Origin of the sequence: Pseudomonas abietaniphila, from assembly GCF_900100795.1 — a bacterium.
Lineage (GTDB): Bacteria > Pseudomonadota > Gammaproteobacteria > Pseudomonadales > Pseudomonadaceae > Aquipseudomonas > Aquipseudomonas abietaniphila.
In genome coordinates this window covers 1-109,159 of record NZ_FNCO01000021.1, presented here as the reverse complement: position 1 = coordinate 109,159, position 109,159 = coordinate 1, and the positions used below count along the sequence as shown (strand labels likewise).

The following is a 109,159-nucleotide window of genomic DNA, read 5'->3' as shown; positions in this document are numbered from 1 at the left end:
CGTACAGAACGGTGTGAGCCATCACCTCCTACGATGTTTACCCTTGGAGAATCCTGATGACTAACGCACGTTCGTATGCTGACTACGTAGTAACAGTTTCCGCTTTCGGTATCGCGGTTATTGATGAAAAGCAGTGGGCTGAATGGCAGGCCACTTTGCCTGCCGCGAGACCAGTTGAATTACCAAACTCTTTGAATTACGCAATTGCTGTTGCAATTGAAGCAGGTGATTTCGGCGGGGCGGCACAGCTGATCAATCAATGTGATGAGTACCACCAGGACTGCTGGACAATGTACACCACAGAAGGGGAATACCTTCCTGCTGGTGGGCTGTGGTGGAACCAGTTGGACTGGATGAATGGGACACGATCAGATGCGACACCTCTGGCAGTAGCACATGTACTTGAAAAAGATGGGGACCTGCCACCTGGTTGGGAAGGTAATCCTGTTTTGCCTCAGCCAACTGCCGCACCGACTCAGTCTGCTCCAGAATTCATTTCGGTTGAGTCAAAGCATTTTATCGGGTCTGGCGCGAAGGCTTGGCTGGTATCCGGAAGGATCCCTGGCCATGACGACGACACAGCTTATCTCGTGCTGGCTGACGATGAAGATACTGCACAGAACACGTTTAAGAACGTCATGTTCGATAATGCTGAACTGACGATGGAACATCGAAAAGTCCTGATCGAACGATTTGATTCAGACTGCTACGTGATTCAGTCCGATCTGTTGAATTAAAAAATAAGGAGAGGTATTCATGGCCTTTGCAGAGATCATTTTTGTCCTGAAATTTTCTTCATCGATTCAAGTTTCGCACTTAAACGAGGCATTCCGTAGGTTACTTGAAAGCCTCAAAGCTAAAGGAAGCCTTAACGGTACCGATGGGGTCGACTCCGGCGAATGCGCAGGCATTGTTGGCGTCAAGTCTAAGAGCAAGACACAGTTCCTCATGCAAGTCCAAGTACTGCTCGAATACACCGGATCGTATGATTTCGAAGACTTGCGCGAGCAATTTTATACATTGTTCGAAAATGAATCAGCATTGGATTCGCTGTCGAGTGAAGCTAAATGCTTAAGCGTTGAACGGGTATACACCGACTGGCTTGCAGACGACGACGTACAGTCTGTTGTTGCGTCATACCAAAAAGGGGAATGATGATGATCAAGAAGCTATCTATTGCAGGCATTTGTGCTCTGGCGCTTTCTCTGTGTGTCTGGGGTGGTTTCGCGATCAGCAGCGACTTCGCCCCTGCAAGTGTCACCGAGATTCAGGCAGTCACAGATTCTTCTAAGTGCGCAAAAAGGGTGCTCCAGGACGCGAATCGCGATGCAAGGTTAATCCATCGTCGTGACCTGACTAAAGTTTCAGAATTGTGCGAGTCAATCGATGGGCAATCGTTGGCGTTTCAGTAACCGATTGGTCTGAAGCAATTCGAACCTGTCGATACCGCCGTCTTAACGCTCCACCAGACCCTGGCACTCAGTGCCGGGGTTTTTTTTGCTGTCCAAAAATACACGGGTGAGGCGGACCCAATCGCACGTGCTTTAACACGCATCACTATGAGTATAGAATCCGAAATGCATAATCTAGAATCTTGAGCGGGTAGCTTACCCGTCGTTCAGTGATCGGAGACCTTCTGAAAATGACGCGGGCGTATCGGCTGCTCCAGCTCCACGAGGTGTATGTGACGAAGCTCAGCCCGGGTAACTACCTGTTGGCTCGGCTGGAATGTGCCGCCAGCGGCATGATGCTTTTCTTGTCGCCATCAATGCGTACCAAGGAATGCGTCCGGGCATACGCCGAAACCCATCAGGACCACATATTTCATTGCCTATGGCCTGATTTCTTTGAGGCGCCCGCCCCGTGAGCAGCGCTTCCACACGTCTTCATATCAGAACCAAAAGGATTGGATTTCATGGCAACGATAATGGCGGCAAAGTCCGCGGTCAGTGGTGATCAGTCGATCGATGTGGTGGGAGAAAAGCGTCGGACCAAAGCGCATGAGCACTTCGACAGTGAGTCTGACCTTTGCTCCTTGTTTATCCGCGAGTTTAACCAGCTGCCGGGTTGGACCTGCTATCCCGAGTGCGCTGGCTTCGACGTCCTGGTCGTGCATGAGGATGGTCGACAGATCGGAGTTGAAGCAAAGCTGACTTTGAACGTAAAAGTTGCCGATCAGATTCTGCCTGTCGAAGCCCTCGATTTTTACTCACGGCCGGGACCAGATTACCGGCTTGTGATTGTCGGACGAATTACAGACTCCTCGGCGGGGTTACGGAAAATGTTGGAGCGATTTGGTGTCCAGGTGCTGGTGCCCAGGATCTCGCATACCAGCCGAGGTGACGAGGCCACGTTCGATCTGGAACACCGTCTGCTAGAGGCAAAGGGTCAGAAATCGATGTTCGGTCGCTTGTACCTTTTCGACTGGAACCCGGAGGAGCGTTGCCGGCTGCCCGCTATGGTCACTTCGTTACCTGCTGGCGTGCCTTCCCCTGTGCGGCTGACCTCATGGAAAGAATCTGCTCTTAAGGTCCTTGCGTTGCTGCGTAAGCAGGGCTTCATCACCGCCAGGCAGATCGCTGCCTATGGCGTGGCCATTACACGCTGGACGCAACCTGTCGGCAATACGCCGGCTTGGCTATCGAAAGGGGAAGTACGCGGACAGTGGGTAGAAAGCAAATTTCTGCCGGCCTTCGATATTCAGCATCCCGAGGTGTACGCCCTCGCTGTTCAGATGCTGGAAAAGGAACTGTCCGAGGAGCTCACGCTTTCCCGTTCTTGATCCGCCCCCAGCCATTTTGATGTCGCCAGATCCTTCAACGCTCGGGTTTTAGTGTTCGGTGTGAGCCATCTCTGAGGACGATGGTTAACCTCCAGGAGCAGCGTCATGCACAACGAAACCAGTTTCACTATCTCGACAGATCTGAGTAATTCTGACAATTGGGTTGCGCATCTCGCTGCCCGTGACTTCACCAGTTATGAAAAACGCATCCCTTGTGACGGCGCCGCCAAGGCCCATCAGTGGCTCGATTGGAAGCAGAAACAAGGAACCCTGTTTCTGCATCGAAACGAGAAACTGGAATACGACCTGTTTCTGGCTGATCTGATTGCAACGGCTTCTGCACGCAAAGTTACGGTGTTAGCAGAGCAGATCTCCACCCGCGCTGAGTGGCCGGTTTCTGGCAGTGTTCTGGCCTGGATCGACGATCAAGGCGACTCCGTTTACGAATCTGCGATGCATGGGCTGGTTTTGTTCAACGGCAGGCTGTCTGAGGGTCGGGAAAGCGATGTCTTGATAATGTGGGATTGCACGGGGCAGTGGAAGGCAGCGATTACTCCAGAGCCCGGGCTTAATCCACACTACTACTTCACCCGTTACGGCAACACAGCTCTACAAGCATTTAGCCTGGCGCTTGCGGCTTTCAAATGTAGCCTCCAGCAGGTGAACCCAGCTGCCTGCGCTCTCATCCCAAACAATGTGATGGGTATCCAGGCATGAATACCCCGAGACTCTCTGTTTTGATCTCACTGAACGGGAAACCAAAAATGACTGTGATTCAAGGCCTGTTTCGGCTTGCGATCATGGTCCGGACACTTGACGGCGCACCATGCTGCAAAGTGGTTTTTGAATAGTAAAACCAAGCCTCGATCTTTGATCGGGGCTTTTTTGTTTGTCGGACATTTCGATACCAGTTCACTTCATCAAAGCAATAACGATGCTCATGAACTGCGACCGCGCACGTCCCACCGTACCGACTGAGTGGCTGAGCATCACGGAGAGCGAGATATGACCCTACACATGAGGAAAGCCATGAGCACCAACACCTATCCGCCGTTCGCCCAGAAGATCATCAGTAAGCTGAGACGATATGAAGAGTGACAAGTGACAGCCAGGGTGCCGATATTGGCCGGGAGTGGTTCGACGTGCTGACCCAGCTTGGCCTCCTCGCCCGGGTGCAACGAAGCCCTGCACTTTGGGAGATGACACAGCAGGGTGAAGACTTGCTGGAGTCGCTCAGCGCGAAGCCTCGCCCTGAATCCCTTGCGTTCGAGTTCATGCATCCTGGTTCACAGGAACGGCGCACCGTCAGCCTGACAAAAAATGAGATTGGCAGCGGGATGGAGGACGTTCTCTATGAAAAATTGGTCGCTCAGTTCTGCTCGTGCGAATCCGTCGGTGAGACCAATGTCGTCGACTGCAATTGTGACGAATACGGTCATGACTTTGAGCTGATTGCAAATACTGAAAGGACTGCGGTTTTTTGAAACGACAGATCCGGCCAATCGCTGGTTGTGCGCACGCCCGCCTGAGGTTCTGGGATACGACCCTCATACAGACACCGTTATTACTCGACCTGTAGGAACTCGATCATGGGCGCCCGCCGTCAGCCTTATACGCCTTGCAAACTGTACATTGACGGCGCCGAAGGTTTGAGCGCAGGCGATTACATCGTCACGTCCGGTGGTTCGGCCTATCTCGTGCAATCAGTCAGGCCAAGCCCGAGCAAGCCTGAACGAGTCTACCTCGCATGCCTACGGTGGCCCTGCGATCAAATACCTGATGACGCCAGGTGCTACCAGTTGAACTGGTATCGCCGGTGACTCCGTCCTGATATGTATCATCGATACGCGCTAGCAGAGATTGTTAGTATTATTGGTACGTGTTATATATTACCTATTCTGTCATCCAAATAGATGGCGCCTGAGGGGTGAAACTTCCTCAGTGCAGCCAGCGTTCCTGGTGCCCAATATGAGCGAAATAATTCTGCCCCCCGGCACTTCAGACGACAGCGGTTCGTTTGAGCGTCTAGAGCGGTTTCAGAGCCTTGAGTCGGGGCAATACGGCACCAGTCGTGTGGACATCCCCGAGGAGGCAATTCAGCAGGGTGACACCCTCCTGATCCTCTCTATCGACTGGGTGGATGGTTCAGCTCATACCGTTCATCTCAGGGCGCATCCGAGGCACTACGGCCGCACCGCGACCATTAAGACCGTCCGGGCTGATGGATCCTCCAGCACCAACTGGCGTGAAATGAAGCAGCACAGTTTTCGAATCAAGGACTACCTCGACAAATTCGAGCATGAACCTGATTGGCAAAAGATTCGTGCAGCGGAATTGCTGGCGCTGCAAGGGGAGGTAAGTGACCTACAGCGTGAGCTGATCGAAACCCAATCCGATCCTAAGCGAATGCAACAGATCGTGGAGGAGGGACTTGCACAGGCTCGCGCCAAGGACGACAAGATTACCAACCAGCTACCGGCGGTGATTGATCCAGCATTCGTGCCTCCGCGAAATCTTGGCCAAGCCCTGTCCGGCGGGGTCACCGCCGGCACCATAAAGATCATTCAGGATCAGGCTGAGCACCGCCTCACGGTTGCAACCATTCAGTCGAAATGGTTGCAGCAGAAGACGGAGCAGATCTCCGCGAAGTTAGCTCGAATGTCACCCTATTTCAGCGAGCAGGGTGCGGCAGCTCTCGCTCAGGTGCACGACGTAACCCGGCATGTTTCGAAGATAAAGGACGGAGTCGAAAGTCTGCATCTCTACACTGGCGAGGATGTTTACGTGGAGCCGGTTCGGTCGGGGGTGAGCGCGCCGGCGGATCAGCCACTGACCGTCGTCCAGCAGAAGCTTGTCATGCTTGAGGAGCTTGCGGTATTTGACGATGTGGAAGTCGGTGATGATCACCGGGCGCTCGACCGTTTTCTCGATCTACTCCGTATCGAAAATGGACTGGTTGACCAAATCTTCCCGACCTCACGATGCGTCATCTGCATGGCTTCCTCGCGCCACAATTTGGACTACCAGGATCCGTGGGAATCCCAGATGCGCAATGCAGAGAACAAGAAGGTTTTTTTGCTTGTGCGAGATGGTGAAAACATCAATCTCGTGCTTTCACCCGTTGAGTCTCACTTAGGTTCAAGCAGGCTGTTCCCGACTAAGAGTGAGGTTGATCACCTCTTCACCGGATCGGATGGTGAGCAGATCACATTCGACAGCCTGCAATACACCAGGTCGCTTGGGGATTTTGAGAAGCAGGCGCTCCACTATAAGCGTCTCCTCATTCTTCTATGTGGCCTCGATCACCGCCTGAAACTCTTTGGCGACTTTTACGATGGCGTCCAGGACTTTAGTTTCATCAGCATGGATTTTCAGCGCCAGCACTTCCGCTTTCTGCACAACGACGACGAATCGCAGATGCTGACCGGCGGCCCGGCCCGAGTGCCTGTAACCGACTGGCTCAAGCAAGCGAACAGGTTCTTGACCTCCGGGTCCCGAGTGCTTGGCCTGTGGAACCTTTTGATCACCGAGGACACCTCTCCAGGTGGCGTGAAGGTTTCAAACACATTCAAGGGCACCTCGGATGTTCGCATTGCTTACAAGGACGGCATCGAAACTTGCGTGAGCATTCCGCTAACCGTACGTGGCCAACAAGCGGTCAACGTTAAGGTCATGCCCCGCAAATATCGATCGTCCCGTGAGCGGCCACTGATGCCCTATCTGGTGCTTGATGCCGTGGACCCTGAGGATTTGCGTGCGTACATCCATGACCGGGCATCGCGGGTCCAACATCTGTCATATATCCGATTGTTCAAGAGCGCTTTGGCCACTATCGAGGCGGAGCGTGCTCAAGAGCAGCCCAGTCGAGACGTCATGCTTCAGGCGTTGGTCGATGGCCGCGTGTTGAGCACAGACGATGCTCCGAAGTTGGTAGATAAGGCCGTCAGGCTTTGGCGTGCAGCAAACCGAGGTGAAGCTCTGCCAGCGGCGACGGAGCAGCTCAATAGCAAGCACTGGACATCCCTCTTTGACCTGATGTTTTTACTGGTTCACGCCGGGAATGATCAGTTGCCCCGTATCCAGAACTGGGCGAACGAGCAAGGGCTCAATCCTGTAAGGCTTGTAGTGACAGGGAAAGCTCAGCTCGTACTTTATTGCGCACCGGCCGACCATGAAAGGGACGATCGCCTGACCCCTCACGTCTGGTTGCATCGAATTACCTTGCGTCTGGGCAAGCGAGGGATTTCTGAGACTGCTCGCGTTTGGAAACGACTGCCACGACTGTATGCCGGGGAAGAACTACTGCGCGATTTCGAAGCCGACCAGGACGTCTGGCTCAAAACCTTTTCAGGTTTCAGCAACCCCGACAAGAAACAGGACGCTTTTGAAAAGTGCGAGGCTGGAATCGAAAACCTGCGCGAATTGCTTTCCACGCCGGCGGCATTCAGTCGAGCAGTCTCCCGCTTTTATCAGCTGCGGCCTTCGCTCACGAAGTATGTGAAAAAGAACGGGATGCGAACTGGCCAAGTTGTCGAACCCGCCATCACTATTCCGATCGGTATCACATGGGGCAAGCGCTACGGTAAAGAAGAGCTGGCAGTGCTGGCGCTGCGGTGTTCGAGTGCCGTTACGTTTCTGGCTGCCATCGCCCCGACCGAAGAGCTTCGTAATGAGCTTAAACAGCTGTACATAAGCGTCTATGAAAATGAGCTAAATGCTCGAAATAGATTCGACGAATATCCAACCCGCGCAGGCGTTGGCGAGTCGCTTTCACTCGTCGTTGTAACTCCCCAAGAAGCGCTTCGTTACTCTGGCGAAATCATCCATGCGCCTGACGCCGTTAAGTTTTCCTGGTGCTCAACCTCCAATAAGCGATCCCCCTCCCTTGATGAACTGCTTTGTGAGCTGCACGACCCTGAAGACGGTAAAAATGTCTGGCTTGCTGGTGGTTTAACGCTCGGTTCAGATCATGGCTTGGACGGTTTGTTTGGCAACGTAGAGGACCTCGCTCGCCGCATGCCTGGACAGCTGGCCGTCTATTCGTTTCCCGAGGAAGCCCCTTACTCCCGAGTATTCATGGCTATGCCTGACGAGGCTACAGAACATACGAAATTCGACTTTACGAGCAGTTGGTCACGACGCGCAAAAAAACAGTGGCTGCTACCAGAAGAGTGGGAACGGATTAGGAACGACTTGGAACAGGACAAAGATCTCGTTTCGGCCGAAAACCTCCCCGAGTCGATGCCACAGGCGCATAACCCCAAGGCTCTCGGCATTTGGTACGAGCTCAGAGCATGCTGATTCACAAGTTCAACTTATTCAAACATCTGCGGATACTAAAACCGTGGCCCTGCCACCCACACCCTGAAATAGAAAGGAATGGATGTATATGAAATTCAGCAGTCTTCTGATCGGTGCCGCATTCTGCGCGGCCTCGGCGAGCAGCTTTGCGCTGGGCCCCAAGAGCGAATACAACTTCACCTATCTGACAAAACTCGAACTGGTCAACCCCAGCGCCGCCGGCGGCAGTGAAGTCGTCAAAGTCGAATCCATCGGCACTGGCGGCGGTCAGGGCGGCTTGTCAGCGCATTGGGAGAAGGTGGGTAAGCCGGAGAAAGTCGTCAACGGCAACACAACGACTCTACGCTCGGTAATCCAGACGTACGGATACCAACTGATCGTGACACCGGATGAGCCCGCGCCAGGCGAGTTCGAAAAAACCGGTCATGTTCAGACCTCGATCCAGTACGACCAGATCCTGAAGGGGGAAGGGGGCGTCCCGCTGAAGCATCACGCTGCCAAAATGGCCTCGCTCGGCGTCGGCGACTCCACCACGCTGGAATGGACCAACAACGGCAGCTCTTACCGCCTGACCGTGGCTCTGGCCAAAAGCGAAGCACTTCCCAAGGAGTAATGCCTAACCGTTCCGCATGCCCTGGTGATGCCGGGGCCTGTGGAGAGTCGATTTGGTGAGTCGACTGTCCACAGTTTAAATACAGAGGGGAAACCATGGACATATTGATTGTGGGAGCAGCCTCGGCTGTAGCTGCCATCTCAGCATGCGGACTGGTGTGTTACTGCCGCCTGGTGCGGCGCGATCTTGCATCGTCGCTAAGGATGGAGAAGGCGAAGCTGATTCATGCTGTGCGGCACGCCCGGCATCTGAATTATGAGTCGATAAAGCTACGCCAGGGAGGAAACCATATCGGCTCAGCGCGTTTGGCCAAAGATCGAGTCAGACGTATGCGGGAGGCCCGCCGGTTTGCCGCGAGGGCGATGACGCTAACTCTAAAGCTTGCACGCTCCCGGTCCACGGGTGTCGTCCGGCTCGCAGGCCGTGCCTGATCTTCTTGTTGAGTGTTGGTCATCTCTTGCCGTGAAGTAACCCACCCAGGAGATTGGAATGACTGTTCAAGGTAAAATGTTCAAGAAGACCGTTGTTGGCGTTCAAGCTGCAACATCGCTTGCAGCGAAACTCATCGCAGAGTCCGCCTTTTTTCAGATGACTCCCTTTCCCGAAGATGAATTTGAATTTGCCATAAAAGACGATCGAGCCTCGCTCCTAGAGAACTCGCCTGTTGTCAGCGACAAACCAGTTCCCGATCAAGTGTCCGGTTCCAAAATCGTGCATAGCCTGAAGGCCGCACCCTATGTCGCGGTGTTCCAGCACCAGCTTTCTCGGTATGAGGTTTTCAGTGATGACGATCTGGACGAGTATGTTGGCAGTGCCTATACCCTTTCAGACTGTGAGGCGATAGCTAAGGCCGATTTTGAAAGTTGAACTGATGGTGCCAATCAATAACGCTTCGGATTCTTGATTGTTCGTCCATGCCCTAACGCTCTGTGACCCCGGCCATCGTGTCCGGGGTTTTTTTTGAGAAATTTTCAGGCTGAACCGGCTTCGTGAGGAAAAAAACCGGCCGCAGTTAAGCAGGCCGGTTAGATGTTGCAGTTAGAGATCGGAATCCACGGAGTTGGGCATCGCTTGTATCTCGGGTGTGATGCCATGCTTGTCCAGCTGCTCGCAGATACTGTCGCAGACGCGTTTGATAGAGTCGGTGTGGTCCTTGAAACTCGGCAGCAGGCTTAAGGAGTCTCCTGTCCACAACCGAAGTTCGAGGTTCGCGCCTTCAGAGTCGATCGCGTTCACCAGGACGTGGTGGTACCACCATTCTCCTGTGTGCCAGGTTGCTGCTTGTTCAGCGGTAACCGGATGCTCATGATTAGGATCTTCAGGCGTGGCGCCATCCTCATCGGGGAGGAAGGTGACCAGAAAAGACCTGTTCCGATATGTGAATTTGAATTCGTTCTCCTCATGCTCATTGAGCATGCGGAATGAAACTGATTCATCGCCTGCTGTGTTGTCGGGGACTGACATTGGAATACCTCTCAAGGAAAAAATAGTTTGGCGAAGATGTGCTTAATCTCCGCCGGCTCGGTTATCGCTGTGAGAGGTGATGAAGAGCATCCTTGTGTAAGCGTTTTCTTGACCTATGCCTGGCTCAAGATCCCGGAACAAGGGTAGGCCAGTCCCTTGGCCTCCTGGTAGATCACTCAGTCAAGCCCAGACGTTTGAAGCTTTCCAATGCCTTCCCACATTCCGGAGAGCCATGGCGCAGCCCACAGGCCAAAGCGGCTTTCAAACTCGTTACGCCTGCGGTGAAACCGATGTGCTGGCCTACCTCTACTCCGTCAGCAAAACCGCCGTCGTAGGCCATCTCAGTCAACGCGTTGATTACAGCCAGTGTCGATTGTTTTTTATCTTCAGTATTCATGTAGCACCTCATCGAGCATAGAGCTCTGTTGGCTTGATTGAAGTGACAAAACCTTCAGGTCTGAGGTAAGCGACGCCCGTTCCCATAGCCCAATCTTGCGATTGGCGTGGTTCTGCCACGGGAGGAATTTATTCGCTAGCCGGGGTCGTGCTGCTCTTTTCTGAAACCAGAGTTGAAATGGCACAATTACAACGAGTCGGCACATCCTCGTAACCGGCTGTTGGCTCAATGAACAGCGTGCGGCATGTATGGCAGCCGTGGATTCGGGGAAGTGATTTCAGCCCGCCGGGAAGAAGATCATGCAGGCGATCGGATGAGTAGGGCGCACCGTCCTGGATACTGCTCACCAGAAGATTGCCCAAGCCCCACGTTCCGGAATTAACACGGCAAGACCACATAGGCGAAGTGAGGCGATACTGGGTGTATGTTTCTCCGCTGCGGCTGCGGTTCAAGGGGTATTTTGCACGTACCCAACCAGCCTCAATGATGCTGAAGCCCATACCCAGTTCCGCACTCGCATGTTGGCCTTGCCCGATGTATCGATCATGTGAAGCTTGGCGAGTACTATCGCTGGATGCTGGTGGCAACACCCAAAAGTAGCATTCTGATTCGGTAACAAGATCAACAAGTTCACTGCGTTTCTTTGGGAACGCTGCGGCTTGTTCAAAGCGTTTCTGCCATGTGGTGTCAGGCTTTGTGATCAGCCCGGCAGCAATGGCGAGGGTCGCGGTGGCAGGATCCATTTTTAAGCCGGCATCGTTAAGCTCAAGGTTTTTCAGAAGCGCCTTGAAGGCGCTGCTTTTTACCTGCCGCGGAATCGAGCAGTCCAGCAGTAGTTGTACCTGATTTATGCCGATACCCGCACCACGGAGCAGCTCAATAACCTGTTCTGCCACCGCAACTGCTTGTAGGTCGCTGATGTTCAAGAGTTTTTTCGCGCGCAGCATCGTGTCGTACAAGTTGTACTGGCGAGATTCTCGATCATGGACCCGTACCGCCAGGAAAGGCAGCTTGGTCCGAGAGGCTATTTCTGGCGAGACCGAACCAATCGCGGCATGGAGCAGCTGGTAGCAGTCGTGGTTTTTCAGCGCGTGCCCGGACGCAGAGAGCTGGGATACGAGATTGTGTACGAGAGGTTGAAGCAATTTTTTTGCAGACATGACGAAGCCCCTATGATCCGGACGTTTGGGTTAGCTGCGCGTGTAGGGCCGTTAGGTGCGAAGCTGGACGTCAGATCAGGTTCAATCATGATTTGGTTTGTCAGGTTGAGTGCTCGCACGGCCACCGTGCCTCAATCACTGACGTAAATATCAAACCAGATCAGCCGACGATTCGCAAGTGCTCAAACCTTCAAAGAGGATGTACAGCGACTCGCCAGCTGGGCACCATGTGCCGAGGCACCGATCAGCGTGATCGACCGGAATAAACCAAAGAAGGGGTTGTAATGGGCAGTACCGCGACGGCTAAGGCACTTGAAGACTTCACCAAGCAGGTGGGCGGACGGAAATTTTCGGTCCTTTTTGATCAGCTCCAGGCGGCCGGGTTGCGTCCACTGGGTAAATCCAACACGGGAACCCTCCTGTTCCAATATGTCGCTGATTCTGGACTGGTCCACGACGTCCTTGCCTTTAGGCGCGATCCCGCTGTGTTGTCATTTCCAGTCTCGTTCTGGCAGGACCGGAAAGATCAGCGGCTGAAACTTTGTGAAGCCTTTCAACCTTCTGAGCTGCTGAGCCCCGTAAAAGGGGTAGGTTCTCAATCCAATAATTCCGCAGGCCAGATCGCAGTTTCGAAACAGACCCTAGAGCGACTCCAAGATCTGTGTAAGGCACTTTGCGACTCCCTTGAGAGCCTCCGGCAATACTAGGGCCATCCTCTCCATGCGCCAGGGTGCCAGCACTAGATGATTCACAGGAAGTATACATACGCGATATCATTCGGAAGGTTGCTAAGTCCTTTTTCCCATCGGGTGATTCCTTTGTCGAACCTGTCCCAATGTTCTTTGATACCAAAGCAGAAGAGCCGGCAGTGGGGCTACGCCGCCCTGGCCGCCTTTCTGGTGGCGACCATTTCATTCGGGGCGTCGTTTTACTCCGTGCCATGGAAAGCGCTGAGCGGAACTGACTTTTCGTTGGGGTTCGGTCCGGCCTCAGTCGAGGCAATCCAGCAGGCAGGGAGCGACTCTAACTGTGCCCGACGTCTACTCGAAAGCGCCAATCGCAACGCCCAAATCATCCGCGGGCGTGATATCGACAATGTGAAGGCACTTTGCGCCACCGTCGACCTGCAAGAGGGTGCATTTATCGATCCGACCTCTACCAAGCGTGGGTGATCATTGCGCCTCTTGAACACTCATCCTGTTCGATGGCCTTCTCTGCGCTTCAAATCTCACCACCACATTACGAAGCCCGAGGTGGGCCATGGCTATTGAAACCCCTGAAATGACACTGGCACAACTAGGAATCACTGAAAACGGGCCTTATGCAAGTCATTTGGTCCCGCGATACATCGCGATGGATGATGGGCAGGACTGTCCCGGCGGCGTGTGGCACCTGTTCGAGCGTGAACCTGAGTACGCTTTCATGGTAGGCCGCTGGGTAAGCGATGGAAAAAGCTACGAGGTGGGAGGGGACGATACCGAGGATCTGGCGATGACGCCTGCCCCGTGTAGGTGGCTGCGTCCTGGTTGGTCGCTGATCCGTATCGTTGAAGAGGTCACCAGCTCCTATCAGCACGGCGACTACGCGTTCACACGCTCTCGCGCTGATCGCAATGAAGGCTCCGATAGCAATGTTTAAGGCCGCAGATCCTACTGAACAACACAAGGGCATCCAGCTTCGCAGTTGGGGCATTGGAGTAGGGTGCGCCGCAGCATCTGTTGCAGCGTCGTACGTGTACACGCTCCCGGGGCTGACGCCCAAGGCGATATCGCTGGTTGTCGGGTACTGGGCTGGTCTGCCATTCGTCCATTACCTGTTCGGTCAACAATTCAGCTTTAAAAAACAGGCTCGCCCGGGCGCCGTTGACCGCCGGCAGGCGACTATCACAGCCGCACGGCAGTCGGTGATTCGGGCAGCACTCGATCATGCCTTAGAAACTGAGGGCAATCTGCTCCCCCTCTCTAGCCGAACACCATCGCAGTCCGATGCAGAGGTCGCCGTAAGATTGTCCCAAAGCAACCCTGGTGCTATCGCTTCAAAAGCTCTTGAATGGTTAAAGCGATGCGGTTTTGAAGGGGTCATCATTCACTCGGCGAGTGGTCAAATTGCATTGCTCGACACCCATACGCACCTTATTCACGACCTTGAGTTTCCCGAGGGTTGTATGGATCTCGCTGAGCACACTGTTTTCAAGGAAAGTGTGGAGTCGGGTGATGCTGATTTGATCAATCGCTGTCGTGTCGAGGACTGGCTGAAACGTCGTTCTGGCAGTCCGAGCGCAACCGCTAACCGGCAGGTAGTCGATGAACATTGAGCTTTTACTCGCCAACTATGAGTCAGCTGTCGAGCAAGCCCCACGAAGGGTGGTCGCTGGTACGGCTAAATGGGCTGCGGATGTTCCTCAGGAGGCCGGGGTCTACGTGCTCTGGAAGGATGGGGATCCGGTCTATGTCGGTGAAACCTCGGGCTTAAGATTACGGTTTCGAGACTTAACGAATTTTGCAAATCATACTTTTGCCCGGAACGCTGCTCGTGAATTCACAATAGCCACAGATGATCTCGTAATGCTGCGTCAGGTCTTGTCGCGAAATTATGAGTTGTCGTTTGTGGTGGTCCCTTTTGGCCGTAAAGAAGTCGAGGAATATTTGATCCTTCGCTGGCGTTCAACTCTGGTAAACAAATCGACGTCCAGACTCAAGAAAAGCAAACAGTACGACTGGGTCCAACCTTCACCTCGTCTTCCGCTGGTAGCTACCAGGTCAGGCCCTCAATAAGCTCGGCGTTGGTTTGGGCGCCAGCAAGCCTGGCGCACCAATAGGCCACGTCCAAGGCCGTTCTGGCAAAAAACACCACTTACAATATTATGCATACGTGTTACGATTCCTTTGCATGCGCAGCTGCTCATGATTGCGGTCGGTGCATGGCTTCGTGTCTTGCCTGAAATCAATGAAGCAGGAAGCGCAGTGGTGTCCCCCCTTTAAACTGTTGCAGATCTCAGACATGGCCAAAAATGAAAGTGGCACGGTTGGTCGCCCTCAATTTCGCAAAGTGACCAGGGCAGAGTTTCTCTTAGCGGCCGTAGGCGCTCAGCGATCCGCGGCATTTCCTCCGGTAGGGCCTGAATACCATTTCAAGGACGGGCGGCACTTGGGTTACGAAAACCTCACCTCAGGCGAATGTGTGCTTTTTGCCTGGAACGATTGAGTTCTGAAACCAGTTCTTCCCAGATAAGCAACGATCCGTTGTGGGTGTTAATCTTCGGCGGCGGATAGAGCACCTCATCAATGGCTTCCGGATATTTAACCCAGCACGTCAATGTCAAAGTAAGGCCACGGGTTTGAAAGATCTCATGCAACTCGCCGCTGAGGCAGGAGCCCCGCCGCCGCGGGTGCTACCACACTCTGTAGAAGCCGAGCAGGCCATTCTCGGAGGGTTGTTGCGCGACAACGATGCGTGGATCCGTATCTCTGACCTGGTAGATGAGAGCGATTTCTACCGTCACGATCACAAGCTCATCTTCCGATCTCTCGCTAGCATGGCAGAGGAGAAGTCTGCGCTTGATGTTGTGACGTTGCACGAGGCGCTTTCGAACGCTGGTCATCTAGTTGACGTCGGAGGCTATGAATACCTCCGCGAGCTTGCCGACAATACTCCTTCGGTTGCCAATATCGTCTCCTACGCCAAGGTTGTGCGAGAACGCGCTCTATTTCGGAAAATTATCGCGGTCTGTGGTGACGTTGAGGCCAGCGCGATCAATCCTGCTGGAGCTTCACCGGACGATCTGGTGCACGAAGCAGAACAAAAGATGATGTCCGTGGCCAGTCTCAGGCCGAAGGAGGGAGGGCCGGTCAGTCTTGAACTGTTACTCAGCAAGGCCGTCGTCAATATTCAGACTGCCCACGAATCAGGTGGTGTGGCACTAGGCCTTTCCACTGGATTCGAAGACCTTGACCAGAAACTGAATTATCTTCGCCCAGCCGACCTGATTATTGTTGCCGGCCGGCCATCCATGGGCAAAACGACGTTCGCACTGAATCTGGTGGAGAACGCGGTACTACGATCAGACAAGGTCGTGGTGGTTTATTCGTTGGAAATGCCCGGTGAATCGCTGATTACCAGGATGTTGTCGTCCATCGGTAGCATTGATCAAACCCGGGTTCGCACAGGACAACTGCTTGATGACGACTGGCCTAAGCTGACGACCGCCACCAATCGTTTGAATCAAGGCAACCGGCTGTTCATCGACGACACTGCCGGACTCAGTCCTTCCGAGATGCGGACCAGAACACGTCGCATCCATCGCGCCCGAGGCGATATCGGCCTGATCATGGTCGATTACCTTCAGCTGATGCGTATTCCAGGCTCCAGCGGCAATAACCGTACAAATGAAATTTCAGAAATCTCCAGATCACTGAAGGCCTTGGCCAAAGAGTTCGGCTGCCCCGTGGTGGCGCTTTCCCAACTGAACCGCAGCGTGGAACAGCGTGCGAACAAGCGCCCAGTCAATTCTGATCTGCGTGAGTCGGGAGCGATAGAACAGGACGCCGATGTGATCTTGTTCGTATATCGCGACGAGGTTTACAACCCTCAGTCCAGATTTGTAAACACCGCCGAGATCATCATCGGCAAGCAGCGTGAGGGCCCCGTCGGATTTGTAAGGCTTGGGTTTGAAGGCCGTTACACGCGATTCGCAAGCTTGAAGCCGGGTGCGCACGATTTTACCAATGAAGAAATGGGTGAGGAGAGACCTGATCCCAACCCTAGGGTAGGGCGGGCGCCGGTGCAGGCACTCGCTACAGCTGCTGAGGGCAAGGTGAAACGCAAAGGCCGGCCATCGCGCAAACAGACGCCTCGCCGTCCCCCTTAGCCAGTCCAGTCGCGTAATGCCTAGTCCGGACCTCCATATTCAGCACAGACAAAACCAGCCATGAACGATATTTCAGAACCAGAACAGTACGACCTACAAACATCGGCTCTAAAAGTCCCGCCGCATTCCATCGAAGCTGAACAGGCGGTGCTCGGCGGCCTGATGCTGGACAACAATGCCTGGGAGCGTGTGCTTGATCAGGTGTCTGACGGCGACTTCTATCGGCATGACCACCGGCTGATTTTCCGCGCCATCGCCAAACTGGCGGACCAGAACCTGCCCATCGACGTCGTCACCTTGTCCGAGCAACTGGACAAGGAAGGTCAGACATCACAGGTCGGCGGTCTGGGCTACTTGTCTGAGCTTGCGAAGAACATTCCTTCCGTTGCCAATATCAAGGCTTACGCTCAGATCGTTCGGCAACGCGCCACACTGCGGCAGCTGATTGGCATCAGTAACGAGATCGCTGACAGTGCCTTCAATCCGGAAGGGCGCAGCGCCGAGGAGATTCTTGACGAAGCCGAACGGCAGATCTTCCAGATCGCCGAGGCACGACCCAAAACGGGTGGTCCGGTGGGCGTCAATGATCTGCTGACCAAGGCGATCGACCGTATCGACACCTTGTTCAACCTCGGCGAGGGTATTACCGGTCTGTCCACTGGCTACACAGATCTGGACGAGAAAACCAGCGGGCTTCAGCCCTCTGACCTGATCATTGTCGCTGGCCGACCGTCGATGGGTAAGACTACCTTCGCCATGAACCTGGTCGAAAATGCGGTGTTGCGCAGTGAAAAGGCGGTGTTGGTATTCTCACTGGAGATGCCTGGCGAATCGCTAATTATGCGTATGCTCTCTTCGCTAGGTCGGATCGACCAGACCAAGGTTCGTTCTGGTCAGTTGGGGGATGACGATTGGCCGCGGCTTACCTCAGCCGTGAACCTGCTCAACAACCGGAAGCTTTTTATCGACGATACCGCCGGCATCAGCCCTTCGGAGATGCGCGCTCGCACACGGCGCCTTGTTCGTGAGCACGGTGAAATCGGCTTGATCATGATCGATTACCTGCAACTGATGCAGATTCCTGGCTCCAGTGGTGATAACCGTACAAACGAGATTTCCGAGATCTCCCGGTCCCTGAAGGCCCTGGCCAAGGAATTCAACTGCCCAGTGGTGGCGCTGTCCCAGCTCAACCGTTCCTTGGAGCAACGTCCGAACAAGCGTCCGGTAAACTCCGACTTGCGGGAATCTGGAGCGATCGAGCAGGACGCCGACGTGATCATGTTTGTCTACCGCGACGAGGTGTATCACCCGGAAACTGAGCACAAGGGCATTGCAGAAATCATCATCGGCAAACAGCGTAACGGCCCGATCGGCTTTGTGCGGCTGGCATTCATTGGCAAGTACACTCGATTTGAGAATCTCGCGCCCGGTAGCTACAACTTTGACGATGATGAGTGATCGTTAACTGTTGGACAGGAGGCGCCTGGCTATGAGAGTTCGTTTTGCCAGCTTGCATCTCACTGTGCGAAATAGCTGGGAAGTCATAGTGTACTGATGTAGATTATAGGTACGTGTTACGAATCATAGAGCTTTCCGAAGTATGGGCGAACCCAGCAGCTCCACGAACTCCAAGGTGCCCAAGCCTCAGGCTTATCCGGATCGGTCCATGCGTGAAGGGACTGTTCTCTATTGCGCCGACACTATGACCTATCGAGGGAAAACGACCGTCGTTTTCCAAGAATGGCACGTTCGCACCATCCAGGTTAAGAGAGGTTCGAACTCAAGATTCGGTGTGCAAGGGCTGGGCACCAGCAGCAAGACCCTCTACGTCAATCTGGCACAGAAGGTCGAGGGTGTTACTTGGGGCAAGCGTTCCAAGACACAGGGTGATTTCGGCTGGAAATCCAACGTACCGGCTGAGTATCGAAAGCAGTTCCAGGCTGGGCACGCTCTCCCTTCAGGCTTGTACACGACGAAATATGCAGCCCTGCGATTTGCGGTACCGGATTTTCGGCAGACGATTGCCTTCTGCCAGGAATCGTTGGAGGAGGAGACGGATCCAGAGCTGCTCGCCGAGATTCGCGAGGACATGCTGCTTTTTCAAGAAGGTTTGCTTGTACTTGAGCGGCGTTTGAAAGCCATGCAGCGGGAATTGCGGAGTGAGCGTGCTCGTTCGTCCACCCTGGACAAACCCTCAGACAAGGAAACGGAACAGTGACGATTGAAATCTTCGGCCTCCTCGACACCGACGGCTGTAACAACGTTGGGGTCTATATCCTGTGTGGAAAGAAAGCCGAGATCGGACAGATTGCCAGGCCCCTTAAGGAGTACTACGAAGCTAATCGTCGCCGGCGGACGGTACTCACACTGGCCACGCGTTTTGCAGAAGCTTCTCAAATGCAGGCTCCCCTTATCCGGATCGAAAAACCGGATGGGATGTTGCTCATGAACGTTCTGTCGGAACTGTCAGAGAACAAATCCGCGGGCCACGTATACCGAAAACTTTACGATCGGTTCGCTGAAAGCTTGTGTGTTTTCTAACTCCAGCAATATCATGCCGCCCGCTCTATCTCAGTGCTGTGGTTGGCCGATTGCTGACCTTTGATTAAATTTTAGAAATTTCGACCTATGACCCAGAAAGTCTCAAACACTACGATCATCGGATCGTGTTTTGTGTTCCGTGTGCCTGGCAATGACGATGTCTACAAAGTAGAGCTATGCGAGATAGCCGCTCGTGGCGATTATAACCTCGCATCTCGGTATCAAGTCCCCGGCGGATGGGCTCCCCATTTGTTCACACGTGCAGACCATTCTGAACTGATGACGGCAATCGAAGAGCAGGCCCGACTGATGGAGCCTGAAGACATGGAGCGCTGGGAATCAGTGTTGCGACTGGATCGCTGAAATTAAATTCACGCTTTAGTAGGTCGCTCGGCCCGCATTCATTGGGTATGGCGGCGTTCGGTCCCGCCGCCTTTGGCCTCTCATCTGCCGCACGCTGAAACTCAATCGGCAAAAAATAGAATGCTGGCTATTTGTCCAGTTTGCGACTTGGTCCCGATGCTTACCCCCCCCCTTCAGCCCGTCGCAGTGCCTGACCCTGTTCGTAAGCAGGTAGTGGGCGGGGTTTCCCGTGGGTTCCCCAGCCCTGCTCTGGAATATTCAGAGCCTCCGCGGTCCCTAAACGAACTGGTCAGCCTTCGTAAACCCTCGCCACCCGTTGCCCAGTGGGCCATGAAGCGGGACTACCATTCGGCCGAATAAACGATCGGCTTCAATCAGTTGAAGTTGGTGAAGGGCCAATGAATTAGATCATCGCGACTTGGCCATCAGCCAGGCGCCGGCTTTGGAAGGTCGACGTTATCAATCGGGTGAGTTGCAGGATTTGAAGTCTTAAATGATGGAGCCACTGAATCATGGTGCGCGTGTTGAACTTGGCGTGTTCGCGAGAACCCAAACATGTACTGATCACTGAATAGACACCGAGGGCAGACTCATCATGTGCAGTCATTACGAAGCGCCAACGCCGAGTCAGCTCTCGGATGCATTCGGTATCGAGGTAGATCCGCAGGGAAAATTGGATCTATGGCCCGGCTACATAGGACCGTTTCTACGTCGCTCAGAGCATGAGTTTGGAGAGGAAGGGGAGGGCGCACCGCTGGAGCTGCTGTCAGGTTCTTTCGGCCTGATCCCGGGGTGGAGCAAGGACACGAAAATTGCTCGGCGCACCTACAACGCTCGATCTGAAACCGTGGCTGAGAAGCCATCGTTTCGTAATGCCTGGCGGCGTGCCCAGCATTGCCTCGTGGTGGCTTCAGCTATATACGAGCCGGATTGGAGAACGGGCAAAGCGGTGCCAACAAGAATTGCGCGAGCCGACGGTGAAGTGATGTGTATCGCCGGGCTCTGGGAACAGTGGCGAGATCCAGGCACACAGCAGATTTTGCTCAGCTACACCATGCTAACCGTAAACGCGGATTCGCACGCTTTCATGTCCAACTACCACAAGCCTCAGGACGAGAAGCGCATGGTGGTTATCCTTCCTCGTGGACTTTACCGCGATTGGCTTGAGGCGCCAGTCGAAGAGAGCGCAAGTTTTATGGCTCGATACCCAGCGGATCGGCTCGCAGTCGTTCCCAAGACCTCATCCTGACTGTCGATGTAAAAAGAAATCGTGTTTTGCAAGCTCGCGATCGGAAAGCGATCCGAGCCTCGTGATCAGTTCTGATGAAACTCCGAGCACAAGAAGGCGCCGACGATTGCGGTGCAGCTCCAGGGTCAACCACAACCGGATCAACAAAAAGAGCGCCGTCAACAACAGCATTGTTCCGGCACACCACGGCATTAGTGCATGCATCGAACCCGAGGTTGTTTCCGCATTCAGGTTCATCATGAGGATGAGGCTCAACGCGCCGATCACAAGCGCAGCAAGCCCCTGCCCATTCAGCAGGAACATATGCCCGCGTAGTTGCGCGTACATGGCCACGTTTACAGCCTGGTCCCTAGTCAGGAACGATAGCTCTTTTCTCAAATCCATAATGGGTCTGGGTTCTCCATCTCTCAGTTCAATAAGACGCCCGGCTTTAAGGCGTAGCGCATAAATTAAATAATAACACGTATGTATAATTAGCAATCGTTGTTGTATGGTTGCCGTTCACTCGGGCACCAGGATTTACCCATGTCTCACCGTTGGCATTTGGCTTTTCATTCAGGGTTCAGCGCAAACAGTGACCTTCGCGCTGCGGTAGATGCCGGCGTACCGATCGGGGTCGTCGCTCCCTTGCTCAGTCTGGCCAAGGTCATGCTCACGCTCCCGCGGTTTCTGGATGCGTCTGGGCATGTATTCATCGACTCTGGTGCTTTCACCGCCTATCAGCAGAAACGGGAAGTGGATTGGGAACGCGTATTTGGCAAATACGAGAGTGTCATCTCAATGACTGTCAGACCGCAGGGCCTGAGCATCGTCGCCCCTGACGTTATCGGTGATCAGAACGGGACGCTAAAGCTCTGGGAGCATTACGCGCATCGTGTCAAACACTGGATTGCATCAGGAGCTCGGGTGATCGTTCCGCTGCAACGCGGGTGCTTGAGTGCTGGCGAGATGCTGGAACGGGCGAAGGCGATTTTTGGCACAGATCGATTTTGCTGCGGCATTCCTTCGAACTTGGAAGCCATGGGCATTGAGGACATGCACACACTTATCGGTCACCACGACTTCCACATCTTGGGCCGTGTCATCGTCACCTCTGAGCTGTCTGCAAAACTCCAGGCACTGAAGCTGGGAAACCCGGGGGCAATCATGACTGCGGACGCGAATTGGCTCAGATCAAGGACCCGCCAAATTGGAGTCGCCGTCAACGCGCTGTTGCCCGATAAAACGACTCCTATCCCTGATTCGAGACGTACCCGCGCAGTACGGTCGATCTTGCAGCTGGAAGCATACGACTCTCTGCTGGCCTAGAAAGCCGGCACTGATCAGAGATCCCGGGCGGTCGGGATTACCACGCGGTGTGAAACATACCTTGAGGCTAGTTCAACTGATTGCCGCTCGCCTGCGGCCGATCCTCAAGGACATCCTAATGACTGCCCCCCTTCGCAAATTCGTACTTGAACAACCCGGCACCCCTGATTATCCCTATCAGTACACCGACGCCATCGTTGGTTTCAAGAGTGCCGGCCCCTTCTACTCAACACACCCAGCTGAAGATTCGGAACAAGTTTGGGCCATGGTTTTTGAGTTGCCCAACGGAGGCGGTTTTCTGCCTGCATGGACCAATGGAGAAGCCGATGAGTCGGCATTTTCAGAGCAACCGGTATTGACCCTTATGGATGCTGCAAAAACCGCAGAGTCGCTGGCGGCCGAGGAAGCTCAGCGACAGCTGGATGATCCAGTTGACGTCGGCGAATAAGACTTTACCTATTAATCCATCCAAGGATCTGAACCAATGAACACCACCACCCAGAAAAAAATGCCAGTCGCTGAGTTCCGCCGCGAGTGTGACCGTCTGCTGCGCAAGGTCGGCGATTTCCATGCTTGCTGTTCCGCTGACGAGCTAGCTCACTGGAAGATCATGAGTCTTCGGGTGATCGAGGAGGTTGAGAAAATGACGTGTGCTCGCGCCACGGCCTTGGACCTCGAAACTCGGGCACAGGCGATCGTGTCAGTGCGCAAGTATCTCGATGCCGCTGACCAGCGTATCGACGAGTACAATGCTCGTTCCGCGAAAAAGGCTGAAGCTCCGCCACGTATCAGATCTGCGCTACGACTCATCCAGGGCGGAAAGCTACACTGAATCCAACCAGGGCAGCCTGACACCGCCAACGCACCATCAAACCCCGATCAGCTCATGCTGTCGGGGTTTCTTTTTGCCAAATGCTGGCCTATGAAGCGCCCACAATCGTCCACCGGCGCTCCCAGTTGTGTATTCGGCATGAGGCGGTGCGCCCCCTCCCGGTTGAAATACCAGCGTAGGTGTTAGCTTGACGGTCAAAGACAAAAACAACAGTCCCGCATTGCTTGAAGGTCAATTTGAACCTATCAACGCCGTAGGCCTGCATTTCTCCGATCCACCCAGTCGAGTCGCGATGTTCCGTCTCATCACTGGATGGCTCGACAGCGTCGACAGTTAACCCATTAGACATATTAGAGACAAACAGCGTCGGCTTCTCGGGGGCTTGTGTTGCAAACGATGCACCGCTCAGTAGGGTGGACGCAATGAGAATGAATTTGAGCTGCATAGTGAGACCGTGGTTGTTGAGGTCTGATTAGGCTGAACTGAATCGGCCATAGGTGCCACTCAAAACAGGGGGTCGAAATTCGGTCGAGCTTATGAGGGCGCGTTTCTCATCACTTAGGACTCGGATTACTTTCTCTTGGAGATCTACCATGCAAAACAAACCTACGATTGTTGCTCTGCTCCGAAACGCTGCTCGGATTTATGTCGGCAACAGTCGATTCTGCGCTAAGCCAGTATTCCTGGTGGACGCCAAGAATGAGGGTCACACCTACGAGCTGCGCGGCGATGCCAGCACAAGCGACCACTACGCAGCACTAGTGGCTGAATTCGGTGACGTGATCAGCAAACCAGACTCGCCGGATGCAAAGATCACCTCGATCGAGTTCAACACCGGGCGTCAGTACACCCCGGAGGGCCAGTTGATTGAGGCGTGGGTAGTTTTTATCGACAACTCGCTGCCCGAAAGTCCTCTGCTTGGTGTCTATTTCAACGACACCAGTAGAATGATTAGCGGCTATGTGAAAGTACGTGAGCTCACTGAGCGAGCGGTTATGGATGCATACGACAACGGCCGGTATGAGTGCGCTTAAGGGGAAACGACATGAGCAAGCAGGAAATGAAATTTGTTCAATACGAGCGTGCGACCTTTGCGTTTCCGGACGATATTCGTCGAATGAGAGCTGTACTGGCCGCAGGGGGTATCATGGCATTTGAGCTTGATATCGAAAGGCTGTGGAAGGACTACAGTTCGCGGGGTGAGGCAAATTGCAATCGGTGGCAAGATGTTCCAAATGACGACTCAGCATTGCTGAGGATTCTTCTGGCCGGGTTCGGCATCGGTGCGTCAGCTTTCGAGCTTGATGATGATCCGCTAATCCCTGCAAAGTGGTATTGAAGGACTTCTGCCTATTCAACGCTGTACCCAACCCTAGCATTTCGCTGGGGTTTTTTTATTACTCCTGCCTGTTGGCCATCTCCTTGTGCAAGTTAATTCCTTCAGGAGAACACCCCATGGCTTCCTATGAAATATTGGTCACCCAGTACGTCACTCGCACAATCCTTGTGACTGTAAACGCCGACAGTCCCGAAGCGGCTATCGCCGAAGGGATCAAAATTGCGCGACCCATCCAGGATGCCGATTGGGACCTGCACGATGGTCCAGTTCACGCAGAGGGCAAAGTCATCGAGCCCCTCTCGGCTACTCGTGTTGTAACAGTACCTGCGCACAGCCGGCCAGCCAATGGCACCAAAACCTTGACCGCCAGCGAAGTTCTTCAAATTGCTGATGAGGCATACGAAGGCGGAGAAATGCGTATATCCGAGCTGGTCTCAGTCGGAGAGCGTGGCGACAGCCTTGCTGATTTTTTGGCTAACGAACTTCGCGATGTGCTTAAGGATGATGATGACCCGACGCACGCTGCAATACGTGCCTTGCAGACCGCTAAAGATCAGATCGACAACGTGATTGGAGCACTGCTCGCGCATCGGTAGAACTGCACCACCACTCCTCACTTAAACGTACACCCGACCCTGGCAGATGCCGGGGTTTTTTATTGGAAAAACGAGATTTGCCTCGTATGCTTACGTGTTATGTATAAATATACGCGCAGGAGTTACCCATGCATCTGAAGTTTGCAGCAGCGTTTCTCATCGCTGGCCTCGCAGCAGCCATATCCGGGTGCGATCAGGCACCAAGTCCCGTCAAACAGCTACAGGAGGCGAGAAAGGTCGCCGAATCCGGCACTGATAAGCCTTGGGAGCGATTGGTTGCTCTGGAAGTCGCTGCGAAGGCAGCTCAGGATCAATGCGGCAAAGAGCAAGGTTTCTTCTCCTTCACTTACTGCGACGAACTGACACCTCCCGCCAAGCTGGAGGCGAAGCTGTTGAAGCTGGCGCTTGAACAAGGCTCCAAAGCTGCTTACGGTTTCGCGTTCCTCCAAGCACCGTACTGGGCTCAAGATTTTCAGATGGATTTCACCAGCCGGCTGCTGTCGATAGCGGGAGAGTCAGCCGGCCAAAAGGATGACAGGCTAGTTTTGCGTGCAGCTGGCCGGGTGCTGCGAGATGGCACATATGTTCTCAAGGACACGCAGCGTGCTGCCTCTTACCTTGGGTTGGCATGGGCGCTGGGGGAGGAGGGTGCTGCCAGGGACCTCGCTGCAATGTATGGTGATATCAACGATTTCCAGAACGCATATTTATGGTCGCTGCGTTGTATGGCCGCATGCGCAAATGCATACCCCTCCGACAAAATCGAAAAGCGGCTGGACCCTGCAACCATACTGGGAATTCAGAAGCTGGCCGGTGATAAGACTGTATTGACCGTTTCCGCAAGCAACATCAAGGGTCAATCATGAACAGGTTGATTCTTGGTCTGATGGTATCCACGTTGTCCTGCGTCGTGTGTGATGCATACGCTGGTTCAATCGGCCGTAGCACGAGCAGTGTGACCTCCAGTCGGGCGGCGGCATTCGTCGCTCGACCCAGCATCCAGCGGTCGGTTAACAAAGCAGCCTCATCGCCTCGAACCCAGTCTGCGACAGCGGCCCCGAGTCAGAATAGCTCAGCAAAGCCAATGCCTCCTGCGTCGCCAGTGCTGTCTGAAAAAATACGGCAGCAGAGTGGAGGTTCGAGCACAGGATCCGGCTTGGTCACCCTCGCCGTGCTCTACGCATTGCTGCATGACAATGGTTTGTCAGCTTCGGACCGTGCGTGGGTCGAGTCACGTATCCACGACTCGGAAGCGACCGACGCAGTCGAGCCTCCCGCAGAACCGCTGAAAATTGAATTTTACTATTCATTTTCTGAAACGGAGCCCCAGGTGGGCATCGAATACGAGGTCAGGGTCGATGCCCGACAGTATGGGCAATCCATTTCTGTGAGCTGTGACTTCATGCCAGGCAAAGTGCGCCAAGAGGGTAATCAAACCGTGATTACCTGGACGCCTTGGTTTGAGTCGAAGCAAGTCCTTACGTGCAACGCTGGGGGAAGGTTTGATCAGCGCTTGATACAGGTCTCTGGCCAAAGCAGCTGATGCCTTGCCCAACATGTGCTGGGGCTTACAAGGACATGTCGAGCATCTCAGAGGATACGTAACGCAACTCAGGAGATTGCAATGGAAACCGCCATGACCAACTACAAAACGGTAGAAACTCACATCGACATGATCCGCCCTGCCGATACAGTCTTCCATAACGGGAAACTACGCACCGTCTGCAAAACGGACATCAAGCGCGGCTTCATGGGCGCGACTTTGTTTGGTGACAGCTATCGCTTGGGGACTGTGCCCGTGCAGCTCGCCCGCATCAGCCGCGCCGTCTAACTAGGAAACCATCAACTCACTTCCACCTGGCGGCATTCCGCTTGAAATGTGGCGTGGAAAAACGCTCAACGGTTTAATCGAATCCAGGCTCGGCACGGCAGACTGGTTCGGGCTGCATATATGAATGAAAAATGTTCCATTCGCAGGCTGGAGCAGCTTATACGTCGCTCTGACCAAATATTGGTGGCCGCTATCAACGTCAGCATGCGCAACTGATTCTTGCGAAACCAAACCCATACCCCAGCCACTCGCTGGGGTTTTTTTTGTTCATAAGATCGAAGAGCGCATCGTTTAAACCCCCTGGCAGATCAACGTTCAGCGGAGAGATGGATAGTTCTGAGCCCCACCCAATCGGCGGAAGGAACGCCATGCTTGCAGTTGAAAAAGAACAAGGCCTTAAAATATGATACATAACGCGTATAAATACCAAAGCTAGCCGAGGTCGGCCTAGGCAATCCCCGCGTAAACGGAAATTCATTTATGGAAGTAGTCGACGAATTGAAAGCAGTGAGGGCGCGAGTCACTGAGTGCATTGCACTGGCGTCGGCTCATTTCCAAAGAGAATTTGCTGAGATACCCGTCAAGTTTGATCTGACTGGCACCACCGCTGGAATGTACTGCCGGGAGACTCACCCCGTGACGGGATCTCTAGTCCGGGAGTGGTTCCGGTTCAACCGTGTCCTGATTCGTGAAAACTTGGCTCATTACCTCGGCGATACCTGCCCGCACGAAGTGGCCCATTATGTGGTGCGCAGTGTGTGGAACCAGGACTCAGTGAAAGCGCACGGACGTGAATGGCAGTCAGTGATGGTCGACATTTTCAACTTGCCGCCCGAACGATGCCACCAGCTGGACACGAGCCGTGTTGTGAAACGACCGTTCTTATACACCTGCGGATGCACTGAACATTACCTGTCCACTGTCAGACACAACCGTTCACAACGAGGGGGTAAATACGGGTGCAAAAAATGCGGTATGTGGATGAAGTTTGTTAAGGCTGTGGACTCTGTACGTGCCCCCGCACCTCAGATCGACAAGCTTTTCATCAGCACAGGTGTGAGTTCCGTCGGCGCGGATCAGGTCAAAAAGGTGTTGCAACTGATAACGGATCACGAGGTAAGGCAGATTGTCACCGACGGGCTCATCACAAACGTTCGAGATCTGCAAATGCTCAGCAAAAAGATGAAAGTCCCAATCGGCTCGGTTACAGGACACCCAAATCCAAACACGCTGCCGGCCGGGATCTCGCATGCGATCGTGTTCTCAGATAATGCTCCAGAAAGGCAGGAGCGGGTAGCGAAAGCCTTTCAGCTTCGTGGAGTCAAAGTCAGGCTGTTGCGTGGGAGTACTTGAGAAACATCGCCCCAGATGGGATCTCCTCCATATGCGTGAGTGTTTGCCATACCCCAGTACCTATAACGCTCTGGAGGGCAAATCATGCAACACGAAACGAACGGCATTGCTCAAAGCTTCAGTAACCAGGTTAACGCTGGCTGGCAGACACCAGACTTCTATCAGGAGCTTGATTTGGACAAGGCCAAGACTGTGGTCCAGCATGGTGATCTACCTCACCTGTTCCTTACGGCATTTGAAAAGGCCGCTCACTCCAAAAGTTCGAATGACATGTCAGACGTGACCTTCCCACGAGTCGGCGAGGCCGCATTGGTTGAGCTCGATGTTCGACTCAATACCCTGCTATGGGTTGTTGAAATGGCAGGCTTTACGGGTAAGGCGCGAGATTATGAGCCCAACCGATACCCTGAAGATGCTGCGTTTATCATCGCGTACAGCTTGCCGGGTAGCATCGGCAAGCATCTGTTTCGCTGTGGTGGTGGGTGTCCTGGAAAGGCACTGGCAAATTTTGCGAAGCTGTACCCCGCGCAGTATTCGCACGTGACCAATATCTACTTGGACAAGCGAAGCCTTCACGGCTGCACAGTTAACTGATCCCCCCAAACCTCACCGCCATCGGTGGGGTTTTTTTGTGAGTATTTCGCCGTCCTTTAACATGTACGCATAATCGGCTTGTACCATCACAATACTGGCAGTATTATCAAGCTGGTAAACCATTACGGCGGGCTATTCCACTCATGGATGGCCCATTAAACTGACTGGATGAGGGCGGTGAGATGACACCACAGGAATTGCTGGCTCAGGATGATGAGAGCTACATGCTTGCTGATCAACTGGCTTTTTTCCGCAATCTGCTCCAGGCCGAACGTGCGAATTCCCAGGACCGCATCACCACCCTTCGCGCAGACCTTGCCGGACTTGAAAAAGCACCCGATGAGGTGGACGCCGCTCTCACTGAGCAAGAGCGCCAAACGATCCTTCAGTCGATCGACCGCGAAGGGGTGAGTCTGCGCGAAATTGCGCTGGCGATCGCTGCTGTTGACGACGGCACTTACGGGTATTGCGCAGACACCGGCGAGAAAATCGGCCTGCTGCGACTGCTTTCATACCCTCGATCGTTGATCACGGTCGAGGCGAAGCAGCATCGAGAGAATCGGGCCCGGCATCTGCGAGCAGCCTAAATTATTCATTAGCGCTGAGTGTCTGGCGCACGAACTGAGCACATGAAATGAGCAAATCTTACACGTCCCGCACAGCTGACAAATTTGTTGTACGCCTGCCAGAAGGTATGCGCGAGCGCATCGCTGAGGTCTCCAAAGAAAGTCACCGCAGCATGAACTCTGAAATCATCGCCCGTCTGGAGCGCTCTCTTGCCGAGGAGACCGGGGATGAAGTCTCAGCTCAAGCGCCTGGGGTTAGCAAAGAATGGGATCTGCGTGCGCTGGCGCAGATGACGAAGCGTTGTGAGGATGTCGAAAAGCAACGCGACGATGTCGAAAAGCAACGTGACGAGCTTGAGAAACTGTTGGCTGCTGCTCTGGCAGGCAATGCCAGCGATATGGCTCTGAAAATCCCTGCACTGAAGCTTGCTGGCAACGCCTGACGACTGAGGAGGGCGCTATGGGCAACATGTTCGATTTGAAACTCAATGAAGCCGATGGCGCCAGGCCTGATGTTGGCGCTCTGATCTTCAAGGCTGCACAACGCTACTTCTTCCTGCGAGGCGCAGCGCTCAGGACAGGAAACGCGAACACTCCGATGGTGAGGGTAGGGTTAGGTCAGCTTCTCAGCGGTACAGCGCTTGATGAAGAGGTTGATCGCGTCATGCGCCAATGGCCGGCGCTCGGGTTGCGAATCCCCTCCGACATCGGCGCAGGGGCAGACAGCTACTCATTTACCCCTTCAGAATTGGATTTCATTCGATCGGTGCTCGCCAAGCAGCCATTGGCCCAGACACGCGCTCTGATGCGTTATGCGGCCGCGGTAGGTCCAGCTGATGCAGCCAGCCTGTTTGCGAACTTCATGGGCTACACAAACTCCTTACTTGCCTGGCTACATACGCCACTCGCCGACGCCTCTCAGAAAGCGCCTGCTCGTATATCTGAGGTGGTGCCCATCATCTCCCCGTTTAAAGCAGCTGACAGTTCTTCTCATAATGCCGATGGTGATGGTCAAGGCCGGATCTGGTCCCAATGCCCCCCAGAGCAGGCTGGCTATTACTGGAACTGGAGCGGAAAGCCGGGGATCGACACTTGTCACCTGCATGTGATCTGGTCGGCGGACACCAGTTGTTTTCATGTCGCGGAGGGGCAGCATGGCCTGACTCATTCAATCAGCTGTCAGGAGTGGGGTGGATGGTGGGCCGCAGTCATGCGCCCAAATGCCCAGGCAGAAATTGAGGCCGGCCATTTCCTTCGATCGCTGGTCCCCGACGCAAGCTCAAAACCGGCAATCGCCCTGAGTTCATAGCTACATCCCAATTTACCTACCGCTTACCGACCGCAGGCACTCGCCCGCGGTCCGGACGCACACACCTGCCAAAAGAGGATCAATTTATGTGGTTCAAAAACCTGCTCGTTTACCGTCTAACGCAAGACATCGAACTCAATACTGTGGATCTTGAGTCGGCGCTGGGGAGCAAACGGGCCCGTGCTTGTGCCTCTCAAGAACAGGTTACCTACGGTTTCACTGCGCCATTTGGGAAGGGGGAGGAAGCACCGCTAGTGCATCAAAGTGGTGAGTTCATGCTCATCTCGACCCGAAAAGAAGAGCGGATCCTCCCGAGCAGTGTTGTCCTGGATGAGGTCCGGGACAAGGTGGAAGAGATCGAAACGCAGCAGCAGCGCAAGGTCTACAAAAAGGAGCGCGACCAGATCAAGGACGAAGTGATTCAGGCTCTTTTGCCCCGTGCATTTATCCGCCGCAGTTCAACCTTTGCAGCTATCGCGCCCAAGCTGGGCTTGATCTTCGTAAACAGTTCGAGCGCAAAACGTGCCGAAGACCTGCTGTCGACGGTGCGGGAAGTAATCGGATCCCTTCCAGTGCGCCCGCTCACCGTAAAACAAGCGGTTAGCGCCACCATGACGCATTGGTTAAAGCCCGATGCAGCGCCAGCAGATTTTTTCATACTGGATGACTGTGAGCTCCACGACACCCATGAGGATGGCGGGATTGTCCGCTGTAAACGACAGGATCTGACCGGCGACGAAGTTGCACTCCACTTAGGCAATGGGAAGGTTGTGACCAAGCTCGCGCTGGCATGGAAGGACAAGCTGTCATTCGTCCTCGACGATCAGCTGTCGATTCGGGGGCTTCGATTCGAAGACCTTCTTCAGGACCAGGCTGAAGCAGACGGTGGTGACGATGCCCTGGGCCAGCTCGATGCGAGCTTCACCCTCTGCATGCTCACTATCAAAGAGTTCATGCCTGCGCTGATTGAAGTGCTTGGTGGGGAAGATATTGCACAGTGATCGATCACGGAGGGAAGGGATTTTAGACTTCGCAGTCTCCGAGGGCCCCGCGTTTAGCTGTTCATCCTGATCGGTGTTCCACATTACTTCTCGTAGCGAACGGCTGCAATGGCCACCACAACCCACCTCAAGGCCACCCTTGGGGTGGTAAAGCGAGAATCAGCATGTACGCATACTTCCCATCGAACCAAACTTACTGGGCAGTTAACGAGAGCATGGAGTTGCAAGCCATGGCCACAATCCCACTGTCCTCCATGTTGGAAGCGGATGAGCAGGACCGAGTAGGTGTGTTGTCAGAACGCTGTTGTGGAGTCTCACGTTTACCCAGCTTGAAATACGAACTGCTCGCTGTTGAAGGTTCGATGAGTCACTGGCTGGTGAAGGCAGACCTAACAGAACTGTTTGAAGACGGAACGGCGTTGCCGCAGCCGTTCGACGTCAGCCGCAACAAAATCATTTTCGCTATTGCAGGGCAGCTTGGCTGGACTGAGGAACAGACGGCGCATGCGGCAGATAATCTCATACCAGAAACAGGCGATGAGCATGCCATCGCATTGAGCAACGGCAAGTATTTGAGGATGCCAATTCTGCCGGCGGAAAGCTTCTACGTACGTCTCACTCATCTGCAATTTGAACTGGCACGTTGGGAAGCGGGTGACGAGAAGGGTTACGACCCAGGCACCGAAGTCGGTTCGTTCGTTGCCAGGATGTTGCTGGCCGCTGGCGCCATGCGACGCAGTATCTGAACCAACAAAAGCCTCCGCTCACCGGAGGTTTTTTTATGCCTGTGCCTGAGCCGTATACGGCCCTGTTGTTCATCCCCAGGCACAAAGCGAACGAAATGTTCATTTCCCCCGACCGGGCACAGCCCCGTCAGGGGATCTGTGTCGTCAACCTGGAGCAACACAATGACGACAATCATTAACGCAAAGATTGGTGAATCAAAAGGCCGTGCCCGCGTCTGGATGGAAGGCAAAAAGCTCAGCCACGGTGGCGTACATATCGGCAGTAAATACTCGATCAAGGCAGATAAGGTCACGCGTCGTCTTGAGCTGATCGAGGTGCCGTTTGATTTCAGTGGTCACAGCGTCAACGTTTCAAAGCGTGAGCGCAACGGAGTGGTACATCCAGTACTCGACCTTCGCACTGATCTGATCCGCGAGGTATTTGAGGACGATTACAAGGTCCGCATCGCGCTTCGTCGCGGTCGGTTGGTGATCACAGCACTGCAAATTCAAACCAGGATTCGTGAGCGCCTGAAGCGTCTGAAGGAAAAAGTTGAACGTGGCGAGAAGCTCGCAACAGTCAGCTTGTTCCACGGCGCCGGTATCCTCGATAGAGCAATCCACTCTGGAATGTTGCGATCCGGTGTAGGTTCTTATATCCAAGTCGGTGTCGAAATGGAAAGCGATTATCTCGACGCTTCAATGCGTAACAATCCACACATGTGGCAAGAAAACTCTGTCGCTATACATTCAGATGTTCGTGATGTCTATTTAAGCGATAAAATGGAGCAATGCGATCTACTTATAGCTGGCATTCCATGTACAGGGGCAAGTAAGAGCGGGCGTACGAAGAACAAGTTGCAGTACGCAGAGGATCATGATGGTGCCGGTGCGCTGTACATTGATTATTTAAACTGGTTAAGGCATGCAAATCCGTGTATTGCTATCATTGAAAACGTCGGCGAGTATGCTAATACTGCTTCGATGTCAGCAATACGGAGTGTCTTCAATCATCTGGGCTATAAAGTTCAAGAAACAGTTCTTGATGGATGGGACTTAGGTTCTTTAGAGCATCGTAAGCGTCTAGTTGTTGTGGCTGTCACGCCGGGCTACGCAGACACCTTTTCGCTCGATAATCTGAAAGCAACAAGGGTTCGTGAAAGTTGTTTAAACGACATTCTAGAGCCTATTGCACTGGATGATTCTAGATGGAAGAAATTTGAGTATCTGGCGATTAAAGAGGAACGAGATAAAGCAGCGGGCAAAGGCTTTGCGAGACAACTACTGACAGGCGAAGAAGATGGATGCGGTTCGGTGGGGCGGGGGTATTCCAAGTGTAGGAGTACCGAGCCGTTCATAAAGCATCCTACTGATTCCACACTAAGCCGACTCTTTACAGCTGTTGAGCACACCCGCATTAAAGCGATTCCGGAAGACATGATCGTAGGTCTTTCTGAAACGGTAGCCCACGAAGTATGTGGTCAAAGTGTTGATTATCCGATGTTTGTCTCGGTTGGTGTGGAGATTGGAGAGTCAATCATGCGTTCACGCAACAACGTAATTCAATTCCGTAAACGGCCTGTTGAGGTAACCTCGACCGAACCTGATGACCAGGAACAGGACGAGGTTCCAAAAACTGGCTCCCTCGCGCTTTTCATCTAGGTTTGATGGAAGGCTGTGCTAACGTAGCGCCCAGCCCGATTCGCTTTTGCGAGTCGGGCTTTTTATTTTGCCCGTTCGCCCGGAATGTGCCGGCCTCGCTTGCTCGGGGGGGCGAATTTTGCTATACGTCTACCTAGGAACATCATTGCATTGAGAGGTAAGGCAAATGAAATCCACGTCTTTCAGCTCGGAAATTGTCAGCGCAGCCAAAGAGGCGCCTCGAATTTTCATTGCTCCCGTCCTAGGAGCAATTAAAGCGGTCAAGGCTGAGTTCGCCAAAGCTGGTCACCCTGACAATCCGGCACCCAGCGTAGCTCGCTCGCAGAAATGATTCATAAAGAACCCGCCTCCTGGCGGGTTTTTTGATCCCCGCGTTTATCATTCAGCGTCATGCATTACCTGAAGCAAGATAATCCTTCAGGAGACCAACATGGCACTCGCTCTCAATGACCCGTCTGTCCAATCCGCACTGATCACCGGTTGCTTTGCATTTGCCAGTACAGTTCTCGCCGCGGTGTGCGCACAGATAATCGGCAAACGATTTTCAGATCGCAAAGCGCTGGAGAGGAAGCTCGAACTTAGCGAGAAGGATATTGCCTTCCTGCTGCGAGTCGAAGCTCTTCATGTCGATATGAACCGACAAGACGGGCGTAAGCCTAACAAAATCAAGGTCCGCGATATGGTAAGGGAACAAGGGCTCACGTTTTCCGGGCGCTTCACCCCAGGCCGTCTAAAAAATCCACGTCCAAACTGATCGGTAAGCATTTCAAAGCCAAGCTATGCTTGGCTTTCTATGGATCGCGTTTATACACTGCTGTTACGCATCTCTGAGGGCTAGGCTTACTCGCAAGTGCGCCTATGGGAAAAAATAATGACCGCGCCCAGGTCCTTTCAGGAGTAACAGATGTCAAAACTACACAACAAACCCTGGTGGCTACCGATCGCAAGATTTGGAGCACACACCTTCGTGGGTACAATTATTTTCCTAATAATCTTGGCACCAGCGGTGGGGTTGAATTACCTGGTCCACTATCTGGAAAACAACGCCAGTTTGTCGCCTCTGACGATCGCAATCTTTTCCATTCTGGATTCTGTGATCACTCTGACCGACGCTGTGTTGTACCTTATATTTCTTGCATTCGGCCTCTATCGGGCGGCCAAAGAGGTTGCTGATGAATAATTCATTTGGATCTGAGTTCGCTAACGCTGCACGGCAAGCACCACGCATTTTCTTCGCGCCTCTTGTGGGCGCATTGTGTGCGGTTCGAAACGAGTTTCAGCGCGTTCAACAGGGCGTAAGCCGCAATATCGAACGAATGACACCCAAATAAATACTCTCTTCAGGGAGTCGCTTTAAGGCAACGCAACACCCGACCCACCATCTTTTGATGGTGGGTTTTTTGTTCTGAGCTTTGCAACCGGCCACGCGGCTGGCCTCGAATCATGGAAGACATCGCATTGGCTACCCAGCCGCTCGCCGACGCTTTGTCCGGGCAAAGCCAGATCGGAACATCATGGCGATGTAGGAGCTCATGGTTCGGCCGATGGACAAGGTCGAGAAAATTGCCTGTATTACGACTACGTGTTATGTATTATAGGTCTCTTACCTTTCACAGCTACATTGGAGCATCGGCTTGAATAAATCACTTTTTGAGGTGGGAGGAGGCTACGAAATTGTTGCGCCCCCTTTACTAGAGGTCGCCGGTCAGCCATCCCACCAGCTGGGCAGATTTTTCACTGTCTTGTCTGTGCACGACGAAGGCATTGTTGTCTATGACGGCTCATATGCCAGTGGGTTCTCCAGCCTTTTCCTATCCAACGAAATCGTAGCCGGGCTGGAGTCCAAGCGGATAACGCACAGTGAAGATGAGCCCACTGCGGCGCTGGTGGGAGCGATCGAATCTGCATTGAATGCAGCGATCGAGCATCGCGTTATGGTTGCCGAACACGGAGGGGAAGAGAAGGGGATACATGCATCCCACAGATTCTTCGCGCAATATCTTTCGGGGCAAATCAAAGGCCTGGCAGCCAAGGGGCTCGCAAGTCCTGGGCTGGCTGTCACCATGATTGACCTGGCCACCGGCGTCGGCGTTGATCAGGAGGCATGAGGGTGCGTTGGCTGGTCATCCTCGTTGCGTCCTCTGGCTTGGTAATAGGAGCCGGGTTACTCGCGCATAAGTCGACTAACAGGGCAGCTATTAAGGTGCCACAGTCCCAGCATGCAGGGCGCTATTGCCTGATAAAGCCGGGTCAAGGGCATTCAGATTGCGAGGGCGTTGACACGACGCCTGATGATCCCTTTCTTTCGGCAATGAAACAGATGGACACACAAGGGCTGTCATCAAAAATGAACATAGACCCTGAGTAATTTTTGTTTGCCTTACACGTACGTGTTATGTATCGTTTAGCTCACCTTAACCACGGATGCTTTATATGACTATTTCCCCTGACATGATTCTTCGAATCGCGATCGTCGTACTGGCTGTCATCCTGTCTATCGCGATCAAGCGCCGGAAAGCACTTTTCACTGTGAAAAGCGTTACCGGCCAGGCCCAGCTGCAAGCATTGACAGCATTCGCTGATCGCTCAATGCGTGATGTGACCATTCTCATCTGGCTTACCTCCGTGCTTTGCGCGTGCGCATTGGCGGTGAGCATCTACTCGATTTTTTCTCCGCTTTAGCTTCTCCTGCTGCTCCTCAAAGCCTCCACCTCGAAAGCGACTGGAGGCTTTTTTTTGCCAAAGATGTGATCTCACGATGATGGCCAAACCTGAGATACTAGGATAGTATGTGTACGCGTTACTTATCAGCAGGAGTATTTACATGTCGAAAATTAAATTCTGGGCACTTCGCACGTTGTTCTTGATCGGTCAGATTCCATCAGCTCTGGCGTTGCTGTGCTTCCTGATCGTCTGGACGAAACTCGGCAACATTAGCTACACGTTTGCAGCCGTCTGCTGCGCCCTTCTGGTGTTGGCTGTAGCGTTTGTCCAGGTTACGAAGGTACTGGATGCCGGCCCCGGGTTAACTGGCGTCCAGGAGGACTCAGGTCCTGATATCCGTTGAGTGCCTTCAATGACCAGGCGTATCGCAAATCCCACACATCAGAAAACCGGTTGGCATAGCTTCTCTGCCCACGGATTCTTCAGCGGTATACCCCTTCTGCAAGGAAAGGTAGCGTCCGTAGACCTGGGTGACGGTCTTGTCCTGAAGCACAGCGTTTCTTCTGATTTGTTTAACGGGGCTGCAATCTGCGTGGGCAAGGCAGCTACCGCGTGGTTGCTGGCGGATGCTGAAGCACTCCCCATTGCGATCCTGGAGGCGGTAATCCTTTCTGAGGGGACTGGATCTGACTTAGGCTTGCACGAAGCCTGTGACTTAATAAGCGAGACGGTACAACAGACAATCATTGAGCTGGGACGTACCGCAGCTTATGACCTCTCATCTACTCTGGAAATTGGCAGCATATTTATTGTTAAACGCCTTGAGGTCCGGAATGGCTTCAGATCGGCAGGGCTTAGTAAGCTATTGGTTGAGCGTGTTTTGATTGAGCTTTCAGATAATTTTAGATTTGCCTTGATGGCGCTTAAACCGTTCCCGCTTCAATACCAGCACGCTGAACCAGAAATCGGCTCAAAAGAGTACGTAACGTTTTGGAATACGTTCCAGGATGATGTAGAGAAGCTATCTTGTTTTTACAGTTATGAATTTGGATGTGTTTCTGCTTCACATGATTCTGATCTGCTCATTAAAAACCTTCCCGGGTTCGTGGGCGGGCGAAATAGAAATGGATGGATAGTTAATAAGTCGGAGTGAATATGCTTGCCGGACAAAACCCTAATGATGGATTCAAATACAATTTCAAGGTTTTCTTGAATGGTTGGGTCATTGCTTTGTTTGTCTTGTGCTTCGGCACTTTGGTTGGTTTCATCGCAACCTTCTTCTGGACAGACACATTAGGTGTGATCGCGCTCTGCATACGGGTCGTAGCGTGGATAATAGGCGGCGCATTTTCAGTTATATTCGTCATTCGCCTTATCCTGTATGCAATTGCCCGTAAAACCGGGAAGATTTTATGAGCCTGTTCGTCATGGGTCTCGGATTTACGCTCGCGGCACCGCTTCTATGTCGCGAACGATACGCCACCAATGGCTCACACTGGATTTATTCAGTCGGGTGCAGCATGGGTGTCCTTGGCCCCTATTTCCTCGCTTGCACGTTTCTGGATACGACCAGCATCTTGCTGTGCAGTACTCTGTTGGGATTCCCGGTTTGGTGTATGGAGCGATGGCGCACAGCAGCCCGAAAGCCACGACTGACCAGCGGTGTCATCGCATTTGCTGTCGAGCTGATGCCTTTTGCTTTTGCCCTTCTGTTGATTCGAGCCCTTGTCGTCGAACCATTTGTTGTTCCGTCCTCATCGATGCGGCCCACTCTTGCGGTCGGAAACGTTGTCATCGTTGACAAGTTCACCTATGGCATTCACGTTCCTTTTGTTGACGCCGCTGTAAGCGATGGACGAACTCCGGCCAGGGGTGAGGTGCTGGTTTTTAGATTTCCACTTGATCATACGAAACCTTATATCAAGCGTGTCATCGGCATTCCGGGAGATCGCATTGCGTACAGAAATGGTCGGCTTATTGTGAACGGCCAAGAACAATCACCTACGTATTTCAATACGTACTCCTATGTTGATGAAGAAACAGGTCTTACTACGGAAGCTGACGAACAATCAGATTCCATAGGTCAAATCTATTTTCATTCGCTGAAAGACGCAGTCAATAAGGAGATTGGACGAGGGTCAGATTTCCCCCCCATCAATGGCTGTTCCCGCGATGACCAGGGAATCAGTTGTGTGGTCCCACCTGACGCCTATTTTGTCCTTGGTGATAATCGAGCGAACAGCCTCGACAGCCGATATTGGGGCTTTGTCCCCAGTCACCTGATCATCGGAAGGGCTGTTTATTCACTTCATATAGCTAACTGGAGATCGGCCGTCACCAAGCTATATTGATAATGCTGGCTCAGGGAGGAACAGAAATGAAAGGGCAACGTTTTACTCGTTCTTGTTGTTCATCTCTTGAAGGTAAGGCTACGCAAGGCCTTGCACCCATCATTCAGGAGAACACTCATGAACTTTCATGAAAGCGCTATGCAGTACGCAGATGTGATAAACGCACCGGTGGATGCCTCAGGGCGCTTGGTGAACGCTGTTGGAAACTTCAAAGCAGGTACCGTCCGAAGTGAGGCGCTTTTAGCCGTATCCGAAATGAATCGAAGCCAGGTCCTCTGCGGCTTGATGAGCGTGGAGGAGGCGATGCTCATTCCACATGTTGTCTTGACCTTGGAGGACGGAGTTGGCTACCAGGGTGTAGTGAGTAGCATCGCCGGCATCCGTTTCGATGCAGAATCAGCTAAGCAGTTGGCCGAAATCACTGCCTCAGTGCTTTGCGAATCTGCTAATGCAGAGCTCGCTAATGGCATGGGCGAGGATTTCACAGCGGCCCAGGTCAAACAGGTCGACGGTATGTGGCATGTCGTCGCTGACGGGGGAATTCTAGGCACCGTTTTGGTACAGAAAATAACGCCGGCGCGAACCAGCGACATCTCGGAGAGCTTCCTCATTGGTGCATCGGTCAAAGATCGAATCGCATCCATCGCCTACTAAACGCAAGACAGAACCCGGGCAGAAATGCTCGGGTTTTTTTGTGCCCGTGATATGGGTTCAGGTCGGCACGTTTTGGCCTCTCGCTTGGGCCAGATGAGTGTGCTTGATACCCGGCGCCGGTGATCCCTCTGCACACCCTGTGAATAATCCCATTGGATTTGCAGGAGCCATCTACAGTATTATTGCTTGTCGTTACTCGATATGTATCTCTGGAGGCTTCGCATGGACAGTCGTTTGACACGTATCCTGATTGCCAAGGTCATCTCTGGCCTTGTTTTTACCGTTACCTGCCTGATCGCATTGATGGCCTACCGGGCTGGTCAGTTCGTTATCACGCCAGATCGAATCTATATGGGCATCTTCCTGCTGGTGGTCGGAGGTGCGGTCTTCAAAATTCTTGAGACCTTCATTGCTGTGCCGGCGAAATCTGATGAGCAGATTTCAGCTGAAGCTGACGGTACCAACTAAAATGTTTGGTGTCGCAGATCTGCCATTGCCGGAAAAGGCACACGCGATACGCACATCCAGGCAGCATTTTTTGACTACCGCTGAGTCCGGTCTCACAAGCGAAGACTGGGCACAGCTGATGGATCAGTTCAGGAATGAAATGGGGTGGACCGATACCAAGCTCAGCGAGCAGATCGGTATTAGCCTTTCAATGATCCGGCAGTGCCGGATGCAGGTCCGGCCGATGCCCCCGCCAGCAAGGATTCGCACTATAGGTGCAATGGGCGTAGAGGTGACGTTGGAAACGTTACTCGCTGCGCTGCCTTCTACGATAAGAGAAGCCGTAGAGGACGTGAACCTGCAATGGCAGACCGTTCGAGAAACCCTGATCTACAGTTTCTTTGATCGGCTCGATGCCGGTGAACCAGGACACGTCGTTCAGTGTTTTTTTGATGGATTGGTGGAACTGTCCGGCCTCGACCAAAACTCCCTTGCGCGTCGCGTTGGCCTGGGAGTCCATGATTTTGTTGCGGTTCGATCAGGCCATCTGCCTATCCCTTTCCGGACCAAAGTGGCGATATCCAACACATTCTCCGCTCAGGAGCTGGGTAGGCTCATCCTGACATTGCTTCCGTCGCTGTGAACTCATAAAGGGTTGACATAACATCTCTTTGTATTAAGTATACGTGTTATGAATCGGCTAGAACGCTGCCGATCTTGTACGGATTTAGCTCAGAGAGGTTTTCATGGCGACTCATATCAATGCCCCAAGCAAGCGACTTTGTGGCCACGTGGATGAGGTCTGTTTTTCGAGTCGAGGCCGGGCAGGGCGGTTGAGCGATCGCGTATATGCTAGCAGCACGCTCTGCGGTGATTGCCGGTCCCGTATCAATCTCGCAATGCAAAATCCATCCAAACGCTTTTATAAGATGCCGTTGCCTGACCTGGTTGGCCGGGATCGAGCAGTGGCTTGGGCAAAAACAATCAGACTTGCGAACGTACGGTCGCTCGGGCCTGTGATGGCTCAGTTGGCCGATAGTCCCGACCCCTATGCACGAGCCTCACTCGCTGTGCTGACAATGCTCTTCAAGATCACAAGCGCTCAGTTTTGGATCGATGGCCGTGAATTCTTGTATGGCTCGGCGTGGGTCATCAGCGAGGTCGAGCACCTGATCCGGCCCCGCTCATTGAGCGTTCACGCGAGTTCAGACTCCGCCTACTGTTATTGGCTTCAGGTCGACCCCTCACCTATCAGAGAGGCGAGAGCTTCGTCAGATGCGTTATTAGCGCATGAGCTTATTCCGACTCTTCATTCGACGGTTGAATCAAGTCCCAAGGCTGCCACCACGAACGCCAGCGTGTTTCTCTGAAATATCTGACGCTACCTGGTGACAGCTTTTCATTCCGTTGTGAAATCAATCCCGCCATATCAGCACCCGGATCACATCATGTTCAGACAAATTCTATGTGCAGCGATCGCACTTACCTGTTTCGCATCCACAAGTGCCTTTGCAGTGGAGCTTTCGCTGTCTTCGAACGCGAGCGAAATTCCCCAAGCCCAGGTCAGGGAAGTTATTGCTTTAAACATACCTCCTCAAGTCGCGCAGCTTGGCGCTGGCTACAAACTGTTCGCAGTGATGGAAACCTCGGACTTCCGCCCTGGTGAGCGGCTGTATAGCTATAGCGTCCAGTTGCACAAAAAGGTAATTGAAGCGGTGACCGGAAAAGAATACTGGGTCATGACCGGGGGAATACGCGGCCACGGGGTGGCGGTGGCCAGCGAAACGATCCTGAGCAATCTGAAGGGGGATATCGTTGCAGGGGCCCAGTCATTCAAGCTGGATCAGGAATAGATCGAGAAGGGGACGAAATTGTGAGCAATAGCTTTCTTTTCTGAGGAATGGAAGCTCGATTTTAGCTCGATTCGTAATTCTAAGGCTGGAACATTAGGCTTGTGCGGCGTATCGTTACGCGTTAAGTATCGACATATGATTGATGGTTATCGTCGGAGCGTGCATATGCCACAAAGGCCACATTTCAAGCTGTCATTTGCGGGTGGGGTCCTGACCCTCCTGACTACTCAAACGTCTATCAGCCAGAGCCTCGTAGCCGACGAGTCTCCGAATAGCGTCACGCTTTGTTTGACTGGAGGCATCATCATCCTTGCTGCTGCGGGCTTTGGTTGCTGGTACAACTACTGGCGGAGTTCCACGCACGCCAACAAACAACGTGTGTTGAATCAGCTCCGCGCTTTGGAAAAACTTGCGCTGCGTGTGGGCAGGGCAGAACAAACCCTTTCACTCAAGTGCCAGTACATGAGCGCTGACACCCGCGCCGATATGCGCCAGGTGCTTTACGCGATAACGACTGACACAATTCGGGGAACAGCGAAGCTTCGACGCGGGCAGATGCTGACTGACCTGCAATTTCGCAAGTTGATGGGACAGTCTGATGAGTTCTTTGATCGCCTCGATCTGGCGATGAGTAAAGTCGTGACCTTCGAGCAAGAGGAGGAGGATCCACCGTTCCTGATGCCTGCTCGTGAGAATCCTCTCCCTAAACCAGCACCTCAGCCTCGACCGGTTGATCCGCTGGTCAGTGACTTGATAGACCCTGAGTTGCCTGCCGTCATCAAAATGCCAGATAAACCTCGGCCGAAGGCTGCAAACGCGGATGCCTCATCGGCAATCGATTCGCCCGCTCAGGTACTGAGCTCGGTGCTCCTGGGCGGTGCGATGCTTTTTCCGGGGGATGACGGTTCAGTTGGTGCCGGTGAAATGTTTAGAGGCGAGCCACAAGTCGCTCATGAGCCTTGAGAACACCGACATGACTAGCTCGGAAATAGATCCACACGCAGGTAGACCTCGTCGTCTGGCCGATCCTGACATGCAGGGAATTACACGTGACAATCGACCTGCGAAACCGTCCGACGCTGGTTGGCGGGTGAGACTCATGAAGCAGGGGACGTATGTTGCTGATCGCCATTTTCGGGACCTGGCGTACAACGGCCGATCGAGGGCGCGAACAGCAGCTAAATGCTACCGCGACGATATGGTGAAGCAGCATGAGATTGTCCTGGGAGCACCATGCAAAGGAACGCTCGCTCTCGAACGTCAGGGGGCTGGATTAACCCAAAAGGCTTTGGCTGACTTGCTAGGCGTCTCAGCTGGCCTCATCGCTAAGTGGGAGCGTAGTGATCAATTGCCCGAGCCCGCACGCGCTATTCTCACCGCAGTGATAGCAAGGACAGTGATCCCAACAACCGGGCAGTGTGGCTGGCGGGATATTCACCGCATCAGGACCGAGGTATTAAAGTGGTCACAGAAGGAGCTGGCCGCTGTTTTGGGGTGTTCGTACGCTGCTGTTGGCTTCTGGGAGAGAGGACAGCGTCTTGCGCCCGGATGGGTCCTTGTCTACCTCTGGGCGATCTGCCAAGGATGGAACAGATGTGTACACGTTGTAGGTGGACCAATCAATGAATGAAGCTGCGACAGCCTTGGCGATCGAGGATTGGAAGCGGTTCACACCGTTGGCCAACAAACTTCCAATACTGTTCCTTGATGGTACCCGGCTTCAGCATCTGTCGATCGAGTGTGGCGGATGCTCGGCCCATCTTGAAGGTGAATGCCTGCGGGGTGAAATCAGAGAAGTCAGCGGCGACCGTTATTCCATCGCGGGTTTGGCAGCGTGCCAATCCTGTCAGGCATTTACCCAGTTCTGCCTTTCCTCCACTGGTTCAGCGGGCTCCGTGCATCTTGAATGGCAGACGGCTGCTGGCGTGCTCATGAGTGCGGGTAGCGTGTCATGGTGGCGTAGGCTTCTTTCCAAGTTTCAATAGGCGAAAAAAAAAGCCCCTCATCGAGGGGCTTGGTGTGTTGCGTGGTTCAGACCTCAACAGTTTCTAGGTTGAGCTCCGGCTCGGGATTTTCTGCGTTCAGTTTCTCTTCAACAGCTTCCGCTTCCTTGAATGCGTTCAGGATTTCTTCCAGCGCCTGCTGATTTGCGGGAGAGAGGTGTTCAAAGCCTTTGTCCTCGCGAATACCAAGAATCGCTGTCCGCATTGCCGGTGCAGCTTTGGTTACCGCTTTCTTAACGAACTTGCCTGGCACGAAGCGAGGCATCAATTTATTCGCGCTCCCTCCCGCAATAGCAGATCGAGCGAGCCCCTTCTCGATTACTTCCAGCGCTTTGGCACCGTGCTCCTTCATCAACTCAATCGCAAGCGTGAATGTCACCACTTCCTGGCGAACGTAGTTGCAGATCTCGATTGGACCGTTGATAAGCAAGAGGTAATCGCTGACCTGGTTAGGCCAGAGGCCCAATTTCTTTGCAATCGCCGAATGGTTCTCAGGGTAGAACCGGGTCATGCGTTTGCATGCAACTGCAAGCGGATAAGGATCGAGTGGTGTTCCGTTATTGCTGGTCACCAGATCCGTCGTCATATCCTCTTCGCTGATATTGTCGGAGTCGATGATGCATGGAACAGTTGAGATAGGCGCACCTTCATCGATTGCGCCGATCACAGCTTCAAGTCGTTGATGACCGCGTTTCAAGTAGATCGACTGGGATCCGTCTTCCTCGGCCACAACAATGACGGACAGGGCTGAATCTTTTTTGAACCCAACGTCCATCATGCTCCGCTTATATTTCTCCACTGCGGCAAAGTATTTGGAGTTACGCTCACGAATGTTGTAGCCAGGGATCACCTTAATTACACGTGGATCGACGTTCCATAAATCTCCGGCCGTGAAGCTTTTCCCGTTCAAGCCACCCTGCTTCATAGCGGCCTTGATGGAACCCTTGACTATGTTCAAACGAAAGTCGAGATCCAGTTGTTTTTCAGTGCTGCCGAGACTGCTATCAGATGCTTCCATGGGAACTCTCCTGAGGTCAAAACGTTGAACTTGCTCTGGGGGATGATCCACAGGTTCACGTAACTGATGACCTTGGATAGCCTCCGCGCCCTTCAAAGATGTGTGAAATTGAAGGGAGCGCGGCGATCATAACAAAACGTACGCGTACGTGTTATGTATTTAAATGGAATTTTTCGATTTCTGGAGCTCCCAGGCCGCCATCCGTAATGTCTTGTCAACCGTATCCAGTTCGATTCGGCGCTGGTCCAGCTCGATCTTCACGCTGAGGGATTGATTCACTGCGGATTCGAGTTCCAGATCGTCCAAAGCTTCGACGTAGGGCGACATCGCAATTCGGATCGTTCCGGTTACCATGATCAGGTGGCAATCTGGACTGCGGTCATTCACCCCGCGATATGTGACGGACAGGTCGCGAATCCGCCCGTCAACTAATGCAACACCCCGGTGAGCCAATCTGTCTGGAGGAGAGTCAATGGCCGCCGTGAGATAATCGGTCCATGCAGTATCTGACTCAAGATTAGATTTGACGGACATAAATTTGAGAAATTTGGCGTCGAACTGCGGCCATTGGATTGGAGCAGACAGCGCACCATGCCGGGATGACCAGACTGGATGGTGGCTCAAGAGCACTTTACTGACCAGGTTGCACTCATTGTCGACGTGAGCCCAGTGCTGATCTTCCGAGCTCCTGGTCTTTGCTACTTCCCAGTCAGAGCGGAAAGCCCAGACTTCCAACGATGATGAGTTGTCGACCCGGAACTGGTCACATGCCCGACGAGCCTGTTCCAGAGCTGGACCCATGACAACATCTCCATGCCACTCGAATTGCTCAAGATCTTTGAGCTTCTGTCCGCCATGCCAACACGATAGATCTACGGTGACATGTGGGAACCACTCGACAGGACTGGCCTCTACCGAATGAAGTGATGAGTTGCTTGAGTCATTTCGTTTAAGTGTGAGCATGACGACCCCTCTCTTTTAATCGCGAAATGATACACCACACATACACATACGTCGCTAGTATTGTCGAGGCAATTCTAGGAATCCGGGTATAAAAAAACCGCCCTAAAAGTAGGGCGGTTTGGATGTATCAGTTGGGCAGCTGAGCCGGTGCCGGGCTAGCCGGTACCAGTTGTTGGACGGACAGGCCATTCAAAGCGCCGCGGACCATGTCGTTGATTACCTCCGCTGTGGTGGCGGGTTCGGTTTGATTGATGCATGTGTGATAGGCAAACAACAAATGATCACCAATCTTGGGGATTTCAGATTCCAGTGGAACCTGGTCGGAATCAAAGCCACCGCAGCCGTCACCAACCTTGAGTTTCAGAGCAGCTGTGTTTGCACAGTAGGCCGGATCGCAGATGCCATTGATTTTGAAACGAGTACAGAACGCTTCTGCAAAGACTCGAATTTTAGGAGGCACGTCGTAGCCGCTGAAGGCTTCTTCGAAGAAACCCGGACGGATTGCTGGTGCGGTTGGGGATGCAGTAGCGAGGGGGTTAGGGACGGGTTGAGTCATGTCGATCTCCTGGGCTGTTTGAACTTGCTCCAGGAGATGGTTTTCATGCATTTGTAACAGATCAAAGCACAAGAGTGATCAGAACTATCGTGGTTAGGCCGATTCCTAATAGGATCTTTCTATTGTTCTCGTCGACGTGGAACCCCCGGCGAATCAAAAAATGCTCGACGACTGTCCACCCATCAAGGGGTGGAAGCGGGATGATGTTGGTCGCTGCCAACAAGATGGAGCCTTTAGCGGCAACCAGAGTTGGCCAGTTTGGCGATAGAAAATAGATTCCAAAAAAGAGCAGCCCCGTCACCAATGAGATCAAGGGGCCGCCGGCAGCGATGATTGCGCGCTGACTGGACGGTGCCTTCTCATAGTCGGAGCTGACGACATATGCCCACAACGGGATAAGCCCGATCTCATGAATTATCCCGGACTTTCTGAATGAGAAAAGCTTGAACCCGCCGAGAATCAATTTCTCGGGCTTTATGCCCATCCGTTGCATCGGGATCAGATGCCCTGCCTCATGAATCAGAAGCAAAAACACCAGAAAAAGCCAGATTACGAAGAAGGCTGCAACGAACATTCCGATGGTCTGCAACATAGATGTGAGTTCCAAGATCGTGATGCCTCAATTCTTTAGCAAAGCTCAAGTTCCCACAAGAGCAATATGCCATCTTTACCTTTCTAGGTGCACTGCACAGTACAAATAGTCTCTACGTCATATAGATGTCTGATGGACATCTCCGAAGGATATGAAACGACTTCGGTGACCCCCTATGCAAACGTGTTTTCAAATTGCTGCATTTGCTCGCACCCAATGGGCTGTTGCAATGCTCCTCACTCGTAGACCTGGTGCAGATGCACTGGCTGAAATCAAATTCAAAGAAGCAGAGGATGCAGCCTGGGCCTATGGGTGGGGTGTATCCGATGTTCCGTCAGACCTTTTCATTGATGTGCCTGAATTGATGGCCGCATTCAACGCAGGGCAAAAAGCACTTCAGCAAGACATGAAATATACGTTCCAAAAAGGATTAGAAAATGGATGACTCAAGAAGTACCCCTAGTCTCATTCCCAATGACCTTTGGTATGTGTGCCTTCGTTGGCCAGACGGTGGATCGTTCAGTCGATGCACTGAAGCGCTAGGTTCTTGGGACGCAATCATTAAAGTGGCCCAGGAAATGGTGGATGACGATTTGGCTAGCACATTCGGATCCGAGGAAGAAAGGTGGGGCTGGATAAATGAGCGTGCTAATGACTCCATGGAATGCTGTCTAGTTAAAGATCGACTAGGTTCTGATTTAGTCAGATTGTTCGGAAAAGAGATGTTTCCGGATGACAAGGAGTCTCCGATAAACCTTTCGGCACTTCGCGAGGTGATCCTGGCCAATCTGGATCAATTGTTAACAAAGACTGACGTGGTCCAAGCTCCACAAAGCGAAAAAACAGATCTTACCTTTCATTCTGTAGACTCAGGCAACTGCCGTATCTATTACAAAACAGCAAATGGCGGCCTGTGTTGTTTTCAGCTCGACACCGGTTCGACATTTAAACTCTATCACTGCTCCCGTGACGGAGAGCCAGAGCATACGATCGACCACTTGAACAAGTCATTCAATTTTCCCGAATGTAAATCCAAGCTGGTTGAAGCATTCAAATCATGGTGGGTAGACCTGTCAGCCAACCATGACTGAATGACACAACGCTTCATCCAGGCCACCTTCGAAGGTGGCCTTTTTTTTGGGTAAACAAAACCCCGCCGAAGCGGGGTTTCGTTTACCGACATAGCAGCCGTTAGAAGCCCACAGAGATCGAGAAAGTTGCCACGTCGCTTGCTACAGCTTTGTCGCTGCCGAAGCGGTGACCGTAAGAGACACCGACACGCGAAGCTTTGAAGGGACCGGCCATTTGCATGCCTACGCCCACTTCGTTCCAGCGTTCAGTGGTGCCTTGCTTGAGGTCAAAATTCGAAACCCCCATGACCTCGCCTGTCAGATCATCGTGCTGGTTGTTCAGGCGTTCAACGTGCTTGATGTTCGCCGACACGATTGCTTTGTTACCCAGGTTTACGCTGGTGCTGACGCCGGCGGTGCCGTAGATGTTTTTCTCGGTACGGCTGTCGAAGTGGGCAGGGAATGGACCGCTGGTCTCGGTGTAGCTGTCCAGTTTGGTGTTCAGGTAATCCAGTCCCAGGTAAGGCAGCACAGCGACGTTGTCGTTCAGAATGAACACGTAACCTGCCTGGCCCGAAACTGCACGTTGACTGACGTCGGCTTTGCCTTTGGATTCCAATGCACCAGCACCGGTCAGGTATGAACGCTTGATCGTTGCATCGCCTTCGGAAACTGCTACCGCACCACGGGCAAATACACCTTTCTTCAGTCGGTTCCCGTACTCGACAAACGCACCGATCGTGTTGGTATCACCTTTGACACGGTCGTCATTGATTTTGAGCGAAGTGCTTGGACCTTGATAGCCGATACCTGCGATCAGATCTGGTGTCAGGCGGTACGCGACTGTCAGACCACCGTATGTGTTGTCACCCTGTACAGTGCCCGAGTTGTGGGTCACTTGTGCGCTCATGCTCACGCAGATGCCTCTGGCATCGAAGGCCGTGCAGGTCAACTGGTCCTGCACGAAACCTTGCAGCTGATTCTGCATCGCCTCAGCGTAAAGGCTCGCGTTGTGCAGCGAGTCACCCAGGTCCATCAGACCAATAACACCGGTCGGAGGGGTTGGGGTGGTGATTTGGTCTGTACCGCCGCCAGTTACTGGCGCGGTTCCCGAAGTATCACCTGCGCCGCCAGTTACTGGCGTGTTTCCGGAAGTGTCACCTGCGCCACCGGTCGTTGGCGTACCACCCGTCGACGGCGTCGATGGATCGGTCACTACTGGCGGCGTTACAACCGGTGGAGTTACAACCGGTGGCGTTACCACTGGAGGGGTCACTACAGGTGGGGTCACCACCGGAGGAGTCACCACAGGCGGGGTTACAACCGGCGGAGTGGTTACCACTGGGACCGAGACAGCGCCATACGACCGAGCGACAAACGGCTGATCGCGACCGTTGAGTGTGCCCATACCGAAAACCGTATTGCCGTCCGAAGACACGGCGGTTGCGGAGTTCAAGGTGTTTCCGGAGAGCAGGGTGTAAGTTGGATCATTGTCCTGCAACCACTGAATCAGGGACTGCATACCGGTTTCAGACGTCCAGCGGAAACCAGTCAGGACACTGCCCGCTGTATCCGCAACGCCGACGACGACGGCACCGTTTGCCGAGATGCCTTCGGCTTCGGACAGCGTACCGTCCGCAAGCAGGCCCAAGCCTTTCATACCGGATTGTTCAGACCAGATGAATGCTTCTGGTGTTGCTACAGACGAGTCCCCCCAGCCTGCGACGTAGGTACCGTCGGCGCTGACGGCCGTGGCCCGAGAAAAACCGCCCCCGGTCAGGATGCCCAGGCTTTCAGCTGTACCGCCATTGACCCAACGGGTTGCGACGTCGTCCGCAGCAGCACCGTTTTGGGCGTAGCCGACCACGACTTTGCCATCGGCGGAAACGCCCAGTGCAAAGCTGTATGCGCCATCGTTCAGATAACCGAGGTTGGTGATGTCTCCGGCGGCGTTCCAGGTTACTGCTGTTTGCGATCCGGTGATGCCATCCTCGGCAAAGCCGGCGATCACACTGCCGTCTTGGGATACGCCTCGGGCTACGGACGATGCACCGTCGTTCAGCTGACTCAGCGAATGAATGCCGGTCGAATCCCAGCGAACAGCCGTTTCTTTGTTCGTGACGCTGTCGACGGAGCTGCCAACAATCGCACTGGCGTCTTCAGATGCTGCCTGAGCTGATGCGATGGTGCCGAGGCTGGGCAGGTACTGCTTACCGCCGATCAGTGTCCACGAAAACGCTCGGGTTTCACCGGTGGAGCTGTTGGACTGAGAACCAACCAGAGTACCGCCGTCACCGGAGCCACCCAGGTGAGAGTTGTAACCGTTGATGGTCGATCCGAGGGTAGGTGCATACACGTCAACACCGGCGTAAGCGGCATTAGCGGCGCCCGCATGCAGACCGATCGCGATGGCGGCAACCAGCAGCGAAAGACGAGGTGTGAAAGGGATTTTGTTGTCTTGCATGAATTAGCGTCCTGATCTCATGTGGGCGATTTCGTTAACATGAGCCAAGAATACAGATAGAATCATTATGAAATCAACAGGATTATAGCTACGTGTTACTTTTTCTGTGATTTGCGTCCTGTTTTGCGTTGGTCCTACGAAATAAAAACTGTCGCAACTAAATAAAAACTGTCGCAGGCTGGGCTGTCGTAAATGGTGCGTTACCAAGTTAGTATCCTCCAGTGCTGCTTGCTTCGCTTCGTTCCTGACAGCAGGTTCAGGTAGCGAAGGATCAAATCTAGGCGCTCTGAATTTCAACTGCGTCATTGGGACATGGAGGTTGACTTGGCTTGCGTGGGCTTAGTGAACGGCCGCCGCACTGTGGCCTCGTTGCTTAGCGATGAAGACTGGAAGGAAGTCGTGAAGCTGTCCAAAGGTCGGCAGGTGCTCATGCCGGATACGAAACTTCCTGCACAGGCCAAAACCCTCAGATGGGATGGCGGCATCACCAGATACTTTTCCCACTTCCCTGGAGAGAGCCCAGAGGGCTATACCAGCACTGAAAGCCCAGAACATATCGCCATGAAGGTAGCCATCTACAAAGCGCTGGTCGATCTAGGCATTCGCGCCGAGCTTGAAGATGGTGTAGACGATTGGCGAGCTGACATTCTGGTTGGCGACTCTGCCTTTGCTCCGCGCCTAGCAATAGAAGTGCAGATTTCGCCTCAGTCAGCGCAGCGGACATACGAGCGTACTGAGCAGCGCAATCACTCCGGTGTTCCTACTCTTTGGATATTCGGCAGTATCGGCCTGACGGGCCGTCTCTCCGAGGATCTAGCACGGAGAAACCCCATCTTCGTCGCAGAAACCCCCCAGGATGCAGCCGATATAGCCAGTGCTGTGTGTCGTGGGCAAGCGTTCTACGATGACTTGTTGAGCTACCAGCAAACGCCAGCCAGACCAGTTGCGCTACTTGTGAACTGTGCATGTGGGGATAGATGGCTTTATCCGTTCGGCTCCGTTTTGCTTCTCAACAGAATCTCTGGTGAAACAGCTCCAATGTTCATCAGTTGCTTTAGGACAAGCAAGGTCGGAAAAGGGCTTCTACCTACAGCCAGAATAAGAGCCGTGGAAAAATATTTCGATTTGGGCATGTCTTCTGTGAAAGCTAGCGCCGACAAATATGGCGTGGGATTTGGGCAGCCATCCGAGGTCTGGCATCGCTATGGGCGATTTGGAAACTCAAAATCTGGCATTCGGGTGTGGGAGCGAAGCTATAGCTGCCCGGCTTGCGCCAGCACGCCTGAACCGCTGACGCGAGGCTTGCCGAAAGGGGTAGCCCTATTGAGGTGCCCAGTCCCAGTCGCCACCACCGTCGATGCGCGTTCGGTTCTTAGCATCACACCGAGCTGGAGAATGAGCAGAAAGGATGGCTGGGTTGAGTCTCCAATGTGTGAGCGTAGATGGAAGGATGAATTCATCTACCCGCTCAGGTCGGCAATTTCACAGTCGTGACTGGCTGAACCGTTGCAACGTGCCGAATCTGATGGTTGCGACAGTTTTAATTCTCTACGCCTCCGCTCCACAGCAGCGAATTGAGTTATTGAGACAGTTTTGCGTTTCCTCCAGAGCTGGCTTGATGCCCACAAAGCCTGCCTTAGCCGCGACAGTCTTTATTCTCCAAATCCAGCGTGTTCAGGCTGCGTTTCAGCCTATGTGACTCAAGCCCTAGCTGCCGGTGGCGATCAGATTTTCGATCTTCACGATGCTGTCAGTATTCGTGTGTATGGATGTTGAGCATCTCTGTGCATCAGGTCTTCGCAAGAGACCGCACACCCGAGGAAAAAACCATGTTTCAAATCCCAAAAAATCTGGTCGACAGGGCAATAACCAAGGACACACTGCACCGTTCGGGAAAACGGCTGCTCAAGGAAATCGCTCAGGCCGTAGGTATCCCTGAATCTGATTACGCCCTTCGTTCCAATAAAGGCGGTGATGGCGTAATGGGCGAGGTCGTTGCCCACAGCGACAGCCTCTATTTGATGTTACACGTTGGCTCGGGCAGTACTCTCAAGGTGCTTTACCGTACCTGCACCAGCAAAAAGGACTTCAGCGGCGGTATGAACATGTATGTCAACGTTTCGGACCTGGTCAGTAGTACTGCGAGTGAGCGATTCATCGAGAAACTGAAAAACCTCGGCAATCTCTCAAAACGTCAAAACGCTAGCCACGCGGCCTAACTGGAGGCTGGCATGACATCAGTGCTCCAGCAATTCCCTGAAGCTTTCGCCCAGAGAATCAACAAAATCCTCGACATTCCTTCCCCTGGTCCGGCTACAAGCGCCAATAATTTTTTCGGCGGGTACGGATGTCGTTGGTGTCGCAACTCAAGAGCCTGGTTTACGGTTTTGCCCTTTGACATGGAGCCGGTGGCGCACACGGTTGCACAGATGTTCAGAAATGCTGGCGTGACAAGCGTTACTGTTTCCCTAGAAGGGGGAGTACCCCAGAATGAGGGCGGAAAAGGTTTCCAGGTTTCCGCCTACATCTAGAACAGATCCACCAACCGCCCTGCTACGGGGCGGTTTTTTTTCCCTGTTTTTACTGGCCTCTGTGGGACATCTCTTTTCACGATGATTACCCCTACAGGAGAAGTAAAATGCAGCAGACTCAAACAGCGTCACTCGATTCCGTTTCGCTCCCAATGGTCGTTGTAGGCCCTCACGACCATGAGCAAAAGGCAGAGTACGACCCCAAGCTTCTCGCGTTCTCTTTTTCCGGCATGGAGATCCGCAATCCCTATTTCTCGCCTTCAGGTAAGGAACTGGTTGATCCGGTATCCACCTATCTCTTCGAGGAGGAACACACGGGTGGCGGCTGCATGGCTTTGAAAAAAGTGCTTCCCGACGGCCGTTACTTCCTCCTGACGGATGGCGATGGCTTTATTGCGGCGCCAATTGATTGGGATGAAGCAACCCTTGGCTTGTACAGCGTTGAGGGAGATACCATCGCGTACTGCGAACTGAAGAACGTTCCGTATGCGCTGGTGACCGATGATGCCAGCCAGAATGAACTCACATCGTTAGAACGGCTTTACTGCTCCTGTTGTGGCGGCGTCACTACCGGGCGTCAATGGAGTAACCGCGATACCGGCTATGGTCTTTGTGTCAGCTGCCTACCTCAGTGCAGTCGTAATCAAACCGATGAAGAGTTTCAGCGCACCTACGGTGTGCGTGGCATCCATTTCGATCTTTCGCAATCACCGCCCGGTGATGAAGCTGTCTGCGAAATTGCCAGACTCAAGGCTGAGGTAGAAGGCACCGCAAATGATGAGTCGCAGGATTCAGCAGCCCTCCAGGCGCAATACTTGGCCTGGGCTCGGGAAAATCTCGCGTCCGACGATATGGAAATCCCTGAGAATGCGAATGTAAGTCTGGCTGAACGTGGCGCCTTCGTGGAGGCCTATGTCTGGGTTCCCAATGACGCTATAAAAGGTCCTGATGACCTCTAATGCTCCGTCACCGCTCCCCCAATGGGAGCGGTTTTTTTTGCCTGAAATTTTGGCTTTCCGTGGGTTGCTGGTCGGTGTGATGCATTACGAGTACACGACCAACCTCTTTGGAGATGCCACCATGGCAAGCAAACTCGTTCGCGCAGTTCCTTCTGTCATCAAACCTTTAGCAGATGCGCTCTCGGATGGGCATAGATACCCACCTGGTGAGATGTTCCGATTCTTTCTCGGCTCAGTGATGGAGGTCTGGGGTTACCAGCCGTGGTACCCGGTACCAGCCGATGCGCAGCCTTTGGTGCAACAGGCCATTGGTTGTTACGACCAAGCCCTGAGTAAAGAGGAACCCTTCAAGGACATACTGGGTATTCTCTACGAAGAGCTGGCCAGCCACGGGGGAAAGCAGCTGTTAGGCCAATTCTTTACTCCCTGGTCGATCGCCTCAATGATGGCCCGAATGAACGCCGATCCTGACCACCAAACATCGGGAAATGGACTCAAGGCATTCTCTGATCCCGCCTGTGGAAGCGGCGTAATGCTGCTTGCGAAGGCCAATCAGCTATTGGAGGCCAATGGCCCTGATGAATTGCGTAACTGGCAGTTTCACGGCTGCGACATCGACGGAATCTGTGCGCGCATGACGGCTATCCAACTCGCCGCAAACTGCGCGGTTCACAGACTGGAAATAGGTGAAATCATTATCCAGCAGGGCAACACACTGTCTCTGTCCGAGACCAAGACGATGATCATGTACGCAACAGCTCCACCGAAGGTAGCGCTCGCTTCTTAATCCAACCAAATCTGAGGTTCCCACATGAAAGGAAGAATTGCCTTGGTACTGGGGTTGGGCCTTCTTGGACTCACTCCTACGCTGGCGCTTGCGACTGAGACAAGTAATGCGGTTGAGGCTGTTGCTCAGTCGCGGATGTCCACGGTTGCTCATATCAATGGCAGAAACAAATCTGTGATCTACGTCGGTCAGTTTGACGGGTGCGATTCGGTTACTGTTCAAAACGGTGACGATCACTTTGATCATTACCGCGTCTGTGGTCACGAAGTCAAAGCAAGAAACACGGTGTCGCCCAGCTGGACCGAGAGTGATGGCGGAAAAGCAGTGCTAAAAGCGGTCGTGAGTAACGCCGTACTGTATGGCGCCGCTTCACAAACTGATGCAAACGGCTATCTCATCACTGCACGCTCGTTGGGCGCGCTTCAACCGATCTGCACAAACGTCGAGGTGATCATCAGTTACGAAGGCGACCTGGTCGACAGAGCGTTGAAGAGCATCTGCTCTAATCCGCGTTAACGCTCCACCAACCCTGCCGTCTTCGGCAGGGTTTTTATCGGTGACGGAAACGTCTACAGATCCATGTGACTCATCCCTGAATACCAAGCCTTCGCAAGCTTGGCTCAACTTTCAGGAGAGTCAAAATGCATACCCAGACCGCAACAGCTTCAGCTCAGCACGACAGTCTTGATGGCTTCAACGTCTCAAAGCTTCCGATCGATCGTGACTCGATTCGATCGCGTCGTCTTCTGCGGATGATCGAGCTGATCGAGGTGCTCCGTACTCCGGACAATGAACGGACCATCTGGCAGATGCTGCTCGATGCCGGCGCCAACCCTGATTTCATCTTGTTGCGTGATTGTGATGATGAGGCTCGCCACGGCCGACGTCCTGCGATGCAGCTGAACGTCAATACCGAGAAGCTCCAAGGGTTCGTGCTCATTACCCACAACGCCGATGACACGGGTTACAAAATCCTTCTGCAATCACAGGGCGCCTCAATCCCCCATGTTACAGAGGAAAATGTCGTGGTTCGGAGGTTGGCAGCAGTGCTGTTCGACCTGATCGATGACGGCACCAAGCGCGTTACTGTTCCTTCCAACGCGTTGTCAACGAATGCCGTTATCGCAGGGGACTACCTACTGGCCCCGTAACGCAACATCAGCCCACCTCCTTGAGGTGGGCTTTTTATCGACCTGAGGAAAGCATCTCCTCTGACTATGAGAAGGAGATTGCCATGAACGCTTTCAACTGCAACACCGGTTACAAACCGGCCGGACGCATCATGTTGCGAAAAACTGGAGCGGGGGAAGTGGGCCTTGTGGGCGCACTTCGATTCGACCACAGATTCGCGATCAAAGAAGGATTCGGCTACCTCGCTCACTTCGGCTCCGAAGGTTGTGAGGTGTTCGATTCGGCGGTTGGTGATCAGGTCCCCCCGGACGTATTGCCTTACCACATTGACTATCATTTGAGAGAGCCGATATGGCCTAGGTCTACCGATCCTAAAAGCATGATGGTGAGGTTTATCCAGCAATGGCCTGGGTCAAACATCTGGGTCGTCTACGGAGCGGTAGATCGATCTCCCGTACCTGAGCACTTGTACAGCTCAACGGGCCATGCATGGTTCGATCTAAGGGCTGGGGTACTGAATCCGATCACTGCGCCGGCTGTGGAAGCTGGGCTTACCATTTCGCAGCTCGGTAGTACGCTACCGGTTTGGCCTGGCCCTCAAGACGAACCTTATGCACTTTGCTGTATTCAGAGTGGCTGGAGGCCTGACTACCTTGAATACAACCGACTCCAGGTTTCCTTGGGTCGAGGTCAATTAACGCGAGCTGAGTTCAAAACGCGAGTCCTGGGAGACGATCGGCTTTGTCATCTGATTAGCAATCCGGGCGAAGACTACCTTCGATATCTTGTGTGCCTGGATGATCTCGGTGGTGTCGAACAGCCCGGACCGCTGTCCGAAAAACATTTGCGCGAGAGAGAAGATCGAGCAGCAGTCGCATTACGCAATTCGCAAACCGCTTAACGCTCTACAGACCGGCCCATGTGGCCGGTTTTTTTTGCCAAAAAAAACGCCGACCATGAGGGCCGGCGTTTGTAGCGGTTGAATCAGCTCAGGCGCTGAGTGGAGAAGGTGACCTCGTCCATTGATGCAAACAGGGTTTGAACCTTCTGTTGAAACAGGCAAAGAGCGACCTGTTTGAAATTGGTTTCAACATCCGGAGACGGTGGTTGTTCGAACGTGAAGTTCACCGATCCACCGTGTTTGCCTTGATGGAAGATGGTCTTGATATCGACCAACGCGATCAGTCGCCCATTCTTCTTGATGTGACGGCCTTGGAACTCGAAGGGTTGGACCTGAATAAGATCATGCGCCTTGGCGACAGTGATCGAATTTATCGTCGCATCACCGTCTTCCAACAGTGTGATTTCATAGACCTCCAAGGCTTCATTTGACGCAAGAGCACACTCGACGAACTGGGTGACCTTATGGTGAAGGTTGAGACTGGCCAGGTGCGTTCCGTTTTGGCGGATGACCCACACATAGCGTCCGCCGACGGTGCCTGTGTTTGCCAGGTGCTCCCGGTCATATTGGTAAAAGTCGACTTTATAGGCTTTCAGCAAGCAGTTTTCAGCTTCGACAATTGCTTGCATACGTTCAAACGCAGGTTGGAATTTCATGATGGAACGCTCCGATGGGGAAGTAGGCTTGATGCACGGTGATGCTGCACATGCATGTGGAAACCAGCCCAATGGCGCCCATACGTTGTAATCGCCTGTGAAGCATTACCCGGGGTATGTTCAATCCCTTCAGGTGACCCTCATGAGTCTCAACGTAAAACAAAATCAAGCCCAATCGCTCCAAGCTCTGCTCGCAGCAGTAAACGCTCATTCAACCGCACTGGACGAGAAGGAATTGCCGCCCGATGGCCACAGCTACAATGAGCTGCACCGCCTGGTTAGCGAGCATCTGAGTGCAATGCTTTCGAAAATCGAGCCTACGATCGAGATTGATCCGCACGCGGGTCAGACTGAAGCCCAACGATCTTCGAAAACAGATCCGGAGGGTTGTTTAGCCGTAGCCAAGGTGGTTAAGGCGGTGTTCGACCGACTTTCGCAGTCGAGCCTTCGTGCTCTGATGGAGACCCATACTGAAGGCTGGCGCGAACAACTCAACGGTAATGCCGGGTCCCAGGCAAAGGTCGATCAGGAAATGGGTAACGTTGCATTGCGCTGCGTGGAAAACATGGTCTCAAGCGATCGGCAATACATCAAAGCGCTCCTAGCGCCTGCGGCCATTTAGGTCCGTCACAAGTCTCACAAACCCGGTCCTTTGCGGCCGGGTTTTTTCTGCATGCCGGATCTGTCTGTGGGGGATTCCTGTTCCTTGTTACGCATCTCCAGGCATACAGCCAACAGGAGATTCCCATGCACTTTCAGAAATCCGTAGACACCACATCCCGTGAAGAAATGATTGCTTTTCTGAGTGGTCATTTTCGCTATGACACCATGCGCGCATGGAACAAGTGTCAGAGTTATGCCCTCAACGTTAAGGTCCACCGACTAGGTTTGTCGACGGAACAGTGCTCCAAAGCCTACGACATTCTCCAGGTCGAGGGCCTCTGGGAGAGCTTGAATGAATGCATCCATGAGTTCGAACAGGAACATGAAGGTCGCTTCACGATTTGCAGCAATGGCAGGTCAAGCGGGTATCTGGTTCTGCTCCAGAGCGAGTACAGACTAACCGGGCATCAGTCCTACTGCCGGTCGTGCTATCAGCGAAATTTCAAGCTTTGTGCTCTGAACGACAATCGCTGCGGCCGTTGTGGCGCAGATGGGGAGAAGGGCCGCGTTAATTATCAGACGCCACCCAAGGAATTGGTCACTCATCACGCCGGTATCGATGAGGATGCCGATTTCGATGAGTGGTCTCTGGAACAGCTTCAGGATCGAGTCAAGCTGGTCGACGGATTCGACAAAGCCTGTGACCAAGTCAGGGAACGTTTCATTGACCTGCTGTCCGAAGAGATCGTAGAGGAAACCTTCTACGTACCGCAAAAACGCATGGTTCTGAAATCGGCCTAATTTTTCGTTAACGCTCCATCAACCGCTGACTCTTCGGAGCTGGCGGTTTTTTTTGCCCATTAAAAAGCCCCGACAGAATGTCAGGGCTGGATGGATCGTTACTGATGCACTATTGCGTTCGGCGTTTCGGGGTTGGTAATCATTGCGAGCATTTCCGTGAGAGGCATGGTGGTGAGATCTTTCGTGTCGTCCTGACTATCGATCAGCCTAGCCCGGAAAGCCCCAAGAAGTTTTTCAAGCTGCTGGTCATCCAGAATATTGATGGCGGTACAAAGTAGGCGCCAGGTCAGTTCTGCCTCAGCGTCCATAGTGTCAGAACGGTTGATGACATCCCGAAGGAAGTCCAGCACGGCGCCATTCTCAAGCATGCTTTCCGGGCCGTCCTCGGTCATGGAAGGATGCTCGCCACAACCGGCATCGAGCATGCTTGAGGATCGTTCAGGCTCGATGCCGGTGTGCACAGCAGGTCGCAGTACGGAGATGGCCAACAGGCGAAGCTTCACAGGCTTGTCGTATTTGTCATTGCAGTGGAACGCGTCATCTTCCCACCGCCCTTGCTCGATGCCGCCGGCCGTAAACAAAGTTTCGCACCGTTGCTGATTCCAGATCAGCCTCAGCAGGGTGCCATCCTTTTCAGGCCCTAGAACCATTACGGTACTTATCTCCTGGAAACCGCCGGGTAGGGTTATCTCGATTTGCGATGCGGAGCTGGCCAGCGCGATGAAGCGGTCAACGTGTTGGTTATTCATCTGGACTTTCCTGAAAGGTCATTGAACGTGCCAAGGGAGATGCCTGACAACGCTCTGTAAGCGCTGGCCACCCCTATCTTGTTCAGTTGCCTCTCTTGGCCAGCCGTCAAACCCGGCCTGCGCGGACTACCACGCATCGGAGATGTCACTGCTGCCAGTGAAAAATGAAGACTAGGGGTACATTTGTACTCCATAATTTAATGCAATTAACAGTCAAAGATTTCAGGCTTTACCCCGACCTGATTGATCCTGGACCTATGGAGCGGCCCATGAACCCTACAGATGACTTGTTCAAACCCAACCCCCCAGAATGGGACGCGAACCCACGGCAGACCTTTGACCACTGGGTTAGCCAGCAAGCTGGTAGGGGGACCTCAACGCGTATCAGAATCTCATCCGCTGAGGTGTACAGGGCTCAATGGGGACGCTTCGTCGACTGGATTGAGCAAAAGAGCATTAAATTAAGCCAAGTGGATGCAAGCCATGTGAGCGCATTCCTCGACTCGTTGTCGCCTGGGCAATCGCCGGAAGAAAAGCTGGTAAACAACAGACCACAGCGAGACAGGTACCGGCGGTTGATACAGCGGGTGCTTGCAGATCTGATCAGAGATTCAGCCGAACTGGGCGTGCTTAATCCCGCCGCACAGGCGATGCGAGACGAGGGAGCAAAATGGAAGGATGTGGATGGAAATCTGCCTACAAGCTTCTTGCGGGCGGCTGAGCGGGCATTACTGGTGGATCATGTCACCGCCGAGATCAAATCTGCTACGGCGCACGGACAATGGCGTGAAGCGCGGGACAAAGCGATGGTGGGGTTATGCCTGGGGGGTGGCCTCAAGGTAGCGGAGATAATCGCCTTGACTGTTAATTGCATCGAATTTCGCGGGCCGTGGATCACCCTGCGATTTGCCGATTCCCAGTACTCGCACCGCACACAACCCTTCGATTACGCGATACAAGCATTGACCACCTGGTTGCAGATTCGCCATCGAGCTGGAACGGAAGGGGAGCTGGTGTTTCCCACCGACATCAAGCCGATCACCAAAAATGGCCGGCTGATCACCAGCATCAACCCATCGACAGTCAACCGGATCACTGACACCTCGATCCATGACTCCGGCGTCAAGGCGATACGTGATCAGGAACATCGGGCCAGTCCCCAAACACTGCGCAACACATTCGCGGCGCAACTGTTCGAAAAGGGGGAGACGCCGGCTCTTGTTGCAGAGTGGATGGGGTTTGCTCAGCAGGTATCTGCCGATCGGATGCTGGCTTCGTGGGAACTGTGGCGTCAGAGCTGAAGAGCACTGAACAGAGAAAAGATACAGCGGAGCGGGGTAGCTCGCTCCGCGAGGCACAAATATCGCCGTCAGTGCGCCTTTCCAGGATCTCCCCGGTTGTCCCGTGGCCACGGCTGGGGTTCACCCATGTCATCCCGCAGGTGCATGTAAAAATTCTCCAAAAGCACGCACAGCTCCTGCTCCAGGCCCCAGAGCTCCGAATTCAATTGCTTGATTCTGGCTTGCTGTACAGCAGGAAGTTCACTGCCGGGATTATCAAACAGATCCGGGGGCGTGCCGAGATAAGCCAAAAATTAGGACATTCGTTCTGTAAGTAACTGTTTTTAAGGGAACTGCTCATGTGCTGCGGAAGGACGGTCGAGAATAGAGGGTGGCCACTTGGGATTCTAACCAGCCCTGCTTACAAACCTTGGCTACGGTTTGCGTCGTAATAACGAGCCAGCCGCATTCTCCTCGAAAGCTCCAGCTTCCTCGATATAGCCGTGTACGGTGCCATCGTGCCGCCAGCCACCCTGTCGTTTGATCTCAAGGAAATCCGCCCCAGCCCGATGCGCACTGGTAGCCAGTCCCCGACGCAGACTGTGGCTGCTCAGTTCGGGCACATACAACAGCCCTGCGGCTTCGGCACGTGCCGTCAGGATGGTATTCACGCTGCCCTCGTGCAGTGCCACCTCGCCGAGTACGCCCCAGCGGCTGATGCGCCGGAACAGTGGCCCCTGAACGATCTGAGCCGCGTCCAACCACCGGCGTAGCGCTGTCGCGGGGCAGCAGATGCTGTCGCCGTATGGGATCGCCTTGTCGAGTCCCTCGCCCTCCTGATCGGTCTTGGAACGGGGCAGCGTGATCCGTAGACCTTCCTGCTCCCACTCGAGGTATTGCATCTCCAGCGTGACCAATTCGCTGCGCCGGAACGCACCAAAATACCCGACCTGGAGCAGTGCACTGTCCCGCAGTGTCGCCAGTCCGTCGAGCGTGTTCAGGTGCACCACGATGCGTTCGAGATCCTCTAGGACCAGGGCCTTGGCTTTTTGTCGAGGCCGCCCGTTCACCCGCTCAATACCGCGCAAGGTTTTGCCCACGGTGGCGCTGGCGGTAGGGTCAGGAAAACCCTGATAACGGTGCCATTGCGACAGCGCCGTGAGGCGCAGGGCCAGGGTGCGCGGGTTCAATACTTCCGCAAAAGACAATAGATAACGAATCAGCGCGGCTTCATCGCACGGCAGCACGCCGCCCCAGGCGAGAAAGTGGCGAATGGCCGAGCGGTAGGTGCGCCGGGTGTTGTCGGTTGTCGCGGCGGCGAGAAAACGCTGATGTTGCTCAGCCAATTGTTCGGGGGTGGTGAGCGTACCGGGGGTACGCGCAAGTACTGTCGGCTCTTCGTGCCGCCTGGTGGGGAGGTTTTCGTCATTATTGCCGGCTGTCATCACGAAGCGCCTGTTTAGGCCATGTGTACCGCAGATTATAGACACAACCCTCGATCGCGATGACTTAACTCACGATAACCGCGCTTATCGTGGGTCAACTGACGGTCTCAGTCGGCTGAACTATTCTGTACTTAAATCGAGGTATTACGTTTTCCATAATACGGTACGAAAAAATCCGAGGTGTTCATGGCCCGTTCCGGCGTCCTCTACCTGCATGTTGCCCAGGCGGCCACCCAACTGGTGGCTGCGGGCCACAACCCCACCATTGACAGCATCCGCGTCGCCCTGGGTGGGACGGGCAGCAAAAGCACGATTGCTCCGTTGTTAAAGCGTTGGAAAGCCGCGCATCCCGGCACGCTGGCCCAGGCCGAACTGGGATTGCCCGCGGAGCTGGTCCTGGCGCTGAAAGGACTGTACGAAAAAGTTCAGGCGGAGGCGGCCGTCCAACTCCAGCAGGCCGTAGCGGCTCACCAGGCAGAGGCCGACGCGTTGCAGGAACAGTTGCAGCAGGCATTCGTCGAGCGCGACGCGCAACTCAGCGTTCAGGAGCAGCAGGCCCAGGCACTTGCCGTAGCCACTACGCGCAGCCAGGGGCTGGCTGACACCCTGCAGCGTCAGGAGATCGCCCTGGCCAGCCTGGGCAGTGAAAAGACCGGGCTCGAACAACGTCTGGCTGACCGCGCCGCCGAGGCGGCCGCACTGACCCGGCAACTGCAACAAGCGCGGGAGCAGTTTGAGCACTACCAGGCATCGGTCGCGCAACAACGCAGCGACGAGCGCCAGGCCACTGAGCAACGCCAGCAGCGCCTGGAACACGAATTGGCAGCGCTCCGGCAGCGTCTGCTCGCGCAGCAAACCCGCCTGGGCGAACTGCAGGCGCAGGAACAACGCCTGGTGCAGGACCATGATCGTCTAGAGAGCACCCTGCTCACGACGCAAGCGACGCTCGCGCAGAGTCAGATTGCGCATGAACACGTCTTACTTCAATTCACCGACTTGCAACAGTCGCATCAGGCACTGGAGCAGCGCCATGGCCAAGGTGAGCAGCGTTTGGCTGAGACGCGGACTTACCTGGCCGTCAATGAACGGGAGCGAAGCCTGCTGGCGGAACGCTTAAGCCAAACTGAAAGCCAATTGAGCCAGTTGGCCACAGAAAAGCAGCTTCTCGTGCAAGACAACGCGGTGCTGTCAAGCCAGCTCGCAGAGTCCAGAGCGATGAAGCCGAAGACTTGTTGACCGAAAAAGGCGCCTACCTCAGGCGCCTGAAACCATCCTCCAAACCAAAGGAGCCAAACAGGAGGACAGTGGAGCAATCAACTCTTCAATACACAGCCTGGCTGGAAACCAAGGTCGTAGATGAGGAGAGTCGCCATGCGTAACGCCATTACCTACACCGTCCTTGCTACCTTCATAGCCCTTGGAACTGTTGCCACGGGATTTGCCGAACAGGCCAAAGCCCCCGCCCAAAGCAGTGCCGAGACAAATAAGGGTGAGGACATGCACATGATGGACGGCAACCATATGCCGATGATGGACATGCAGGAAATGTCCAAGATGATGAAAAACTGCAATACAATGATGGAGAACATGAACCAACACATTGGAATGGAGTCCCCGAAGGGCGATAGCAAGGCACAATAGCGATCTGGTTCACGTCGGCCGTCTCCGTCCCTCGCCGGTGTGCGCCCCGACACGGAGGCCGACCTTGCCGCTCCAGATATCGTTCTCAAAACTGCCGAGGAGCTGCTTCCCCTCATCGACGGCCTTGTAGTAATTCAAACCACCGACCAAGGCGACATCATCTGCAAGCGGGTAGCTCCAGGTAGTGCCGGTATAGTATTGGTTTCAGGCATCCTTGAGACAACTGGTGTAAAGGCTGAAGCCAAGGTTGTCGTTGGGTGTGTAATCACCGCCGACTATCCACGGAGAGCCGACTTCGCCTGCGTAGAAGGTTGCAAAATCATCCCGCATGCTGCTGGAGCTGGGTTGGCTCATCGCGTGCAGGCGTCCGCCCTGTAGCACCAAGCCCTCGACACTGGTGTTGTATGCGGTGACGCCGCGGAAGCTTTCCGGAAGCAGTCGCGAATCGCCGTACTGCACGACAGGCGTGACAGGGAAGACATCGCCTACTTTGATTTCAGTGTCCAGGAAACGGGTCTTTACGGCGCCGCCGAGCTTGGAGTAATTGTCCTCGGCCTGGCCGAGCCCGACTCGAATCGGCCTATGACTCCGTGGGCCCATTCTTCCGAGTAGCCATTTCCTGTACTGCTGGACTGGCCTTTGCGAAAATCACGGTTGAAGTAGAAATTTCGATTGAAGATGCTCAGGCTGCTGCCTTCGATGAATCCCTCGCCTTTTTCCTCGGCGGCCATTGCAGCCTGCGCAGCGCTGATGCTCAAGACGATCTGAGAAAGTCCCAACAGGGCCTTGTTGTTCATAAACGCTCTTGATGTTTTGGCAGATTTTTCATTGTGCGGTTGTGTATATGCCGAAGCGCGCCGGGCATAGCCGGGTGCGCTTCTTACATACTTCCACATGCAAAATAACGTCAGGGTGACGTGAAAATTACTTTTCCGTCAGCAACACGTCAACAATGCTCAGTGCTGGCTCCTGCAGTCCGTTCCTGATACGCGGTACTCCAGAATATGCAGGTTTCCGCTCGAATCCTCGTAGGTCATTTGCGCAGGCATCACATCGCAGTTGCCATTGGTCGACGTGACGTGAATGACCTTGGCGATGTCGAGCTTCATGCCATAGCGGTAGTGAGTGACTTCTGGCGGGTTCTTGCCTTGGGCGCTAGCGTATTCGCGCATGGATTGCTCGTTGGCCTGGATCATCTTACCGTACAGGCGATCGGAACTGCCATCGGCCCATACGGTGGATGACAGCAGAGTCGCACTCACTATCAGCAGCAGTCTTAGGTGTTTCATAACGGCGATCTCCTCTCGGGTTTTCGATCCACGATTCAACTCTACCTCCGTAGTTAAGTACGGAATCAAGGAGGGAGGAGATGAAGGTCCTGGTTTATGGCGCCGAGATAAGATGGTAGGGCTTAAGTACACTTTCGTCGGGTAACAGCAGCGCATTACTGCGCCACCGCCCCCAAAGAACCGGGCATGAGAGTCGCGCCTCATCCGGCTCAAGTCTTTCGTCAGCACCATGGTCTAGTACCGGGCAATCAATCCACGTCTATCGCAGCTCGACGTTGGGCAAAGTAAGACGACCACGCAGGATCACAGGGATTGGCCAAGTTACGTAGTGCCGTTTCTCGATCCGGCTTAGGTATGTGCGCCACGTAATCACGCTTGATCGTCTTCACGAAGCTCTCGGCCATGCCGTTGCTCTGCGGGCTGCGAACTGGGGGGTCACCGGCTGCAAGCCGATCTGTCGAGCAAACAGGCACGTCTGGTCGGCGGTGTACGCCGAGCCGTTATCGCTTAGCCATTGCACCGGCGTGGCGGGCAGTTGATCACCGAAGCGCCTCTCCACGCTTTCCAGCATCAAGTCGCGGATATCATCGCCGCTGTACCCGGTCGGGCTCGCGACCTAGCCGATGGCCTCGCGATCACAGCAGTCCAGGGCGAAGGTTACGCTCAATTTGGCTCCGTCCTCGCAGCGGAACTCAAAGCCGTCCGAGCACCAACGCGTATCGCTGGTTTGCACCGCAATACGGCCTTCGTGCCGACGCGGCACGCCGGGCTGTTTTCGTAGACAGATTCAGCAGCGGTTGCAGGTGCTCGCCGCACTGGATCACCCAGCGCGCCAGGGTTTGGCGGGGGATATCGACGCCGTGACGACCGAGGATTTTTTTGAAGCGGTGCAGCGGCAGACCATCGACGTATTTGGTGATCAACAGCATCGCCAGGACGCTAGGACTGGCCATGCTCTTTTCGATCAGTTGAGCCGGTTTGTCGGCGGTGACCGGTGCGGCTTCACAGCCGCGGCAGCCGTAGACCTTGTCCGCTGGTTCCCTTCACAACCACTGGCCAACGCAGAGCGTTTTACCCATGCAGCGAAACGATTAGCGGACAGGAAACGGTCCCGTGGCTCGCACAACAGTCGTGAACCAGTTGCACCAAAACAGACTCGATCCGTCGCAGATCCGCGAGCTTGCCACGCACATCCCCAAGCTTCTGCTCGGCGAGCACGCGCGCTTCATCACAGTGAGCGCCGTCATCGAGCCTCAACAGCCCGGCCACTTCTTCGAGGCTAAAGCCCAGCCGTTGCGCGGACTTTACGAATTTCACCCGGGCGACATCGGGGGTTGGGGAGCAATGGAACTGAAAACCAACGTAAGCCGAATTAGAGTTCGTTTTACTCGTCAGCGACTGCGAATTAACGAACTTTGATTCGTGAGAAAGGTTTATTGCACTGATTTTCGGGTGTTGGTGACCTTTCCTCGCGATAGCGGAAACGGTTTCATAAAACGGTCGTTTTTCGAAACTATCCAGACGTTGCAAGGGTTTGCGGGGCAGCGACTGAGCTTAAGTGCACTTTCTGTTCCGTTGCTCCCCCAACCCCTATTTCCAGCAGCGAGGTGATGAATTCGTTTTGCTGTTGTGCGGCGGCGACAAAAGCAGCCAAAGCCGTGATATTGAAGCGGCTAAAAAACTCGCCAGCGAGTGGAGGTCAGAATGAGCGAAAAAATTTACGACTACGACCCAGCAGCAGCCCTAGACGGCCCTGAAGCAATCGCCGTCTTCATGGCGGAGCCCTGCCATTTCCTCTCAGCGCCATAATCCAGGACCTTCATCTCCTCTCTCCTTGATTCCGTACTTAACTACGGAGGTAGAGTTGAATCGTGGATCGAAAACCCGAGAGGAGATCGCCGTTATGAAACACCTAAGACTGCTGCTGGTAGTGGGTGCGACTCTGCTGTCATCCACCGTATGGGCCGAGGGCGGGAGCGACCGAGCGATTGAGCGAATTGCTGCACGCGAGAGGGCTGAAGCGACCCTGGTGGCGGAAACCGTCAAGGAGATTAAGCAACTGGGCCCCACGGCGGCAGGCCGTAGCGAAGCGCAGCCCGCCTGTCCGCCTGCAAAGTAGAGCCTGTGCTACTCGACCAGATGCAACGTGAGCCCACTCTGCTGAGGCGCGAGGGCAAATAGCAATACCAAACTGTGCCCTTTGCAAGTGCTCCTTTGGCCATTCAGCGGCGCTCATTGAGCGCCGCTTTTTTCTAAGCGCAAGCCGACCAACAGGGGCGCCTTACGCAACGGGAAATCCTCGGTTAACGCCCGAGTTGTCCCCATGCAGCGAAACGATCAGCGGACAGGAAACAGTCCCGTGGCTCGCACAACAGTCGTGAACCAGTTGCTCCAAAACTGACTCGATCCGTCGCAGATCCGCGAGCTTGCCACGCACATCCCCAAGCTTCTGCTCGGCGAGCACACGCGCTTCATCGCAGTGAGCACCGTCATCCAGCCTCAACAGCCCGGCCACTTCATCGAGGCTAAAGCCCAGCCGTTGCGCGGATTTAACGAATTTCACCCGGGCGACATCCGCCTCACCGTAACGGCGAATGCTGCCGTAGGGCTTGTCCGGTTCGGGTAACAGCGCCTTGCGTTGATAGAACCGGATGGTTTCCACGTTGACCCCGGCCGCCTTGGCGAAAGCGCCAATGGTCAGGCTTTCCAAATTGTTTTTCATACCGCTTGATTCCGTACATGACTACGGGACTAACCTTAAACCATCGATCAAATGCTCGAAAGGAGAAATGCATGTCTGAACCATCAAACGGGCGCGCCCCTCTTGTCGCCGGGGGGCTTGCGGCGATTCTCGCCTCGGCTTGCTGCCTGGGGCCGCTGGTTCTGATCGCCCTGGGGTTCAGCGGCGCTTGGATCGGCAACTTGACGGTGTTGGAACCTTATCGCCCGATCTTCATCGGCGCGGCGCTGGTTGCACTGTTCTTTGCCTGGCGGCGCATCGTCCGACCGACCGCAGCCTGCAAGCCGGGCGAGGTGTGCGCGATTCCGCAAGTGCGCACCACCTACAAGCTCATTTTCTGGTTCGTCGCCGTGTTGGTCTTGGTCGCGCTTGGTTTTCCCTACGTCATGCCATTTTTCTACTAACCAGGAGTTCATCATGAAAAAACTGTTTGCCTCCCTCGCTCTCGCCGCTTTCGTTGCCCCCGTGTTCGCCGCCACCCAGACCGTCACGCTGTCCGTACCGGGCATGACCTGCTCCACCTGCCCGATCACCGTCAAGAAGGCGATTTCCAAGGTCGAAGGCGTCAGCAAAGTTAACGTGACCTTCGAGACACGCGAAGCGGTTGTCACCTTCGATGATGCCAAGACCAGCGTGCAGAAGCTGACCAAGGCCACCGAAGACGCAGGCTATCCGTCCAGCGTCAAGAAGTGAGGCACTGAAAACGGCAGCGCAGCACATCTGACGCCCTTGTCTGCTACCACAAACGAAAAAGGATCTGTCGCATGACCCATCTAAAAATCACCGGCATGACCTGCGACTCGTGCGCGGCGCACGTCAAGGAAGCGCTGGAAAAAGTACCCGGCGTCCAATCTGCCATAGTGTCCTATGCCAAGGGCGCGGCCCAGCTCGCCCTTGATCCAGGCACAGCGCCGGACGCACTGACCGCCGCCGTGGCTGGCCTGGGCTACAAAGCGATGCTCGCCGATGCCCCGCCGACCGACAACCGCACTGGGCTGTTCGACAAGGTGCGCGGCTGGATGGGTGCCGCCGACAAGGGCAGCGGCGGCGAGCGCCCGTTGCAAGTCGCCGTGATCGGCAGCGGTGGAGCCGCGATGGCGGCAGCACTGAAGGCCGTCGAGCAAGGCGCGCAGGTCACGCTGATTGAGCGCGGCACCATCGGCGGCACCTGCGTCAACGTCGGTTGTGTGCCGTCCAAGATCATGATCCGCGCCGCCCACATCGCCCATCTGCGCCGGGAAAGCCCATTCGACGGCGGCATGCCACCCACACCGCCGACGATCTTGCGCGAGCGGCTGCTGGCCCAGCAGCAGGCCCGTGTCGAAGAACTCCGTCATGCCAAGTACGAAGGCATCCTGGACGGCAATTCAGCCATCACCGTTCTGCACGGTGAAGCGCGTTTCAAGGACGACCAGAGCCTTATCGTTAGTTTGAACGAGGGTGGTGAGCGCGTCGTGATGTTCGACCGCTGCCTGGTCGCCACGGGTGCCAGTCCGGCCATGCCGCCGATTCCGGGCCTGAAAGAGTCACCCTACTGGACTTCGACCGAGGCCTTGGTCAGCGACACCATTCCCGAACGCCTGGCCGTCATCGGCTCGTCGGTGGTGGCGCTGGAACTGGCGCAAGCCTTCGCCCGGCTGGGTAGCCAGGTCACGATCCTTGCGCGCAGCACGCTGTTCTTCCGCGAAGACCCTGCCATCGGCGAGGCCGTCACAGCCGCCTTCCGTGCCGAAGGAATCAAGGTACTGGAACATACGCAAGCCAGCCAAGTCGCCCATGTGGACGGCGAATTCGTGCTGACCACTGGACAGGGCGAAGTGCGCGCCGACAAGCTGCTGGTCGCCACCGGCCGGACACCGAACACGCGCAGCCTGGCATTGGAAGCGGCGGGGGTAGCCGTCAATGCGCAGGGGGCCATCGTCATCGACAAGGGCATGCGCACCAGTAGCCCGAACATCTACGCGGCCGGCGACTGCACCGACCAGCCGCAGTTCGTCTATGTGGCGGCAGCGGCCGGCACTCGTGCGGCCATTAACATGACCGGCGGCGACGCAACGCTCGATCTCGACGCTATGCCGGCAGTCGTGTTCACTGATCCGCAAGTTGCCACGGTTGGCTACAGTGAAGCAGAAGCCCAGCGCATCGGCCTGCAAACCGACAGTCGTACTCTCACGCTCGACAATGTGCCGCGTGCACTCGCCAACTTCGACACGCGCGGCTTTATCAAGCTTGTCGCTGAGGCTGGATCTGGACGCATTCTTGGGGTTCAGGCTGTAACACCGGAAGCAGGCGAGATCATCCAGACTGCCGCGATTGCCATCCGGGCTCGCATGACCGTCCAGGATCTTGCCAACCAACTTTTCACCTACCTCACCATGGTGGAAGGTCTCAAACTGGTGGCACAGACTTTCTCGAAGGATGTGACACAGCTATCGTGCTGTGCGGGCTAAACCAAGGACACGAAAAGAGCGACAGAGGAGTTTTTATGTTTTGCGATATTAGACTAACAGCACGTTGCACCCGTGCATGCTTAACCATTCTGTTGGCGGGTACTGCAGCGTTTGGCTTGTCAAACAATGCGCTGGCGGCCTACGACTTTTCTAAGCTGGGAGCAGCGATCGAAACATTGGCGCCGGAGACCGTCGACGGCTGGGAAAAGAAAGCGAGGGCGGGCGATGCCATGGCGCAGAACATCATGGGTCTTGCCTACAAATGCGGTATGGGCGTAAAACAAGACCATGCTGCATCGATCCAGTGGTTTCGCAGGGCGGCCGAGCAGGGTGAAGCTGATGCGCAGTTCAACCTGGGGCGCCTCTACGCAAGCGAAGTCGACGGTATGTATAAGAAAGGGCGTGCGGCTCCTGCCGACGATGCACAGGCGTTCAAGTGGTACCGCCTCTCTGCCGAGCAGGGACACACGCAGGCTCAAGTCAGGCTGGCTCAACTGTTTGCGAAGGGGCTCGGTGAGGTCGCGCGCGACCAGGTTCAGGCCTACAAGTGGATGAGTCTGGCAGCAGCGTCAGGAGAACCAACGGCAGCAAAAGTCATTGCCGACTATGCGGCTCAAATGAAGCCCGAACAGGTGCAGCAAGCGCAATTGCTGGTCCAGGAATGGAAACGCCGGCAAAGCGCACGCTGACGTGATCTTTGAAAAGCGCGGCATGTAATCGCCAAGGGTGGGTTTATGCCGCGTAACCGCTGCTTGGATGTTGGAGGTGGAAATTGGACAAGACTATATATTCCAAAAAGATTGCCGAGAGCCTCTCATCTGGCAATCATCCAGAAGAGTTCGCAACCCTCTTCGTCACCCTGCTTCGTCAGCTTGTGATGGGAAGGCCTGTGTCACGCGAAGCGCTCGGCACCGCACTCGGATGGTCTGGGCAGAGGGTTGCAACTGTACTTGAGCCGGCGCCCGGTACCGAATATGACGAGCAGGGCAATATCATTGGACTGGGCCTGACGCTACGCGAAACCCCTCACGTTTTTGAAGTGGATGGCCGCCGTTTATACACCTGGTGTGCGCTCGACACCTTGATGTTTCCCGCTTTGATTGGCAAAACAGCCCGTGTCACGTCGCGCTGTGCTGCCACCGGCAGGCCGATTACGCTCACAGTTGCGCCAGAAGCAGTGCTTCAGGTTGAACCGGCGGAAACAATGGTGTCTCTGCTAACGCCGGATGCTTCACCCGACATTCGCTGTTCCTTTTGCTGTCATGTGCATTTTTTTGCATCGCCTTCTGTTGCAAATGCATGGGCTTCGACGCACCCGGGGATAGAGCTCGTGCCTGTCGAGAATGCATTCGGTCTCGGACATCTGATCGCGCATAAGCTGTTAGAAGACAGCGAGCGAAACACGGCATGAATGCCTACTCGATTTCGAAGCTTGCTGAAGATGCAGGCGTAAGCGTGCATGTTGTGCGCGACTACTTGATGCGCGGGTTGTTGCATCCCGCCTGGCGAACCGAAGGTGGCTACAACGTTTTCGATGCCAAAACACTGGAACGGTTGCGTTTCCTGCGCGTGGCCTTCGAGTCGGGACCCAGGCTCGACGAGTTAACGCGACTTTGCAGGGCGTTGGATGCAGGCGATAGCAAGTGCGTACACGGATGTGTCGAGCAACTGCGTCGGAAGATCGATGTGCGCCGAAAAGAGCTGATGGTGATCGAGACCTCTTTAGGCGAGTTGGCGTCCAGTGCATAACCTCACTATCTGTCGCCAGTGCGGCTACGTCGAAGAGCTGCACCTTGATGAAATTAGCGATCAGCTTGCCGCCCTGGCCCAGCGCCAAGGCTTCAACGTTGAGCGCCAAACGATTGAGCTTCAGGGCTTATGTCAAGCATGCCGATCCGTGAGTAATGCCTAATGTCCCAATTTGATGAACTCGCCCCTCAACAGCTTTTTAAGGCGTTAGAGTCAGCGACCACAACAGCTTCCCTGCCCAAGCTTGCAACGCTACTAGATGCCATTCGCTTTAATGAAGACGGCCTGATTCCCGCCATTGCCCAGCAACATGATACGGGCGAAGTACTGATGATGGCGTGGATGAACCGAGAAGCCCTGGAAGAGACGTTAACAACGCAGCGAGTTTGCTACTTCTCACGCTCGCGCCAAAAGCTATGGCGCAAAGGTGAGACATCAGGACAGCAACAGCGCCTTAAAAGCGCAGCGCTAGATTGCGATGGTGATACGCTGCTGGTTCAGGTGGAGCAAACTGGTCCCGCGTGCCATTCCGGCCGTCGCAGCTGCTTTTATGTGTCGCTCGGTGCAGACAGCGCCAAGATTACCAGCGAGCCGCTGATTGATCCGGCCACGCTATACGGTAAAAAAGCGCCGTGAAAAATTGGCTGTTCGCCATTAAACAGGTTTTTCTTAAGCTGCTAACAGCAGTGATGGTGGGCTGTATTCGCGTTTACCAATACACCATCAGCCCACTGCTTGGCCCTCGCTGCCGCTTCTGGCCAAGCTGCTCTTCCTATACCATCGAGGCCATCCAGGTGCACGGCCCTTTCAAAGGCGGCTGGATGGCTGTCAAACGCATCGTGAAATGCCACCCAGGCAGCCCAGGCGGCATGGATCCGGTGCCCGGTGGGCGCAGCGAAGCGCTCTGCCGTGAAAATGACGACCGCCCTACTGAGCGTTGCCGCTCAACCTTCTGCCGCCACTAACGTTTATCCTTGCTTAGCCACCTGATAGATACGCTCTAACATGGCGTGCAGGCCGTTACTGCGCGTGGGTGAAAGGTGCTTATCAAGCCCGAGATCTTTCAAGAAATGCGGCTCGGTCTGATTGATCTCTTCGGCTGTGCGCTCACTATAGATACGCAGCAATACGGCAATTAACCCTGATACGATGGCAGCATCCGATGTAGCCTTGAACACCAGTTTGTCGCCTGCCTGTTCATGGCACGTCCACACGTTGGATTGGCAGCCTTGGATTTTATATTCTTCCGTACGACGCTCCTCCGGAAAGTCAGGCAGCTGCTTTCCCATATCAATAATGTACTGATAACGGTCCATCCAGTTATCAAACATCTCAAACTCTTCGACCAGCTCCTGTTGGGCTAGCTCTGCGCCTGAAGTTGCCATGGCGTATCCTTTGCGTTGATGAATCACAGTCGCGGCTATTATAACGTTTCAGCCCCTGCTTTTGGGGGCGTTTTCAAGCGGTGGCGCTGCTGCTCTTGATGCCACTCATCGGCTTCGGTGTGCAAATAACGGCTGGTGGTATCTAGCTTGGCATGGCGAGCGCTTTCCGCTAAGTAACGCGAGTTATTGTCAAATTCTGTGTATGGCCGGTCAGGCGGCAGTCCTGTCTGACTGATCGGTCAAGGGTTCGCCGTCCTTGAACTGGACGTTGTTCACGACCAGCTCCAGCTTGTTGAACCCCTTGATCCGCTTCCAGCGCTTCTGGGCGCTCTGAAGCAGCTTGAAGACCATCGCCAGGGTCGTCGCTCTGGAGCCGCAGTTCCGGCTGCGCTTGCTCCGCAGGCGGACCGTGGCGAAGGTCGACTCGATCGGGTTGGTGGTGCGGATATGCACCCAGTGTTCTGCCGGGTAGTCATAGAACGCCAGCAGCTCCTCCCGATCCTTGGCCAGGCACTCCATGGCTCTGGGGTACTTGGCCTCGAAGCGTTTCACCGTGCGATCGAAAGCCTTGTGCGCCTCATCGCGGGTCTCGGCCATCCAGATCTCATGGAGGTCGGCCTTGACCTTGGGCTGCACGGATTTCGGCAGTTTATTCAATACGTTGGCAGTCTTATGGACCCAGCAGCGCTGGTGCTCGGTCTCTGGATAGACCTTGCTCAACGCCGCCCAGAAGCCCATGGCGCCGTCGCCAACCGCTAGCTTGGGGGCCGTCGTCAGCCCGCGCTCGCGTAGCCCCGTGAGCAGCTCTTTCCAGCTGGCCTCTGACTCACGCTGCCCATCCTCGACGACGACCAACTCCTTGCGGCCCTGCTCAGTGACGCCGATGATCACCAGCAGACACAGACGGTCATCCATGCGCACGTTGCTGTACACGCCGTCTGCCCACCAGTAGACGTAGCGCTGCTCTGATAAGCCCCGCTTCTGCCACTCGGCGTGCTCAGCCTCCCACTGCTTCTTGAGCCGCGACACAGTATTGGGGTCGTCTCAGAATTCGGAAAATAAAGCACGCTAAGGCGTAGTCACCCCGTGACTCCCCCGCGCCGATGCAGCGAGCTTCGTTCCGTCTTGCAGTGACGCAATCAGCGGGCAGGAAACGTTCCCTTTCCGCGCATGGCAGGCGCACACCAGTTCAGACAGCACGGCCTCCATGCGTGCCAAGTCGGCCATCTTCTCGCGCACATCCTTGAGCTTGTGCTCGGCCAGGCCGCTGGCTTCCTCGCAATGGGTGCCATCCTCCAGCCGCAGTAGCTCGGCGATTTCGTCCAGGCTAAAGCCCAGCCGCTGGGTCGATTTCACGAACCGCACTCGTGTTACATCCGCCTCGCCATAGCGGCGAATGCTGCCATAGGGCTTGTCTGGCTCCGGCAGCAGGCCCTTGCGCTGGTAGAACCGGATGGTCTCCACATTGACCCCGGCCGCCTTGGCAAAAACGCCAATGGTCAGATTCTCCAAATTTTTTCCATATCGCTTGACTCCGTACATAACTACGGAAGTAAGCTTAAGCTATCCAAACCAAATTTGAAAGGGCAAGCGTATGTCTGAACCTCAAAACGGGCGCGGGGCGCTCTTCACTGGCGGGCTAGCCGCCATCCTCGCCTCGGCTTGCTGCCTGGGGCCGCTGGTTCTGATCGCCCTGGGATTCAGCGGGGCCTGGATCGGTAACCTGACCGTGCTGGAACCGTACCGCCCGCTCTTCATCGGCGCGGCACTGGTGGCGCTGTTCTTCGCCTACCGGCGCATTTTCCGCCCCGCTCAAGCCTGCGCACCGGGCGAGGTCTGCGCCATCCCTCAGGTACGTACCTCCTACAAGCTGCTGTACTGGCTGGTGGCGGCCTTGGTGCTGGTCGCGCTCGGCTTCCCCTACATCCTTCCCTTGTTCTACTGATCAGGAGTTCACCATGAGAAAACTGCTCGCATCCTTAGCCCTCGCCAGCCTGGTCGCCACACCCGTCTGGGCGGCCACGCAGACCGTCACCCTGGCGGTGCCGGGCATGACCTGCGCCGCCTGCCCGATTACGGTGAAGACGGCGTTGACCAAGGTCGATGGCGTGACCAAGGCTGAGGTGAGTTTCGAGAACCGCGAGGCCATCGTCACCTTCGACGATACCAAGACCAATGCCCTGGCGCTGACTAAGGCGACCGAGGACGCTGGCTATCCGTCCAGCGTCAAGCAATAGGAGGGACTTCCGATGGCAAATCCTCTCAATCTGTTCACGCGGATCGGTGACAAAGCCGGCTCCGTCGGCGTGCTGATTTCTGCCATAGGCTGCGCCATGTGCTTTCCCGCCCTTGCTAGTCTGGGGGCCGCGTTCGGTCTGGGCTTTTTGAGCCAGTGGGAAGGCCTGTTCATCACCACGCTGCTGCCTCTGTTTGCTGGACTGGCTCTGCTCGTCAATGCCCTCGGCTGGCTCAATCATCGGCAGTGGCGACGGACTGCGCTCGGCCTGATCGGTCCTACCCTGGTACTGGCAGCGGTATTTTTTATGCGGGCTTATGGCTGGCGGAGCGGTTGGCTGCTCTATATCGGCCTGGCCCTCATGTTTGGGGTGTCGATATGGGATCTCGTGTCGCCCGCTCATCGCCGTTGTGGGCCGGATGCCTGTCCGACGCCGCCAAACCAGTGAACCTGACAAGAGACGATCTAATGAGTAACGAAATGACCGAACTGAAAATCATTGGTATGACCTGCGCCTCCTGTGTCGTGCATGTGAAAGAGGCCTTGGAGAAGATTCCGGGCGTGCATCGGGCGGATGTTTCCTACGCCAGCGGGAAGGCCGAACTGAAGGTCGACGAGGGCGCAAGCCGTGAGCAGATGCAGGCCGCTGTCGAGGCCCTGGGGTATCGAGCGGCGTTCGAAGACGCCATGGTACAAGCCCGTCCTGGCCTGCTCGATAAGGCACGGGGTTGGTTGAGCAGCACTGACGCCGGGAAAGAGGGCGACAAGCTCCACGTCGCGGTCATCGGCAGTGGTGGCGCCGCCATGGCGGCCGCGCTCAAGGCGGTGGAAGGCGGTGCCCGCGTCACCCTGATCGAGCGCGGCATCATCGGCGGCACCTGCGTCAACGTGGGCTGCGTGCCCTCCAAGATCATGATTCGTGCCGCGCATGTGGCCCATCTGCGCCGCGAGAGCCCGTTCGACGCCGGGCTTTCCGCCATGACGCCGACCGTCCTACGCGAACGTCTGCTCGCGCAGCAACAAGACCGTGTCGCCGAACTGCGCCACGCCAAGTACGAAAGCATCCTGGAGAGCACGCCGGCGATCAGCGTGCTGCGCGGCACCGCCCGTTTCCAGGACGGCCACACGCTCAGCGTGAAACTGGCCGAGGGTGGCGAGCACATCGTAGCCTTCGACCGCTGCCTGGTCGCCACCGGCGCAAGCGCGGCCGTTCCACCGATTCCAGGACTGAAAGACACGCCGTACTGGACCTCAGACCAGGCACTGGCGAGCGATACAATCCCTAAGCGGCTCGCCGTGATCGGCGCCTCCGTAGTGGCAGTGGAACTGGCGCAGGCCTTCGCCCGGCTGGGTAGCGAGGTCACGATCCTGGCACGCAGTGCGATGTTCTTCCACGAAGACCCGGCCATCGGCGCGGCGGTGACGGAGGCCTTCCGTATGGAGGGCATCGAAGTGCTGGAGCAAACGCAAGCCAGCCAGGTGTCCCACGCCAACGGCGAGTTCGTACTGGCCACCAACCATGGTGAGTTACGTGCCGACCAACTGCTCGTCGCCACCGGCCGCACGCCCAATACCCAGGGCCTGAACCTGGAAGCGGCCGACGTGCAGCTGGACGAGCGCGGCGGCATCCAGATCGACGAGCGCATGCGCACCAGCGCAGCGGATATCTATGCGGCCGGCGACTGCACCGACCAACCGCAGTTCGTCTACGTCGCGGCAGCGGCTGGCACCCGCGCGGCAATCAACATGACCGGCGGCGAGGCCAAGCTCAATCTCGACGTCATGCCGGCCGTGGTGTTCACCGATCCGCAAGTGGCCACCGTCGGCTACAGCGAAGCCGAAGCGCAGCACGCCGGGATCGAAACCGACAGCCGCACCTTGACCCTGGACAACGTGCCGCGCGCGTTGGCCAACTTCGACACGCGGGGTTTCATCAAGTTGGTTGCCGAAGTGGGCTCCGGCCGACTGCTGGGAGTGCAGGCTGTGGCCCCGGAAGCAGGAGAACTGATCCAGACGGCGGTACTCGCCATCCGCAACCGTATGACCGTGCAGGAATTGGCTGACCAGTTGTTCCCCTACCTGACGATGGTCGAGGGACTGAAACTCGCCGCACAGACCTTTAACAAAGACGTCAAACAATTGTCCTGCTGCGCAGGGTAATGAGAGAGGGAGGTTGAAACATGAGCAACACGGCAGACGATCTCGGTAGGTGCGACAGCCTACGCAAGACATGGCAGTTGGTCAGCTTCTGGGGCCTGCCTGCCGTCGTGGCGACGATAGCGATTGTTCTGTCTAATCGACGCCCCGCGTTGTTCCTGGCAGCAGGCGCCGCGCTGGCCGTGATGGGCGGCGCCTGCCTGGTCAACGCCACGCGTTGTCGCCGCCTTCACTGCTACATAACGGGGCCTCACTTCCTGTTGCTCGCAGTTGGTGCGCTATTGGCTTATGTGTTTGACCAAAACGGCGAGCATCTCTCCAGGTTGTGGCTGCTACTGGCTCTGGGAGCTGCACCGTTGCTCATCTGGCTACCTGAGCGCCTAGCCGGAAGGAAATATCTGAGCGCCCCAGTTTGCGGTGAAGGTCGGGAGTGTCGGCGATGAATGCCTACTCCATATCCAGATTGGCCGAGGACGCGGGCGTCAGTGTCCATATAGTCCGAGATTATATGCTGCGCGGCTTGCTGCACCCCGCGCGGCGCACGGAAAGCGGTTACGGCATTTTCGATGAGCGGTCCCTGGCGCGGCTGTGCTTCGTACGTGCCGCCTTTGAGTCCGGTATCGGGCTCGACGAATTGGCGCGGCTCTGTCGAGCGCTCGATGCAGACGATAGTACCGATGTGATCGGGTGTATCGACCGCTTGCTTGGGCAAATCGCGACCCGGCTGGCAGCTTTAGACGCAGTGAAAACGGAGTTGGCCGGGCTGACTCATCGTGCCATCGAAGGTCACACCCATGCGTAATACCAACCAATCCGAATCAATCAAGATGCCCCGCTGGCACGCCTACACGTGGGGTGTGCTCGCCGCGCTCACTTGCCCCTGCCATCTGCCGGTGCTGGCATTACTGCTCTCGGGGACTGCGGCCGGGGCCTTCGTCAGCGAGCATTGGAGCCTCGCGACGCTCGTGCTGACGGTTCTCTTCGTCCTCTTCCTGAGAGCGGCTCTACGGGCCTTTCGGAAGCGGGCGTGACCCGCTCGGAGCACGGCGCGGTCTCCGCTGCCGAGTTGCGGCAGGCTTGGGAGCGTTGGGAATTGTTGCTGCACTGCCAGCCGCAGGTCGATCTGCGCGCAGGTTCGATCGCAGGTGTGGAAGAGTTACTAGGTTTTCTTGGACGATGGAGAAACCCCATCATGAACGCAAACGACACCCCCACTATCAGTTGCTGCGAATGTTGCAAGGAAATTTCCCTTGACGCCGCACTGACGCCGGAAGGTACCGAGTACGTCGTGCACTTCTGTGGCCTTGAATGCTATCAGCGCTTCATATCGCGCGCGGATAAGAGAGCGGCATCCGAGCCTGATCACCCCTGCACACCAGAGGTCAGTACCCGTCACGACGACTAATCTTTGCCTCTGGAAAGTGGCTCTGGTTTTTTTTAGAAAGCGTGAGTCCATTGAGATTTAATGCAAGTCCGCTCGTGGCTAATGTAAGCCCGAAGGCTTCGTCAGTAGTTTTATCTAGGCCGATGCCCGGGAGGATGGCAGCGTGCCTACAGGGCGTCAAAACCGGCTACCCAGAGTCAAATTCACCCCACAGTACAGCGATGCTATAGAGTTACTCGTCAGTCCTGCAGCATCAGTTTTACTCTGCACCTCCATTGTATTCAGTCTGCCGGCAGCCCATTTGCACGAATAGTCTAGTCCTGATAGTCAGGAGCAAGCGCTGCCAAAGGAGCAACGTGTTTAGAACCCGCCTGCAAGCATGAACATAAAGCAGAAATATCCTCTTGAAGGGCCATCGCCTGCGCCCAAATACTGTCGACATCACTGGTAGCCACAGTGAGGGGGAAACCTTCCAGTACCGTCATGGCCATGCCATGCAGGCGTAGGAAGTCTTCTCGAATGCTGCCGACCCCTCCGATTTCAGCAAGGCAGGCATCCAGCCGGTCGACCAAGTTGAGCAACTGAGCGGTGTCGTAGCTTGCACGCAGAGAGTCGAGTACCTTGGTATCGACGTCCCCATAAGGTGTCACGCGGAACGAAGCTGGCGGGATATGCATCAGTTCGTCACCTCAACGTTGCTGTCAGACATCTGTTTCGCACGCATTGATCCCGCAGCCTGCTGGAAAATGGAATCCTTGATCCAGGGTTCCGGTGGGCGTTTGAGTTTCAGGTTGAACTCCCCAAAACGTTTGACATTGCTGGTTAGGTAGGGGCTGAGAAACGATACGTCGTCGTCAGTGAACTGCCAGCCATCACGGGCGAGCTTCTGCAGGATGCGCATCATGTCCACGGTGTTCTGCAGGATCACCGACGAGGCCACCATGTCGTTGTAGCGCAGGCGTTTCTGTTGCTCGTCCGGATCGTTTTCGGCGATCACGTCACCGCCAAAGGACAGCCACTTAGAGAAGCCGTTGTAGGACTCGATCTTATTGGTGTTGGCGGTGACTTCCTGGCGCAACTCGCGGCTGCCGATCCAGTTGAGTAGGAAGATCGTCCGGATCACGCTGCCCAGCGCTTGCGCGGCATGATAGAGCTTGTTGCGCCGACTGTAGGAGCCAAGTTTGCGCAGCAGCATAGGTGAGGAAATCTTGCCGGCCTGGATTGACAACGCGACCTGCATCAGATCCTGCCAGTGGGTTTCGATCAGGTGCCAGTCGGCGGTGTCGGTGAACAGACGGTTGATGTGTTTATACGAAACGCCGCGATCTGGCCGGCACATCACCAGGTCGCGCCAGTTGCGGATACGCGGCATCAGATTGATGCCCAGCAGATGAGTGAAGGCGAACACCGTGGCCGACTGGCCCTGGGTGTCAGAGTACACCGTATCGGGTTCGACGCTGAGGTCGACCTTGAGCAACCCCTCAATCACATAGATTGCCTCCCAGATACCAGGCGGGATGAAGTGCTGGAACACCGCGATGTAGTTATTGGCCACGTGTCGGTACGCCACGGCCCCCATCTTGCGATAGCGGAAGTGGTAGCCGGCCAGCAGATTGTCGTCATAGAAGTCGAACTGCGTACCGTCCGCGGCCACCGCCTTGCCATCGCCCCAGAGCTTGGGCAGGTCAAGTTGCAGATAGAGTTCCACCAGCTCGCGGTTAGCCTTGTCTAACTTCTCAAGCGAGAGATGGCGGCGATTCGTATAGGACAGCATGTGCGGCGTGACATTACCGGCCAGATGCCGTGCGGCCTGGTTGGGGCCAAGGTTGCAGCCCATGGCGAAGATCGTCATCAGGTAGCGCTCGGCCGGTTCTTTGAGCTTTGGCTCGTTGCCGGACATCGGCCCGAAATGCCGAGTGAACTGAATCCAATGCTCAATGTTGGCCATGATGTCGAGCACGTGCCTGGCCGGCATGCGCTGCATAAGCGCCGTCTGTAGCGAGATGGCCGAAGGCGGGATGTCCCGCGCTATCACTCGGCGTAGCACCGGTTCGCCGGCTTCATTGATCGATACGTCACCTCGGCAAGAAGGGAATTTTTCATCCAGATGCTGCGCGGTTTCCTCCAGCTGAATCTTGAGGGAGGCGACAAACTCCTTCGCCGTGCCAGGCAGCCCCACCTTTTCGCAGTAGGCCGGTAGACGATGGAAACATTCTTCCCAGGGCAGCAACTGCTTACGGTAGTCGGCGAAAGATTCCGACCCCAGCACGCACATATCACCCGAGCGCAGCTCACTGGCCAGGTAAGAGAACACGCAGACTTCCAGATAGCGCCGGTTGGTAGGTGGCCCTTCACTGGCAGGACGACGCACGACCTTAACCCAGCGCTCCGACGCAAACGACAAGTCGACATGCTCGTCGATCCACTCGCGGTGTAGATTTTCGCTGTCCTGGATGAGCTGAAGCGCCTGGATAAGTGAGCGATCCTGAGTCGTGGGTTCCAGTTGAAGAAGGTGGCTCAGACGGAACAACAGCGAGCGATGGGACTTGAAGTGCTTCCAGATCAGCGGCAGGTAGTTGTTACCGCCCGTAGCCTGGACTTCGGCGCAAGTCTCGCGCAACCGATCCAGGTTGCCATCGGGAGAGAGGAATTCCCGGATCAGACTGCCAGCCTCCTGGTCATCCGGTTCCTGAACAAGAATCTGCACCACGCCATCCAGGGTGGCCGCCAGTTGCTCCAGCTTCTGGCGTTGCCGCGCCTGGATTTGCTCCAACTCCTCCTTGGCGCGTTTGTGGATCGTCGAAATCCGTCGGATGAACATCTCGGCCAGGTGATCCCGAGTTCGCACCCGCATCCGATAGATCAAGGCCAGCATCAGTGTGTAGCGTTTCGGCTGCGAGCAGTCCTTCAGCTCGGCGACGTCCGACGCGGCGGCTTGGGTGGCGAAGTGGCGGATCTTAGCATCGACGACCCCCTCAAGAATGGCATCCAGATCTCCGAAGCTCTCTAACCACGCCAGGTGGTCGATCAACACCTCCAGGTGCTTGCGGGAAGGCTTCTTGGGTGCCTGCTTGAGTGCGTTGAAGTCACTCTGCCGACGCCCGAAATCCGTGTCGAGCAGCTCCTTTAGCTTGTAGATCACCTCGATTGGCGCTCGGAGCACGATCAGGTTGAAGGTAACTTCCTGAGCACTCGCCAAAGCGGTTTCTGCGATGTTGTTGAGCGTCGAATAAGCCGGAAGCTCATAGCCACGCTGAATCAGCTCATCAAGCATGGCATTAATGAGATCGACTCGCTGCTCAAGCACTACAGCGCAGTCACGTGCGATTTCCTCAGTGATCGCTAGCCCGTCGCTGCTATAGAAGGGTGTAACCTGCAGGTACTGCCGAACCGCCGCTTGGTGTCGGTAAAGGGTGCGGGGGTTGCTGTAGCGCGGAGCTATTCGTGCGCCGTAGCGAAGGCATTGTCGGACATGACTGATGAGCTCCTGAGGAAGCTCCTCGAACGGAACAAAATAGTGTAGCTGCTGAAACACCTTTAGTTGGATTGCCAGCCCAATCGATAGCGCTGGACTCTTAGCGGTGTTATTGACCCATTCGATCTCTGAATCAGACAGGGAATAGCATCGATGCAGCTCCTTAGCTGGCAACTGACTGGGCAAGAGCGGGTAGGCTGTCCTTTCCACCGAAGCCATTGAGTTCATCCCCCAAGTAAGGCAAAACATCAGCATAGACGGCTAGTCAGGCGGGGGATGACCAGCAATCAAGAACTCAATAAATTTCCTTTTAGTTCAATATCTTGCAGAACGAATGTCCTAATTTTTGCCTTATCTCGGCATAACCCCGATCCATCCCGATTTTCAGGCGTTCGGACCGGAGAGTCAGAATCGGCTTTCGCAGGGAATCGATCAGTGGGATTAGCCGGGTACTGTTAAACGTGAGGGTTACCTGGCGTTCCCGAGAGTCCATTTGAGGCTGACCCTCATCATGTTCGGTGGACATGCGTTGCTCCTTGTAGAAATGGCCGAACTGGCATTCCATGCACTTGAATGCCAGGTGCCCGGGCTGATGATGAGCACCATAAAAAAACAACCCACCGAACTCTGGGTTTGGTGGGTCCTGGGTATCCGGTATCTGAGCACGACACCTTCTCTGCCAGCAACAGGAACTTCAGTAGGCTGGAGCCAGATCCTGGCCACCGTTCCACAGCATTTCGAATTTCTGCGCATATTTTCCGGCCAGCTCGGGCACATTGCGAAGAACCACAGCGTTCTCCGAATTTTTGTGAGCAGCTGCACTCGTGAAATTGAAGCTGCCCGTCTCGACCGTGCTTCCATCGATTGTCAGGCTCTTGTCGTGAGTGATCGCAAAGCGGCCATTGAGCCGAACAGGCACACCATTGTTGGCAAGGAATGTCACAGCGGTGTACTTGCCGCTATTGGCCTTTTGATCGGCGACGACCCGAACGTCCACTCCGCGGGTTTTCGCCCCCATCAATGCTTGTGCGATTGGCTTTGAGGTGAATGAGTATGCAACGACGAGGATCTGGTGTTTGGCCTGTGCGATCGCACTGATCACAAGCGCCTCGGCTGACGGCTCACCGGCCTGCGCTGGCGTGAAGCCGACCGTGATCGAATCATTTGCCGTTGCGTAGGAGGGAAGGGCGGTGAAGCAGGAAAGGGTTGCTGCGAAAAGCAAAGCGGTTGCGCGCATGGTGAGGCCTCTGTGATGACAGTATCTGATTCAATCATAACAGGTATCTATATCAGCTGAAGCACAGCAAAACACAAACGCCAGAAACCACAAGGCCCACTACGAGTAGCGGGCCTTGTGGTCGCAAGTTCAACCTTTCGGTTGATTTTCCCAGCCTTTCAGGAGATTGGGTCTTTCGAGGCGTCACCGCCTGCATGGGGCCTATTAAACACACCTTTTCCAATGAATGCAACACGGAACTGTAAGATATTTCGAGACCGCCTGGCGCTGTTTGGAGACAGATCAGATCCCTGATAATGCGGTTTCATTGGGTGCTACAGCTACTTTAAGCAAAAGTCGCCCGGCATCAAGAGCCGTTTTGGATTCCATAATGTTTATTTGGATTCAATCTGTATTGGATGAGTAACAATGATTTTTGTCAGGTTTTATTCCCAAGGCAGACGAAGGTCTCCGGCTTAACAGCACCACTTACAAGCAACTGTAGGACATCTCCTTGGACCAGGTCTACGCAAGGCCTGTTTCAATTCAGGAGAATCAACATGTCCCATCAGAAAAATGCATCAACTCACTCCCTGGTTCTGGTCAGTGACAGGCAGCAATCAACAATCCTCGCGGCCCTGCGTCATTACCAAGAGTTTCTCCGCAGGGATGAGCCTGGTGTTCCGGGTCTGCGTGACATAGCAAGCGATGGGGGAGCACTGATACCGCTCTCGATCAAAGAAATCGACGATCTGTGCGAAGAAACCAATTTCGGATCTGATCTGAAGGCGATTCAGGTCTTCCTCGCCGCTTGCGCTAAAAATTAGGGGTGCAGCCATGCATCCAATAATTGAAGCGTCGCGCTTGATGTCGGGCGCCAGCATCACTCGCAAGGCGGCAGTTCATGCCAACCAGACAACCATTTTCCTCTGGGAGCTCTCCTCGGGACAGACACTGGAGGTTGTACGATCGTCAGCTGGATTCAGTTCCACAGAGCTAAAAGACAATCCGTTCATTGATCGGGTCAGTTATTACAGCGAAAAGCGGGGGGCGAAGGTTTCCGGCAATTACCAGCTGCAAGCTTGATCTAACGCGACATCGGCCTGGCTCCTCGCCAGGCTTTTTTATGCCTGGCGGTTACAGGCGCCTGCGAAACATACCTCTGTGTAAGTTCAACGACAGCGATCACCGATTGCGTTCACGCAGTGCGATTATCCAACGGAGCATATGATGGCCACCTTGACCCCGCGACAGGCAAACCTGAAAATTCGTGCACATCTTGAAAAAGGCGCAGGGATCTACGCTAGACACCCCTCTTTGGGTGAGCGTTATTTCAAAGCTCGGGTATCAGGCGATACCCTGGAGATCTACAACGGATTCTCGTGGTTTTCAGTTCCCCGGGGCACCACGTTTAACAATGGAAACGGATCAGCTGGCGACCTGTTCACCTACTGATTCCAAAAAACTCGACCTTTCAGGATCTAAATTATGAAAAGCACCCTTACCCCGGCGGCAAAACTTGGCAATACCATCTCTGCGACCACAGTGGACTTCACTGTCGGCCGCACTCAGCATTCGGTTGACGTACCCGCTGGGATCCAGTGCGCCTATCTGGAGGGTGGCTCAGGTTCGGGTCGGTGGGTTGTCGATGACTTGTCCTTTCTGGACAAGGCTTCCGGAATCTATACGGACGCTGAGAACTACGGCATACCCGTCAACGCTGACAACGTCGGTGATCAGCGGGCCCCCACCGTACGCTAAACACATAACGTGACCAATCGGATCTACTGAAAACGCTTCACCACGCCCTCGTACCATCGGTACGGGGGCTTTTCATTTCAGGGCTACCGAAAGACCAGGTAGTCCACGACATCGGACAGAAGAACCTCACCCCTTAACCGGCCTCGCCGAGCGATCTCAAAAGGTCTGTGAAATGTGTGTATTGTCGGCATTATCCGACTTACCGCATTTGAGTAGACCACATACCGGAACTCATCGGTGGCCAAGGTCGGAATGGTTACACGCCTTGGCTGGTAAGGAGTTGCGCCATTGCACATGTTTCGTTACGGCGCATTGCAATTGGATTGACCCTTTCGGCATCAGTCGGCGATTCCGTAGGTTCACAATCTGTCGACGGGGTAGCGACGTAAAGCCTATTGCAATCGCCGCATATTAGATTCAGACGATCCCCCCCCAAGACAGACCTGCCACACCCAGGACACGCATACTTTGTTCTGGACCAGGGTTTGGCGCCTTTCTGTTGAAGGTTTTCTCCGTTACTGCGTGTGCTCAGTCCTTCAACCAGTAACGATAGATCATGCCCTTGACTGGCGAGTTCTTTGATCAGCTCAGACAGCGGACTGCATTCAAGCAGGTAATGAGACATTCGCTGACCAGTAGTGCGCCCACCAGGCGCTGCGGTGTCTGAGGGCTGAAGCCCTATCTCAATCATCTTTTTAGCCCATGCCTGATCATGATATGCGCGTCTAGGCGGGTTGCCTCGATACTGCCTGTATTGATGACACATCTGATGTGCCAAAGACTCGAAGATCTTTTGGACAGACTGGCTCGCGCTCACACAGATGAGATCGAGCCCTGCGTCATGCCTGCCGACAACGGTTGCAGGTTGATAGTGACCCTCGGAACCCGGGCGTGTGGAGAACCGAAGCTCACACCCGGGAAGGGAAGCACTAAATAGACGATCGTTCATTAGGATGTAGGCCGCCCTCAACTGTTGGATGGGCTGGCCTGAGACTTTCTCAAACATGAAACCTCTGAAAAAAATACTGGTGGCGTATGGTCGCGAGTGATCTGTATTGATAGTATAGGATCACACGTACACATAATCTACCTGTGCCATTTTCAAATCTGAGGTATCCGATGAAGAAGCTCGCTGTCGCTTTAGCCCTTGCCAGTTGCTCTATGGCAGCCTATGCCCAAGACGCACAGACCGCGCCAACGCCTGCGCATGTCGCGGCAGCGCCGGTCGCAGTTGCGCAAGTCGCGCCAGAAGTGGCACCTGCACCAGCGGCCGCACCGGCGGGCGATCTGGAAACCCTAGCTGTAATGGCGACCCTCAAGGGCAAATACCCTGCAACCAATTTCACCAATGTCGCGAAGTCTCCGCTGTCCGGCATCTTTGAAATCACTATGGGCAAAAACATCGCCTACACCGACTCTGAAGGACGCTACCTGATGTTCGGCAGCCTTTATGACATGCAGACCCGTCAGGATCTGACAGCGCCCAAGCGTGCTGCTGCTGAAAAGGTTGATGTCACCAAGTTCCCGCTAGCTGACGCCTTCACTCGGGTCAAAGGCGACGGCTCTCGGAAAATCTACCTGTTCTCCGATCCTGACTGCCCGTACTGCCACCAGCTGGAAACCGACGTGTTTGCAAACGTCGACAACGTGACTATCTACACCTTCATGTACCCGCTCGACTCGCTGCATCCGAACGCTCGGGCAAAAGCTGAATCGATCTGGTGCATGCCTGAAGCCGGCCGTGCCGCGGGTTGGGATGCGATGATGCGCGGCCAAGCTCCTGTGGCCAAAAAATGCGACAACCCTATCGAACGTAACGTCGCGCTGGGCCAAAGCTTGGGCGTCCAAGGCACGCCTACTATGTTCGCCGAAGACGGCCGAAAACTGCCGGGCATGGTCCCAGCCGAACGCATCGAAGCGTGGCTTAAAGGCGCCTGATCTCTTCCTTCCTCTACCTTGTGGCCATTTAGATGGCCACTCCGGTTTACGTCCCCTCTGTTATCAGTGCCCCACTGGCATTCACGTTTGGAGTTGCGATGAAGCTACGCCGCCTTTGCGCCCTCGCTTTCGTCCCCGCGCTCTATCTCGCTTCCTTTACCGTACACGCCGAAGAACTGGGCAAGTACGGCAATACCTGGGATATCCAGGAACAGGATGCAATCGAAATGATTCAGGATCGATTGAGCGCGATGGACAAAAAAGGGGACCTCAATAAGTTTTGGAACGAGTACCGCGATCGACAGCTCGCCGGTATGGAAAACCCCAAACCAGTTCCGGGTATTGAACCCGTTGTCGAGCCACAGATCAGGATGTACGACCCGACTTACACCTATCCCGACACGGTGAAGGATCATTTGGGCAACATTCTGGTACCGGCCGGCACCCGCATTAACCCACTCGATTACATCACTCTCAGCAAGGCCATCATTTTCATCGACGCCCGCGACCCGAAACAGCTCGCGTACGCCAAACAGCGCACTGAAGAGCATCCACGGGACAAAGTGGTACTGGTCGCTGGTTCATTCCTGAAGCTCGATCGTGAATGGGGCCGACCGGTTTATTACGACCAGATGGGCATCCTCACAAAAAAATTCGGCATCGAGCGCGTACCGTCGGTGATCACGCAAAAGGGTAAACAACTCCAGATCGAGGAGCTCAAGCTATGAGAAAGCTTCTGATGGCGATCGGATTTTTGGTAACCGGCATGCTCAGCTCGATGAGCGCAACCGCTGATGATATCTGCACGGGCAACTTCCCGAATCTCATTTCAGACGTCTGCTGGTCATGCATGTTTCCAATCAAGCTTTTTGGCACCACGGCGCTCGTGTCCGACGGCCAGGAAGACTTTGATAGCGGCGTGGGTTCGAGTCCGTTCTGCTACTGCGACAACCCACCTAAAGTCGGTATTCCCACATCGTTCTGGGAATTCGACATGATGACAGACGTAACAACTGTGCCCGGATGTTTTCCTCTGCTCGGTGGTGCTCGGGTCAATATCGGCGTCAACAAAGATGCCTTCGGTCAAATCTCGGACGACCAGGGTGGTGGCATCGGCGAGACGCGTGACTCGTTCATGCAGGTCAACTTCTACATCAACCCCGCCATGTATGTGATGGGCGCGATCCTGGATGATACTTGTATGGATCAACGAGGCATCGACGTTCCTTGGATGTCGTTCGCCGACCCTACGCATAACGATGACGAGCTCGCGGGGATTCTTACCCCTTACGCATTCCCATTCGGAAGCATGTTGGCTATCGGTGCCATGTCGGCAGATGCGGTTGCGGCAACTGCCGGATTTCCGCTCTCAACGATCTTCTGGGCAGCTGGGGCGTACGGTCACATGTACCCATTGACTGGCCACAATGAAGCTCACCTGAGCATGGAGCAAACCGCTCGCCTGCAAACCACGCGGATCCTTGCCAAGCTGCACGCGGCCGGCACGCAGTGGTCGGCCATGGGCAGCGATGCCATGTGCAGCTACTACCCCCAGATCATCATGGACAAACGGCAGTACAAGCTGACCCGTTTGTATCCCAAACCTGAGACCGCGAAGATCCAAGGGAAGTGCTGCGAGCCCATCGGTCGATCAACCATTCTCACCGAATCAAATACTGAATTTCCGATTCCAGGATACAAGGACTTTGGCTATGGCATTTTCCGTAAACGCGACTGCTGCGGCGGCGTTACTCTTGGCAACTAGCTTTTTTGCTGTGAATGCGTTCTCTCAGCAGCTTGAGATGCCATCGGACGATGCCATCAAGAAAATCATGAGCGAGCAGGCCGCCTCAAGAAATGCAACATTGGGGGGGAAGATCGACCCGGTCAAAGCGGGCACGTTCAAGGCGGTAGCACCGGTGATCAATGCCCCGCCACCGACTAAGACCGAGTCACTGGATGACGTGGTGGCGCGCTTCAACGCCGCAAAGAACGGCGGCACCGCCAAACCCGGAGAGAATGATTTCATTATTTTCGTCTCGTTCTCTATGCCCAAGGATAAGCTCATAAGCCTGGCCCAACAGGCTAAAGAGACCGGTGCAGTGATGGTGATCCGGGGTTTCAAAAACGGATCTCAGATGCAGACCAAACAAGCTGCATTGGATGTAAACAAGGCAGGCGTGCCGTGGGAAATCAATCCGAACCTGTTCAAAGCATTCAAGATCGATTCAGTGCCGGCGTTCGTCGTCGCCACTTCTGATGCCCAATCTGTGCTGGATGATGGATGCTCGCCAGAAGCGACCTTCACATCGGTGACTGGTGACATCTCGGCCATGCTGGCGCTGGACACAATCCGTGTGCGAGCACAACCGTCCATTTCGAAGTTGGCTGCATCAAGACTGGCCCAGATTGCCAAAAAAGACGCACCAGGTTCGGTTAGATAGTCACAATGGCTCCTGCCCCGGTGACCAGGGGCAGTCGCACAGGACAAGTGGCAAACACAGTAAAATAACCCACCACAGGCTGATGAGTAGTGTCACACCCTGTATTTCCTGCCTTCTTAATTTCAGTCGAAAAAAACGGGACTCATAGAGTCCCGTGATACCTCGTTTATGAACTAAGCCAGTCGACCACCACCGAATGCGGCTCGGCGAGCCAATCGTTCCCATTCATCATCGGTCACCAGCGTGCTTGTACGCGTTTTCTCGTAACCGTTAACAGTCTTGACGTAATTCAACCGCACGAAACCCGCCGTGACACTTGGGATTGCTTCAAGCATGTGTACGTTACGGAACCCGTCGACATCGATGTTGACGGCTGAAAGCACCTGAGCGCGAAACATCTTGTTCACGAACGCCTTTGCCAGTAATAGCAGCACCTCGCCAACGAGCTTTGCCTGGGCTACGCGCTTCATCGTGAACACGGCCAGGGACAGGCAGAAAGATTGAGCGGTACGTTTGAAGGAAACAGCGTGTTGGATGCGTTGCATGGTCATTCTCCCGGGAAGTGCTAGGCCTTGCGTTGGCCTAGTACCAGGTAATGTCGAACACGCAGTTACAAGCGGTGAAAGACAACCTGAATAGGGCGGGTACCCATGGGAACGGCTTCGATGTCGGCTGCTCGTGTTTGTACGTATCTAGGGGCGCAGCTGTACATCGGCTAAGGCTCGTCTCCTATGCGCCTAACGCACGCTTCCTCGCATCCAATGAAGTAACCGAACAAACCCCGCTATCACTGTGCGAGATCTTCCCCGCCTAATGCCTCCAGCAACGCAGGCACCAGCTTGGACAGGTGACCTGCGTAGGTCAGAAAAGAGCCGGCGAAAGCTTCGGTCTCGTCTTCAGCGTCCGGAATCTCTGCTTTGATCGAATCGTGGAAGACAATTCGCTTGATGCTCAGCTTATCGGTGAGCACAAATGAGAGATTTTCCGAGAATGTCATGGCCAACCGAATCGGCCGGCGCCCCTCAAGGATGTGCTGGCGCACCTCGTCACGCTCAAGGCAGAGCTGGGCATAAGAGACTTTCGACTTCTCCAGGTCGAGGCCTTGGAGATGGACCTCACGATCGACTGTGAACTCATCAGGGGCTTCATTGTTCATCAACCATGAAGACATTGCAGACGATGGGTCCATCGCCGTCCTGATCAATGAGGCAGGGATAGAGACAGCTTCGAGAAGCTCTGTGACGACGTCGTCGGCCTTTCCCGGCGTGCCGGTATCAATTGCAATAAGACCGGCTACGCTATTGATCCATATGGTAATAATTTCCTGAGCCTCGAAAGCTCGGGGCAGTAACTCAAGCATCGACTCCTCTTTGAGCGCCTTCAACTGATCGCGGCTGGGCTTGTACCCCTTGTCGGCGAACATTTTGGCCGCTTTCTTTGCCACGTGCCTTTGTAGAACGGGGTCAGGGACGCGCTTCTCTTCAAAACAAAGCGCGAGGAGGTATTGCTTTTCAGCCTCAAAAACGAGTCCACCACCCGTCCTGGGAGGCACCCACCCCTGACTCTTGAATACATTCCCCGCGCAGGGTTTGAACGCTTTCCTTTCGAGCCTTTTCTCCAGCTCGGCAGGGCTTAGCTTCCAGGGTTCGGTCATCCGATATAGATGCAGGCTGGGAAACATGGGAGAGACCTATTAATTGCAATTATCAGGTAGAAATAATACTGCCAGATTTATACCATAGCCACACCTCTATCATTACGGTGAGAAAACAGCATGACTGCCCCTGCCCAGGTTGAACAACGAGTCCTTCAGCTTCGCGCCTCCATTGGCCTGCATGTCGATGCTTACCACACCCATGACGCCCCATTGATCACGGATGCCGAGTACGACGGCCTTTTCCGTGAGCTGCAACAACTGGAGTCGGACTTTCCTGAACTCTCTACGGAGGATTCTCCTACCCAACGTGTAGGCGGCGCCGTTCTCGAAGGCTTTGAGCAGGCTGCTCATGACCAGCCGATGCTGTCCCTCAAGGATGCGATGATCGAAACAGAGGCGAGATCTTTTGTTGAGTCGGTCGTAAACGAACTTGGGCAGGACGATGATGTAGAACTCTGCGCTGAGCTCAAATACGACGGCATGGCGCTATCGATCCGCTACATCAAAGGCAGACTTGATCGAGCCCTTACCCGCGGCGATGGCACTACCGGTGAAAATGTAACGGCTCAAGCTCGTACTATCCTGAATCTGCCTCTGACTCTGCCTGTTCCCATCGATCTCGAAGTTCGCGGTGAAGTGGTCATGCTGAAAAGGAATTTTGAGATCGTAAACAGCCGGCTTCGCAGGCTGGGTCAGAAAACGTTAGCAAACACTCGAAACGGTGCAGCAGGCAGCATGCGACAGCTCGACCCTAAGGTTACTGCTACACGCCGGTTGTCGTTCTTCGCGTATGGCGCATTTGAGCTCGACGGTCGTCCAGCATTCGAAGCGTCATCTCAGTGGGACCTGATCGAAGGTATGCGCGCTTTAGGGTTCAGTGTTGCCCCAGAAACTGCGTTGGTCCGGGGGTGGAACGGTGTACGGGAGTTTTTCGAGAGTGTGGGAAAGGGGCGCGTCGGGCTTCCCATGGACATTGACGGCGTGGTGTTCAAAGTAAATGCGCTCGATGATCAACAGCGTCTCGGTTGGAATAACCGAACCCCTCGCTTCGCGATCGCCTACAAGTACCCAGCGGAGGAAGTGGAGTCGATCATCGAAGCCATTGTGGTCCAGATTGGCCGAACCGGCGCCGCCACTCCAGTTGCCAAAATCAAACCGGTTCGCGTGGGCGGTGTGCAGGTCGCAAGCGCGAGCCTGCACAATCAGGACAACATCGACGCCAAGGGCATTTGCATAGGAAGCACTGTAATCGTGCGTCGAGCAGGCGATGTGGTGCCGGAGATTGTGCGCACTGTTCTCACCCCTGGCGACGAAGCTCTTACCTGTTATGTCATGCCTTCTGTTTGCTCGTCATGCGGGACGACCCTGCATCGCACTCCAGGAACCGTGGAGCTGTTTTGCCCGGGCGGTATCAAGTGCCCCGCACAGAAACTCGCGAAGCTTGCCCATTTCAGTTCTCGCTTAGGCATGAACATCGACAATCTGGGTGAAAAAACCATTCAGACTCTGATCGAGGCAAGGCTTGTGAACATGCCATCAGACCTCTATGGACTTGAAGAGCAATCGGTCCGTGAATTGCCAGGATTCGCGTCTGTCTCCGCAAAAAATCTCATTGCAGGCGTTTCGAGTTCTAAAGCGCCAGAGCTTCCACGTTTCATTTACTCGCTGGGGATCGAAGATGTCGGAGAAGCAACCAGTCGTTCGCTAGCTAAACACTTCGGTACCTGGAATTCTTTTCGAACAGCATCTTACGAGCAGCTGTTGGCCACCGCGGACGTCGGTGACGGCACTGCCACAAACATCTGCCAGTTTTTCGCGGACCCCCTGCTAAGTGCTGAAGCGGACCGGCTCGCCGAGATCACTCAGCCACAGAGTTATCAGCAGCAAAACGGCATCGCCATGAGAGGCATGACCGTCGTGCTGACAGGCGTATTCCCGACATTAAGCCGTGGGCAGGCCAAAGCCCTCATTGAGCAAGCAGGAGGCAAGGTTTCTGGAAGCGTGTCCAAAAAAACATCAGCAATTGTGGCCGGGGATGCGGCCGGCTCCAAGCTCGATACCGCTCGCGAACTGGGCATTGTGATTTGGGACGAGGCGCAGCTGCTCGCCATAGCTGCGAACTGACGTTACACATCGGCGTTCGGCATACCCAGACATCAAGTTTTCTCTGGAGAACCAGAAAATGGCAGGCAACCAAGACCACTTCAAAATCGATGCGAACGGAAAAGTCTACGAAGTTGATTTCAACTACGTGCGTGATAACGTCCCACTTGATTGGTTTTTCGAGCACATGCTCGACGCAAAAGCAAAACCCGCAGCAGGAGCCGTTCGTTATCACATCTGCCCAAACCCTGAATGCGCTGCTTCTTCAATCCATTCGGTAAAGGTAAGCGTTAAAGATGGAGGGTGGCTGTGCTACGCCTGTGGGAAGCAAGGTGACGTAATTGCAGCGGCAGCTTTTTACTGGAGCAAAACACACCGAGAAGCAGGCTTAGAGCTCATGCGCGCCGACATCGACATGCTGAAGCACTATATACCTCCAAAACCAGAAGATGCGATCCAGCGCGACGACAGCGCCTTGGCGTTGGTGTTGCAGAAGGTGGCAGAGGCTGTTCCCTATCCATGCAAAGACGCGCTGAAGTACTTCGCCGGCAGGGGTATTTCTGAAGCTGTGGCTCGTGAAGCGTCAGAAAGGGGAATTCTGATCACAATTCCTAACGACCCGTTCCGTGCTAAATCTTTTCTGACCGAGGTTGTTGGTCAGGAACTAATGGTCAAAGCCGGATTATGGAAGCCGGACAAAAAAGCTCCGGCCTGTGCATTTCGCCCACTCTGGTTTCGCTCTCAATCGCATTGCGCAGCGGAGTTCAGGTTGATGCGGGACGTAAAGGAAGGAGAAAAGAAGGCGATGCGCTACGGCGGAAAGTCTCCATGGATCTGGGAAGGCACGACCGACGAGTTCATGATCGTAGAGGGCCCCATCGACATGCTTTCCGCTGTCGAAATGGGATCAAAACGAACGATCTTTACTCTTCCAGGTTGCGAAAACTGGGAACCAGAGTGGTTCACCATGATGGCGGAGAAGAACGTCCTTATGGCGCTCGATCCGGATAAGCCAGGCTTTGCAGCTGTACAGAATCTGATGCCTGTGCTCCAGGCGCTGGATACAAAACTAGGCAACTACAACCCACCAAATCGCGTAGGTGACTTGAACGAACAGCTCAAACACATGCGTGGACTTTTAAGATAACCCACCACAGACCCGGCCAATGGCCGGGTTTTTTTTGCTGAAAATAATCTAAAACTGGTAAACGAATGAGCCCAGCAGAAGCTGGGCTATGTTTGCTCACTATCGCAGTGGCCAATTTGTCTGGCCGTGTGCGATTACGCCCGGAGTGCGACCGTAACGCTGTGCCAGAGAGGGAGCCAATTCGGGAAAGAGTTCTTCGATGTACGGGACCATCATGGCCACGTATGACTCGAAGGATGGGTGCTGACGCCATTGGCTCGCTTTGATAGCGCTAAAATACGAGCGATCAAACCATCCGCGTAAAACCAACAGTGCTCCCCCAATACGATCCTCCAAGGCGGCGGCACTTTTTGCCTTGGCGTAACCTTCCTTTTTCAATACTTCTCGCTCTACGTACGTGCCGGGGCGATAGCCGGTAATCTCGTGAACTTCCATGATCCGCTCATGAATCTCGCGATGCTGCTGCTGATCCTCCTTGAGATCAGCAGCGAACCGGAAGTCGCAGTAGAGGCAATGCGCGACCGCATTCGAGCCACCAGGTGAATCAAGGTGCTGGTCGATCACTGCTTGAAATCTTCGGTTCAGTTCATGGAAGTTGCGAAGACCGAGAAGGTCAGCCGCAGCAATGTCGAGCCGCTTGCCGTGTGGAAGTTCAGGATGGGCTGCTTTGAGTTTTTTGGCGAGGCGCTTGACGCTCTGCACGTCAGCGAAAGAAAGGGGATGTTGCATGATCAGCCTCCAGAGGCTGGGCCTGTTGTCCACTACGAGAACCCAATACAGGGTTGGTTTGGAACGGGTGAAATCACGATAGCGCTATTGCTTAGCCACAGTGGACGGCGGGCACCTACCGAAGTGCCTGTATCCAGATTACTTGAATCCTGAAGATATCCGCAAGTCTCCCAAAAAGGGTGAGCCTCGGGCTATAGGCGCTATTGGCTTTCATGAATTGAAGCCAGTTACCGTTGCGGCCGAACGGTGCTGTCAAAACGAGTGAAAATTGATGTCAACCGAGTGCAGTCAGCCAATAATCACACGTACACATACGTCTTTTATACTGCTAGTATTTGCCCTACAAACATGACCGGCCTGAAACCGTGAATCGCAGAGACTGCTTACTTTTCTCCCTAGGACTGATCGCCCTTGGCTCCCATCCGGCTACCGCCCTTGCCAGCACCTTCTGGGATCAACCTCGAAAGCTATGGCTAAAACGAGAGGTAAAGCCCGGCGTTTGGGAAGAGATCAACGAGGTCTATTTCGAAAAAGGAGGGTTAAGGTGGCCCGGGTACGTGAGGGCATGCAGGATCTTACGAGACGTGCATACTGGCAAAGTTGCGCAAATGAGTCCTGCGCTGATGGATATTTTGGCAGGAATTCAGGGGTGGTTTTCACTGCATGACATCCATGTACCTATCATCGTGTTAAGTGGCTTGAGGGAAGCCAAAACCAACGAAGATGCCGGCGGTGTAAAAGACTCAGCTCACCTTCGCGGCGGTGCATGTGATCTGACAGTCCCGGGCGTGCCCGTCGAGTACCTCAGCAAGCTCGCTTTGTATCTTCAGGGCGGAGGCGTAGGCGTGTATCCCACCCGCTCATTCATACATGTTGACGACGGAAAAATGCGAAGCTGGAGGGGATAACTCCATCGAGATCTGGCGCACAGATAACCATGCGCCAGATCGTTTGACGCGTCAAAACATGTTGGACCATGACACCTGGTTGGTCATAGGCTTGTGTGGCAGCATCGCCATATCAACGGCTCGAAGCGCTGGGTTGCGGCCGGTCAGGTACCAGCAGTCGTTCTGCTGAGAAAGCATGTACCGATCAGCTAAGCGCTCCAGCGCCGTCCGGTATTTCTCAGTGACTGCACCTTTTGATGCCTCCAACAGCAGATCAACCGATCGAATCCCCGGCTGATTCCACGCAGCGCGGGCCAGATCGTATCCCTCATCCCCACTGATGATGAAGATCTCATCAGCAACGGCCTCAGGAACAGGGTCGATCAAGAAAGGAAATTCAACCGGAAATACATACCAGCGCCGCCAGAACTCGTAATGGATACGCAGGCGAATCACATCTTTACGTGCACCCAGGACCGCGCAACACCGATCAAAGGACCAGTCCCCGAGTGTAGGCCCAAACACCCACTGGGCTGCCTTAACGTAGATGTCCGCGGCCATTTTCTTCGCAAACAATGCCTCGACGTTCGCCTTGATAATGCGGAAGGCCAGGCGGGGCACGCCCTCTTCGAAATCTTCCTCATCCAGCCGGCGCAGCGACTCCTCCTTTACTGATCGTCTTTGCGTTCCAAGGTTTGGTAGATTATTGAATGCGGCGAGAGCAAGTTCTTCACTAAGAGAAGGTGGCTTGACCACAGCTTCTTCAGCCCCCAGAAAATCCACTTCAAGACCGTCGACACCGTCATCAAAATCGAAGGCGTCAAGACCTTCGAAAATATTGGCGCTATCAAAGCTCTCAAGCCAGTTACGAACATCGCCAGGATCAGAAAGATCGCCACTATCGACAGAATGAACTTCAGGTCCGGGCTCATAGCTCACATCCTCTGCACTTTGGCTAATCATGGTTGACTCAGTCATTTTGCTCCCCCCTCAAACCGGCATTGTCTGGGTGAATTTGTCAGCCCCGGAAAGGGGGGCGTGATAGTGCCGAACTGGCCTCTCAAGAATCACTGGTGCACCCCTCACGCTAGAAAGCGTCATGGCCGTGCGAGCATCCCCCCAGTGCAGCGGATGGCCAGCTGAAACAGCGACAAACTCCGAGGAGCTGAGTACCAGCAGCCGATCGCGTGCTTCTTGGTTCGCGTCCTCCTGGGGTAGAAATTTCAAGTAAAGGTCAACGCTCTTCAAGCTCGCAGGCTTAAAGAAAACGATGCTCCGTGCCTTGCTGATGCACGTCTCGCGCAAGTCCAGCGACTCTCGGCCCAAGTCATCAAGAGAACCAGCCGAGACCCAGACATTCATGATTGGTTCTTTTTCTGCGGACAGCAGTTGCTCGATGGCAGGAGCGTTGCAACCACCGGCATCGGTAAACACGGCCAGTGCCGGGATAGAGCAGGGCAGTGCACTGATCCGGTCCATCGCTTCAGAGAGATTGGAAATGACAATACGGCGCAGGTTTGCGGCTGCTGAACCGCGGCCAACATAGGGGATGGCCAGGTAGATAATCTTCCCTGCGGACAAAGCTTCATGTAGGACAACGTCAGGCTTGTAGCTATTGAACACTTCGCCTGCCCGGCCGCTTCCCATCATGCACATGCTTCCTGCCAGGCCTGAAAACTGTTCCTTGAGAAGATCCGAACTCAGCCCGCCCTCCGTGTCGTGAAAAGCGCCAATCGCTTGCGTCAGCGCTTGTAGCTCCGAAGAGGAGGGATGCTCGATGGTCATATGATCGGCCAGCGCCGTAATGGCGTCAGGTTTCATAACAAACATGCCGAGATCGAGAAACGAGTATGGGACACCGAGCAGTTGAAGTGACGAGACGATAGCCTCAAGTAAAGCCCCGGTGATCAGCGGATTTTGGATACCTTCCGCTTCCTGGTCAGCGATGAAATTGAGCACATGGCTCGCAACTTTCGCAGGCGCAGTATGAAGGACTGGATTGTACGTATGGCTGGTCGCCGGTTTTGCGGGGTTGACCACCATGATGTCAGATCCGCGGCCGACAAGCTGGCTCGACTCGATCATAGCTTCGAGCAGTGCATCATTGATGGAGGGCCCTACAATTACCACGGCGCCGCCTGCCGCGATTTGCGCACGAATCGTTCCTGCGATCAGTAGCTCCTGACCATCTCCGCGCTCATCCACTAACAGGGTGTGTCCACCGCGCAAATGATCGACTTTTGCATGTGCATTATTCATCACGAAGCTCCGTTTGTTTTTTCCGACCGCCAGTAGGCAACCCACTGCCACCGAGGTATTTGTCGCTATTTTTGAAGAAGTCGGCGCCCTCGACGGGAATCTTCCGAAAATGATTGATGCGTATAGGTCCCATCTCTTTTTGCAGTTTCCTGTCGATGGTGATCATGGGGACCCGCACGCTGAAGATCTGGTCTCCGCCGTATTGAATGATGCATTCCCCTTTGCCTAGCGCCTTAAGGTCATCGGGGGAAACCTTGTATTCCTCCTGCTCACGCTCACCGATCGAAATCCCGGCAGCCGCACCGGTACCACCCTCAGGTGCGACATTCAGCAGGGGAGTACTACTGCTCTCGTTGTGGGTGCCGCTCAGGGATTTGGCGATGCCGATCTTCATCCCGATGAGATCTGCACACTCTTCAGCGGTCGCCTGGGTGCCGATTTTGAAGAAGATCTTCGTCCAGGTATTACCAATGACCATTTCTTTAAAGTCGGGCGAGACGACGTCCAGGTTGGCGAGAGTCTGCGCAGCAGGGAAAAGAGCCATCTGTGCGCTTCGCCCCTGCTCAAAAGGCCTTGCGAGGGAATGCACCGCATAACTACCGAGCTCATCCATGAAATTCAGATGTGGAGGGTTTGGCCGCTCTTCTTCGGGAAGCGCTTGAACCCACGAGATTGCGGTACGGAAATCACCGAGAAACATCTTGCCGAAGTTGGCGGCAGCCTCGTTTTTTCCCATGGTAGGCAGAGCAACATAGATGATCTTTCTGGCCCGAATCGCCTCAAACAAGTCGATGTCGGGGGTATAGGTGTTCATCACCTCACCGAACTTCCCGGTACCGAACATGTACATGCGGCCGCCCACTCCACCAAACGTCTCTTTCATGCGCTTGATGTCGACCATGTTTTCCATGCCCGGCTTACCGCCCACCTTGTATTGCTCAAGGAAAAGAGAGAGGTTTTTGGTAGCAGGATTGTGGGGCTGCGTTTTCTTGAGCCGTGTTTCCAGCTCCTCAATCGCTTTGTGGTTCATCAACAAAATGGTGAAGTCGATGAAGTTGTAAGCCAGCCCTGCTGCCTGTAACGCAGCCACGAGCGTGGTGATGCCCTGGTTAGCCGACTGCTTGTAATGGTCAGCTCCCGGGTTGTTTTCCGTAGACGGAATGATCGAGAGGATTCGCGACGCAACCTCATCAGGGTCGCCACGCAAGATTGGATTGTAGGTATTGCTGACTGATGGGTTACCAGGATTGAGGATCAGCAAATCCTGCTCGCGCCCTGCCCAGCAGCAGTACTGGTAGATCGTCTGGATATCGTCAGCGTTCATCTTGCCGTCGATAAACGTGAGGCCACCACCACGCTGGATTTGCTGGAACATCATCAACTTGCCCATCACGGTCTTACCCACCCCTGACTGGCCGAGGATGAAACCGTGGCGCATGAAATCTTCGTCAGGGATATAGACCGGCTGACCGGTATCGGTTGTGTACCCAAACAGCATGCCGTCGGGTTTCACCAAGTCGGTGGCTGACCGAATATTGATTTTGGATTCGAGCAGCAGCTGATTCTTCCAGAAATCAAAGACACGATTGCCCACGTATGCGCCCCCGACAGCGCCTAGCGCCAACGGGAGGGTGGACGGGACAGAGCTGAAGAACGGGGACGTAAGAAGCCCCCCCGCCCCGATCGAACTGAGCGCCAGCGTGTCCTTAAATCCACCTATTTTGGAGCGAAGTATTTGGTCCATGCTCATAAGAGGGAGCCTTTAGCTACGCATAAAAAAACCCGAGCCACCGTGAGGCGCTCGGGTTGTCGGGTTATAGAAATACACTCGACTGGGTAGTCGACGCGTCTTGATGCTTGTTCGATTCCGGAGCCGGAATGCGAAGCAGCGGAAATTGCAGAAGGGTCTGAATCTCCATTTTCGTTAAGGACGAGTCCTGCTCAATGGTCGCTCGTACAGCAGCTACATCAAACGACTCTCCCGCCTTCTCTTTTTGTGCAAGGCGATCTTTATATTGCTCATAGCGAGTAGGGCCACTGACCGACTGAGACGGACCAGCGTTGGATGCCTGGGATGCTTCCGTGGACTCAGTCGATTGGGTGGTGCTGGAACGCTGCAAATCAAATTTCGCCCTCAACCCTTCGACATATTTGTTGTCGTCGTATTTGCCCATGAAGACATCTGCGCTGAAACCGAGCATCGAAAGACACTTCGACGTCGCATCCGTCTGGCTCTTTTTGGCGTGATCTTCATCACTGGAGATAACACCGAAGTGATCCCTGGAAATGTAGGTGGTTGCGCCGAACTGTTTGACGGAGCCGCGATGGCCTTTGTAGAAATACCAGAGCTCCACGTACACCTTGTGGATGACCTCTTTGCCAACCTGAGCGTTGTTGACCATAAGGGGAATGCCGTCGATATAGGACTCACTGAGAACCTCGACCCCCCAACCGATGCCATACGGACCAAAGATCTCTGTTGCACGCTGGAACTGGTACATCGGTGCGATTGCCGTTCCAAGGAACCCGCCTTTGCTAAAGGCCTTGGTTACCTCCGGATCTGTTTCTTGAACCTTGCGCCACACCTCTAGGCCGATCGAAGCACCGGCATCAGGCTGCTTGGCCAAGTCGGAATGTCCCGAATTTTGCCCAGCGGATGATGCCGTTTCTGTTGAGATTTGCATTTTTTGACTCCTACGACTCTGCAAAGAGGGAATACCTAATGCAGGGGTATGAAGCACAGCTGCCAATAAGGTGTGGTGACGCCCAAGATTTAATTGCAATACTTAACACGTCACTATATTTTAGGCGCCACAAGAGACGGTTGCAACAGAAACCAGTCTGTCTGTATTATCTCTACGTGTTAACGCGTAACCACAGCCAACGAGTATCGTATGACATCCCTAAACAGAGCCATCCTGCTAGCCTCGATCGCCCTAGTCACTGGCTCCGCTGGTGCCGCCGATGTGCGTGAAGTAATGGTTCCGGACAACGTCGGGGTTGCGATTGAGCCGGCTCACTCTGCTCATGTGCTTGGTGAAGCCGTTCGCGATACCCAGATCAAACGCAGTCCCACCCAGTGGACAGTCACTGAGCCAGCACGCATGCGCGCACTGATGCCGGCGGATGAAGCTCGCCTCAACGCTGAAGATGCGAGCGCCGCTGAAGAGGCACGTCACACTCGCACCACAATTTATTTTGATTTTGATAAGAGCCATCCGCTGGCATGGACACCACTGATCAATGTGATGGGCGAGGCACTTCATGCAGGAAGCACCGTCACGGTCACGGGATATGCGGACGAGGTAGGGGCAGCTGCATATAACCAGCGTTTGTCAGAAGACCGAGCTATCGATGTAGCGCGATACCTGATCAAGCATGGGATGCAGAAAAAACGCATCAAGGTCCTGGGTCGTGGGAAGCGCGATCCGGTCTCAACGGTTGACTCCTCCAAAAACCGCCGGGTTGAAATTGACATCGTGAAGGCGGAAGGGGGTTCGCGTTGAAAGAGATTGATATTCCTCGGTATGTCGACAGCCAGATGCAATTGCTCTTCTGGGAGATTGACGAAGCAGCAATTTTCATCGGTTGCCTGGGTGCAGGTATCGCACTGGGTGGCTGGGCCACGATCGCGTCGCTTGTTGCCGGTTGGTATGCGGTCAAGCGTTTCAAGCGTTTCAAAAGCGGAGCGCTCGACGGCATCCTGATTCATCTCTGCTATTGGGCGGGTGTGATGACGCTGAACAAGCATTATCAGGACTCATCCAAACGTGACTACTTCTTCTGAAAAATTTGCATTCGGCGTATGCGTACGCGTTATGTATCGCGACTGCACAAGGGGCATTAGATGGACATCAAAAAAATGAAGGGGACGATGGAGGGGCTTTCGAGTTACGCCCGCTTCAACAACTTGGCCAACGTTTTCCTTGCGGTCGCGGTGTGCGTCCTTTCCGTTAACCAAATGGGTCAGCACGAGCAAACCCGCCTGGTCCCGCCGACGCTCGATAAGGCCGTGAAAGTCGGCTGGAACAACGCTGACGAGGAATATCTCAAGTCGTTCGGCATGTACGCGGCAATGCTGATGGGAAACGTCACGCCGAAGAACGTCAATTTCATTGCTGATTCGGTAAGCGCCTTCGTCGACCCAAAAATCTACCCAGACGTGCGCAAGAAGATGTTCGTCCTAGCGAATGATCCGGTCTTTGCCACTAACGCCGGTTCAGTTTCATGGACAGCGACTGACGTCGCCTATGAGAAAGCCTCTGACAAGGTTTTCATTATTGGCTCGATGGAGTCGCGAAGCGCCACCGGCCAATCCCGACCGAACCCTCAAGTGGTTGAGTACGAAATCAAAATGCGTGCCGGTCGGCCGTGGATTACCGGCATGGACACATACCCCGGCAACACACCCAAAACCCTCAAGTGGCTGCAAGGGCACCCCGCCAAACCAGCAGAACAAACCAAGGAGGCGCTTCAGTGAAACGCTCAGCCATCGCCCTCATCGTGCTGGTCTCGATTTATGGCGCAGCATCCAATGCTGCCGAGATTTCAGGCGTGAAATTGCCACCCGTTCCGACCGCTGAAAAGCGAACTAAACCTGTTGAAGCCCAGCCACTGCCAGGCCTCGGTGTCATGCCCGGAACCTCCGAAGAGCTGAGGACCAACGTCGTACGGGTCAGCTCTGACCGAAACGAAATCATCTATGTTTCGAGCACTCTGCCGAACCGTATCGCGACGCCCTTCGCCGAGCCGAAGTCGATCGATCAGCAGAAGAACGACGCCGATATATCACCTGTTGGTCAGTCGCTGTACGTGACGATGAAGCCAACCGGAAAGCCAGTTGCCCTGTTTGTAACGGGCTCGAATCCGAATGATCCAGTGATTTCGTTGACCCTGGTGCCAAAGGATATGCCTCCGCAGACCGTCGTCTTGCAGATGGACAAGCCGCAGGCCGAACCAGGTAACAAATCGGATGCCGAGCATGCACCTGATAGCAACGTTTACACAGACAACATTCGCTATGTCATGCGCGAAGCGGCACTGGGGAAAACCCCGGAAGGCTTCAGCGAAGGTCCACTGCCGGCAGCAGCGGCGAACATCGGCAACGTGATCGCGTATCCCAAGGTTCGCTACTCCGGACCTGAATACGACATCTACCGCTACACCCTTCAAGGCACGACTCAATCTGACGTCGACCTGGACGAAGGCACTTTCTATAGCGAAGGCGTCCGCGCTGTTTCGTTTTTCCCGACCGCCACTTTGAGCCGAGGGAAAACAACGGATGTCTACATCGTCTCTGATAAGTCGGCCACAGGGGATTAACCATGGCGTTCAAAGACGATCTTAAATCTAAATGGCAGGATCTCAGCCCAGCGGTTCGTTCCTGTATCGCGATTGGCGGCTTATTTGCAGTACTGATCCTGGCAGGAAGTATTCTGGTAGGTGGTGAAAAACCAAAAAACAAAAACGCAACTGACCCGTTGTCTGAAACCAAGTTGCTTTTGCCAAAAGGTGAAAACAACACCCCTGAGCAGGTTATGGCGCAACTTGCGGCTCAAAACAAACGCATCAAGGAATTTCAAGATGCCATTAAGCAAATGGAACAAGATCGGAAAAACGATCGCCTGCGGGACTTAGAAGAAGCCCAGAATCGTCGGCCCGATCCTGTTACGCAAGACGCTTTGCGTGAGATGAAGCGGATGAATGACAAGATCGAGGAGCTGTCTAAACAGCAGACCTCGAAGTCACCGTCGCCAGCACTTAACGCACCGCTCCCAGGCTACGAGGCAGCGACTGGTGCAAGTGAGCCGGCAGTCGAACCCGTTCAGGAATCATCCGGATTGCGCATCACCGGTGTAGACCTGAGCGGCAGGAAAGACGCCCCAAAGCGTGACGAGAAGCCAATCCCGGCATTGGCTGCGGGGTCCTTTTTCGAAGCTGTCCTGCTGAACGGTATGGATGCGCCAACCAGCGCAACTACGCAGAAAAACCCTGTGCCGACCACGATGCGCGTTAAGTCTGATGCGGTTTTGCCAAACAAATACAACGTCGACGTTAAAGAGTGCTTCACCCTTGCCTCCGGTTACGGCGTTCTATCCAGCGAAAGGGCGATGCTCCGTACGGAAACCATTTCCTGCGTCCGTAAGGACGGCAAGATCATGGAAGGCAAGTTGGAAGGTTATGTTGTTGGCGAAGATGGTCGCGTCGGTATGCGCGGTCGTTTGGTATCTAAACAAGGCCAGATGATTGCCAAAACATTGGTGGCTGGCGGACTTTCTGGTCTCGCTCAAGGCATGACACCACAAACAATTCCACAACTTAGCCTGGGTTCTAACGGTACTACACAAACTCAGACCGCAGACGCATCGACCATTTTGCAAACAGGTGTCTCGAAAGGTTTCTCCACATCGGCAAACGAAATTGCAAAGTTTTACATGGAAATGGCCCGCGAAATGACTCCGGTAGTTGAAATCGACGCTGGCCGTAAGGTGACCATCATGTTGGTTAAAGGTCTTGAGCTGAAATGAATAAAGGTATTTCTATGAAACGTACTGCAATCATCGCAGCACTGCTCCCTATTGCGCTGCTCAGTGGGTGTTCATCCTGGTTTAACACCGCGGACTCTGACGAGTTCTCCTGCCCGGGCATGCCGCAGGGAATCATCTGCAAATCGCCTCTGGCCGTTTACAAGTCCACTAACCAGATGCCGAAGCTGACGGACAGTGACATGCCCATCGGTCAGAAAGCCCCAAACGTCAAATACGGTGACGACCTGGGAAAGACTGCGAGCTCTGAGCGTAACGCCAAGATTTCAAACGGTATGCCAGGGCCCAAAGTCGCAGATCTGGCCCGTCCTGTTCGTGTTCCGGCACAAGTGATGCGCATCTGGATCGCGCCGTGGATCGACAGCAAGGACGACCTGCACTTCCCGTCATATCTGTTCACAGAGGTGCAACCGCGTACCTGGTCATTCGGCAAGGCTGAATACGCTGGTCAGGGGATGGTCGTACCACACCTTGAAATGTCTTCTGCCCCGACAGTCGATGTTCCTGTTTCCAAGCAACCGGATAAACCCAAACAACCAACCGATTACGGGCCTACAGCTGTACCCGGTATTCCACCAACCACTGACATCAACCTGAACTAATCAACAAACGGAGCTCCACATGAACGCACAAACTACCCAAATCCAAACCACCATGGCCGCAACTGCTGGTGTGAATAAAGTCGACAAGCGTGCGCTGGCTGCCGTCGCCTTGATCGCCTTGGCTGTTGCCGTCGACGTGACCGCCGGTTCCGACTCAACCTTCACCGATATCGTAACCAACCTCGACAGCTGGATGACCGGCTCTCTGGGTAAGGTTTTCGCACTCGGCGCACTCGGTACCGGCCTGGCCATCGGCGTAGTCAAGCAATCGGTGATGTCGGTTGTTACCGGCGTTGCTGTTGCCCTCTCTGCGAGCGTCGGCCCTGGCGTTCTGACCAACATCTTCACCGCAACTCTGTAAGCCACCCCAAGGCGCACTAGCCTCCTAGTGCGCCTTTTATCTGGCTCTGCCTGCGGGTTGTCCTCCAGGCCTTCCAAGCCTACTCAACCACACTACAAGGCGAACAGTGCAATGGCAGCCTCTCAAGCGACGATCAAAGGGGACAGGGTTACCCTGCCTCAATCCAAGTTGACGGTTCGTGCCGTCGATTCCGACTCAAAGATTTTCTTCTGTTCCGACGGCACCGAGCATTATCTCGGCGCATGTTTTGTATCTGACGCGTTGACCGGCGCCAGCGCTGCCACCGTCGACAAACTTCAGTCCGCGTTGAGCATGGGTTTCAAACCGGGAACCTTCATCCAGATCGCAATGCTGGAGAGCCCGGACGTAGGCGAATACATCGACGCGTACGTTAACAACAAAACCACTTCTGCCCCAATTCTGAAAGCCCTCACCCGACAACATGCGGGTCTGATTTCGGGTGGTGTTGATGTACCTCTGGTCCAGCGCAGCGGCGTTATGCTTAACCGCCAACGCGTCATCGTAACGCTGAAGTTCCCGTGCCGGAACGAGCGCCCAGAAGACATCGACATCGCCAACACCAAGGAATCCACGGATCGAGTGACTGAGGCTCTCAAAGCTGCATCGCTGAATCTTTTTCAGCTCGATGCAGTCGGCTATCTCGTGCTCATGCGCATCATTACGAAGCTGTGGGATGCCCCACGGTCTCATTACGATGAGACCCAGCTGATCAAAGATCAGATCTACTATCCCGGCGACTCCGTCAATTATGACGAAGCGTCCACGATCAACTTCAACGATGGTGCGCACTACGCAAAAGCACTCAGCGTTAAATTTTTTCCTCAGCGCACCAGCCTCGCCATCATGAACCACATGATCGGCGATCCTAATGGTTTGTCGAACCAGATCACCGATCCCTACTACATGGTCCTGACCATTCACTATCCGGATCAGGTTGTGAAGAAGGACCAGGTGAAACAGACATCGTCGATGATCAACCACCAGGTCTTTGGTCCGACATCACACCTGATCCCGATTCTGGGTTATAAGAAAAAGGGCGTGGACACCCTCATTCACGAAATCGAGGGCAAAGGCGCAATCATCGTGGAGGTAAACTTCACGGTATTCCTTTTCTCCCGAGACAAGGCCCGCTTGAACAAATTGTCGGCCGGGCTTCAGGCGTATTACACCTCTCTAGCGTTCGAGCTGAGAGAGGATCGCCGGATCTTGGAGGCGTTGTGGAACAACCTTCTGCCCCTCAACACTACTCGCGAAGGCACGAAAAACCTGTACCGCTTTCACACCATGGCGGTGCGGCACGCATGCCAGTTCTTGCCGATTCTTGGGGAGTGGACGGGAAGTGGAATGTCCGGTGCTTTGCTCCTGCTCACGCGCCGCGGTCAGCCAGCTCTGATTGACCTGTACGACTCCAGTACGAATTACAGCGGTATCATCTTTGCGGAGGCGGGCGCGGGTAAATCGTTCCTGACACAGAAAATCGTCGCTGATTACCTCGCGTCCGGGGCAAAGGTTTGGGTCATTGACGCTGGTCGCAGCTACCTCAAACTGTGCAAGATGGTCGGGGGGGAGTTCATCGAATTCCGACAAGACTCGAATGTGTGCCTGAACCCGTTCACACATATCGAAGACCTCCATGAGGAGATGGACATCCTGAAGGCTACCATTGCGAAAATGGCTGCACCTGAGGACATCCTTGACGACTATCAACTGTCGCGCATCGAGCAGGCCATCACGAGCGTCTGGGAAAAATTCGGCAAAACAGCCAACATCACGGCCGTGGCTGAATGGTTCATTTGCCAGGCCGATGATCCGGAATGCGTCCGTCTGGGGCGCCAGCTGTTCCCTTTCGCCGGCGGTCAATACACACGCTGGTTCGAAGGCGAAAACAATCTGGACATGAGCAACGCATTCATCTGCATGGAATTGAGCGACCTCAAAGGTCGACCAGCTCTCCAGCAGGTCGTACTGCTCCAGTTGATCTCACGAATCAACCATGACATGTACAAAGCCCAGATGGGGCAGCGCGGGCGCAAGAAGATCCTCATCGTGGATGAGGCTTGGGAAATGCTCGATGACCCGATGATGGCCAAAGCCATGACCGCAGCGTACCGCAAGGCGCGTAAAGAGGATGGTGCAGTACTGGTCGTGACCCAGTCCATCGGCGACGTGTATGCATCGGAAAACTGCGAAGCGATCGCAGCGAACTCCGCTTGGCAGTTCATCCTGCAACAGAAGTCGGAGTCGATTGATTCGGCCATCGACTCCAAGCAATTCAAGATCGAAGCTTACGGCGCGCACATGCTCAAATCGGTGCACACGATGCCTGGTAAGTACAGTGAGATTATGGTGAAGCGTAGCGATACGGATTGGGGCATTGTCCGCCTTGTGGTTGACGAGTTCCATAACGTCACGTTCTCAACCAAAGGTCCTGCACGAAATGAGATTCTGGACGATCTGGACCGTGGTGTAGACGCTGTGGAGGCTGTGAACACCTTCATGGAACGGCAGGCTGCAACCGCCTGATCAGGTTTGCCTTCGTGAGAAACTTAAGCCCGGCTGTTGGCGCTGATTTAAAACTGACCCACCCTGCCGATTGAAAATTGACCCAGGACGGATTGCTGATTTTTGCCCCAGCAATTGTGGATAAGCTTA

General features: G+C 54.5%; 127 protein-coding genes and 6 pseudogenes. 102 read left to right on the top strand and 31 right to left on the bottom strand.

Annotated features, from left to right (window positions below):
- The first annotated feature begins 56 nt into the window (after positions 1–56).
- From BLS87_RS33915 to BLS87_RS29370, 8 genes are all read left to right on the top strand, one after another.
- Positions 57–737: a hypothetical protein gene (locus BLS87_RS33915; protein WP_143024508.1), complete on the top strand. Its 681-nt coding sequence runs from the start codon at positions 57–59 to the stop codon at positions 735–737.
- Between the two features lie 19 nt (positions 738–756).
- Positions 757–1,155, top strand: coding sequence for a hypothetical protein (locus BLS87_RS29415; protein WP_074758313.1), 399 nt, complete (start codon positions 757–759; stop codon positions 1,153–1,155).
- Between the two features lie 760 nt (positions 1,156–1,915).
- Positions 1,916–2,782: a hypothetical protein gene (locus tag BLS87_RS29400; RefSeq protein ID WP_244165918.1), complete on the top strand. Its 867-nt coding sequence runs from the start codon at positions 1,916–1,918 to the stop codon at positions 2,780–2,782.
- Positions 2,783–2,887: 105 nt separating this feature from the next.
- Positions 2,888–3,499: a hypothetical protein gene (locus BLS87_RS29395; RefSeq protein WP_074758307.1), complete on the top strand. Its 612-nt coding sequence runs from the start codon at positions 2,888–2,890 to the stop codon at positions 3,497–3,499.
- 377 nt (positions 3,500–3,876) lie between these two features.
- Entirely contained in the window at positions 3,877–4,266 is a 390-nt protein-coding gene (locus tag BLS87_RS29390) for a hypothetical protein (RefSeq protein ID WP_074758305.1), read from the top strand.
- Positions 4,267–4,750: 484 nt separating this feature from the next.
- On the top strand, positions 4,751–8,083 hold the full coding sequence (locus BLS87_RS29380) for a hypothetical protein (protein ID WP_074758302.1): 3,333 nt from the start codon (positions 4,751–4,753) through the stop codon (positions 8,081–8,083).
- An 88-nt stretch (positions 8,084–8,171) separates the two neighbouring features.
- Positions 8,172–8,696 carry a hypothetical protein gene (locus tag BLS87_RS29375; protein WP_074758300.1) on the top strand — a complete coding sequence of 175 codons (525 nt, stop codon included), beginning with the start codon at positions 8,172–8,174 and terminating at the stop codon, positions 8,694–8,696.
- 489 nt (positions 8,697–9,185) lie between these two features.
- Positions 9,186–9,563, top strand: a complete 378-nt coding sequence (locus tag BLS87_RS29370) for a hypothetical protein (RefSeq protein WP_074758298.1) — start codon at positions 9,186–9,188, stop codon at positions 9,561–9,563.
- A 171-nt stretch (positions 9,564–9,734) separates the two neighbouring features.
- On the opposite strand, the gene BLS87_RS29365 is transcribed toward BLS87_RS29370, so the two are convergent.
- The 3 genes from BLS87_RS29365 to BLS87_RS29355 form a co-directional block, all read right to left on the bottom strand.
- Positions 9,735–10,160, bottom strand: a complete 426-nt coding sequence (locus BLS87_RS29365; protein WP_208605220.1) for a hypothetical protein — start codon at positions 10,158–10,160, stop codon at positions 9,735–9,737.
- A 172-nt stretch (positions 10,161–10,332) separates the two neighbouring features.
- On the bottom strand, positions 10,333–10,557 hold the full coding sequence (locus BLS87_RS29360) for a hypothetical protein (RefSeq protein WP_074758296.1): 225 nt from the start codon (positions 10,555–10,557) through the stop codon (positions 10,333–10,335).
- Positions 10,558–10,685: 128 nt separating this feature from the next.
- Positions 10,686–11,717: a hypothetical protein gene (locus tag BLS87_RS29355; protein WP_074758294.1), complete on the bottom strand. Its 1,032-nt coding sequence runs from the start codon at positions 11,715–11,717 to the stop codon at positions 10,686–10,688.
- A gap of 284 nt (positions 11,718–12,001) precedes the next feature.
- On the opposite strand from BLS87_RS29355, the gene BLS87_RS29350 reads away from it, so the two are divergent.
- The 10 genes from BLS87_RS29350 (at position 12,002) to BLS87_RS29300 (ending at position 20,737) form a co-directional block, all read left to right on the top strand.
- Positions 12,002–12,424, top strand: coding sequence for a hypothetical protein (locus BLS87_RS29350; protein WP_074758292.1), 423 nt, complete (start codon positions 12,002–12,004; stop codon positions 12,422–12,424).
- A gap of 111 nt (positions 12,425–12,535) precedes the next feature.
- Positions 12,536–12,889 carry a hypothetical protein gene (locus BLS87_RS29345; protein ID WP_143024507.1) on the top strand — a complete coding sequence of 118 codons (354 nt, stop codon included), beginning with the start codon at positions 12,536–12,538 and terminating at the stop codon, positions 12,887–12,889.
- Between the two features lie 88 nt (positions 12,890–12,977).
- Complete coding sequence (locus BLS87_RS29340) at positions 12,978–13,355, top strand: hypothetical protein (RefSeq protein WP_074758290.1); 378 nt, start codon at positions 12,978–12,980, stop codon at positions 13,353–13,355.
- A complete protein-coding gene (locus BLS87_RS29335) occupies positions 13,348–14,031 on the top strand; it encodes a hypothetical protein (RefSeq protein ID WP_074758288.1) in 684 nt (227 codons plus the stop codon). The genes BLS87_RS29340 and BLS87_RS29335 overlap by 8 nt, the downstream gene beginning before the upstream one ends.
- Positions 14,021–14,491 carry a hypothetical protein gene (locus tag BLS87_RS29330; protein ID WP_074758286.1) on the top strand — a complete coding sequence of 157 codons (471 nt, stop codon included), beginning with the start codon at positions 14,021–14,023 and terminating at the stop codon, positions 14,489–14,491. Before BLS87_RS29335 ends, BLS87_RS29330 begins: the two co-directional genes overlap by 11 nt.
- Before the next feature lie 575 nt (positions 14,492–15,066).
- Positions 15,067–16,584: a replicative DNA helicase gene (gene dnaB, locus BLS87_RS29320; protein WP_083370788.1), complete on the top strand. Its 1,518-nt coding sequence runs from the start codon at positions 15,067–15,069 to the stop codon at positions 16,582–16,584.
- Positions 16,585–16,644: 60 nt separating this feature from the next.
- Entirely contained in the window at positions 16,645–18,042 is a 1,398-nt protein-coding gene (gene dnaB, locus BLS87_RS29315; protein WP_074758282.1) for a replicative DNA helicase, read from the top strand.
- Between the two features lie 208 nt (positions 18,043–18,250).
- Positions 18,251–18,802 carry a hypothetical protein gene (locus BLS87_RS29310; protein ID WP_074758280.1) on the top strand — a complete coding sequence of 184 codons (552 nt, stop codon included), beginning with the start codon at positions 18,251–18,253 and terminating at the stop codon, positions 18,800–18,802.
- The gene (locus tag BLS87_RS29305; RefSeq protein ID WP_074758278.1) at positions 18,799–19,125 is read left to right on the top strand and encodes a hypothetical protein; all 327 of its coding nucleotides are present in this window, start codon (positions 18,799–18,801) and stop codon (positions 19,123–19,125) included. Before BLS87_RS29310 ends, BLS87_RS29305 begins: the two co-directional genes overlap by 4 nt.
- A gap of 958 nt (positions 19,126–20,083) precedes the next feature.
- Positions 20,084–20,737, top strand: coding sequence for an SOS response-associated peptidase (locus BLS87_RS29300; protein WP_074758276.1), 654 nt, complete (start codon positions 20,084–20,086; stop codon positions 20,735–20,737).
- On the opposite strand, the gene BLS87_RS29295 is transcribed toward BLS87_RS29300, so the two are convergent.
- The gene (locus BLS87_RS29295) at positions 20,729–21,070 is read right to left on the bottom strand and encodes a hypothetical protein (RefSeq protein WP_167362118.1); all 342 of its coding nucleotides are present in this window, start codon (positions 21,068–21,070) and stop codon (positions 20,729–20,731) included. The genes BLS87_RS29300 and BLS87_RS29295 overlap by 9 nt on opposite strands.
- Positions 21,071–21,262: 192 nt before the next feature.
- On the opposite strand from BLS87_RS29295, the gene BLS87_RS29290 reads away from it, so the two are divergent.
- From BLS87_RS29290 to BLS87_RS29120, 32 genes are all read left to right on the top strand, one after another.
- Positions 21,263–22,045, top strand: coding sequence for a hypothetical protein (locus tag BLS87_RS29290; RefSeq protein ID WP_074758273.1), 783 nt, complete (start codon positions 21,263–21,265; stop codon positions 22,043–22,045).
- Between the two features lie 118 nt (positions 22,046–22,163).
- Positions 22,164–22,493, top strand: coding sequence for a hypothetical protein (locus tag BLS87_RS29285; RefSeq protein WP_074758271.1), 330 nt, complete (start codon positions 22,164–22,166; stop codon positions 22,491–22,493).
- Positions 22,494–22,529: 36 nt separating this feature from the next.
- Positions 22,530–22,877 (top strand): hypothetical protein, encoded by a 348-nt coding sequence (locus BLS87_RS29280; protein WP_074758269.1) that lies wholly within the window; start codon positions 22,530–22,532, stop codon positions 22,875–22,877.
- 593 nt (positions 22,878–23,470) lie between these two features.
- Complete coding sequence (locus BLS87_RS29270) at positions 23,471–23,911, top strand: hypothetical protein (protein WP_074758265.1); 441 nt, start codon at positions 23,471–23,473, stop codon at positions 23,909–23,911.
- Positions 23,912–23,922: 11 nt separating this feature from the next.
- Entirely contained in the window at positions 23,923–24,216 is a 294-nt protein-coding gene (locus tag BLS87_RS29265) for a hypothetical protein (protein ID WP_074758263.1), read from the top strand.
- A gap of 116 nt (positions 24,217–24,332) precedes the next feature.
- A complete protein-coding gene (locus tag BLS87_RS29260) occupies positions 24,333–24,812 on the top strand; it encodes a hypothetical protein (protein WP_074758261.1) in 480 nt (159 codons plus the stop codon).
- A gap of 128 nt (positions 24,813–24,940) precedes the next feature.
- Entirely contained in the window at positions 24,941–25,678 is a 738-nt protein-coding gene (locus BLS87_RS29255) for a hypothetical protein (RefSeq protein WP_074758259.1), read from the top strand.
- A 290-nt stretch (positions 25,679–25,968) separates the two neighbouring features.
- Positions 25,969–26,355 (top strand): hypothetical protein, encoded by a 387-nt coding sequence (locus tag BLS87_RS29250; RefSeq protein WP_074758257.1) that lies wholly within the window; start codon positions 25,969–25,971, stop codon positions 26,353–26,355.
- A gap of 81 nt (positions 26,356–26,436) precedes the next feature.
- The gene (locus BLS87_RS29245; protein WP_074758255.1) at positions 26,437–26,643 is read left to right on the top strand and encodes a hypothetical protein; all 207 of its coding nucleotides are present in this window, start codon (positions 26,437–26,439) and stop codon (positions 26,641–26,643) included.
- A gap of 480 nt (positions 26,644–27,123) precedes the next feature.
- Positions 27,124–27,996 carry a SprT family zinc-dependent metalloprotease gene (locus BLS87_RS29240; protein ID WP_083370787.1) on the top strand — a complete coding sequence of 291 codons (873 nt, stop codon included), beginning with the start codon at positions 27,124–27,126 and terminating at the stop codon, positions 27,994–27,996.
- Between the two features lie 84 nt (positions 27,997–28,080).
- Entirely contained in the window at positions 28,081–28,590 is a 510-nt protein-coding gene (locus tag BLS87_RS29235; RefSeq protein ID WP_074758253.1) for a hypothetical protein, read from the top strand.
- Between the two features lie 197 nt (positions 28,591–28,787).
- Positions 28,788–29,177 carry a TraR/DksA family transcriptional regulator gene (locus BLS87_RS29230; RefSeq protein ID WP_208605219.1) on the top strand — a complete coding sequence of 130 codons (390 nt, stop codon included), beginning with the start codon at positions 28,788–28,790 and terminating at the stop codon, positions 29,175–29,177.
- Positions 29,178–29,224: 47 nt separating this feature from the next.
- Positions 29,225–29,599, top strand: a complete 375-nt coding sequence (locus BLS87_RS34310) for an Arc family DNA-binding protein (protein WP_083370786.1) — start codon at positions 29,225–29,227, stop codon at positions 29,597–29,599.
- A 17-nt stretch (positions 29,600–29,616) separates the two neighbouring features.
- Positions 29,617–30,465 (top strand): hypothetical protein, encoded by an 849-nt coding sequence (locus tag BLS87_RS29220; protein ID WP_074758250.1) that lies wholly within the window; start codon positions 29,617–29,619, stop codon positions 30,463–30,465.
- An 86-nt stretch (positions 30,466–30,551) separates the two neighbouring features.
- Positions 30,552–31,466 carry a recombination-associated protein RdgC gene (gene rdgC / locus BLS87_RS29215; protein ID WP_074758248.1) on the top strand — a complete coding sequence of 305 codons (915 nt, stop codon included), beginning with the start codon at positions 30,552–30,554 and terminating at the stop codon, positions 31,464–31,466.
- A gap of 230 nt (positions 31,467–31,696) precedes the next feature.
- Entirely contained in the window at positions 31,697–32,212 is a 516-nt protein-coding gene (locus BLS87_RS29210) for a hypothetical protein (RefSeq protein ID WP_143024506.1), read from the top strand.
- Between the two features lie 162 nt (positions 32,213–32,374).
- The gene (locus tag BLS87_RS29205) at positions 32,375–33,853 is read left to right on the top strand and encodes a DNA cytosine methyltransferase (RefSeq protein WP_074758244.1); all 1,479 of its coding nucleotides are present in this window, start codon (positions 32,375–32,377) and stop codon (positions 33,851–33,853) included.
- A 430-nt stretch (positions 33,854–34,283) separates the two neighbouring features.
- A complete protein-coding gene (locus tag BLS87_RS29200) occupies positions 34,284–34,607 on the top strand; it encodes a hypothetical protein (RefSeq protein WP_074758242.1) in 324 nt (107 codons plus the stop codon).
- A gap of 150 nt (positions 34,608–34,757) precedes the next feature.
- Complete coding sequence (locus BLS87_RS29195) at positions 34,758–35,033, top strand: hypothetical protein (protein ID WP_074758240.1); 276 nt, start codon at positions 34,758–34,760, stop codon at positions 35,031–35,033.
- 454 nt (positions 35,034–35,487) lie between these two features.
- Complete coding sequence (locus BLS87_RS29190; RefSeq protein ID WP_074758238.1) at positions 35,488–35,961, top strand: hypothetical protein; 474 nt, start codon at positions 35,488–35,490, stop codon at positions 35,959–35,961.
- Positions 35,962–36,286: 325 nt separating this feature from the next.
- Complete coding sequence (locus tag BLS87_RS29180; protein WP_074758235.1) at positions 36,287–36,535, top strand: hypothetical protein; 249 nt, start codon at positions 36,287–36,289, stop codon at positions 36,533–36,535.
- Between the two features lie 142 nt (positions 36,536–36,677).
- Positions 36,678–36,920 (top strand): hypothetical protein, encoded by a 243-nt coding sequence (locus BLS87_RS29175; protein WP_074758233.1) that lies wholly within the window; start codon positions 36,678–36,680, stop codon positions 36,918–36,920.
- Positions 36,921–36,929: 9 nt separating this feature from the next.
- Complete coding sequence (locus BLS87_RS29170; protein WP_083370785.1) at positions 36,930–37,670, top strand: hypothetical protein; 741 nt, start codon at positions 36,930–36,932, stop codon at positions 37,668–37,670.
- Positions 37,671–37,672: 2 nt separating this feature from the next.
- Complete coding sequence (locus tag BLS87_RS29165) at positions 37,673–37,933, top strand: hypothetical protein (protein WP_074758231.1); 261 nt, start codon at positions 37,673–37,675, stop codon at positions 37,931–37,933.
- A complete protein-coding gene (gene lepB, locus BLS87_RS29160) occupies positions 37,930–38,868 on the top strand; it encodes a signal peptidase I (protein ID WP_074758229.1) in 939 nt (312 codons plus the stop codon). The genes BLS87_RS29165 and lepB overlap by 4 nt, the downstream gene beginning before the upstream one ends.
- 117 nt (positions 38,869–38,985) lie before the next feature.
- Positions 38,986–39,522, top strand: coding sequence for a hypothetical protein (locus BLS87_RS29155; RefSeq protein ID WP_074758227.1), 537 nt, complete (start codon positions 38,986–38,988; stop codon positions 39,520–39,522).
- A gap of 222 nt (positions 39,523–39,744) precedes the next feature.
- Positions 39,745–39,990, top strand: coding sequence for a hypothetical protein (locus BLS87_RS29150; protein ID WP_074758225.1), 246 nt, complete (start codon positions 39,745–39,747; stop codon positions 39,988–39,990).
- Positions 39,953–40,612, top strand: a complete 660-nt coding sequence (locus BLS87_RS29145; RefSeq protein WP_143024505.1) for a hypothetical protein — start codon at positions 39,953–39,955, stop codon at positions 40,610–40,612. The genes BLS87_RS29150 and BLS87_RS29145 overlap by 38 nt, the downstream gene beginning before the upstream one ends.
- An 805-nt stretch (positions 40,613–41,417) precedes the next feature.
- On the top strand, positions 41,418–41,822 hold the full coding sequence (locus BLS87_RS29135; RefSeq protein ID WP_074758219.1) for a hypothetical protein: 405 nt from the start codon (positions 41,418–41,420) through the stop codon (positions 41,820–41,822).
- Between the two features lie 135 nt (positions 41,823–41,957).
- A complete protein-coding gene (locus BLS87_RS29130) occupies positions 41,958–42,785 on the top strand; it encodes a hypothetical protein (RefSeq protein ID WP_143024504.1) in 828 nt (275 codons plus the stop codon).
- A complete protein-coding gene (locus tag BLS87_RS35400) occupies positions 42,721–43,452 on the top strand; it encodes a helix-turn-helix domain-containing protein (protein ID WP_083370784.1) in 732 nt (243 codons plus the stop codon). The genes BLS87_RS29130 and BLS87_RS35400 overlap by 65 nt, the downstream gene beginning before the upstream one ends.
- Positions 43,445–43,807 carry a hypothetical protein gene (locus BLS87_RS29120; RefSeq protein WP_074758215.1) on the top strand — a complete coding sequence of 121 codons (363 nt, stop codon included), beginning with the start codon at positions 43,445–43,447 and terminating at the stop codon, positions 43,805–43,807. The genes BLS87_RS35400 and BLS87_RS29120 overlap by 8 nt, the downstream gene beginning before the upstream one ends.
- Before the next feature lie 46 nt (positions 43,808–43,853).
- On the opposite strand, the gene BLS87_RS29115 is transcribed toward BLS87_RS29120, so the two are convergent.
- The 4 genes from BLS87_RS29115 to BLS87_RS29100 form a co-directional block, all read right to left on the bottom strand.
- Positions 43,854–44,843, bottom strand: a complete 990-nt coding sequence (locus tag BLS87_RS29115) for a hypothetical protein (RefSeq protein WP_074758213.1) — start codon at positions 44,841–44,843, stop codon at positions 43,854–43,856.
- A 159-nt stretch (positions 44,844–45,002) separates the two neighbouring features.
- Positions 45,003–45,806 carry a hypothetical protein gene (locus BLS87_RS29110; protein WP_143024503.1) on the bottom strand — a complete coding sequence of 268 codons (804 nt, stop codon included), beginning with the start codon at positions 45,804–45,806 and terminating at the stop codon, positions 45,003–45,005.
- Positions 45,807–45,933: 127 nt separating this feature from the next.
- Positions 45,934–46,362 (bottom strand): hypothetical protein, encoded by a 429-nt coding sequence (locus tag BLS87_RS29105; protein ID WP_074758209.1) that lies wholly within the window; start codon positions 46,360–46,362, stop codon positions 45,934–45,936.
- 61 nt (positions 46,363–46,423) lie between these two features.
- The gene (locus BLS87_RS29100) at positions 46,424–46,954 is read right to left on the bottom strand and encodes a site-2 protease family protein (RefSeq protein ID WP_074758207.1); all 531 of its coding nucleotides are present in this window, start codon (positions 46,952–46,954) and stop codon (positions 46,424–46,426) included.
- Between the two features lie 175 nt (positions 46,955–47,129).
- Here BLS87_RS29100 and BLS87_RS29095 point away from each other — a divergent pair, with 175 nt between their 5' ends.
- Together BLS87_RS29095 and BLS87_RS29090 are read left to right on the top strand one after the other, a co-directional pair.
- Positions 47,130–47,399 carry a hypothetical protein gene (locus tag BLS87_RS29095; protein WP_074758205.1) on the top strand — a complete coding sequence of 90 codons (270 nt, stop codon included), beginning with the start codon at positions 47,130–47,132 and terminating at the stop codon, positions 47,397–47,399.
- On the top strand, positions 47,392–48,045 hold the full coding sequence (locus BLS87_RS29090) for a hypothetical protein (protein WP_074758203.1): 654 nt from the start codon (positions 47,392–47,394) through the stop codon (positions 48,043–48,045). The genes BLS87_RS29095 and BLS87_RS29090 overlap by 8 nt, the downstream gene beginning before the upstream one ends.
- 100 nt (positions 48,046–48,145) lie before the next feature.
- On the opposite strand, the gene BLS87_RS29085 is transcribed toward BLS87_RS29090, so the two are convergent.
- Positions 48,146–50,488 carry an autotransporter domain-containing protein gene (locus BLS87_RS29085; RefSeq protein ID WP_074758201.1) on the bottom strand — a complete coding sequence of 781 codons (2,343 nt, stop codon included), beginning with the start codon at positions 50,486–50,488 and terminating at the stop codon, positions 48,146–48,148.
- Positions 50,489–50,887: 399 nt separating this feature from the next.
- Between BLS87_RS29085 and BLS87_RS29080 the strand changes: the two genes are divergently transcribed.
- The 7 genes from BLS87_RS29080 (at position 50,888) to BLS87_RS29045 (ending at position 56,797) form a co-directional block, all read left to right on the top strand.
- Positions 50,888–51,982, top strand: a complete 1,095-nt coding sequence (locus BLS87_RS29080; protein WP_074758354.1) for a competence protein CoiA family protein — start codon at positions 50,888–50,890, stop codon at positions 51,980–51,982.
- Positions 51,983–52,317: 335 nt separating this feature from the next.
- On the top strand, positions 52,318–52,707 hold the full coding sequence (locus BLS87_RS29075; RefSeq protein ID WP_074758199.1) for a hypothetical protein: 390 nt from the start codon (positions 52,318–52,320) through the stop codon (positions 52,705–52,707).
- Positions 52,708–53,126: 419 nt separating this feature from the next.
- Positions 53,127–53,978, top strand: a complete 852-nt coding sequence (locus BLS87_RS29065; RefSeq protein ID WP_074758195.1) for a hypothetical protein — start codon at positions 53,127–53,129, stop codon at positions 53,976–53,978.
- Positions 53,979–54,015: 37 nt separating this feature from the next.
- The gene (locus tag BLS87_RS29060) at positions 54,016–54,765 is read left to right on the top strand and encodes an N-6 DNA methylase (protein ID WP_244165917.1); all 750 of its coding nucleotides are present in this window, start codon (positions 54,016–54,018) and stop codon (positions 54,763–54,765) included.
- Between the two features lie 24 nt (positions 54,766–54,789).
- Positions 54,790–55,281: a hypothetical protein gene (locus tag BLS87_RS29055; protein WP_074758193.1), complete on the top strand. Its 492-nt coding sequence runs from the start codon at positions 54,790–54,792 to the stop codon at positions 55,279–55,281.
- A gap of 125 nt (positions 55,282–55,406) precedes the next feature.
- The gene (locus BLS87_RS29050) at positions 55,407–55,916 is read left to right on the top strand and encodes a hypothetical protein (protein WP_074758191.1); all 510 of its coding nucleotides are present in this window, start codon (positions 55,407–55,409) and stop codon (positions 55,914–55,916) included.
- A gap of 83 nt (positions 55,917–55,999) precedes the next feature.
- Complete coding sequence (locus tag BLS87_RS29045; protein WP_074758189.1) at positions 56,000–56,797, top strand: hypothetical protein; 798 nt, start codon at positions 56,000–56,002, stop codon at positions 56,795–56,797.
- 83 nt (positions 56,798–56,880) lie between these two features.
- Here the strand turns inward: BLS87_RS29045 and BLS87_RS29040 are convergent, their stop codons facing one another.
- On the bottom strand, positions 56,881–57,453 hold the full coding sequence (locus tag BLS87_RS29040) for a hypothetical protein (protein ID WP_074758187.1): 573 nt from the start codon (positions 57,451–57,453) through the stop codon (positions 56,881–56,883).
- A gap of 142 nt (positions 57,454–57,595) precedes the next feature.
- Here BLS87_RS29040 and BLS87_RS29035 point away from each other — a divergent pair, with 142 nt between their 5' ends.
- Both BLS87_RS29035 and BLS87_RS29030 read left to right on the top strand, forming a co-directional pair.
- Positions 57,596–58,075 (top strand): hypothetical protein, encoded by a 480-nt coding sequence (locus tag BLS87_RS29035; protein WP_074758185.1) that lies wholly within the window; start codon positions 57,596–57,598, stop codon positions 58,073–58,075.
- A gap of 125 nt (positions 58,076–58,200) precedes the next feature.
- Positions 58,201–58,857, top strand: a complete 657-nt coding sequence (locus BLS87_RS29030) for a hypothetical protein (RefSeq protein ID WP_074758183.1) — start codon at positions 58,201–58,203, stop codon at positions 58,855–58,857.
- Positions 58,858–58,955: 98 nt separating this feature from the next.
- Here the strand turns inward: BLS87_RS29030 and BLS87_RS29025 are convergent, their stop codons facing one another.
- Entirely contained in the window at positions 58,956–59,606 is a 651-nt protein-coding gene (locus BLS87_RS29025) for a hypothetical protein (protein ID WP_074758181.1), read from the bottom strand.
- A gap of 269 nt (positions 59,607–59,875) precedes the next feature.
- Between BLS87_RS29025 and BLS87_RS29020 the strand changes: the two genes are divergently transcribed.
- A complete protein-coding gene (locus BLS87_RS29020) occupies positions 59,876–60,907 on the top strand; it encodes a tyrosine-type recombinase/integrase (RefSeq protein WP_074758179.1) in 1,032 nt (343 codons plus the stop codon).
- 413 nt (positions 60,908–61,320) lie between these two features.
- On the opposite strand, the gene BLS87_RS29010 is transcribed toward BLS87_RS29020, so the two are convergent.
- Positions 61,321–62,331, bottom strand: a complete 1,011-nt coding sequence (locus BLS87_RS29010; protein ID WP_077747747.1) for a tyrosine-type recombinase/integrase — start codon at positions 62,329–62,331, stop codon at positions 61,321–61,323.
- A gap of 186 nt (positions 62,332–62,517) precedes the next feature.
- Between BLS87_RS29010 and BLS87_RS29005 the strand changes: the two genes are divergently transcribed.
- Both BLS87_RS29005 and BLS87_RS29000 read left to right on the top strand, forming a co-directional pair.
- The gene (locus BLS87_RS29005) at positions 62,518–63,567 is read left to right on the top strand and encodes a DNA-binding protein (protein WP_011154388.1); all 1,050 of its coding nucleotides are present in this window, start codon (positions 62,518–62,520) and stop codon (positions 63,565–63,567) included.
- Positions 63,568–63,702: 135 nt separating this feature from the next.
- The gene (locus BLS87_RS29000; protein WP_033979952.1) at positions 63,703–63,972 is read left to right on the top strand and encodes a hypothetical protein; all 270 of its coding nucleotides are present in this window, start codon (positions 63,703–63,705) and stop codon (positions 63,970–63,972) included.
- A gap of 36 nt (positions 63,973–64,008) precedes the next feature.
- Here the strand turns inward: BLS87_RS29000 and BLS87_RS28995 are convergent.
- The 5 genes and pseudogenes from BLS87_RS28995 to BLS87_RS28975 form a co-directional block, all read right to left on the bottom strand.
- Positions 64,009–64,769, bottom strand: a pseudogene (locus BLS87_RS28995) (OprD family outer membrane porin); the annotation flags it as partial.
- A 159-nt stretch (positions 64,770–64,928) separates the two neighbouring features.
- On the bottom strand, positions 64,929–65,261 hold the full coding sequence (locus BLS87_RS28990; protein WP_033979951.1) for a DUF2790 domain-containing protein: 333 nt from the start codon (positions 65,259–65,261) through the stop codon (positions 64,929–64,931).
- A gap of 314 nt (positions 65,262–65,575) precedes the next feature.
- Positions 65,576–66,030 (bottom strand): annotated as a pseudogene (locus tag BLS87_RS34795) (DDE-type integrase/transposase/recombinase); the annotation flags it as partial.
- Positions 66,031–66,043: 13 nt separating this feature from the next.
- Positions 66,044–66,289 (bottom strand): annotated as a pseudogene (locus BLS87_RS28980) (IS66 family transposase); the annotation flags it as partial.
- Positions 66,290–66,332: 43 nt separating this feature from the next.
- Positions 66,333–66,590 (bottom strand): annotated as a pseudogene (locus BLS87_RS28975) (MerR family DNA-binding protein); the annotation flags it as partial.
- Between the two features lie 262 nt (positions 66,591–66,852).
- On the opposite strand from BLS87_RS28975, the pseudogene BLS87_RS34790 reads away from it, so the two are divergent.
- Together BLS87_RS34790 and BLS87_RS34475 are read left to right on the top strand one after the other, a co-directional pair.
- Positions 66,853–66,969: pseudogene (locus BLS87_RS34790) on the top strand (type II toxin-antitoxin system RelE/ParE family toxin); the annotation flags it as partial.
- Between the two features lie 195 nt (positions 66,970–67,164).
- Positions 67,165–67,380 carry a co-regulatory protein PtrA N-terminal domain-containing protein gene (locus tag BLS87_RS34475; RefSeq protein WP_017849619.1) on the top strand — a complete coding sequence of 72 codons (216 nt, stop codon included), beginning with the start codon at positions 67,165–67,167 and terminating at the stop codon, positions 67,378–67,380.
- Positions 67,381–67,542: 162 nt separating this feature from the next.
- Here the strand turns inward: BLS87_RS34475 and merR (BLS87_RS28960) are convergent, their stop codons facing one another.
- The gene (gene merR / locus BLS87_RS28960) at positions 67,543–67,983 is read right to left on the bottom strand and encodes an Hg(II)-responsive transcriptional regulator (RefSeq protein ID WP_003131870.1); all 441 of its coding nucleotides are present in this window, start codon (positions 67,981–67,983) and stop codon (positions 67,543–67,545) included.
- 71 nt (positions 67,984–68,054) lie between these two features.
- Between merR (BLS87_RS28960) and merT (BLS87_RS28955) the strand changes: the two genes are divergently transcribed.
- The 9 genes from merT (BLS87_RS28955) to yidD all read left to right on the top strand — a co-directional run bounded on the left by merT (BLS87_RS28955) (position 68,055) and on the right by yidD (position 73,165).
- On the top strand, positions 68,055–68,405 hold the full coding sequence (gene merT / locus BLS87_RS28955) for a mercuric ion transporter MerT (protein ID WP_033869416.1): 351 nt from the start codon (positions 68,055–68,057) through the stop codon (positions 68,403–68,405).
- 13 nt (positions 68,406–68,418) lie between these two features.
- On the top strand, positions 68,419–68,694 hold the full coding sequence (gene merP, locus BLS87_RS28950; protein ID WP_003131872.1) for a mercury resistance system periplasmic binding protein MerP: 276 nt from the start codon (positions 68,419–68,421) through the stop codon (positions 68,692–68,694).
- 71 nt (positions 68,695–68,765) lie between these two features.
- Complete coding sequence (gene merA / locus BLS87_RS28945) at positions 68,766–70,451, top strand: mercury(II) reductase (RefSeq protein WP_034036508.1); 1,686 nt, start codon at positions 68,766–68,768, stop codon at positions 70,449–70,451.
- 35 nt (positions 70,452–70,486) lie between these two features.
- On the top strand, positions 70,487–71,140 hold the full coding sequence (gene merG / locus BLS87_RS28940; RefSeq protein ID WP_033869423.1) for a phenylmercury resistance protein MerG: 654 nt from the start codon (positions 70,487–70,489) through the stop codon (positions 71,138–71,140).
- Positions 71,141–71,223: 83 nt separating this feature from the next.
- Entirely contained in the window at positions 71,224–71,862 is a 639-nt protein-coding gene (gene merB, locus BLS87_RS28935; RefSeq protein ID WP_033917449.1) for an organomercurial lyase MerB, read from the top strand.
- Positions 71,859–72,200 (top strand): mercuric resistance transcriptional repressor MerD, encoded by a 342-nt coding sequence (merD, locus tag BLS87_RS28930; RefSeq protein ID WP_033869424.1) that lies wholly within the window; start codon positions 71,859–71,861, stop codon positions 72,198–72,200. The genes merB and merD (BLS87_RS28930) overlap by 4 nt, the downstream gene beginning before the upstream one ends.
- A complete protein-coding gene (locus tag BLS87_RS35395) occupies positions 72,193–72,363 on the top strand; it encodes a transcriptional repressor (protein WP_196484667.1) in 171 nt (56 codons plus the stop codon). The genes merD (BLS87_RS28930) and BLS87_RS35395 overlap by 8 nt, the downstream gene beginning before the upstream one ends.
- Positions 72,363–72,836 carry a phosphoribosyl-AMP cyclohydrolase gene (hisI, locus tag BLS87_RS28920; RefSeq protein ID WP_034389874.1) on the top strand — a complete coding sequence of 158 codons (474 nt, stop codon included), beginning with the start codon at positions 72,363–72,365 and terminating at the stop codon, positions 72,834–72,836. The genes BLS87_RS35395 and hisI overlap by 1 nt, the downstream gene beginning before the upstream one ends.
- Positions 72,833–73,165: a membrane protein insertion efficiency factor YidD gene (yidD, locus tag BLS87_RS28915; protein ID WP_034389870.1), complete on the top strand. Its 333-nt coding sequence runs from the start codon at positions 72,833–72,835 to the stop codon at positions 73,163–73,165. Before hisI ends, yidD begins: the two co-directional genes overlap by 4 nt.
- Positions 73,166–73,168: 3 nt before the next feature.
- Here the strand turns inward: yidD and BLS87_RS28910 are convergent, their stop codons facing one another.
- From BLS87_RS28910 to merR (BLS87_RS28900), 3 genes and pseudogenes are all read right to left on the bottom strand, one after another.
- Positions 73,169–73,585 (bottom strand): SufE family protein, encoded by a 417-nt coding sequence (locus BLS87_RS28910; protein ID WP_033869425.1) that lies wholly within the window; start codon positions 73,583–73,585, stop codon positions 73,169–73,171.
- Between the two features lie 210 nt (positions 73,586–73,795).
- Positions 73,796–74,620 (bottom strand): annotated as a pseudogene (locus BLS87_RS28905) (IS256 family transposase); the annotation flags it as partial.
- Positions 74,621–74,653: 33 nt separating this feature from the next.
- Positions 74,654–75,127, bottom strand: coding sequence for an Hg(II)-responsive transcriptional regulator (merR, locus tag BLS87_RS28900; protein ID WP_023102386.1), 474 nt, complete (start codon positions 75,125–75,127; stop codon positions 74,654–74,656).
- A 52-nt stretch (positions 75,128–75,179) separates the two neighbouring features.
- On the opposite strand from merR (BLS87_RS28900), the gene merT (BLS87_RS28895) reads away from it, so the two are divergent.
- The 8 genes from merT (BLS87_RS28895) to BLS87_RS35475 are packed head-to-tail and all read left to right on the top strand — an operon-like array spanning position 75,180 to position 79,383.
- Positions 75,180–75,530, top strand: a complete 351-nt coding sequence (gene merT / locus BLS87_RS28895; protein ID WP_023102385.1) for a mercuric ion transporter MerT — start codon at positions 75,180–75,182, stop codon at positions 75,528–75,530.
- A 13-nt stretch (positions 75,531–75,543) separates the two neighbouring features.
- Positions 75,544–75,822 carry a mercury resistance system periplasmic binding protein MerP gene (gene merP, locus BLS87_RS28890; protein ID WP_003131880.1) on the top strand — a complete coding sequence of 93 codons (279 nt, stop codon included), beginning with the start codon at positions 75,544–75,546 and terminating at the stop codon, positions 75,820–75,822.
- A 12-nt stretch (positions 75,823–75,834) separates the two neighbouring features.
- Positions 75,835–76,269, top strand: a complete 435-nt coding sequence (gene merC / locus BLS87_RS28885) for an organomercurial transporter MerC (RefSeq protein ID WP_003131881.1) — start codon at positions 75,835–75,837, stop codon at positions 76,267–76,269.
- Between the two features lie 32 nt (positions 76,270–76,301).
- Entirely contained in the window at positions 76,302–77,981 is a 1,680-nt protein-coding gene (gene merA / locus BLS87_RS28880) for a mercury(II) reductase (RefSeq protein ID WP_033869426.1), read from the top strand.
- A 20-nt stretch (positions 77,982–78,001) separates the two neighbouring features.
- Complete coding sequence (locus BLS87_RS28875; RefSeq protein ID WP_017849615.1) at positions 78,002–78,421, top strand: hypothetical protein; 420 nt, start codon at positions 78,002–78,004, stop codon at positions 78,419–78,421.
- A complete protein-coding gene (gene merD, locus BLS87_RS28870; protein WP_017849614.1) occupies positions 78,418–78,780 on the top strand; it encodes a mercuric resistance transcriptional repressor MerD in 363 nt (120 codons plus the stop codon). Before BLS87_RS28875 ends, merD (BLS87_RS28870) begins: the two co-directional genes overlap by 4 nt.
- On the top strand, positions 78,773–79,009 hold the full coding sequence (merE, locus tag BLS87_RS28865) for a broad-spectrum mercury transporter MerE (RefSeq protein WP_017849613.1): 237 nt from the start codon (positions 78,773–78,775) through the stop codon (positions 79,007–79,009). The genes merD (BLS87_RS28870) and merE overlap by 8 nt, the downstream gene beginning before the upstream one ends.
- Positions 79,006–79,383, top strand: a complete 378-nt coding sequence (locus BLS87_RS35475) for a DUF3330 domain-containing protein (protein WP_425274543.1) — start codon at positions 79,006–79,008, stop codon at positions 79,381–79,383. Before merE ends, BLS87_RS35475 begins: the two co-directional genes overlap by 4 nt.
- 293 nt (positions 79,384–79,676) lie before the next feature.
- Here the strand turns inward: BLS87_RS35475 and tnpC are convergent, their stop codons facing one another.
- The 3 genes from tnpC to BLS87_RS28840 form a co-directional block, all read right to left on the bottom strand.
- The gene (gene tnpC / locus BLS87_RS28855; protein WP_017849612.1) at positions 79,677–80,039 is read right to left on the bottom strand and encodes a Tn3 family transposase post-transcriptional regulator TnpC; all 363 of its coding nucleotides are present in this window, start codon (positions 80,037–80,039) and stop codon (positions 79,677–79,679) included.
- Positions 80,039–83,056 (bottom strand): Tn3 family transposase, encoded by a 3,018-nt coding sequence (locus tag BLS87_RS28850; protein WP_044261451.1) that lies wholly within the window; start codon positions 83,054–83,056, stop codon positions 80,039–80,041. The genes tnpC and BLS87_RS28850 overlap by 1 nt, the downstream gene beginning before the upstream one ends.
- A 475-nt stretch (positions 83,057–83,531) precedes the next feature.
- Positions 83,532–84,074: a phospholipase D family nuclease gene (locus BLS87_RS28840; protein WP_074758173.1), complete on the bottom strand. Its 543-nt coding sequence runs from the start codon at positions 84,072–84,074 to the stop codon at positions 83,532–83,534.
- A gap of 539 nt (positions 84,075–84,613) precedes the next feature.
- Between BLS87_RS28840 and BLS87_RS28835 the strand changes: the two genes are divergently transcribed.
- The 8 genes from BLS87_RS28835 (at position 84,614) to trbC (ending at position 90,196) form a co-directional block, all read left to right on the top strand.
- Positions 84,614–84,880 carry a hypothetical protein gene (locus tag BLS87_RS28835; protein WP_074758171.1) on the top strand — a complete coding sequence of 89 codons (267 nt, stop codon included), beginning with the start codon at positions 84,614–84,616 and terminating at the stop codon, positions 84,878–84,880.
- Positions 84,881–84,890: 10 nt separating this feature from the next.
- Positions 84,891–85,139, top strand: coding sequence for a hypothetical protein (locus tag BLS87_RS28830; RefSeq protein WP_074758169.1), 249 nt, complete (start codon positions 84,891–84,893; stop codon positions 85,137–85,139).
- A gap of 144 nt (positions 85,140–85,283) precedes the next feature.
- Positions 85,284–85,508, top strand: a complete 225-nt coding sequence (locus BLS87_RS28825) for a hypothetical protein (RefSeq protein ID WP_074758167.1) — start codon at positions 85,284–85,286, stop codon at positions 85,506–85,508.
- 33 nt (positions 85,509–85,541) lie between these two features.
- Positions 85,542–85,814 (top strand): hypothetical protein, encoded by a 273-nt coding sequence (locus BLS87_RS28820; RefSeq protein WP_074758165.1) that lies wholly within the window; start codon positions 85,542–85,544, stop codon positions 85,812–85,814.
- A gap of 1,119 nt (positions 85,815–86,933) precedes the next feature.
- Complete coding sequence (locus tag BLS87_RS28815) at positions 86,934–87,752, top strand: DsbC family protein (protein WP_083370783.1); 819 nt, start codon at positions 86,934–86,936, stop codon at positions 87,750–87,752.
- Between the two features lie 98 nt (positions 87,753–87,850).
- Complete coding sequence (traW, locus tag BLS87_RS28810) at positions 87,851–88,480, top strand: type-F conjugative transfer system protein TraW (RefSeq protein WP_074758163.1); 630 nt, start codon at positions 87,851–87,853, stop codon at positions 88,478–88,480.
- On the top strand, positions 88,477–89,517 hold the full coding sequence (locus BLS87_RS28805) for a TraU family protein (protein WP_074758161.1): 1,041 nt from the start codon (positions 88,477–88,479) through the stop codon (positions 89,515–89,517). The genes traW and BLS87_RS28805 overlap by 4 nt, the downstream gene beginning before the upstream one ends.
- Positions 89,465–90,196, top strand: a complete 732-nt coding sequence (gene trbC / locus BLS87_RS28800) for a type-F conjugative transfer system pilin assembly protein TrbC (protein ID WP_244165916.1) — start codon at positions 89,465–89,467, stop codon at positions 90,194–90,196. Before BLS87_RS28805 ends, trbC begins: the two co-directional genes overlap by 53 nt.
- Positions 90,197–90,369: 173 nt before the next feature.
- Here trbC and BLS87_RS28795 read toward each other — a convergent pair whose 3' ends face one another.
- Together BLS87_RS28795 and BLS87_RS28790 are read right to left on the bottom strand one after the other, a co-directional pair.
- Positions 90,370–90,741, bottom strand: a complete 372-nt coding sequence (locus BLS87_RS28795) for a hypothetical protein (RefSeq protein ID WP_074758159.1) — start codon at positions 90,739–90,741, stop codon at positions 90,370–90,372.
- Between the two features lie 242 nt (positions 90,742–90,983).
- The gene (locus BLS87_RS28790) at positions 90,984–91,877 is read right to left on the bottom strand and encodes a recombination-associated protein RdgC (protein ID WP_074758157.1); all 894 of its coding nucleotides are present in this window, start codon (positions 91,875–91,877) and stop codon (positions 90,984–90,986) included.
- 93 nt (positions 91,878–91,970) lie between these two features.
- On the opposite strand from BLS87_RS28790, the gene ligA reads away from it, so the two are divergent.
- Both ligA and BLS87_RS28780 read left to right on the top strand, forming a co-directional pair.
- Positions 91,971–93,977 carry an NAD-dependent DNA ligase LigA gene (gene ligA / locus BLS87_RS28785; RefSeq protein ID WP_074758155.1) on the top strand — a complete coding sequence of 669 codons (2,007 nt, stop codon included), beginning with the start codon at positions 91,971–91,973 and terminating at the stop codon, positions 93,975–93,977.
- Positions 93,978–94,035: 58 nt separating this feature from the next.
- Complete coding sequence (locus BLS87_RS28780; protein ID WP_074758153.1) at positions 94,036–95,103, top strand: toprim domain-containing protein; 1,068 nt, start codon at positions 94,036–94,038, stop codon at positions 95,101–95,103.
- Between the two features lie 99 nt (positions 95,104–95,202).
- Here BLS87_RS28780 and BLS87_RS28775 read toward each other — a convergent pair whose 3' ends face one another.
- Entirely contained in the window at positions 95,203–95,832 is a 630-nt protein-coding gene (locus BLS87_RS28775) for a hypothetical protein (RefSeq protein WP_074758151.1), read from the bottom strand.
- A gap of 365 nt (positions 95,833–96,197) precedes the next feature.
- On the opposite strand from BLS87_RS28775, the gene BLS87_RS34960 reads away from it, so the two are divergent.
- Positions 96,198–96,740 carry a YcbK family protein gene (locus BLS87_RS34960; protein WP_074758149.1) on the top strand — a complete coding sequence of 181 codons (543 nt, stop codon included), beginning with the start codon at positions 96,198–96,200 and terminating at the stop codon, positions 96,738–96,740.
- A 51-nt stretch (positions 96,741–96,791) separates the two neighbouring features.
- Here BLS87_RS34960 and BLS87_RS28765 read toward each other — a convergent pair whose 3' ends face one another.
- From BLS87_RS28765 to BLS87_RS28750, 4 genes are all read right to left on the bottom strand, one after another.
- Positions 96,792–97,697: a hypothetical protein gene (locus BLS87_RS28765; RefSeq protein WP_074758147.1), complete on the bottom strand. Its 906-nt coding sequence runs from the start codon at positions 97,695–97,697 to the stop codon at positions 96,792–96,794.
- A gap of 12 nt (positions 97,698–97,709) precedes the next feature.
- Entirely contained in the window at positions 97,710–98,978 is a 1,269-nt protein-coding gene (locus BLS87_RS28760; RefSeq protein ID WP_074758145.1) for a type IV secretory system conjugative DNA transfer family protein, read from the bottom strand.
- Entirely contained in the window at positions 98,971–100,728 is a 1,758-nt protein-coding gene (locus BLS87_RS28755; protein WP_074758143.1) for a type IV secretory system conjugative DNA transfer family protein, read from the bottom strand. Before BLS87_RS28755 ends, BLS87_RS28760 begins: the two co-directional genes overlap by 8 nt.
- A gap of 64 nt (positions 100,729–100,792) precedes the next feature.
- Positions 100,793–101,662 (bottom strand): hypothetical protein, encoded by an 870-nt coding sequence (locus tag BLS87_RS28750; protein ID WP_074758141.1) that lies wholly within the window; start codon positions 101,660–101,662, stop codon positions 100,793–100,795.
- 210 nt (positions 101,663–101,872) lie between these two features.
- On the opposite strand from BLS87_RS28750, the gene BLS87_RS28745 reads away from it, so the two are divergent.
- The 8 genes from BLS87_RS28745 to traC all read left to right on the top strand — a co-directional run bounded on the left by BLS87_RS28745 (position 101,873) and on the right by traC (position 109,030).
- Entirely contained in the window at positions 101,873–102,484 is a 612-nt protein-coding gene (locus tag BLS87_RS28745; protein WP_074758139.1) for an OmpA family protein, read from the top strand.
- The gene (traL, locus tag BLS87_RS28740; RefSeq protein WP_074758137.1) at positions 102,481–102,765 is read left to right on the top strand and encodes a type IV conjugative transfer system protein TraL; all 285 of its coding nucleotides are present in this window, start codon (positions 102,481–102,483) and stop codon (positions 102,763–102,765) included. The genes BLS87_RS28745 and traL overlap by 4 nt, the downstream gene beginning before the upstream one ends.
- Positions 102,766–102,825: 60 nt before the next feature.
- Positions 102,826–103,458, top strand: a complete 633-nt coding sequence (locus BLS87_RS28735; protein ID WP_074758135.1) for a TraE/TraK family type IV conjugative transfer system protein — start codon at positions 102,826–102,828, stop codon at positions 103,456–103,458.
- Positions 103,455–104,300, top strand: a complete 846-nt coding sequence (locus BLS87_RS28730) for a TraK domain-containing protein (protein WP_074758133.1) — start codon at positions 103,455–103,457, stop codon at positions 104,298–104,300. Before BLS87_RS28735 ends, BLS87_RS28730 begins: the two co-directional genes overlap by 4 nt.
- Before the next feature lie 2 nt (positions 104,301–104,302).
- Entirely contained in the window at positions 104,303–105,505 is a 1,203-nt protein-coding gene (locus BLS87_RS28725) for a TraB/VirB10 family protein (protein WP_074758131.1), read from the top strand.
- Entirely contained in the window at positions 105,502–106,125 is a 624-nt protein-coding gene (gene traV / locus BLS87_RS28720; protein WP_208605218.1) for a type IV conjugative transfer system lipoprotein TraV, read from the top strand. The genes BLS87_RS28725 and traV overlap by 4 nt, the downstream gene beginning before the upstream one ends.
- A gap of 19 nt (positions 106,126–106,144) precedes the next feature.
- Complete coding sequence (traA, locus tag BLS87_RS28715) at positions 106,145–106,486, top strand: TraA family conjugative transfer protein (protein ID WP_074758127.1); 342 nt, start codon at positions 106,145–106,147, stop codon at positions 106,484–106,486.
- Positions 106,487–106,597: 111 nt separating this feature from the next.
- Positions 106,598–109,030: a type IV secretion system protein TraC gene (traC, locus tag BLS87_RS28710; protein ID WP_074758125.1), complete on the top strand. Its 2,433-nt coding sequence runs from the start codon at positions 106,598–106,600 to the stop codon at positions 109,028–109,030.
- Positions 109,031–109,159: the final 129 nt, after the last annotated feature.

What these genes read in the sequence shown, in the direction of transcription:
- merA (WP_033869426.1), top strand. Translation starts at nt 76,302, where the DNA reads ATGACCGAACTGAAAATCATTGGTATGACCTGCGCCTCCTGTGTCGTG.
- BLS87_RS29355 (WP_074758294.1), bottom strand. Translation starts at nt 11,717, where the DNA reads ATGTCTGCAAAAAAATTGCTTCAACCTCTCGTACACAATCTCGTATCC.
- BLS87_RS29000 (WP_033979952.1), top strand. Translation starts at nt 63,703, where the DNA reads ATGCGTAACGCCATTACCTACACCGTCCTTGCTACCTTCATAGCCCTT.
- merP (WP_003131872.1), top strand. Translation starts at nt 68,419, where the DNA reads ATGAAAAAACTGTTTGCCTCCCTCGCTCTCGCCGCTTTCGTTGCCCCC.
- BLS87_RS28990 (WP_033979951.1), bottom strand. Translation starts at nt 65,261, where the DNA reads ATGAAACACCTAAGACTGCTGCTGATAGTGAGTGCGACTCTGCTGTCA.
- merD (WP_033869424.1), top strand. Translation starts at nt 71,859, where the DNA reads ATGAATGCCTACTCGATTTCGAAGCTTGCTGAAGATGCAGGCGTAAGC.
- BLS87_RS29100 (WP_074758207.1), bottom strand. Translation starts at nt 46,954, where the DNA reads ATGTTGCAGACCATCGGAATGTTCGTTGCAGCCTTCTTCGTAATCTGG.
- merC (WP_003131881.1), top strand. Translation starts at nt 75,835, where the DNA reads ATGGCAAATCCTCTCAATCTGTTCACGCGGATCGGTGACAAAGCCGGC.
- BLS87_RS28875 (WP_017849615.1), top strand. Translation starts at nt 78,002, where the DNA reads ATGAGCAACACGGCAGACGATCTCGGTAGGTGCGACAGCCTACGCAAG.
- BLS87_RS29010 (WP_077747747.1), bottom strand. Translation starts at nt 62,331, where the DNA reads ATGACAGCCGGCAATAATGACGAAAACCTCCCCACCAGGCGGCACGAA.
- merE (WP_017849613.1), top strand. Translation starts at nt 78,773, where the DNA reads ATGCGTAATACCAACCAATCCGAATCAATCAAGATGCCCCGCTGGCAC.
- BLS87_RS29380 (WP_074758302.1), top strand. Translation starts at nt 4,751, where the DNA reads ATGAGCGAAATAATTCTGCCCCCCGGCACTTCAGACGACAGCGGTTCG.
- BLS87_RS29270 (WP_074758265.1), top strand. Translation starts at nt 23,471, where the DNA reads ATGCAAAACAAACCTACGATTGTTGCTCTGCTCCGAAACGCTGCTCGG.
- BLS87_RS29210 (WP_143024506.1), top strand. Translation starts at nt 31,697, where the DNA reads ATGGCCACAATCCCACTGTCCTCCATGTTGGAAGCGGATGAGCAGGAC.
- BLS87_RS29090 (WP_074758203.1), top strand. Translation starts at nt 47,392, where the DNA reads ATGGATGACTCAAGAAGTACCCCTAGTCTCATTCCCAATGACCTTTGG.
- BLS87_RS28780 (WP_074758153.1), top strand. Translation starts at nt 94,036, where the DNA reads ATGGCAGGCAACCAAGACCACTTCAAAATCGATGCGAACGGAAAAGTC.
- BLS87_RS29400 (WP_244165918.1), top strand. Translation starts at nt 1,916, where the DNA reads ATGGCAACGATAATGGCGGCAAAGTCCGCGGTCAGTGGTGATCAGTCG.
- BLS87_RS29255 (WP_074758259.1), top strand. Translation starts at nt 24,941, where the DNA reads ATGCATCTGAAGTTTGCAGCAGCGTTTCTCATCGCTGGCCTCGCAGCA.
- BLS87_RS29330 (WP_074758286.1), top strand. Translation starts at nt 14,021, where the DNA reads ATGAACATTGAGCTTTTACTCGCCAACTATGAGTCAGCTGTCGAGCAA.
- BLS87_RS29205 (WP_074758244.1), top strand. Translation starts at nt 32,375, where the DNA reads ATGACGACAATCATTAACGCAAAGATTGGTGAATCAAAAGGCCGTGCC.
- BLS87_RS29290 (WP_074758273.1), top strand. Translation starts at nt 21,263, where the DNA reads ATGTCTCACCGTTGGCATTTGGCTTTTCATTCAGGGTTCAGCGCAAAC.
- BLS87_RS29085 (WP_074758201.1), bottom strand. Translation starts at nt 50,488, where the DNA reads ATGCAAGACAACAAAATCCCTTTCACACCTCGTCTTTCGCTGCTGGTT.
- BLS87_RS29105 (WP_074758209.1), bottom strand. Translation starts at nt 46,362, where the DNA reads ATGACTCAACCCGTCCCTAACCCCCTCGCTACTGCATCCCCAACCGCA.
- BLS87_RS28755 (WP_074758143.1), bottom strand. Translation starts at nt 100,728, where the DNA reads ATGAGCATGGACCAAATACTTCGCTCCAAAATAGGTGGATTTAAGGAC.
- BLS87_RS29180 (WP_074758235.1), top strand. Translation starts at nt 36,287, where the DNA reads ATGACTATTTCCCCTGACATGATTCTTCGAATCGCGATCGTCGTACTG.
- BLS87_RS29040 (WP_074758187.1), bottom strand. Translation starts at nt 57,453, where the DNA reads ATGAAATTCCAACCTGCGTTTGAACGTATGCAAGCAATTGTCGAAGCT.
- rdgC (WP_074758248.1), top strand. Translation starts at nt 30,552, where the DNA reads ATGTGGTTCAAAAACCTGCTCGTTTACCGTCTAACGCAAGACATCGAA.
- BLS87_RS29035 (WP_074758185.1), top strand. Translation starts at nt 57,596, where the DNA reads ATGAGTCTCAACGTAAAACAAAATCAAGCCCAATCGCTCCAAGCTCTG.
- BLS87_RS28745 (WP_074758139.1), top strand. Translation starts at nt 101,873, where the DNA reads ATGACATCCCTAAACAGAGCCATCCTGCTAGCCTCGATCGCCCTAGTC.
- BLS87_RS29020 (WP_074758179.1), top strand. Translation starts at nt 59,876, where the DNA reads ATGAACCCTACAGATGACTTGTTCAAACCCAACCCCCCAGAATGGGAC.
- BLS87_RS29370 (WP_074758298.1), top strand. Translation starts at nt 9,186, where the DNA reads ATGACTGTTCAAGGTAAAATGTTCAAGAAGACCGTTGTTGGCGTTCAA.
- BLS87_RS28760 (WP_074758145.1), bottom strand. Translation starts at nt 98,978, where the DNA reads ATGAATAATGCACATGCAAAAGTCGATCATTTGCGCGGTGGACACACC.
- merD (WP_017849614.1), top strand. Translation starts at nt 78,418, where the DNA reads ATGAATGCCTACTCCATATCCAGATTGGCCGAGGACGCGGGCGTCAGT.
- BLS87_RS29245 (WP_074758255.1), top strand. Translation starts at nt 26,437, where the DNA reads ATGGAAACCGCCATGACCAACTACAAAACGGTAGAAACTCACATCGAC.
- BLS87_RS33915 (WP_143024508.1), top strand. Translation starts at nt 57, where the DNA reads ATGACTAACGCACGTTCGTATGCTGACTACGTAGTAACAGTTTCCGCT.
- BLS87_RS29110 (WP_143024503.1), bottom strand. Translation starts at nt 45,806, where the DNA reads ATGCTCACACTTAAACGAAATGACTCAAGCAACTCATCACTTCATTCG.
- BLS87_RS29155 (WP_074758227.1), top strand. Translation starts at nt 38,986, where the DNA reads ATGAACTTTCATGAAAGCGCTATGCAGTACGCAGATGTGATAAACGCA.
- BLS87_RS29115 (WP_074758213.1), bottom strand. Translation starts at nt 44,843, where the DNA reads ATGGAAGCATCTGATAGCAGTCTCGGCAGCACTGAAAAACAACTGGAT.
- BLS87_RS29135 (WP_074758219.1), top strand. Translation starts at nt 41,418, where the DNA reads ATGTTCAGACAAATTCTATGTGCAGCGATCGCACTTACCTGTTTCGCA.
- BLS87_RS28805 (WP_074758161.1), top strand. Translation starts at nt 88,477, where the DNA reads ATGAGAAAGCTTCTGATGGCGATCGGATTTTTGGTAACCGGCATGCTC.
- BLS87_RS29375 (WP_074758300.1), top strand. Translation starts at nt 8,172, where the DNA reads ATGAAATTCAGCAGTCTTCTGATCGGTGCCGCATTCTGCGCGGCCTCG.
- traW (WP_074758163.1), top strand. Translation starts at nt 87,851, where the DNA reads ATGAAGCTACGCCGCCTTTGCGCCCTCGCTTTCGTCCCCGCGCTCTAT.
- BLS87_RS29165 (WP_074758231.1), top strand. Translation starts at nt 37,673, where the DNA reads ATGCTTGCCGGACAAAACCCTAATGATGGATTCAAATACAATTTCAAG.
- BLS87_RS28750 (WP_074758141.1), bottom strand. Translation starts at nt 101,662, where the DNA reads ATGCAAATCTCAACAGAAACGGCATCATCCGCTGGGCAAAATTCGGGA.
- BLS87_RS29415 (WP_074758313.1), top strand. Translation starts at nt 757, where the DNA reads ATGGCCTTTGCAGAGATCATTTTTGTCCTGAAATTTTCTTCATCGATT.
- BLS87_RS29130 (WP_143024504.1), top strand. Translation starts at nt 41,958, where the DNA reads ATGATTGATGGTTATCGTCGGAGCGTGCATATGCCACAAAGGCCACAT.
- BLS87_RS29170 (WP_083370785.1), top strand. Translation starts at nt 36,930, where the DNA reads ATGACCAGGCGTATCGCAAATCCCACACATCAGAAAACCGGTTGGCAT.
- BLS87_RS29075 (WP_074758199.1), top strand. Translation starts at nt 52,318, where the DNA reads ATGTTTCAAATCCCAAAAAATCTGGTCGACAGGGCAATAACCAAGGAC.
- merR (WP_023102386.1), bottom strand. Translation starts at nt 75,127, where the DNA reads ATGTACGGAGTCAAGCGATATGGAAAAAATTTGGAGAATCTGACCATT.
- BLS87_RS34310 (WP_083370786.1), top strand. Translation starts at nt 29,225, where the DNA reads ATGAGCAAATCTTACACGTCCCGCACAGCTGACAAATTTGTTGTACGC.
- trbC (WP_244165916.1), top strand. Translation starts at nt 89,465, where the DNA reads ATGGCATTTTCCGTAAACGCGACTGCTGCGGCGGCGTTACTCTTGGCA.
- BLS87_RS29200 (WP_074758242.1), top strand. Translation starts at nt 34,284, where the DNA reads ATGGCACTCGCTCTCAATGACCCGTCTGTCCAATCCGCACTGATCACC.
- BLS87_RS29050 (WP_074758191.1), top strand. Translation starts at nt 55,407, where the DNA reads ATGCATACCCAGACCGCAACAGCTTCAGCTCAGCACGACAGTCTTGAT.
- merG (WP_033869423.1), top strand. Translation starts at nt 70,487, where the DNA reads ATGTTTTGCGATATTAGACTAACAGCACGTTGCACCCGTGCATGCTTA.
- BLS87_RS29350 (WP_074758292.1), top strand. Translation starts at nt 12,002, where the DNA reads ATGGGCAGTACCGCGACGGCTAAGGCACTTGAAGACTTCACCAAGCAG.
- BLS87_RS29285 (WP_074758271.1), top strand. Translation starts at nt 22,164, where the DNA reads ATGACTGCCCCCCTTCGCAAATTCGTACTTGAACAACCCGGCACCCCT.
- lepB (WP_074758229.1), top strand. Translation starts at nt 37,930, where the DNA reads ATGAGCCTGTTCGTCATGGGTCTCGGATTTACGCTCGCGGCACCGCTT.
- BLS87_RS28795 (WP_074758159.1), bottom strand. Translation starts at nt 90,741, where the DNA reads ATGCAACGCATCCAACACGCTGTTTCCTTCAAACGTACCGCTCAATCT.
- dnaB (WP_083370788.1), top strand. Translation starts at nt 15,067, where the DNA reads ATGCAACTCGCCGCTGAGGCAGGAGCCCCGCCGCCGCGGGTGCTACCA.
- traV (WP_208605218.1), top strand. Translation starts at nt 105,502, where the DNA reads ATGAATAAAGGTATTTCTATGAAACGTACTGCAATCATCGCAGCACTG.
- hisI (WP_034389874.1), top strand. Translation starts at nt 72,363, where the DNA reads ATGTCCCAATTTGATGAACTCGCCCCTCAACAGCTTTTTAAGGCGTTA.
- BLS87_RS29365 (WP_208605220.1), bottom strand. Translation starts at nt 10,160, where the DNA reads ATGTCAGTCCCCGACAACACAGCAGGCGATGAATCAGTTTCATTCCGC.
- BLS87_RS29335 (WP_074758288.1), top strand. Translation starts at nt 13,348, where the DNA reads ATGTTTAAGGCCGCAGATCCTACTGAACAACACAAGGGCATCCAGCTT.
- BLS87_RS29095 (WP_074758205.1), top strand. Translation starts at nt 47,130, where the DNA reads ATGCAAACGTGTTTTCAAATTGCTGCATTTGCTCGCACCCAATGGGCT.
- BLS87_RS29005 (WP_011154388.1), top strand. Translation starts at nt 62,518, where the DNA reads ATGGCCCGTTCCGGCGTCCTCTACCTGCATGTTGCCCAGGCGGCCACC.
- BLS87_RS29150 (WP_074758225.1), top strand. Translation starts at nt 39,745, where the DNA reads ATGGACAGTCGTTTGACACGTATCCTGATTGCCAAGGTCATCTCTGGC.
- BLS87_RS29220 (WP_074758250.1), top strand. Translation starts at nt 29,617, where the DNA reads ATGGGCAACATGTTCGATTTGAAACTCAATGAAGCCGATGGCGCCAGG.
- BLS87_RS29065 (WP_074758195.1), top strand. Translation starts at nt 53,127, where the DNA reads ATGCAGCAGACTCAAACAGCGTCACTCGATTCCGTTTCGCTCCCAATG.
- BLS87_RS29235 (WP_074758253.1), top strand. Translation starts at nt 28,081, where the DNA reads ATGCAACACGAAACGAACGGCATTGCTCAAAGCTTCAGTAACCAGGTT.
- BLS87_RS29260 (WP_074758261.1), top strand. Translation starts at nt 24,333, where the DNA reads ATGGCTTCCTATGAAATATTGGTCACCCAGTACGTCACTCGCACAATC.
- BLS87_RS29175 (WP_074758233.1), top strand. Translation starts at nt 36,678, where the DNA reads ATGTCGAAAATTAAATTCTGGGCACTTCGCACGTTGTTCTTGATCGGT.
- traC (WP_074758125.1), top strand. Translation starts at nt 106,598, where the DNA reads ATGGCAGCCTCTCAAGCGACGATCAAAGGGGACAGGGTTACCCTGCCT.
- BLS87_RS29240 (WP_083370787.1), top strand. Translation starts at nt 27,124, where the DNA reads ATGGAAGTAGTCGACGAATTGAAAGCAGTGAGGGCGCGAGTCACTGAG.
- tnpC (WP_017849612.1), bottom strand. Translation starts at nt 80,039, where the DNA reads ATGCATATCCCGCCAGCTTCGTTCCGCGTGACACCTTATGGGGACGTC.
- BLS87_RS29145 (WP_143024505.1), top strand. Translation starts at nt 39,953, where the DNA reads ATGAGCAGATTTCAGCTGAAGCTGACGGTACCAACTAAAATGTTTGGT.
- merR (WP_003131870.1), bottom strand. Translation starts at nt 67,983, where the DNA reads ATGAAAAACAATTTGGAAAGCCTGACCATTGGCGCTTTCGCCAAGGCG.
- merA (WP_034036508.1), top strand. Translation starts at nt 68,766, where the DNA reads ATGACCCATCTAAAAATCACCGGCATGACCTGCGACTCGTGCGCGGCG.
- BLS87_RS29300 (WP_074758276.1), top strand. Translation starts at nt 20,084, where the DNA reads ATGTGCAGTCATTACGAAGCGCCAACGCCGAGTCAGCTCTCGGATGCA.
- BLS87_RS35400 (WP_083370784.1), top strand. Translation starts at nt 42,721, where the DNA reads ATGACGGTTCAGTTGGTGCCGGTGAAATGTTTAGAGGCGAGCCACAAG.
- BLS87_RS28765 (WP_074758147.1), bottom strand. Translation starts at nt 97,697, where the DNA reads ATGACTGAGTCAACCATGATTAGCCAAAGTGCAGAGGATGTGAGCTAT.
- BLS87_RS28850 (WP_044261451.1), bottom strand. Translation starts at nt 83,056, where the DNA reads ATGGCTTCGGTGGAAAGGACAGCCTACCCGCTCTTGCCCAGTCAGTTG.
- BLS87_RS29045 (WP_074758189.1), top strand. Translation starts at nt 56,000, where the DNA reads ATGAACGCTTTCAACTGCAACACCGGTTACAAACCGGCCGGACGCATC.
- BLS87_RS29195 (WP_074758240.1), top strand. Translation starts at nt 34,758, where the DNA reads ATGTCAAAACTACACAACAAACCCTGGTGGCTACCGATCGCAAGATTT.
- BLS87_RS28835 (WP_074758171.1), top strand. Translation starts at nt 84,614, where the DNA reads ATGTCCCATCAGAAAAATGCATCAACTCACTCCCTGGTTCTGGTCAGT.
- BLS87_RS28830 (WP_074758169.1), top strand. Translation starts at nt 84,891, where the DNA reads ATGCATCCAATAATTGAAGCGTCGCGCTTGATGTCGGGCGCCAGCATC.
- BLS87_RS29340 (WP_074758290.1), top strand. Translation starts at nt 12,978, where the DNA reads ATGGCTATTGAAACCCCTGAAATGACACTGGCACAACTAGGAATCACT.
- BLS87_RS29395 (WP_074758307.1), top strand. Translation starts at nt 2,888, where the DNA reads ATGCACAACGAAACCAGTTTCACTATCTCGACAGATCTGAGTAATTCT.
- merT (WP_023102385.1), top strand. Translation starts at nt 75,180, where the DNA reads ATGTCTGAACCTCAAAACGGGCGCGGGGCGCTCTTCACTGGCGGGCTA.
- BLS87_RS29310 (WP_074758280.1), top strand. Translation starts at nt 18,251, where the DNA reads ATGCGTGAAGGGACTGTTCTCTATTGCGCCGACACTATGACCTATCGA.
- BLS87_RS29025 (WP_074758181.1), bottom strand. Translation starts at nt 59,606, where the DNA reads ATGAATAACCAACACGTTGACCGCTTCATCGCGCTGGCCAGCTCCGCA.
- BLS87_RS28820 (WP_074758165.1), top strand. Translation starts at nt 85,542, where the DNA reads ATGAAAAGCACCCTTACCCCGGCGGCAAAACTTGGCAATACCATCTCT.
- BLS87_RS28735 (WP_074758135.1), top strand. Translation starts at nt 102,826, where the DNA reads ATGGACATCAAAAAAATGAAGGGGACGATGGAGGGGCTTTCGAGTTAC.
- BLS87_RS28840 (WP_074758173.1), bottom strand. Translation starts at nt 84,074, where the DNA reads ATGCGCGCAACCGCTTTGCTTTTCGCAGCAACCCTTTCCTGCTTCACC.
- BLS87_RS28815 (WP_083370783.1), top strand. Translation starts at nt 86,934, where the DNA reads ATGAAGAAGCTCGCTGTCGCTTTAGCCCTTGCCAGTTGCTCTATGGCA.
- BLS87_RS34475 (WP_017849619.1), top strand. Translation starts at nt 67,165, where the DNA reads ATGAAACACCTAAGACTGCTGCTGGTAGTGGGTGCGACTCTGCTGTCA.
- BLS87_RS29055 (WP_074758193.1), top strand. Translation starts at nt 54,790, where the DNA reads ATGAAAGGAAGAATTGCCTTGGTACTGGGGTTGGGCCTTCTTGGACTC.
- BLS87_RS28790 (WP_074758157.1), bottom strand. Translation starts at nt 91,877, where the DNA reads ATGTTTCCCAGCCTGCATCTATATCGGATGACCGAACCCTGGAAGCTA.
- ligA (WP_074758155.1), top strand. Translation starts at nt 91,971, where the DNA reads ATGACTGCCCCTGCCCAGGTTGAACAACGAGTCCTTCAGCTTCGCGCC.
- BLS87_RS29030 (WP_074758183.1), top strand. Translation starts at nt 58,201, where the DNA reads ATGCACTTTCAGAAATCCGTAGACACCACATCCCGTGAAGAAATGATT.
- BLS87_RS28910 (WP_033869425.1), bottom strand. Translation starts at nt 73,585, where the DNA reads ATGGCAACTTCAGGCGCAGAGCTAGCCCAACAGGAGCTGGTCGAAGAG.
- BLS87_RS28825 (WP_074758167.1), top strand. Translation starts at nt 85,284, where the DNA reads ATGGCCACCTTGACCCCGCGACAGGCAAACCTGAAAATTCGTGCACAT.
- BLS87_RS29280 (WP_074758269.1), top strand. Translation starts at nt 22,530, where the DNA reads ATGAACACCACCACCCAGAAAAAAATGCCAGTCGCTGAGTTCCGCCGC.
- dnaB (WP_074758282.1), top strand. Translation starts at nt 16,645, where the DNA reads ATGAACGATATTTCAGAACCAGAACAGTACGACCTACAAACATCGGCT.
- BLS87_RS29120 (WP_074758215.1), top strand. Translation starts at nt 43,445, where the DNA reads ATGAATGAAGCTGCGACAGCCTTGGCGATCGAGGATTGGAAGCGGTTC.
- BLS87_RS29265 (WP_074758263.1), top strand. Translation starts at nt 23,923, where the DNA reads ATGAGCAAGCAGGAAATGAAATTTGTTCAATACGAGCGTGCGACCTTT.
- BLS87_RS28775 (WP_074758151.1), bottom strand. Translation starts at nt 95,832, where the DNA reads ATGCAACATCCCCTTTCTTTCGCTGACGTGCAGAGCGTCAAGCGCCTC.
- traA (WP_074758127.1), top strand. Translation starts at nt 106,145, where the DNA reads ATGAACGCACAAACTACCCAAATCCAAACCACCATGGCCGCAACTGCT.
- BLS87_RS29360 (WP_074758296.1), bottom strand. Translation starts at nt 10,557, where the DNA reads ATGAATACTGAAGATAAAAAACAATCGACACTGGCTGTAATCAACGCG.
- merP (WP_003131880.1), top strand. Translation starts at nt 75,544, where the DNA reads ATGAGAAAACTGCTCGCATCCTTAGCCCTCGCCAGCCTGGTCGCCACA.
- BLS87_RS28725 (WP_074758131.1), top strand. Translation starts at nt 104,303, where the DNA reads ATGGCGTTCAAAGACGATCTTAAATCTAAATGGCAGGATCTCAGCCCA.
- merT (WP_033869416.1), top strand. Translation starts at nt 68,055, where the DNA reads ATGTCTGAACCATCAAACGGGCGCGCCCCTCTTGTCGCCGGGGGGCTT.